Raw genomic sequence first — 115,343 nt, 5'->3', positions numbered from 1 at the left:
GGCTGCCTTGACGGCCCGGCGTGCATCCATCAGCGCATGGACCAACTCGTCTCTGCGTTGCTCGTCCAGGTCAGGATTGGTGGCTCGCCATAGTCGCCCTCGGACGATGAGGTAGCGGCCGTCCGGGGTCATCAAGGTTTCCATGCGGGGGCGCCTGTGGGGTTGCTGAGCCTGCGGGTTCGAGGTTGCCACATCCGAAGCCGACGTGGTCGCCCGGTGTTGGTACCCAGCGCTGGAGCGGACAGAGGGTGCCTGCCGGGCAAGCCATGTACGTGTTCCGGTTGCCGGCCTTCACAGCCACCACGGCACCCGCAATGCAACTATGCATATCGCGACCTGCCTCATGGGTAATCTATGCCCCACTTTCGCCGTCTTCTAGGTCGTTGGCTCCGTCTGCGTCGTCTGGTCCGTTGGCGCTGGCGTGAGCACCAAGCCTCGGTCCCGGCCATCGAAGCCGCCGAGGTCCCACTGCGTGCCGCGCTGTACAGCGTTGAACAGATGGAGGTCTACGGACGCGCGCTTGCGCGCCAGCATCGGGTGCGGACGCGACCCGGTGCAGAGCGCCTGCTAGGCCGCCTGCAGGCCAATGAACGTGTCCTGGAAGACGCCAACACGCTGCTCAGCAACGTGGTGCGCGAACAGCGGCCGGTGACCCCGGCCGGGGAATGGCTGCTCGACAACTACTACCTGATCGAAGAACAGATCCAGACCGCGCGACGACACCTGCCGCGCGGTTACAGCCGGCAGTTGCCTTCGCTTGTCGCTGGCCCCTCGGCCGGATTGCCGCGCGTGTATGAACTGTCGATGCAGGCCATCGCGCACGGCGATGGCCGCATCGACGCCGACACCCTGGGCCGCTTCATCACCTCCTACCAGTCGCTCGCTCCGCTGAGCCTGGGCGAACTGTGGGCCGTTCCCATCATGCTGCGGCTGGCACTGCTGGAGAATCTCCGGCGCATGGCGGCGCGGGTGATGCGCGACGGGACCGACCGTGGCCTGGCTGCGCAGTGGGCGGACAACCTCAATCGCGCCGCCTCCGACACCCCTACCGATGTGGTCCTGGTGGTGGCCGATATGGCGAGGTCCCAGCCACCTCTGACCGGCGCCTTCATCGCCGAACTGACCCGCTCGCTGCAGGGGCGCGGTGGCGCGTGGGCCATGCCCGTCGCCTGGCTGGAACAATGGGCAGCCGCAGCGGGCCAGCGCATCGAGGAACTGGTCGCCGCCGAGGGACAGCAGCAGGCGGCCGACCAGGTCTCCATCGGCAACAGCATCGGCAGCCTGCGCTTTCTCTCCACGATGGATTGGCGCACCTTTGTCGAAGATATGAGCGTGGTCGAGCAGCGGCTGCGCGACGACCCCATGGGCGTCTATGCGCAGATGGATTTCGGCACCCGCGACGCCTATCGCCATGTCGTGGAAAAGATCGCCCGCGGTAGTCGCGTCGCGGAGGAACGCGTGGCGACCATCGCACTGGACCTGGCGCGGGCTGCGCCGCTCGACGGGCCGCGCGCGCACGTGGGCTACTGGCTGGTCGGCGATGGCGTGAACGCTACCATCGACGCGGTGGGAGAGGTTGCACCACGCCACCGCAAGGCACCGCGACTGGCGCATCGCGTACCGCTGTCGCTGTACCTGCTGCCAATCACTCTGCTCGCGGTGCTGGCCACCGGTGGTCTGCTGGCCAGCGGCAGTGGTGTGGCGCCGGTCTGGCTGGCTGCGCTGCTCGGGCTGCTGGTGTTCAGCGAGCTGGGCATCGTGCTGGTGAACTGGACCGCGACGGTGCTGGTCACGCCCAGGCCGCTCCCCAAGCTCGATTTCAGCGAAGGCATCCCTGCGGCCTGCTCCACCGTGGTCGCGGTCCCCTCGATGCTGTCCAGCATCGACGGCATCGATGTCCTCACCGAAGCGCTGGAAGTCCGCTTCCTGGCCAACCGCGATCCCCAGCTGCGCTTCGTGCTGCTGACGGATTTTCTCGACGCTGCGGCCGCCGAGACGCCGACCGACGACACCCTGCTTGCACACGCCGTGGAGCGGATCGACGAATTGAACCGACGCTACGCGGCCGAGCGCGGCGATCGCTTCTACCTGCTGCACCGCCCCAGGCAATGGAACCCCGGCGAAGGGGTATGGATGGGACACGAGCGCAAGCGCGGCAAGCTGGCAGCGCTCAATGCCCTGCTTCGCCAGGGCGATGCGACCGCCTTCATGCAGACCGTCGGTGACGTGGCGGCCCTGATCGGCGTGCGCTACGTCATCACCCTGGATTCGGACACGCAACTTCCGCGCGATGCTGCACGCGCCTTCGTCGCTACCCTGGCGCACCCGCTCAACCGCCCGCGCTTCGATCCGGCGCTGCAACGCGTGGTGGAGGGCTACGGCATCCTGCAGCCCAGTGTCGGTACCAGCCTGGGCACGCGCCGCACCTCGCGGTTTGCCAGGATGTTCGGCAGCGAGCCCGGCATCGATCCGTACTCGCGCATGGTCTCGGATGTGTACCAGGACCTGTTCGACGAAGGCTCATTCGTGGGCAAAGGCATCTATGACGTCGAAGCCTTCGAGCATGCGCTCGAGGGTCGCCTGCCCGAGAACCGCATCCTCAGCCATGATCTGCTGGAAGGCTGCTATGCACGCGCCGGCCTGGTCAGCGATGTGCGCCTGTACGAGGACTACCCAGAACGCTACGCCGCCGACGCCAAGCGCCGTGCGCGCTGGATCCGCGGCGACTGGCAGCTGTTGCCCTGGTTGATGCCGTGGACACCGCGCCCGGGGTCGGGATGGGAACGCAACCGGCTCAGCCTGCTCTCGCGCGGCAAGTTGCTGGACAACCTGCGCCGGAGCCTGGTGCCGATCGCTGCCTTGGTCTTGCTGGTGGCCGGTTGGCTGTATGCCCAAAGCCCGGCTGCGTGGACGGCATGGGTGCTGGCACTGTGGTTCGCGCCGCCGCTGATCGGCATGCTGCGCGATGCGCTGAGCGTTCCGGACGACACCCCGCTGGAAGCGCACTACATCATGGTCGGGCGCGGCACGCTGCAGTCGTTGCTGCGCGCAGCCACCCAGGTCGCGTGTCTGCCCTACGAAGCGTTGCTGGCCGGTGGCGCGGTGCTGCGCACGCTCTGGCGCATGACCGTCACCCGCCGCCACCTGCTGCAATGGAACCCCTCCAGCGAAGTCGAGCGCCGCCTCGGCAGTGACCGCAGCGCGGAATGGCGGGTGATGGCGCCGGCATCGTTGCTGGCGGTTGCGCTGGCGGCGGTCGTGGCGACTGTGGCTTCGCAGGCGCTTCCTGTCGCCCTGCCCCTGCTGTTGGCGTGGACCTTCGCCCCCGCGTTGATGGCGTGGCTCGGCCGGCCGCCGGCTGCAAGCGTGGCCGAACTTTCCGTGACACAGCGGGCCTTCCTGGGCCGGCTGGCGCGGCGCACCTGGTCGTTCTTCCAGGCATGGGTGCGCGAGCAGGATCACTGGCTGCCACCGGACAACATCCAGGAGCATCCGACCCTGGTGGTGGCGCGGCGCACCTCGCCGACCAACATCGGCCTGTCCCTGCTGGCCAATCTCTCCGCGTGGGATTTCGGCTGGCTGCAGCTGGGCGCGGTCGCCGAACGTACCGCGCTCACCTTCGATACGCTGGACCAGCTTCCGCGCCACCGCGGCCACTTCCTGAACTGGTACGACACCGAAACCCTGGCGCCGCTGCAGCCGCGCTACGTCTCCACCGTGGACAGCGGCAACCTGGCCGGCCACCTGCTTACCCTGCGGCAGGGTCTGCTCGCGCTGGTGGACGCGCCGATACTGGCGCCACACACGTTCGACGGCCTGGCCGATACGCTCGGCGTGCTGGAAGAGGAACGGCAGCGCCATCGCCCCGCTGACGCACTACTGGGCGAGGCGCTCAACCACCTTCGCCAGCGTCTGGCGGCAACGCGTACGGACCACCCGAGTGGGGCGGCACAGCTGCTCGCCCGGTTGCAGGAGCTCGCCGGTCTGGCCGATGCCGTGCTGGCGCAATGGCCGGCACCGGCGTCGCCGGAGGAAGGTGAGCTGCACTGGCCGGCCCTGTTCGCTGCCGAATGCCATGCCGCCCAGGCGACGCTCGCCGACCTCCCTGCCGATGCCGCAATGGACGGCGAGGCAGCGGTGCCCAGCCTGCGCCAGTTGGCCGCCCTGCCCGGCTCCGCCGGTGCGGACGCGCGCGCGCGCATCGAGCAGCTGCAGGCGCTGGCGCACCGTGCCGGGCAGTTCTCGCTGATGGAATACGGCTTCCTGTTTTACCGTACCCGCAACCTGCTCTCGATCGGTTACAACGTCGACGACCACCGCCTCGACAACAGCTTCTACGACCTGCTGGCCTCCGAAGCGCGGCTGTGCGCCTTCGTCGCCATTGCCCAGGGGCAGTTGTCGCAGGAGAGCTGGTTCGCGCTTGGTCGGATGCTCACCGAGGTCAACGGCACGCCGACGCTGTTGTCATGGAGTGGCTCGATGTTCGAGTACCTCATGCCGCAGCTGGTGATGCCCAGCTATCCCGACACGCTGCTTGACCAGACCGCGCGCCATGCGGTCGAAGCGCACATCGTCTACGGCCGTGGCTTGAACCTGCCGTGGGGCGTGTCCGAGTCCGGCTATAACGCGGTGGATGCCCGCCTCAACTACCAGTACCGCGCGTTTGGTGTGCCCGGGTTGGGACTCAAGCGCGGCCTGGGGCAGGATCGGGTGATCGCGCCCTATGCCAGCATGATGGCGCTGATGGTGGCACCGGAGGCGGCGTGCCAGAACCTCCAGGTACTCGAAGGCCTTGGGTTCACCGGGCGCTTTGGCATGTACGAAGCGATCGACTACACCCCCGCCCGGGTGCCGCCGGGGCAGGATCACGTGCTGCTGCGTTCGTTCATGGCCCACCACCAGGGCATGGGCCTGCTGTCGCTGGATTACCTGCTGCGCGACCAGCCGATGCAGCGCCGTTTCGTTGCCGATACCGAGTTCCAGGCCACGTTGCTACTGCTGCAGGAACGCATCCCGCGCATCGGCCTGTTCCATCCGCATGAAGTCGAAGCCCTGGGCGAGCACTCCGCCATGGCCGAGCACGAGACCTCCCTGCGCGTCCTGCGCGACCCGGGCGGCCCGCGCCCGGAAGTGCAGCTGCTCTCCAACGGGCGCTACCACGGCATGCTGACCCATGCCGGCAGCGGCTACAGCCGCCACGGCGACCTGTCGCTCACCCGCTGGCGCGAAGACGGCACCACCGATGCCTGGGGGTCGTTCTGCTACCTGCGCGACGTGGACAGCGGCGAGTTCTGGTCTGCCGCCTACCAGCCCACCTGCGTGCCGGTGGACAACTACGAAGCGATCTTCTCCGACGCCAAGGCAGAGTTCCGCGGTGCGCGCCGCGGCTGCGAAAGCCATCTGCAGGTCGCCATCTCCGCCGAGGACGACATCGAGCTCAGGCGCCTGCGCCTGACCAACCGCGGCCGTCGCCAGCGCACGGTGGAGATCACCACCTATGCCGAGGTGGTATTGGCCCCCGCCGCATCCGACGACGCGCACCCGGCCTTCAGCAACCTCTTCGTGCAGAGCGAGATCCTGGCCGCCAAGCAGGCCGTGCTGTGCACGCGCCGGCCCCGTTCACACGATGAAGTGCCGCCGTGGATGTTCCATCTGGTCGCCGTGCATGACGCTGCGGTGGTGGCGATCTCCTACGAAACCGACCGTGCGCGCTTCCTCGGGCGTGGCAACACGCCGCGGACGCCGCAGGCGCTGACCACCGATGCCGAGCTCTCCGGAACGGACGGTTCGGTCCTCGACCCGATCGTGGCGATCCGCGTCCGCGTGGTGCTTCAGCCCGAGCAGACCGTGCAGCTGGACATGGTGTTCGGCATCGGCGTAGACCGCGCCGGCTGCGAGGCCTTGGTAGACAAATACCGTGACCGCCGGCTGGCCGACCGCGTCTTCGACCTGGCCTGGACGCACAGCCAGGTGGTGCGCCGCCAGATCAACGCCAGCCAGGCCGAAGCCTCGCTGTACGAGCGTCTGGCCAGCCACGTGCTGTATGCCAATCCGCTGCTGCGCGCGGGCGCCGCCGTCCTCCAGCAGAACCAGCGAGGACAATCCGGACTGTGGGGCCATGCCATCTCCGGCGACCTGCCCATCGTCCTGCTCAAGGTCACCGATGCGGAGAACGTGGAACTGGTCCGGCAACTGGTGCAGGCGCATGCGTATTGGCGCCAGAAGGGCCTCAACACCGACCTGGTGATCTGGAACGACAGCAAGGCCGGCTATCGGCAGGAACTGCAGGACCAGATCCTGGGGATGGTGGCCGCCAGTTCGGAGACGGGCCTGCTGGATCGCCCCGGCGGCATTTTCGTGCGGCCGGTGCAGAACATGAGTCATGAGGACCGCATTCTGCTGCAGGCGGTGGCACGGGTGGTGATCAGCGACGAGGACGGCACGCTGGCCGCGCAGGTGGGACGCCAGCCGCTGCCTGTCCGGCGCATTCCGGCCCTGGTGCCGCAGGCGGAGCAGCAGGAGCTTGCACTGGCGATGGACGCGACGCCCGGGCTGCCCGTCGTCGCCGATCCGGGCCCCGAACCCGGGCTGCCCCCGGGCGTCGAGCACGACGAAGAGGTGGACGATCCGTGGCCGTTCCTTCCGTACCGCGGCGTCGGCCGGTTCGACAACGGCACCGGTAGTTTCAGCGAGGACGGCCGCGAGTACGTCGTGGTGCTGCGCGAAGGCGCCCCGACCCCGGCGCCTTGGGCGAACGTGATCGCGAATGCCCGCCTGGGCACGGTCGTCAGCGAGAGCGCGCCGGGCTACACGTGGTTCGAAAATGCACACGAGTTCCGCTTGACGCCCTGGCTCAACGACCCGGTGTCCGACACCGGCGGCGAAGCCTTCTATGTGCGCGACGAGGACAGCGGCCGTGTCTGGTCGCCGATGCCGCTGCCGTGCCGGGGCACCGGTGCGTACCGTACCCGCCACGGCTTCGGCTACACGGTGTACGAGCATATCGAAGACGGCATCGCCAGCGAATTGTGGGTCTTCGTCGATGTCACCGCGCCACTGAAGTTCTCGGTCCTGCGGTTGCACAACCTCTCGGGCCGGCCACGGCGGCTGTCGGCCATCGGCTACGTTGAGTGGGTCATGGGTGACCTGCGCCCGAAGTCGCGCATGCACGTGGTTACCGAACGCGACCCGCAGACCGGGGCGCTGCTGGCGCGCAACAGTTACAGCACCGAGTTCGGCGGCCGGATGGCTTTCTTCGACACCGATGCCGAGGGCTGTGGCTGGACCTGTGACCGCCTGGAGTTCATCGGCCGCAACGGCGGATTGCACGCACCTGCGGCGTTGCGTCGCGAGCGCCTGGATGCACGGTCCGGTGCCGGCCTGGATCCCTGCGCGGCGATCCAGGTGCCGCTAGAGCTGGCGCCGGGTGAGCGCAGTGAAACCACGTTCCGGCTTGGCGCGGGGCGCGACCGCGAGGAAACGCTGGCGTTGGCACGCAGCCGCCAGGGCAATCAGGAAGCCATCGATGCGCTGGACGCCGTGCGCATCCACTGGCGCAACGTTCTGGCCACGGTGCAGGTACGCACCCCGGACCCGGCGTTGGACGCACTGGCCAATGGCTGGCTGGTCTACCAGACCCTGGGCTGCCGCTACCTGGCACGCAGTGGCTACTACCAGTCAGGCGGGGCGTTCGGCTTCCGTGACCAGCTGCAGGACGCGCTCGCTTTGGTACACGCGCGCCCGGACCTGACCCGCGAACATCTGCTGCTCTGCGCCGCACACCAGTTCACCGAAGGCGATGTGATGCACTGGTGGCACCCTCCGCAGGGTCGCGGCGTGCGTACGCGCTGCTCGGACGATTACCTGTGGCTGCCCCAGGGCGCATGCCGCTACCTGGAGGTCACCGGCGACACCAGCGTGCTGGATGAAGTGGTCGGCTTCATCGAGGGGCGCGCGGTGACAGCCGAAGAGGAAGGCTACTACGACATGCCCACCCTTTCGGCACAGCGCGGCACACTGTATGCGCACTGCGTCGTTGCGCTGGAGCGCGGGTGCCGGTTGCTCGGCGAACGTGGGCTTCCGTTGATGGGCAGCGGCGACTGGAACGATGGCATGAACCGCGTCGGCGACCAGCAGCGCGGTGAAAGTGTGTGGCTCGGCTTCTTCCTGCATGACACGCTTCGCCGCTTCATCGGGCTGGCCAACGCCCGTGGCGATGCCTCCCGCGCGCAGTGGTGCGAAGAACAGGCCGAACGCCTGCGCCAGAACCTGGAACAGCATGCCTGGGACGGCGCCTGGTATCGCCGCGCCTGGTTCGACAACGGCGCCACGTTGGGCTCGTCACAGAACCAGGAATGCCGCATCGATTCGATTTCCCAGAGCTGGTCGGTGCTGTCAGGCGTTGCCGCGCCTGAGCGTGCCAGCCAGGCCCTGGATTCGCTGTACACGCATCTGGTGCGAAAAGACGCCAAGCTGATCCAGCTGCTCGACCCGCCCTTCGACCAGACCACCGAGGACCCCGGCTACATTCGGGGTTACGTACCGGGCGTGCGCGAGAATGGCGGCCAGTACACCCACGCGGCGGTGTGGGCGGCGATGGCATTCGCACAGCAGGGCGATGCGGTGCGTGCCTGGGAGCTGGCCGGCATGATCAACCCCCTGAACCACGCGCTGGACGCCGCGGCGGTCCAGACCTACCGCGTTGAACCCTATGTGCTGGCGGCCGATGTGTACGCCGTGTCGCCGCATGTCGGACGAGGCGGTTGGACGTGGTACACCGGGTCGGCCGGGTGGATGTATCGCCTGCTGATAGAGTCCCTGCTCGGCATCCGTCGCGATGGCGATCGTCTTTCGCTTGAACCTTGCCTGCCCGATCACTGGCCGTCGTTCGAACTGAGCTACCGCTTCGGGCGCAGCCTGTATGAGTTCGTGGTGACCCGTACTGCGCAGGGTGCGCCTACGCTGCATGTGGATGGCGTTCTGCAGCCGGGCCTCACCGTCCAGCTCCGCGACGACGGACATTGCTACCACGTCGCGCTCGACCTCGGTTCGACCTCGGGATGAGCCTGCGGCCGGAAGTGCAGGTGCAGCTTGATGCGCTGGCGGAAATGCTGCACCACTGGGTGGCGCGGGTGCGCCATCCGGCGCAGTTCTGGCCCCAGTTTGAGGTGCTGGCGGAAGAGATTCTGGACCAGTGCGGGAGCACGGAGAAGGAGCAGGTGCGGACGTTGATTCAGACCATGCTCAGGGGGCATGGGATGGAGCTGCCGCCTTGGTTCAAGGGTGATGACGTCGTATGAAGACGTCCCTTTCGGGGCTTCATGAACTTTGGAATTCCTGAGTGGGATTGTTGGGTGCATCCATGCACCCAACCCTTCCGCGCTGCGCGCTCCCGGGCCAGCCATTCGCCTGTCTGGACCGGCCAGACTTGCAATTCACGTGCCTCATCCGCATCGATATCGCCCATATCTTCCTTGCTATGCTGGTTGAATCAAGTAGCGCCAGCGTGCCATCGACCAGTGACAACCAGATCAGCGGCGACGGTCTAGCTTGAACCATGACAGCTCACCGGTGAGCTCAGACAGTGCCTCTTCCTCATCGACGCCTGCACCAAAACGATCAACCTCTCTAGTCGGAAGTTCTTCAGCGTCGAACCATAGGAGTGAGGTCGTGGTGTCCGAGCCCGCGAAATGGCGACTGATCTCCGTCAACTGCAGCCCTATCTCCCAGTTGTCGAACCAGATGTCCTGAGCGACATCGTCCGACTCTGCCCCGCTCTTCCCCGCTGCTCGAAGCCGATGGGCTACCGAACCTGACGGGATGGTCGATCTGGGCGAAACCCACGCTCCAACCTGCCTCAACAACGTCGATCGTGCGGCGTATCTGATTCCTCCGCGCTCCATCGTCACAAATGCGCAGGGTCGCTCACTGAGGCTCGCGTAGCGAGACGCTGCGGCTGGGAATGACGTGCCAAAGTGCTCAGTCATCTCTTGAACAACTTCAATCGATGGCTCTCCTTCGGGGACGCGCGGAAGCCAGAGCTGATATGGCATCAAGAGTTCGGATGGCCGGAAGAGTCTACGAGTAGAGCTCGTTACGGCGCTTGGCCCGGGCTTGGTCCTCCAATCCATCGAGTGAACCACCCCATAAAGCCTCGTCATGCTCGACGCGCAATGCCCGGCAGTTGAAGCTCAAGAAGTAATCGGCAACCGTGGACTATTCGCCAGTCGATGAAAGCCAATGCGATTCAACGGACGTGATAAAGACGATCTGCGCGCACGATCTTCAAAGTGCGCCTCTGGCCTTCCGCCTGGCTCTCCATATTGAAGCTCAAATAAGCGGCATTGATGCACGACCTGCTTCAAAGTGCGGCATCCTTGCCTCACCGGCAACTGTTCGGAATCTCGCGCCGGTAGAAAGCGCTCAGCGCTGGCGATGGATGGCTGACCCTAACCGCCATTTCCTAAAACTCAAGATCCGCATTGCCCCCGTCGATCGCCTTCAACGTGTTGCTTCAGGACGTGCACTCAATGCTGACCGCGCAGCGCGACAGTGTAGTGTGGGCCTGTGCCAGAGGCCGCCAGACGCTCCTATAGCGCGGCACGGCTTCGGCAACGGCGTTTCCGCAACTGGTCCGCAGGATGGCCCGCCAGCATACAGGCGTAGCAGCCCTCATCGTCATCCTGTTGGCGATGCGGCCTCGCGACCGCCTGCGCATGCTCAAGCCGCACGAGCTGTTCCGCGCGCAGGGCTTCCCGCAGGGCTACATCATCGATCGAACCGCTAACGGGACCCCCCTGAAAACCACTGCCGCCGTGCGCATGGTCGGCAACAGCGTCAGCCCGCCGCCGCTGCGCGCACTCGCCGAGGCCAACCTGGACCCGGCCGAAGCCGAACTGAGGATCGCCGCATGAACCAGCAGAACACCATGGTGGCCACGGCCGCCGCCAACCTGGTGCAAGGCATCGCCACCAAGCTCTATGGTGAGGCCGGCGCAGGCACCACCGACCTGATCGCACTGGACAACCTGGTCAAGCGCCAGTCGTCAGAGCTGGCGCCGAGCAACCCTCTGTTGGCAGTGGCACGCCGAAACATCCGGCAGTTCCTGGCCAAGGCGTCTTTCGCGAGCGAGATGGACCGATTTTCGGCAGGCCAGTGCCTGGACGTTATGGAAGCGGCCATCGACGCCCCGCCCGCGCAGGGCATCGACTTGGAGCAGCTGCGCGCCCTGGCCGAGCAGTGGAAGCAACTGGAATACCCGTTCTCGTATGAGGGGCAGCAGTCACAGCGCGCGGCTGACGCGTGCCGAGCGGACTTGCTGGCCCTGGTCGACGGCTAGGCGGTGGGCAATGGCTAACCAACTTTGGCAGGGGCCTGATAGTGCACGTCTACCTGACCCTCTTGAATATCGACATACGGTTCATTGCATCGGTGCAGGCAAGCGCTGCGTGGCCGATCACTTCGCAAGCACTTCCCAAGCTGCGATCCCAAGTTTTGAAGTATCTCGCGCGAAGGTCCGCGTCCATCTTTCCGAAATCCTCTTCCAAGAATGGAACGAGCAAAGTCAGATCACGCGCGAAGTGGATCGCTCGCGAAACGTCTGCAGCAAGGACGGAGTTTACGTCGGGGAACTTACTGAGATCGAGTTCTGCGTCGCAGAGCGGGCGTATCTCCTCCCTGAGCCTACTTGCCGCCTCAGCAAGTTCTACCTCCATGGCCGAACTAAAGTAGCTGTTAGATCCACCATCTTGAGTGCTACGGGAAACAACCTTCTTTTTAAACTCGGCCAAACCATTTTTTGCCTTATGCAGAGGGTTGATGTAGACAGCGGCGAATATCGAGCTTACCCGCTTACTCACGAAATAACGTCTAATTGCGGGGCCCAACAAGGCTGTCAGCAAACCCAACATAGTTCCTATACTCGACCACGCGTCCCAGTCAATCGCGCATGTCTGGCTGAGGCGCCAGCACTGACTTACCCCGTCCCACATACTCATTCCGTGTCACCCCTTTTGACTGGCCAACATTCTGCCATGGGTACGCAGTAATGGCGGGCATGGTTCACAACGCGATCGTCGCCGCCTCAGTGAAGTGGCTCCGCCGCAATGGCTGCGCTGCGATCTTGGCGGATCCATTCCGCGCGAGCTGCCGCGAGCAGCCCGATGCCATCGGCTGGCGCGATGGCGTCTCCCTCGCTGTGGAGGTGAAGGCCAGCCGTTCCGACTTTCTGGCCGATGCGAAGAAGCCGCATCGCATCGAGCTGTCCAGGCGGTCGGCGACTGGCGATTCTATGCCGCCCCGACCGGCGTTATCCGGCCCGAAGACTTGCCTGAGGGCTGGGGGCTTCTGGAATGGGATGGCAAATCCTTGAAGCCTGCTCATGGCGTGCCGAAGGGCAACTGCAACTGGCACAGCCACCCCTTCGCGGGCACAACGAACAAACGCGCCGAAACACAGCTACTGGTCTCGGCGATACGCCAGCCCAACTTCATTCCACGGCGGGGAACAACCCTGCGCCCCGGCATTCACTTCGAAGCGTGGGCGAAGCATTTGAGCATCGATGGGGAGATGGCCAATGGCTGAACTGCTGAAGGAAGAAGCACCCGCCCACCGGGACGTGGGCCACGAGCTGGCCCGTCGCTCCGGAGTGGATCTGACGCGCGCACGGAAGGGCATCGTGCGGCTGTGGGAAGCGCGCGGCTTGGCGCTGATCGCCCTAGTGCGCGGTGACAAAGAAGAGGTGGCCAGGATCATGGCGCATGCAAGAGGCCGCACTGGCAAAACGAAACCGCCCGCGATGGACGCGGCAAAGGAGCACTTATGAGCGGCAAGAAGACCGCGGCCGATCTGGCCGCCGACCTCCAGGACATCGAGGTCGTGATGATCCGCACCTCATTGAGTCGAGCGTCGATCTACCGGCGAATGGCACAGGGCAGCTTCCCCAAGCAGCGGAAGCTGGGCGCACGCACGGTGTGGGCGAAATCGGATATCGACCGCTTCTGCGCCGAGGTGATCGGTGACGGAAGTATGGGAGACTGTATGGGACAGGATTTGGCAGCGTAGTATTCCACTGCCTTTTCAGTCACTTACAAAAGGTATTGGCGGAGAGAGTGGGATTCGAACCCACGGAAGGTTTGACCCTTCGCCGGTTTTCAAGACCGGTGCCTTAAACCGCTCGGCCATCTCTCCGATGTGCTGCAGTCCCGGAGGCTGTCCGGGGAGGCGTATTCTCGCATGCGTCGGGGGCGTTTGCCCATGGTCCGGCGCGTGCCAGTCGGCTGGGCGGTGATGGCTTTACGCCGAGCGTGGCTCGGCGCTACCACGGGTCACCCTGACGGGTCAGCCGGCGTCTACGGCCAGCGCGCCCAGGGCTGTCGCCTTGATCTTCTCCTTGGCCCGCTCGCAGGCGCCACCGCAATCCAGGCGCGAGGCCTCCAGTTGCGGCGGCAGGTGCTCGGCCAGGAAGTCGATGAACACGCGCACCGCCGGCAGCAGGCCGCGGCGCGAGGCAAACACGGCATGGCAGATGCCCTGTGGCAGCGACCAGTCCGGCAGCACCACTTCCAGTTCGCCCTTGCGTACGGCATCGGCGCAGACGGTTTCCGGCAGCATGGTGATGCCGAAACCGTCCTTGACCATGCTCTGCAGCAGCGGGAAATCAAAGCCGGCCACGCGCGGCTGCAGGTCCACGCGGCGTACCGCGCCTTCCGGGCCGTGCAGTTCCCAGCGCTGGCGGGCTTCGTCTTCGCTGATGCTCAGGGTGACATGGTTGGTCAGTTCGTCCGGGTCCTTGGGGCGGCCGGCGCGGTCCAGGTATTTCGGGCTGGCCACCAGCAGTTCCTGCACCTGGCCGAAGCTGCGCATCACCAGGCTGCCATCGTCATCCAGCCGCGAACGCACGCGCAGGGCGACGTCGTAGCCTTCGTTGATGATGTCCACGCGGCGGTTGCTGATGTTCAACTGCAGCCGCACCTTGGGGTACTGCTCCAGGAACTTGGGCAGCAGTTTGGGCAGCTGCATCTGCGCCAGCGATACCGGCACGCTGGCACGCACCAGGCCGCGCGGCTCGGCGCTCAGGCGGTCTACCACTTCGCGCGCGGCTTGGGCTTCGGCCAGCATGGTCTGCGCGTGTCGGTGTACGCTGGTTCCCACGTCGGTAACTGCGAAACGGCGCGTGGAGCGCTGCAGCAGGCGGACGCCCAGATCGGTCTCCAGCTGGCTGATGCGGCGGCTCAGGCGGGACTTGGGGATGCCCAGCGCGCGTTCGGCTGCGGCAAAACCGCCGTGGTCCACGACCATGGCGAAGTAGTAGAGATCGTTGAGGTCTTGCATGCTGCAGTTCCATATCTAGAACAATACGTGGCATTCAACCATCTTTATCCCAGATTGGCAACAACCTATCGTTTGCTCCGTCGGCAGCACGGCTGCCCACCCCACAAACCTCAGGTGACTACCATGAAGCTTCTTCACATCGACGCCAGCGCGCTCGGCGACAACTCGGTCTCCCGCCAGCTGTCGGCGGCCGTGGTCGCCCGTTTCAAGGATTCGGTCGAATCCCTCGACGTGTCTTATCGTGATCTGGATGCCAATCCGATCCCCCACCTGCGCGGCAGTTCGCTGGCCGGCGCGGACGCGGCCGAGGTCGCGGACGCTGAAAACGTCATGGCGCAGTTCCTGGCGGCGGATGTCGTGGTCATCGGTGCGCCGATGTACAACTTCAGCATTCCGTCCACGCTGAAGGCCTGGATCGATCGCGTGGCCGTGGCTGGCAAGACCTTCAAGTACACCGAAGCGGGCCCGGTGGGCCTGGCCGGTGGCAAGCGGGTGATCATCGCCAGCAGCCGCGGCGGCATCTATGTCGATTCGCCGGCGGACTTCCAGGAGCCCTACCTGCGCCAGATGTTCGCTTTCATGGGCATCACCGAGGTGGAATTCGTGCGTGCCGAGGGCATCGCGTATTCGCCGAAGCACCGCGAAGAAGCGATTGCGGCCGCGCTGGCGAGCCTGCCGGAAGCGGAGTTCGCTGAGGCCTGAGTAAAGCGTTCAAGACGGTTGCTGGCGGGCTCGTCGTCGGCCGGTAGCCGTGGGCTGGAAGATCCCCTCCCCCGTTCCAGCCCGACCCGGCGGCCCTGCTTTTGCGGGGCCGTTTTTTTGGTGCGCGCGATGGGATGGGTATTGCCGAGCCATGCTCGGCGAGCGACGCGGCAGGCGCGCAAGCGTGACGACTGACAGTCGTCACCCACCAAGGCGGGAGCTGACCGCCAGCGGCGGTCACTACCGGAGCGGGAGCTGACCGCCAGCGGCCGTCACTACCAACGCGGGAGCTGACCGCCAGCGGCCGTCACTACCAGAGCGGGAGCTGACGGCCGGCGGCGGTCACTACCGCTCTCAGCCGATGGTTTCCATGCCGCCCATGTACGGGCGCAGGACGTCCGGGACGGTGATGCTGCCGTCTTCGTTCTGGTAGTTCTCCATCACCGCGATCATCGCGCGGCCCACCGCTACGCCGGAGCCGTTGAGGGTGTGCAGCAGCTCGGGCTTGCCGGTGGTGGGGTTGCGCCAGCGGGCCTGCATGCGGCGGGCCTGGAAGTCACCGGTGTTGGAACAAGAGCTGATCTCGCGGTAGGTTTCCTGCGAGGGCAGCCACACTTCCAGGTCGTAGGTCTTCACTGCGGAGAACCCCATGTCGCCCGTGCACAGCAGCACCTTGCGGTACGGCAGGCCCAGCTTTTCCAGCACCACTTCGGCGCAGCGGGTCATGCGCTGGTGTTCGGCATCGCTGTCTTCCGGGCGGCAGGCGGTGACCAGCTCCACTTTTTCGAACTGGTGCTGGCGGATCATGCCGCGCACGTCGCGGCCGCCGCTGCCGGCTTCGGAACGGAAGCACAGCGAGTGGGCGGTCATGCGCAGCGGCAGGCGCTCGGCGTCGACGATTTCATCGCGCACGATGTTGGTCAGCGAGATTTCCGAGGTCGAAATCAGGTAACGCTTCTGCTCACCCAGGTGGGTGATGAACATGTCCTCTTCGAACTTCGGCAGCTGCCCGGTGCCATACAGGCTGTCGGCGTTGACGATCACCGGCACGTTGGTTTCCTGGTACTCGTGCTCGCCGCTGTGCAGGTCGAGCATGAACTGGGCCAGGGCGCGGTGCAGGCGCGCGATCGGGCCGCGCAGCACGGTGAAGCGCGAACCGGACAGCTTGGCCGCGGTTTCGCCGTCCAACCACTTGTTGCGGGCGCCCAGCTCAACGTGGTCCAGCACCTTGAAATCGAACTGGCGCGGGGTGCCCCAGCGCGATTGTTCCACGTTTTCACTTTCGTCAGCGCCGGCCGGCACGTCGTCGGCGGGCAGGTTCGGGATCATCATCGCGACCGCGTCGATCTTCTCGCGCAGTTCGTCCAGGGTGACTTCCGATGCCTTCAGTTCGTCGGCGAACGCAGCCACTTCGGCCATGATCGCAGCCACGTCCTCGCCCTTGGCCTTGGCCTGGCCGATGGCCTTGGAGCGGCTGTTGCGCAGGCTCTGCAGTTCCTGGGTGCGCACCTGGATGCGCTTGCGGTCTGCTTCCAGCGACTCCAGCGCGGACACGTCCAGCTCGAAACCGCGACTGGTGCGCAGGCGTTCGGCAAGGTCGGCGGGCTGGTTGCGGAGCAGGGCTGGATCGAGCATGGCGGCGGTCGGTGGTTGTGGTTCAGGAACCGGATTATCGCCTGTTATGCGGATTTCTGCCGGACGGTTCATCGCGGCTGTGCCAGAATCGCCCGGTCCCGTATTGGTTTGCGTCATGCCTGCTACCCGCACCTCATCCGGCAAGTCCATCACCCTGCAGATTCCCCGCAACGCCTTGAAGATCGCCGGCATCGCGTTCGCGGTGGGGCTGCTGCTCTTCGTGGTGGTGTGGTTGAGCAGCCGCGACAAGGGCTTCTTCCAGGCCGAACCGGCCGCCAAGACGCCGCAGGAAGTGGCCGAGGTCGAGCCGCTGCCCGAGCCACTGGCCGCCGCGGCCGGCTCCAGCGACATGCCCGACGCGCGCCCTGCCCCGGCGCCGGAAGAAACCCCGACCTTGGTGGAAACCACGCCGGCACCCGCGCCGATGGCCGAAGGCATGCCGGCCCCGGGTACCGCACCGACCACCGCCGGTCCGGTGGCCAACGACCGCCCGATGCCGATCGCCGGTCAGTCGCCGCCGCCGAGCTACCCGCCTGCCGCACTGCGCCGTGGCGAGTCCGGTTCGGTGGTGCTGCGCGTGGAAGTGGATGCCACCGGCCGCCCGTATGGGGTGGCGCTGGTGCAGCGGAGCGGGTCGCGAGACCTGGACCGTGCGGCCACCGAGGCCGTGCGCCGCTGGAAGTTCACCCCGGCGATGAGCAATGGCCAGGCCGTGCCGGGCACCATCGAGGTGCCGTTCGATTTCACCCCTGGTCGTTGATCACGCACGCGCTGCATCGCTGAACGGTCCCCGCACCCGAACCTGAACTCCGTGCACTGCATTGACGTGACGCTTACACCCGCGCCTGCGTTAGCGGCAAGACTCTGGGCGTCGTCGGAAACGACAAGTGCAGGAGATCAAACATGAGTGCGACCCATGCTCCGGAAATGCCGGCCTCGCCGCGTCACCAGACCGATGCCGACCTTGCCCACGAACGCCGCCGCCCGTCCCCGTTATTGTGGATGGCGCTGATCGTGGCGATGTTCGCCGCCGCGCTGGTGTGGCTGCGTACGTCCAACACTGAAGTCGCCCCGGCGCCGATTGGCGAGCGGATGCTGCCGGCCACCGGCACACCAGTGGCCAATGCGCCGGCCACCACGCCGCGCGCTGCACCGGCCCCGACCCAGCAGCGTGCAGCCCCGGCCGTGCGTAACCGCGAGGCGCGTCCGCTGACCAGCAATGCCAAGCCGTCGTATCCGCCGAGCGCGCTGCGCAATGGCGTGCAGGGCAGCGTGGTGGCCAGCCTGAAAGTGGCCCCGAGTGGCAGCGTGACGGAGGCGAGCATCGTTTCGCGTACCGGTCAGCGCGACCGCGAGCTGGATCGTGCGGTGCTGACGACCGTGCGTGATTGGAAGTTCGAGCCGGCGATGCAGAATGGCCGTGCGATTGCCAGCGTGGTCAACGTACCGGTGGATTTCCGTACCGGGCGTTGAGTGCTGTGAAGATGTGAGATGAAAATGCCGGCCCGTCTGGGCCGGCATTTTTTGTGCGCGTAAGCAGAACCGGCACCTGGTAGCGCCGAGCCATGCTCGGCGAGCGCAGCGGCAGCAGAGCAACAGCGTGACGACCAACGGTCGTCACCCACCAGGGCGGAAACAGGACGAGCAGCGGCCGTCACCCACCAGGGCGGAAACAGGACGAGCAGCGGCCGTCACCCACCAGGGCGGAAACAGGACCACCACCGGTCGTCACCCACCAGGGCAAGGGCAGGACGGCCAGCGGCCGTCACTACCTGGTCTATGCGGCGGTCAGGCCGAAGCCTGCGCCACCGGCGAGGCTGTCAAAGCCGGGGAACGAGGTCGCTACGTTCGCCACGTCGTTGATCCGCACTTCGCCATCGGTCAGCTGGCCGGCAATGGCAAAGGCCATCGCGATGCGGTGGTCGCCGTGGCTTTCAATCGTGCCGCTGCCCAGTACCGCGCCGCCGTGGATGGTGGCGCCGTCTTCGGTTTCGTCCACCTGCACGCCCAGCGTGCGCAGCCCGGTAGCCATCGCGGCCAGGCGATCGGATTCCTTTACCCGCAGTTCGGCCGCACCGGTCACTACGGTCTGGCCTTCGGCCGCAGCGGCCGCCACGAACAACGCCGGGAACTCATCGATCATGTCCGGCACCAGCGCTTCGGGAATCCGTGCGCCCTTCAACGGGGCATGACGCACCACCAGGTCGGCCACCGGCTCACCGCCCTGCTCGGCCGGATTCTCTTCGGTGATGTCCGCGCCCATCAGGCGCAGTGCGTGCAGCAGGCCGGTGCGTCGCGGGTTCAGGCCGACCTGCTGCAGGCGCAGTTCGGAACCAGGAATGATGCTGGCCGCCACCAGGAAGAACGCGGCCGAGGAGAAGTCCGCCGGCACCACGATATCGGTGGCACGCAGGCGCTGGCCGCCGCGCAGGCGGGCCTTGCCGGGCGAGTATTCGATTTCCACGCCGAAGGCAGCGAGCATGCGTTCGGTGTAGTCACGGGTGGGATGTGGTTCGACCACGGAGGTCTCGCCATCGGCGTACAACCCGGCCAGCAGCACCGCGGATTTGACCTGCGCGCTGGCCACCGGCGAGGCGAACGCGATGCCCTTCAGTGGCTGGCCACCGTGCACGTGCAGCGGCGGGGTGCCGTCGGCCTGGGTATCGATGCGTGCGCCCATCTGGGCCAACGGGCCAGTGACCCGGCGCATCGGGCGGCGTGACAGCGATTCATCGCCGATCAGCACGCTGTCGAACGCCTGCCCGGCCAGCACACCGGCAATCAGGCGCATGCCGGTACCGGCGTTGCCGCAGTCCAGTTCACCCTGCGGGGCCTGCAGGCCATCGATGCCCACGCCGTGCACCACGCGCCGCGACGGCGACGGGGTTTCCATGCGCGCGCCCATCTGGCTGAAGATGCGCGCGGTGGCACGGGTGTCTTCGCCTTCCAGGAAGCCATCGATGGTGGAGGTGCCATCGGCCAGCGCGGCGAACATCACCGCGCGATGGGAAACCGATTTGTCGCCCGGGATGACCAGGCTGCCCTGCAGGGGCCGGCCCTTGCGGGCGATCCAGTGTTGCGCGTTGCTCATCGTCTGTTGCTTCCGTCAGCGCCGCAGTGCGGCGAGGGATCTGGGCGCGGGGACGCGTTGGCACCCCCGCGGAACTCACTCAGGGCACACCTACCGGATAGGAGCCGAGCACCTTGATCTGTGCCGCATGCCCTTCCAGTTCGGCCAGCGCGGCCTGCATCGGCGCGTCGTCGATGTGGCCGGACAGGTCGATGAAGAAGCCGTACTCCCACTTGCCGTGGTGCGAGGGCCGCGATTCGATGCGGTTCATGCTGATGCCGTGGCGGGCGAACGGGCTGAGCACATCGAACAGCGCGCCGGGCTTGTCATGGATCAGCACCAGCACCGAAGTGCGGTCGTGTCCGGAACTGGGGAACAGGCTGCGGCCGATCACCAGGAAGCGCGTGGTGTTGTCGGCATCGTTCTGGATCGGCTTGGTGACCACCTTTTTCAGGTTGTACACGTGGCCGGCGTTCTCACCGCCGATCGCCGCCGCGTCGTCGGCATTGCGGGCACGCCGCGCGCCTTCGGCATTGCTGGACACCGGGATCTTTTCGGCATTGGGCAGGTTGGCGCGCAGCCAGGCGGAGGTCTGCATGAACGACTGCGGATGCGCGTAGATGCGCTCGATGTCTTCCAGGTGGCCGCTGCGCGACATGATGTACTGCTGCACGCGCAGTTCGGCTTCGCCGCAGATCTTCAGGTTGGAGGTCAGGAACATGTCCAGGGTGATCTGGATGGTGCCTTGCCCCGAGTTCTCCACCGGCACCACGCCGAAATCGGCGTTGCCCGCTTCAACTTCCTGGAACACTTCTTCGATGCTGGCCATCGGCAGGCCCAGTGCCGAACGACCGAAATGCTTGAGCACGGCCTGCTGGCTGAAGGTGCCTTCCGGGCCGAGGTAACCGATCTTCAGCGGCTCCTGCTGGGCCAGGCAGGCGGACATGATTTCGCGGTAGACATGTACCAGCAGTTCATCGCTGAGCGGGCCTTCGTTACGGTCCACCACCATGCGCAGCACCTGCGCTTCGCGTTCGGGACGGTAGTAGTCCACGGCCGCAGCCAGCTTGCCCTTGGCCTTGCCGACCTGGTGGGCGAAGCGCGCGCGCTCGGCGATCAGCGACTGGATGTCACGGTCGATCTGGTCGATCTTGCCGCGCACATCGGCCAATACCGGCGGTGCGCTGGTGGCGGTTTCCAGCTTGGCCGGCTTGCTGGCCTTGGCCTTCGGCTTGGCGGTCTTCGGCGTTGCAGCCAGGGCCTTGGGGCTGGCCGGCTTGGCAGGTTTGCGTGCCATCGGTGTTCCTAGGTGCAGGGCGCGCGGTCAACGCGCGCCGGGGGTAGACACAGTGAAGCGACTCAACCGTGACGCTGCTGGAAATCAGCCATGAAGGCAACGAGCGCCTCGGCACCCGCTACCGGAATGGCGTTGTACAGCGAGGCACGGATGCCGCCGACCGCCTTGTGGCCCTTCAGCGCCAGCAGCCCGGCGGCCTTGGCATCGGCGACGAATCGCGCGTCCAGCTCGGTGCTGGGCAGGAAGAACGGGATGTTCATCCGCGAGCGCGCCGAGACGGCCACTTCGTTGCGGTAGAAGCCGCCGGAGGCGTCGATGGCGGCATACACCAGCGCAGCCTTGGCGGCGTTGCGGCGGGCGAATTCCACCACCCCGCCTTCGGCCAGCATCCACTTGAACACCAGCCCGGCCAGGTACCAGTTCCAGGTGGGCGGGGTGTTGAGCATGGAGTCGCGGGCAGCGTGCGAGGCGTAGTTGAAGATGTCCGCACGCGGCTGGCCGGTGCGTTCGAGCAGGTCGCGGCGGATGATCACCACAGCGATGCCGACCGGGCCGAGGTTCTTCTGCGCACCGGCGTAGATGACGCCGAAACGGCTGATATCCAGCGGCTCGCTGGCGATGGACGAGCTGAAATCGGCCACCAGCGGGACATCCCCGGTATCGGGAATGTCACGGAACTCCACGCCATGGATGGTTTCATTGGCGGTGATGTGCACATAGGCGGCATCCGGCGACAGCTGCCAGTCGGCGCGCGCGGGGATGTCACGGAAGGCGTTGGCCTCGCTGCTGGCGGCGATGTGCGCGCTGACGTACGGCGAGGCCTGCTTGACCGCGGTCTTTCCCCAGTGGCCGGTGAGCACGTAATCGGTGCGCTGGCCGGGGCTGGCGAAGTTCATCGGAATCAGCGCCTGCTGGGTGGTGGCACCACCAGGCAGGAACAGCACCGCGTAGTCGTCGGGCACACTGAGCAACTGGCGCAGGTCGGCCTCGGCTGCAGCCGCGACGGCCATGAATTCCGGGCCGCGATGGCTCATTTCCACGATGGAGGCCCCGGCGCCATGCCAGTCCAGCATCTCTTCCTGCGCCTGGCGCAGGACCACTTCCGGCAACGCTGCAGGGCCGGCACTGAAGTTGTACGCGCGGGTCATGTCACACCTGTGGGGCAAGACCCCTAGTATGCCGCAGCGCATCAGGCTTTAGACCGCGCCGTTCAAGGGAAATTTGGTTGCATTGGTATCCATCGGAGCCCGATCTGGTAGCGTCGAGCCGTGCTCGGCGAGCGCAGTGGTGAGGGAGCAACAGCGTGACGACCAACGGTCGTCACCCACCAAGGCAGGATCTGACGGCCAGCGGCCGTCACTACCGAGGCAGGATCTGACGGCCAGCGGCCGTCACTATCGGCAGGTCAGCGGGCGCCGAACCACAGCAGCAGGCTCAACACGCCGGCGAGCAGCAATGCGCTGACCAGCAGCCAGGGCCAGCGGCGCACGCGGCGCGGGGCCTGCGGTTCGGCCGCTTCGTCGAGGTCGTTGAAGACGAATTCTTCGGTCGGCAGCGGGCGCTGGCGCGGGTCGTCAGGCAGTTCCAGCACGAAGCGGTGCTGGCCGTCGAACACCACCTGATCGCCGCCCTGCAGCCAGCAGTGGCGCACTGCCACGCCGTTGACCCGGCTGCCTTCGCCGGTGCCCAGGTCGCGCAGCAGGATCCGCTCGCCATGGCTTTCGATGCGCGCGTGCTGTTCAGCGAAGGCCGGCTCGTCGATTTCGATGTCCGCTTCGCTGCTGCGACCTACCAGCAAGGGTCCGTGCAGCGGATAGCCGCGGCCGTGGTGTGGCCCGCCCACGCCGCGCAGCAGGCGCGGTTCGTCGGACTGCACCGCCGCCTGTGGCGAGGGCGGCAGCATCGGCGTATCCACTTCGCCCTGGATCAGCAGTTCCACGCCTTCCACGTACACCGCATCACCGGCGCGCAGCAGCGCCATGCGCTTCACCGGGCGTCCGTTGACATGCACGCCGCGCACGCCGGCGGCCACCTGCAGCCACAGGCCGCGCTGGTCCAGGCTGAGCTGGGCCAGCAGCAGGCTGCCCTGGCTGGCTTCGACCAGGCGGATGCTGCCGTTGGCCTGGCGCACGATCTTCTGCACGCCCGGCACCAGCGGCTGGTCGGGTTGCGAGGGTTGGCTGTAGTGCACGAGCAGTTTAGGCATGCGGCGCAGACTAGCAGTTGGCTGGCAATCGCAGAAGAACCCTCGCTTGGCGTTTGCGCGCCTGATGCGCACAATGCTCGCCCTGTCATCGCTCCACCCCGCAAAGGAACCCGCATGTCCAGCATCGATATCGTCCACGCCCATGCCCTGGCCGCACCGGCCGCGCGCCAGGCGATCGAGGAAGTGGCCGCCAAACTGGCCGATCGTTTCGGCCTGCAGTCCACCTGGCGCGGCGACGTGCTGGATTTCTCCGGCAGCGGCGTGGACGGTGCCATCGAACTGCAGCCCACTGCGGTGCGCGTGACCGCCAAGCTCGGCTTCCTGCTGTCGGCGATGAAGGGCATGGTGGAAAGCGAGATCCAGCGCGTGCTGAAGGAAAAGCTCGGCTGATCCAACCGTCGGCTGAACTGCCGGCCGGCGCTGTTGCCGGCCATCACGCCGCCCCCGCATTTGCAGCGCTAGTCTGGCCCCTGCATCCGCCCATGCAGGAGACCCCATGAACCAGTATGACGAGCACGACCCCCGCAACGACGGCCAGGACAAGGCGTCCTTCCAGGACCAGGCCGAGCGCGTTTCGCGCAAGCTCAGCGACTCGGCGCAGCAGGTGTGGCTGGCCGGCCTGGGTGCGCTGGGCCGCGCGCAGGCCGAAGGCAGCCGCTTCTTCGATGGCCTGGTGAAGGAAGGCGAAGCCTTCGAGAACCGCCGCCGTGAGAAGAGCACCGAAGACGGCCCGGGCTGGCGCGACAATGTGGAAGAACAGCTGGGCCAGGCGCGTGAAAAGGCCTCCGGCACCTGGGACAAGGTCGAAAAAGCCTTTGAAGAACGCGTGCACGGGGTCTTGAAGCGCCTGCACGTGCCCAATGCCGAGGATGTGTCCACGCTCAATGCCCGCATTGATGCGCTGACCACGCGGTTGAATCGGCTGGAAAGCCGGCAGGCCAGCGCGGCAAGCGGGGAACCGACCCCGGGCAGCCACCAGTCGCCCACCGGCAGCTGATCCTGCCGGAACACTGTGTTACCCGTCGCTTTGTTGCAATGCAGCAGGCGGTGGGTGACACTGGATCCAACCCGTCATTACCCCGTTTGTCCCTCCCCTCACGGATTCGGTAATGGCGGGTTTTTCGTGCCTGCGATTTGAGATGCAGCGCCCAGTTGTAGGGGGCGCCCTGACGCGATCAGCGCTACGCCCCAGTACACTGTCCGCCCCTTCCTGCGTTGTGCGTTGCTGCCTGCATGTTCTCCTGGATACTGGCCCTGCTGTTGGCCGTCACCTGTTTCGTCCTCGCCACCGGCTACTTGTGGCTGGTCAAACGGCGTCGCAAGGAAATGCAGCTGGGCCTGCAGGCCCTGGCCGGCATGCATTGGCGCAACTTCTCCGAACTGGTCAAGCGCGCCCTGCACGAACGGCGCGGGCTGACCGAGATGAGCCGGCACGAGGATGACACCCGTGAGCCGCGCAGCGACTTCCTGATGGCCGATGCCAGCGGCCACTTCCTGGTGACCTGCAAGCATGGGCTGGCGTACCGCATCGGCACCGCGGCGATCAACGAACTGGGCGCGGCGGCGCGGCTGGCGGGTGCCCGCGGCGGCATCCTGATCACCGAAGGCCTGGTGGACGGCGATGGCCAGGCCATTGCGGAGAAGCAGGCCGTGGAAGTCCTGGATGGCCGCCGGCTGTGGCCGCTGCTGTCACCCTACCTGCCCGGTGACATCGAATCGGGCGTCAAGAATGCCGCCCGCCATGAGGCGATCCGGCGCATCGTGATTGCGGCATTTGCCTCCAGCACACTGGGCCTGCTGGTGGGCATGGGCTACCAGACCGTACACGTAGCCACGCCAGACCCGGCGCCCGCCCCGGCCGTCACCAGGGCCGCGCCTGCAGCGCCTGCCATTGCCGCTACCGTGCCTGCCGTTGCCGCCGCCGATCCGGCGCTGCGCGCAACGCAGGCGACCGTGGCCGGTCCGGACCTCAACCCGGATACCGAAACACTGGATCGCTACCAGCAGGAAATCTCCCGCGCGCTGAGCAAGCTGCCTGGCGTGCACAGCGGCATCTGGCAGACCCGGCAGACACTGGCGGTGAACCGCACCGGCGAACTGGACCAGGTATGGCCGATGATCTGCGACCAGGTGACCCGCTACCCCGCGCTGAGCAACGTGCGCATCCAGCTCAACGCCCGCCCCGGCGTGGACGAACCCGTCCGCTGGCGCCAGTGCAGCACCCTCTAACCCGGTAGTGACGGATGGCGTGGGTGACGACCGTGGGCCGTCACGCTTCTACTCCAGGCAACAGCGTGACGACCAACGGTCGTCACCCACCGAAGCCAAGCCAACCCATCAGCGATTATTCCCAGGCGCGAACCGCGCCACCAGATCCCACGCATCGCCCAGGAATATCTGCCGTACCCGGGTGATTGCCTGGTCCCCACGCCACGTATGCCGCTCGATCACCAGGCACGCCGTGCCGGCTTTGACATCCAGCAGCCTGGCACTGGCCGCATCCGCCCCCCACGCACTGATGCGGTGCTGGGCACGCGTCCACGACACGTTCTGCAGCAGCCAGCTGCCGGGCGCGGTGACTTCGAAATCCACCTCCAGCACCTCCGGCACGCCGGCCGGGCTGATCAGCCGGTGTTCCAGCGCCAGCGGACGGTCATCGGCCAGGTGCAGGCAATCCATCGCCAGCAGCCTCGCCTCACCGGCCAGCTCCCGTTCGCCGGCATCGCCATCGCGCGCGGTGCGCAACTGACGGCGCAGCAGCCGGTACGCGTACTGGTGGCCCATCGCGGTGACCTGCATGGCGATGTCCGGTATCGCCAGCGCCACCTGCTCCAGGTGCGGTGACTGCCGCGCCACGAACGAACCGGCACGCCGCCGGCGTTCGATCATCCCGCTTTCAGCCAGTGCGGTCAGCACCTTGTTCACGGTCATCCGCGAGCAGCCGTACTGCTCCATCAGCTCGTGTTCGTACGGGATGCGGAATCCCGGCGCCCATTCGCCACTGAGGATGCGGCCTTCCAGTTCGCTGCGGATGCGCTGGTTGAGCGTGGCGGACTTGCTGGCCTTCACTGTGGTCTCGATCTGGAAAGAGGATCAGCCCAGCACGCTGCGCAGGGCCTGGGCGAAACGGGCGGTGATGACGTCGCGCTGCAGGTGGCGGCCGTCTGCGACGCACTGGCGGCCGCGGCGCCAAACCGAACGCAGCGCGCCATTACGTGCGGCGAACACCCAGCTGTCAAGCAAGGCATCACCATCGCGGGCGATCATCGCCGGGTGGTCGGCGTCCAGTTCCAGCAGGTCGGCACTGGCGCCGGGCTGCAATCCGGCGGCGACGCCCAACGCCTGCGCGCCGCCTTGCTGCGCACCATCGAACAGGTAACGGCCGCTGCTGCGCTGCGCATCCGGGGCGATGACATTGCGCCCGCGCAGGCTCAGGCGCTGGCCGTATTCCAGCAGGCGCAGCTCTTCGGCCGCATCGATAAGGACGTTGGAATCCGAACCGACGCCGAAGCGGCCACCCTCGCGGGCGAAGGCCTGCATCGGGAACAGGCCATCGCCCAGATTCGCTTCGGTGACCGGGCACAGGCCGGCCACGGCCCGGCTGGCGACGATGCGCGCACGCTCGTCATCGTCGATATGGGTGGCGTGCACCAGGCACCAGCGCGCGTCCACCGCCACGTTTTCATACAGCCAGCGCACCGGGCGCAGGCCGCTCCAGGCAACGCAGGCATCCACCTCGCGCAGCTGTTCGGCGATGTGGATGTGCACCGGTCCATCGTTCAGTGGCAGCAGCGCGGACAGCTCCTCGCCGGTCACCGCGCGCAGGCTGTGCGGGGCGATGCCGAGCACCGCATCGGGCAGCGGCCGCAGGGCCGTGCGTGCACCGTCCAGCAGCTGCGCGAAACCGTCCACGTCGTGGATCAGCCGGCGCTGGGCCGGGTTGGGCGCCGCGCCGCCGAAATCGGCATGCGCGTAGAACACCGGCAACAGAGTCAGGCCGATACCGGTCTGCGCGGCGGCGGCGACGATGCGCGCGGACATTTCGGCGCGATCGGCATACGGCTGGCCGTCGGCATCGTGGTGCAGGTAGTGGAACTCACCGACGCGGGTGAAGCCGGATTCGAGCATTTCCATGTAGGCCTGGGCGGCGATCGCTTCGACCGCATCGGGCACCAGCTTGGCCAGGAAGCGGTACATCAGCTCGCGCCAGCTCCAGAAACTATCGCCGTCCCCCCCGCCGATTTCGGTCAGCCCGGCCATGCCGCGCTGGAAGGCGTGACTGTGCAGGTTGGGCACGCCCGGCACCAGGATCCGCACGCGCTGGTCGCCTGCCTGGGCCGCAACACCGGTGCGCACCTCCCCGATGCAGCCATCCACCACGGTCAGCCGGACATCGCGCTCCCAGCCCTGCGGCAGCAATGCGCGGTCAGCGTGGAAGGCAGGGGGAGACAACGAATCCGTCATGGCTGGACAACCGGAAAGGGACGCCTATATTGTATAGACATATAAGCTCATCCGTGTAGCGCCGCCCATGCATTGCGACACCCTCTGGACCAACGTACACCTGATGACCCTGCAGGGCGACGGCCTGGGCGTGATCGCCGATGCCGAACTTGCCTGCCTGGATGGCCGCATCGTGCATGTCGGCGCGGCCGGCAGTGGCGCGCACCTGCAGCCGGCCACGCGCATCGACGGCGAAGGCCGCTGGATCTCGCCCGGCCTGATCGACTGCCACACCCACCTGGTTTACGCCGGCAACCGGGCCAACGAATTCGAGCAGCGCCTGCAGGGTGTCAGCTATGCCGACATCGCCCGCGCCGGCGGTGGCATCGTCTCCACCGTGCGCGCTACCCGCGCGGCCAGCCACGAAGAACTGGCACGCCAGAGCCGCCCTCGCCTGCTGGCGATGCGCGCCGAAGGCATCACCACGCTGGAGATCAAATCCGGTTACGGGCTGACCCTGGACGATGAGCGCAAGCAGCTGCGGGTCGCACGCCAGCTGGGCGTGGACTGCAGCGTGCACGTGGTGCCGACCTTCCTGGGGGCGCATGCGGTGCCACCGGGGCGGGACGCCCAGGAGTACATCGATGAAGTCTGCAACCTGATGATTCCCGCCATCGCCGCCGAAGGGCTGGCCGAGGCGGTCGATATCTTCTGCGAGAACATCGCGTTTTCCACCGCGCAGGCGGCGCAGGTCTTCGACGCTGCACGCGCGCACGGGCTGGCGGTGAAGATCCACGCCGAACAGCTGAGCAACCAGCACGGCGCTGAACTGGCCGCGCGCCACGGGGCGCTGTCGGCCGACCATATCGAGCACCTGGACGCGGCGGGCATCGCGGCGATGGCGGCCGCCAGCACGGTCGCCGTACTGCTGCCGGGCGCGTTCTACTTCACCCGTGACACCACGCTGCCGCCGATCGCGGCGCTGCGTGCGGCCGGCGTGCCGCTGGCGCTGGCCACCGACAGCAACCCTGGCACCTCGCCGCTGACCAGTCCGCTGCTGGCGATGAACATGGGCGCCACGCTGTTCCGGCTGACCGTGGACGAATGCATTGCCGGCTTCACCCGCAACGCCGCGCGCGCGCTCGGTCGCGCCGGCCGCATCGGCCAGCTGGCGGTGGGCATGGACGCCGACCTGGCGATCTGGGATATCGACGCCCCGGCCGACCTGGTCTACCGCATCGGCTTCAACCCGCTGCACGCGCGCGTGGTGCGCGGGCAGCTCGATCCCCTCTGACGGAGCACGCTTCAATGCAGCATGAACCACCCGACACCCTGGTGCTTCGCCCCGCCCACGTGCCGCTGGCGCAGTGGCGGCAGGTCTATCGCGGGGCGCGCATCGCGCTGGATGCCGCCGCCCTGCCGGCCGTACGTGCCAGTGCTGCCACCGTGGACGCGATCGTGGCCCGGGGCGCGCCGGTGTATGGCATCAATACCGGCTTCGGCAAGCTGGCCAGCGTGCGCATCGAACCGGAAGACCTGGCCACGTTGCAGCGGAACATCGTGCTGTCACATGCCGCCGGCGTGGGCGAGCCGATGCCGCTGCCGGTAGTGCGGCTGATGATGGCGCTGAAGCTGGTCAGCCTGGCGCAAGGGGCATCGGGTGTGCGCGTGGAGACGCTGCAGCTGCTGGAAGCGCTGCTGCAGCACGACGTGGTGCCGGTAATCCCGGCGCAGGGCTCGGTCGGCGCCTCCGGCGACCTGGCGCCGCTGTCCCACCTGGCCAGCGTGATGATTGGCGTCGGCGAAGCCTTCGTTGGCGGTGAACGCCTGAGTGCGGCCGATGCACTGGCGCGTGCCGGCCTGCAGCCGCTGCAGTTGGGTGCGAAGGAAGGCCTGGCGCTGCTCAACGGCACCCAGTTCTCCACCGCCTATGCGCTGGCCGGCCTGTTCGAGATCGAGGTCGTGTTCCAGGCCGCCCTGGTCACCGGTGCGCTGTCGGTGGAAGCGGCCAAAGGCTCGGACACGCCGTTCGACCCGCGCATCCACAGCATCCGCGGCCAGCGCGGGCAGATCCTCACTGCCGCCGCGCTGCGCGCGCTGATGCAGGGCTCGGCCATCCGCGAATCGCACCGCGACAACGACGTGCGCGTGCAGGATCCGTACTGCCTGCGCTGCCAGCCGCAGGTGATGGGCGCGGCGCTGGACATCATCCGCCAGGCCGCCACCACGCTGGAAATCGAGGCCAACGGCGTGTCCGACAATCCGCTGGTGTTCACCGATACCGGCGAAGCGCTGAGCGGCGGCAACTTCCACGCCGAGCCGGTGGCCTTCGCCGCGGACATGCTGGCGATGGCGATCTGTGAGATCGGCTCGATCAGCGAGCGCCGCACTGCGATGCTGGTGGACCCGGCGCTGTCCGGCCTGCCAGCCTTCCTGACCCCGCGCCCGGGGTTGAACTCCGGCTTCATGATTCCGCAGGTCACCGCCGCCGCGCTGGTGTCCGAGAACAAGCAGCGCGCCTACCCGGCCAGCGTGGATTCAATCCCCACTTCGGCCAACCAGGAAGACCATGTATCCATGGCCGCGCACGGCGCGCGCCGCCTCCTGCAGATGGCCGAGAACGCCGCCAACGTGGTCGGCATCGAGCTGCTGGCCGCCGCGCAGGGCTGCGATTTCCACGCCCCGCTGCAGTCCAGTGGCCCGCTGGAAGCGGTCCGCGTGCTGCTGCGCGCGCAGGTGCCGACGCTGGAAGAAGACCGCTACTTCCACCCGGACATGGTGGCCGCCACCGACCTGGTACGCAGTGGCGCGCTGGCCGCCGGGCTGGCCGACGTGCTGCCCAACGTGGAGCCGGTGGCATGAGCACGCAGCCGCCGTGGCTGGAGGTACATGAAGGCGATGCGCCACTGCTGATCAGTTTCCCGCATACCGGCACCGAGCTGCCAGACGACCTGGCCGGGCGTTTCGTGTCGCCCTGGCTGGCCCGGCGCGATGCCGACTGGTGGGTGCATGAGCTGTACGCGTTCGCGCGCGGGCTCGGCGCGACCACGGTGCGCTCGTCCATTTCGCGGTCGGTGATCGACCTCAACCGCGACCCCAGCGGGGTATCGCTGTACCCCGGCCAGAACACCACCGGCCTGTGCCCGCTGACCACCTTCGACAACCAGCCGCTGTACCAGCCCGGGCAGGAACCGGACGAAGCGGAGATCCTGCGCCGCCGTGAGAGGTACTTCGCGCCCTACCACGACGCGCTGGCATCACAGATCGCCCGCCTGCGCGCGCGCCACGGCACCGTGGTGGTGTATGACGCGCACTCGATCCGCTCGCGCATCCCGCACCTGTTTGATGGCGAGCTGCCGCAGTTCAACCTGGGCACCGCCGGCCCGACCGGCGAGGTCGATACGTCCTGCGACAACGCGCTGTCCGACGTGGTGGACAACCTGTGCCGGCTCAGCGGGATGCCACACGTGCGCAACGGCCGCTTCAAGGGCGGCTGGATAACCCGCCATTACAGCGACATCCCCGGCGGCGTGCACAGCCTGCAGATGGAACTGGCCTGCCGCGGCTACATGGCCGAACCGGCCGCCGAAACGCTGGATGCGCACAGCTGGCCCACGCCGCTGGATGACGACCACGCCACGCCGCTGCGCCACACGCTGGCGCAGGTACTCACCGCCTGCCTTGAATTCGCATCGAACCGGAGCGCCGCATGACCCGTAACGACCCGTCCCGCACCATCATCGCGCCGACCGGCAGCACGCTGACCGCCAAGAGCTGGCTGACCGAAGCACCGCTGCGGATGCTGATGAACAACCTGCACCCGGACGTGGCCGAACGACCACAGGAACTGGTGGTTTACGGCGGCATCGGCCGCGCCGCGCGGGACTGGGAAAGCTTCGACGGCATCGTCGATGCACTGACCCGGCTGGAGGACGACCAGACCCTGCTGGTGCAGTCGGGCAAGCCGGTGGGCGTGTTCCGCACCCATGCTGATGCGCCGCGCGTGCTGATCGCCAATTCCAACCTGGTGCCGCGCTGGGCCAACTGGGACCACTTCAACGAGCTGGATAAAAAGGGCCTGGCGATGTACGGCCAGATGACCGCCGGCAGCTGGATCTACATCGGCGCGCAGGGCATCGTGCAGGGCACCTTTGAAACCTTCGTGGAGATGGGCCGCCAGCACTACGACGGCAGCCTGGCCGGCAAGTGGCTGTTCACCGGCGGCCTGGGCGGCATGGGCGGCGCACAGCCGCTGGCCGCGGTGATGGCCGGCGCCTCGTGCCTGGCGGTGGAATGCCGCCGGACCAGCATCGAAATGCGCCTGCGCACCGGTTACCTGGACACCTGGACCGACGACCTGGATGAAGCGCTGCGCCTGATCGAAGAGTCCTGCACGGCGAAGAAGCCGCTGTCGGTCGGCCTGCTCGGCAATGTCGCCGATGTGCTGGACGAACTGCTGGTGCGCGGGATCAAGCCGGACCTGCTGACCGACCAGACCTCTGCGCACGACCCGGTCAACGGCTACCTGCCGCAGGGCTGGACGGTGGAAGAATGGGACGCAAAGCGCGTGTCCGCACCGAAGACAGTGGAGAAAGCCGCGCGCGAATCGATGGCCAACCACATCCGCGCGATGCTGGCCTTCCATGCGCTGGGCGTGCCGACCGTGGACTACGGCAACAACCTGCGCCAGATGGCGCTGGAAGAAGGCGTTGAAGATGCGTTCGACTTCCCCGGTTTCGTGCCGGCCTACATCCGCCCGTTGTTCTGCCGCGGCATCGGGCCGTTCCGCTGGGCCGCGCTGAGTGGTGATCCGGAGGACATCGCCAAGACCGATGCCAAGGTGAAGGAACTGATCCCGGACAACCCGCACCTGCATCGCTGGCTGGACATGGCAGCGGAGAAGATCAAGTTCCAGGGCCTGCCGGCGCGTATCTGCTGGGTGGGGCTGGGCGATCGTGACCGGCTCGGCCTGGCATTCAACGAGATGGTGGCCAACGGTGAACTGAAGGCACCGGTGGTGATCGGTCGTGATCATCTGGATTCGGGCAGCGTGGCTTCGCCGAACCGGGAGACCGAAGCGATGGCTGACGGCTCCGATGCGGTATCGGACTGGCCGCTGCTCAACGCGTTGCTGAACACCGCCAGCGGCGCGACGTGGGTGTCGCTGCATCACGGCGGCGGCGTGGGCATGGGCTTCTCCCAGCATGCCGGCATGGTGATCGTCTGCGACGGCACTGAAGCGGCGGCCAAGCGCATCGCCCGCGTGCTGTGGAACGACCCGGCCACCGGCGTGATGCGGCATGCCGATGCCGGCTATGAGATCGCCCTCGACTGCGCGAAGGAAAAGGGCCTGGACCTGCCCGGCATCCTGCGCTGACCCAGTGTGCAGGTGACGACCTTGGTCGTCACGCTGCTGCCCTTGCCGCTGCGCTCGCCGAGCACGGCTCGGCGCTACCTGCTCCCCGATAGTGACGGCCGTTGGCCGTCCGCTCTTCGCCCTGGTGGGTGACGACCTTGGTCGTCACGCTGCTGCCCTTGCCGCTGCGCTCGCCGAGCACGGCTCGGCGCTACCTGCTCCCCGGTAGTGACGACCGTTAGCCGTCCGCTCTTCGCCCTGGTGGGTGACGACCGTTGGTCGTCACGCTTCTGCCCTTGCCGCGGCGCTCCCAGCGCCAACCGTCCTCATGCCTCGATGAGGCTCGACAACTCCAGAGCACCCTGTTAACTTTCGCCGCCTCTACGCGGTTTACAGGGTACGCCCCGGCCGCGGCCCCACTCCGCTGCTGGCTCTACTGCTCATGACTCCTGCTTGCCCACGTACCTGCGTGCTCACCGTTGCCGTGCTGAGCGCCCTCGTCGCCCTGCCCGCCCATGCGGAAACGGCTGTCCAACCCACCACCCTGGACCGCGTCGAGGTCACCGCCGCCGGCAACACCGACGACGCCCGCAAGGCGCTGGCGCGTGTGCCCGGCGCCAGCAACGTGATCGACCTGGCCAAGGTCGCGCAGGGCCGCGTCGGCAGTACCGCCGATGTGCTGGCCTACCAGCCGGGCATCAGTGCGCAGTCCCCGGGCAACGAAGGCACCAAGGTGTCCATCCGCGGATCGGGCATCAACCGCGGCCCCGGCGCGCATGCCTCCGGCATCGCGGTGTCGCTGGATGGCCTGCCACTGATGGCCGCCGGCGGCACGCCGTACGAGCTGCTGGAGCCGCTATGGCTGTCGCGGGTGGAGGTGCTTCGCGGTGCCAACGGCTTCGAGCGCGGCGCGCTGGCACTGGGCGGTGCGATCAACTACGTCAGCCGCAGCGGCCGCGATGCGCCGGGCCTTGAACTGCACTATGAAGCCGGCAGCCGCGGTTACCAGAAGCGCAGCCTGGGCTACGGCGGCGTGCAGGACACGCTGGACTATTACTTCTCCTACACCGACACCGAGTTCGACGGCTACCAGACGCATGCCAGCGGCGATGGCAAGGGCGCGATGGCCAACATCGGCTGGCAGATCAACCCGGACCTGCAGACCCGCTTCTACCTGCGTTACCGCGAAACCAACCACGAAACACCGGGAAGACTGACCCGCGCGCAGATCCGCAACGACCCCCGCGCAGCCAACCCGGCCAACGTGGCCATCGACGCGAAGCGGCCGCAACCGGGCAGCACCTGGATCGGCAACATGACCACGCTGCAGTTGGATGAAGACTCCTCGCTGCAGGCCGGGCTGGTGTACCACAAGTACCCGATGGACTTGAACGAGAGCCTGTACCGCCAGCAGCTGGACTACAGCAACCTCAATGCCACCCTGGACTACCGCCGCCGGCACACCCTGTTCGGCCATGACAGCGTGACCACGCTCGGCCTGCGCGTCACCCATGACCTGGATGCCGACGTGCGCGAGACGCTGCGCCTGGCCAGCAACGGTTATGCGGCGGGCACCCACACGCGTGACTTCTCCCACCACGGCACCGACAGCACGCTGCACCTGGGCAACGAACTACAGCTGAGCGATGCACTGCGCGTGCAGACCGGGCTGGCGCTGGTGCAGACCCGCCGCACGGTGGAAGTGACCTGGCCGCGTACCGATCAGCGCTTGAACGAGCGCGACTGGGACTACGCGCCGCGGCTCGGCTTCACCTGGCAGGTCTCGCCGGCCACGCAGTGGTTCGGCAATCTAAGCCGCTCGGTGGAGCCGGCCCATCCCTGGTCGATGATCTGGGGCTCCAACCAGTACTTCGCCGCCGGCAACGGCGCGTCCACCGGCCGCCAGCGCGCGCCGGTGAAACTGGACAACCAGACCGCGACCACGCTGGAACTCGGCGCACGCGGCGAGGGCCGCATCGGTCGCTGGGAGCTCACCGGCTACTACGCGCACGTCAACCACGAACTGTTGAGCGTTGAAGTCGTGCCGGTGCCGAACCTGTTCATCGCCGAGAACAACGCCAGCCCCACCGTGCATCGTGGCATCGAGGCCGGGCTGGACAGCACGCTGTGGCAAGGGCGAACCGGGCGTCTCTCGCTGCGCCAGGCGTACACCTTCAGCGACTTCCGCTACCGCCGTGACGACCGCTTCGGTGACAACCGCCTGCCCGGCCTGCCGATGCATTTCTACCAGGCCGAGCTGCGCTACGACCACGCATCGGGGCTGTATGCCGCAGTGAACACCGAGTACGCCTCCAAGGTGTTCGTCGACTATGCCAACAGCTATCGTGCCGACAACCACCTCATCTTCGGCAGCCGCGTGGGCTTCGATGCGCCCACGGGTCGCTGGCAGGGCTGGTTGGAGCTGCGCAACCTGGGTGACCGCCACTACGCTGCCACGGTGACACCGGGCTATGACGATGGGGGGCGCGATGTAGCGCGCTCCACGCCGGGCGAAGGTTTCGGCGTGTACGCGGGCGTGCGCCTTCGCTTTAACTGAATCTGACTGGAGCGTTGCCATCTTCACGGCATGTTGGCGGCAAGCTTGGCAAAAAAGGCGATCCCTGAACGCCCGCGCCTGCCATGCAACCTGTCCTGACCGACGCGTTCGCCACCGACGCCATCCTCGACGACACCCGCGTAGGCGTGTGGCAGTTCGACATCCCAACGCGCCAGCTGAGCGGCTCGGACATGGCCAGCGCACAGCTGGCCGGCATCGGCGCGCACACATCGCGAAGTGCGTGGCGGCGGATCCTGCGGCAGGAACCGGACCAGCCGGTCTTTGAGATAGAGCTGCCCTGGACCGATGGCATCAGCCGCCGCTGGCTGATGCTGCGCGGCCGCCATGATCGCGCGCTGGGGCAAGTGCGCGGCATGTGCGTGGACATGACCCGCCGGGTGCGTGCCGAACAGCTGGTCCGCGAGCAGGCAATGCTGCTGGATACCCTCGCCCGGGGTACGCCGCCGCGCGAGTGCCTGCGCGTGCTCACCGAGGCCATCGAACGGCTGAAGCCCGGCCTGCGCAGCGCTTTCTTCGTCACACCCGGCGGCCAGCAGCGGCCCGGTTACGGCAGCAGTTGCAACGTGCACCCGACGATCATCGCGCTGCTGGAACATCCCGGCGCGGCGCCGAAGTCGGCGGATCTGGAACTACCGGGTGGCGTTGATTTCGCGACCGATACGCAGTGGCGCACGAACTGGCAGGCTGCGTGCGGCCAGCACGACCTTCCCGCCTGCAGGCCCATCGCGGTTCCTCGGCAAGCCCATCCCGAACGGGCATGGCTGCTGCTGTTCCTGTCCACGCCGCGCGCGCTTACCGGATGGGAACAGGAAGTAGCCAGCTTCGCCACCCGCATCGCCGCGCTGGTGCTGGACCGCGAAGACCAGCAGATCGCCCTGCAGCAGGCCGCCGATGCGGTTGGCAATGCGCTGCATGATACCGAGCGCGAGCGGCGCAGGCTGAAAGCCTTCCTCGACAGCTCGCCCGACCTGGCCTACGTGTTCAACCTGGAACACCGTTTCACCTATGCCAACCGCGCACTGCTGCGCATGTGGGGCAAGACCGAAGAGGAGGCGCTGGGCCGCAACTGCCTGGAACTGGGCTATCCGGACTGGCACGCGGCCATGCACAGCCGCGAGATCGAACAGGTGATCGCCACGCGTCGTCCGATCCGCGGCGACGTGCCCTTCGAAGGTCCGCTGGGCCGGCGCATGTACGACTACATCTTCGTGCCGCAGTTGGGGCTGGATGGCGAGGTCGAGGCGATCATCGGCACCACGCGCGATGTCACCGAACGCAGCGAACACGAAGAGGAACGTGCCCGCAACGAATCGCTGCTGCGCATGCTGGTGGACGAACTGCAGCACCGCACGCGCAACATCATGTCGGTGGTGCGTGCGATGGCCAGCCGTACGCTGGCCACCAGCCGCGACATGGCTGACTTCTCGAGCCGTTTCGACGCCCGACTGGACGCGCTGGCACGGGCACAGAGCCTGCTGTCGCGGCTGGGTGAACTGGATCGGGTGCAGTTCGACGCACTGCTGCGTGCCGAACTTTCCGCCCACGTGGACCCGGCCCTGCACGGCACCCAGATCGTGCTGGAAGGACCGCCCGAAGTGGCGCTGCGTTCGGGCACGGTGCAGCCGCTGGCGATGGCCCTGCATGAGCTGGCCACCAACGCGGTGAAGTACGGGGCCCTGCGCCAGCAGGGCGGCCGCCTGCACGTGCGCTGGAACCTGGTGGACGCGGAGGCATCCGATGCCGCCAGCCCGCGGCTGCGCGTGGACTGGCAGGAGCATGGCGTGCGCGACCTGCCCGCCGACCCCTCGAGCATCCGCGGCGGCGGCGCCGGCCGCGAGCTGATCGAACGCGCCCTGCCGTACCAGATCGGTGCGAAAGTGGATTACGGCTTTGCCGACGACGGCCTGCGCTGTTCGATCCTGCTGGCGGTATCGGAGCAGGCCGTCGCGCTGGCGTCGTGAGGTTCGCCGGGCCCGCAGCGCAGGCGGCATACCGCCCGCGACGCACCGCCTTGCCCAAGCGGGCTTCCCGGCACCGTGGCTATGCGTCCACAGGACGCTCAGGGTCAGCGCGGGAAGAAGCGGCCGGCGACCGCTGGGCCCGCCGCCAACCGAGCAGGTGCCATACGCACAGGTAAGACGCGAACAGTACCCCGGGGGCGACGAACAGCGCGAAAATCCAGCCGTGCGGCAGCATCCAGCAGGTGGCCAACAGCGTGCCGATCAGCGGCCATCGCCAGTGCAGCGGACGATTCTCCAGCCAGCGCAGGTTCAACACACCCAGCATCGGCCAGGCAGCCAGGCTGGCCAGGACGGCACACAGCAACCCGATGCTTTGCCACGACGGCGGCCACGCCAGCTCGGCCATTTGCATGCCCAACAGCGCCGTCCCCAACGTGCTGTGCACGAACATGCCTGGGACGCAACTCAGCCAGACCAGCAGCGAAACCACGCCGCGCCCGGTCATGGCATGTCTCCCCACGCGATGGGCGTGGTCGGGCCGGCATCGGCGGGCCGTTCCTTGCGCAGGGTGATTGTCATGCGCTCACGGTAGCGGGCCCTTCCGTGCGCCTCAAGGCACTCAGCGCAGGAACCCGACGATGGCAAAGCCCAGCCCCACCAGGCCGGCGGCCAGCAGCGGATACGTGGCCCAGACCGGCGTGCCCTGGCCATGGCTGAAGGCGACGAGTGCCGCCCGCACACTGCGCCCGCTGAGCCAGGGCACCATCAGCAGCGCCAGCAACGGCAGCAGCGAGGCCAAGCCGAAGGCCAGCAACAACGGCCGCGGATCATCCTGCGCAAAGCCGCCCAGCGGATACAGCGCCACCCCGAACAGCAATCCGGCGAAGAACAGCGTATTGGCGATGCGTATTTCCGTGCGATGGCGACGCGACAACGCGCCGCGCGACCAGCCTTTGTAATGGCGGGGCAACCGCCGCGTCCACCAGGCCACCAGCACGCTGGCCAGCGCACCGCCCACCACCCCGCTTTCCACCGCGCCCCACGCCTGCATCCCCACCATGCCAGCCCCCTGTAATGGAATCGCTCAGTGCGCCAATGCCGCCGCCACTGCGGCTTCGGCCAAGGGGGCCATCTTTGCATAGCCCGCCGGCGTGGGATGCACGCCATCCTCGGCCAGCGCTTTGTCCAGTCCGCCGTCCGCATTGCCCAGCGCGGCGTGGTAGTCCAGATACACAAGCCGCTGCTGCTCCGCATAGCCCTTCAGTGCGGCATTCAGCGCGCGCACGCTGGCCGCCGGCTGTAGGCCGGGACGCCACGGGTAGGCACTGACCGGCAGCACCGAAGACAGCACCACCTTGATGCCGTGCGCCTGCGCCAGTTCAACCATCGAATGCAGGTTGTCTTCGATCATCGCCTGGCTGGCCGGGGCGGTGTTGCCGGCGATGTCATTGGTGCCGGCCAGGATCACCACCACCGCAGGATCCAGCGCGATGACGTCCTGGCGGAAACGCAGCAGCATCTGCGCGGTGGTCTGCCCGGAGATGCCGCGGTTGAGGTAGCCCTTGCCCGGGAAAAAGCTTTCACTACCGGTCCGGCCCCAGCCCTCGGTGATGGAGTCACCGTAGAACACCACGCGCGCTTCGCCCTTGCGCGGCGCCGGCAATCTGGCGTTCTGTTCGCGGTAGTACGCCAGCTGCGGCCAGTCCGACAGGCGCTGCTGCAGCGAGCGCACCTGCTGCGGCTGCAGCGATTCCGGCGCGGCGGTGAACAGCGGATCGGTCGCGGTGGGCTGCGCGTGGGCTGTACCCAGCAGCGACGTAGCGGCAAGAAGGATCGACAGACGGTAAGACAGCGTGGTCATCGGGCATCACGGAAAACACGGTGCAGCGAAGGTACCACCCGCGCCTTTACCCATTACACGGTTGACACGCCGCCGCGCCACGCCGGAGCGTCGATCACGGGCCGGTGCGGGCGTATTACCGCCGTCGCTGAGCCCTGCACCCGCCACGCCTTCACGCCATGGCGCGCCGCCACTGCCGATAGTGGCGGCATTCTTTCCAACTGCGCCCCGCCATGTCCCTGATTCCCGAGCGCCTGCAGCGATTGCGGCGCTGGCCGCGCCCGGTGCGCATCCTGTTGGCCATACTGCTGGCGCTTTACCTGCTGTACCTGATCGCTGGCAATGTGTTTCTCAACACGCCGTTGTTCGACATGCTGACCAACCGCAAGCCGGAGAAATTCCAGCTGCGCAACGGGCCGGCGCTGACCCTGATACCGGGCCATGCGGTGCTGTGGAACGTGCACGTGCGCGGCCAGGCCAACCGCACCGTCTACGTCTTCAGCGCCGAACGGGCCAGTGCATTCATCTCGCTGCCGGCGCTGGTACGCCGTGAGATCCACATCCCGCGCGTGGATGCGGTCGGCGTCCGCGCGGTGGTTGAACGCGTGGAAAAAGCGATCCCGCCGCCGCCGCGCGGCAATCGTGGCTGGACGGTGCGGATGGATGCGATCCACAGCGACAGCATCCGCAGCGGCCAGTTCGGCAAGCTGTTGATCTCCGGCAAGGCCAGCGCCACGGTGGGCTTCCTGAAGCAGATGAAGGGCGGCCCGTCCGAACTGTTCGATTCGAACGCCACCTTCGACGATGCGCGGATCAGCTGGGATGGCACCACCCTGCTGGACCAGGCGCACATCGAAGCGCGGGCCAGCTTCCCGCGCCACTACCGCGACGACGCGCCGGGGCTGCGCAAGCTCGGCATCCTGACCGCTGAGCTGGCCATCGACGGGCGCAGCCAGGCCGTACGCATCGACACCGCCGGTGCCCGTGCCACGGTAGGCACGGTGCCCTCCACGGCCCGCCTGCAGGGCCAGCTGGCGATGGACCATGGCACGTTGCGGCCCGGCGGCCATGTAGTGTGGCGCCTGCCGGTGCACGCCGGCGAACATGCCAAGGACCGTGGACTGCTGGCGCTGCAGCTGGACGTGGCCGATGACATCAGGCTGCAGGCGCGGCTGCCCCGCGATGAGGCCAGCGGCAGTGAACTGGATGCCGACCTGCACATCGCCGGGCGCGAAATCCCCTTCCACGCAATGTCCGGGCTGCTGCCGCGCACGTCCGGGCAGTTGAAGGCGGCGTGGACGTTTGATTCGCTGAACTGGATCTCTGATTTGATCGTGCGCAAGCCATGGTTCCGGCTGGACGGCGGCGGCCTGTTGCGGGCCGACGTGACGCTGGTCGATGGCCAGCTGGCAGCCGGCAGCACCGCGGAGATTCCCAACGTGGCCGCCATCGCGGAGGTGGCCGGCGTACGGATGCAGGGCGATGCGCGGGCGCAGGGCCGGATTGTCGAGGGCCGCACGCCGCAGGTGCACATGCAGGTGGACATTGACCAGTTCCGCGCCGCCCCATCCGATGCGCCGTCGCAGGTGCTGTTCGACGGGCGCGCGTTGGTATTGGAACTAAGCGGCGATGCCCGCCTGCAGCAACTGAAGGAAGGCGTGCGTGCGCGGCTGCGTTTCAACAACGCGCAGGTGCCGGACCTGACCCGCTACAACCGCTACCTGGGCAACGAACAGGTGAAGCTGCTGGGCGGCACCGGGCTGATCAGCGGGGACGTGGAACTGGACGCCACCGGCCGCATCGGTACCGGCCGGGCCGACCTGAGCGGCCAGAATGCGCGCATGCAGGTAGCGGGAGTGGCGATGCGCGGCAATGCGCTGCTCAAAGCCCGCGTTCGGCGCGCCGATTTCAGCCAGAAACAGTTCGACCTGGGCGGCACCACGGTGCGCCTGCAGGACGTGCGCGTGGCCGACTCGAAAGACGCCGGCTGGTGGGGCGAGGTGGCGGTGCGCAGCGGGCACCTGGCAGCTGCGGCCCCGCTGGGCGCCGATGCGGTGGCCGATATCACCCTGCGTGATGCCGGCCCGCTGCTGGATGCCTTCGGCGAGCGCAGCAGCTACCCGCGCTGGGTGCTGGGGCTGGTCGATTCCGGGCAGGTGCAGGCCAGCGGCCAACTGCGGCTTCGCCATGGCCAGTGGGTGGTGGACGACCTGCAGGCAGAAAACGCGCGGCTTTCGCTACGCGGCCGGCTGGACCTGGGCAAGGCCGGCAAACGCGGCGACCTCTACCTGCGCTGGGGCGTGCTGGGTGCCGCTGTGGAGCTGGATGGCAAACAGCGGCAGTGGCACCTGGCCGGTGCCCGCGAATGGTACGAACAGCGCCCACGCTACCTGCCCGCCAGATAAGCCACGTCACCGCCCGGCTCAGCGGTGGCGTGATTCCAGCAGCGTGCGCACGTCCTGCAGGCCCAGGCCGCGCGCGCGCAGCAGCACCAGCAGGTGGAACACCAGGTCCGAGGCTTCGCCCAGCAGTTCGTCGTCGCCCTGCACCACCGCCGCCAGCGCGGTCTCCACGCCTTCCTCGCCGACCTTCTGCGCGATACGGCGGATGCCACCGTCGAACAGCGAGGTTGTGTAGCTGCCGGCCGGGCGCTGCGCCTCGCGCGTGGCCACCAGCTGGTCGAGCTGGCCGATGAAATCCTTCGGCGCCTGAGGGAAACAGCTCTCTGCGCCGGTGTGGCAGATCGGCCCGGCCGGGCGTGCCCGCACCAGCAGCGTATCGGCATCGCAATCCACCGCGATCGACTGCACCGCCAGCACGTTGCCGGACTGCTCGCCCTTGGTCCACAGGCGCTGCCTGCTGCGGCTGAAGAAGGTCATGTGGCCGGTCTGCAACGTCACCTGCAGGGACTCCGCACTTACATAGCCCAGCATCAGCACCTGCAGGCTGTCGGCATCCTGCACTACCGCCGGCAACAGGCCATCGCCCTTGCTCCAGTCAAGGCTTTCCAGCGCCGGCAGACCCGGCAAGACTTCAATAGACATCACGTACCTCGATCTGGTGCTCGCGCAGATAGCGCTTCAGTTCTGGAATGGCGATGGCGCCGCTGTGGAACACGCTGGCAGCCAGGGCACCATCGACATCGGCCTGGTCGAAGACCTGGGCGAAATGATCGGGCGTGCCCGCCCCGCCGGAGGCGATCAGCGGCACGTGGCAGGCCGCACGCGCATGGCGCAGCTGCTCCACATCGTAGCCGCGGCGTACGCCGTCACTGTCCATGCAGTTCAGTACGATCTCCCCGGCGCCGCGCTGCTGCACTTCGCGCACCCAGTCCAGCGTACGCACGGCCACGGCCTGGGTCTTGGACGGGTCGCCGGTGAAACGGCGCACGCGCCACTGGCCATCGGCTTCGCGCACCGAGTCGATGCCCACCACCACGCACTGCACGCCGAACGCCTCGGCCAGTTCGGTGATCAGCTCCGGGCGGCCCAGCGCGGGCGAGTTGATCGAGATCTTGTCGGCGCCGGCATGCAGCACGCGGCGCGCGGTTTCCACGTCACTGATGCCACCGGCCACGCAGAACGGGATGTCGATCAGCCGTGCGATGCGTTCGATCCATGCCACGTCCACGCTGCGGCCATCCGGGCTGGCGCCGATGTCATAGAACACCAGCTCATCGGCCCCCTGGTCGCGGTAGCGCAGCGCCAGTTCGGCGATATCGCCCATGTCCACGTGGTCGCGGAAGCGCACGCCCTTGACCACGCGGCCATCGCGTACGTCCAGGCAGGGAATGATGCGCCGGCTCAACATGCCAGTGCCTCGGCCAGGTCCATCCGCTGTTCCAGCAGGGCTTTGCCAAGTACGGCGCCACTGCAGCCGGCAGCGCGCGAAGCAGCCACGTCGGCCACGTCGCGGATGCCGCCGGAGGCCTGGATCGCCACGCCCGGCAGCAGCCCGGCCAGGTGGCGGTACAGGTCCAGATTGGGGCCGGCCAGCATGCCGTCGCGGGCGATGTCGGTGCACAGCAGGTGGCGCATGCCCGCCGCGGCATAGCGCTGGGCTAGCACGTCCAGGGTGATGCCGGCGTTTTCCGTCCAGCCGTGGATCGGCAACTGCCACTGGCCGTCGTCGTCCTGGCGGGCATCCAGCGCGATGGTGATGCGCTCGGGCCCGAACTCGGCCAGCCAGCCGATCACCGCATCCGGCTCGCGCACGGCCAGCGACCCGATTACCACCCGGCTGGCACCGGCCTGCAGGATGCGCTCGAGGTCCGCGCGACCGCGCACGCCGCCACCGGTCTGCACGTGCAGGCCGGCCTGCTGGCGGATCTGCGCCAGCAGTGGCGCGAGCGTATAGCCGCCGGCGCGGGCGGCATCCAGGTCGACCAGGTGCATCCACTGTGCACCCTGCCCGGCGAAGGCCTGCGCGCGCGGCAGCGGATCGTCGCCGTAGCGGGTTTCCTGGGCGTAGTCGCCTTGGCGCAGGCGCACCACGCGGCCTTCGCGGATATCAAGGGCGGGATAGACGATGAAGCTCATTCGGCGGTGTCCTGCAGGAAGTTGCGCAACAGCAAGGCGCCGGTGTCACCGGAGCGTTCGGGGTGGTACTGCGCACCGAAGTAGCGGCCATGTTCGACCACCGCACTGAACAGCCCGCCATGGTCGCAGGCGGCCACGGTGTGCGCGTTCAACGGGGCGGCATAGCTGTGCACGAAATAGGCGCTGGCGCGTTCGGGGATATCGCGCAGCAGCGGCGACCCGCGCAGCGGCAACAGGCGGTTCCAGCCCATGTGCGGCACGCGGATGCCGGTGGCCGGTACGAGCTTGCGCACGGTGCCGGGAATCAGCCCCAGCGTCTGCACGCCACCGCCTTCTTCGGAACGCTCGAACAGCAGCTGCATGCCCAGGCAGATGCCCAGCAGCGGCACCTCCAGCTGGCGCAGCGGCTCGAACAGGCCCTGCGCGTGCAGGCGCTGCATGGCCGGCACCGCCGCACCGACGCCGGGCAGGATCACCCGCCGCGCCTCGCGCAGTCCGTCGGCATCGCGCACCAGGCGGACCTGCGCGCCCAGCCGCTCCAGCGCGTAGCGCACCGAGCCGAGGTTGGCACCGCCGGCATCGATCAAGGCGACTTCGGTCACAGCGCCCCCTTGGTGCTGGGCAGCTCGGTGCCCTGCCGCGCCACGGCGGTGCGCAGCGCGCGCGCCAGCGCCTTGAAGCAGGCTTCCACCTTGTGGTGGTCGTTGTCACCGCGCACCTGCAGGTTGAGGTTCAACCCGGCCGCATCGCACAGCGAGCGGAAGAAATGCGGCACCAGTTCGGTGGGCAGGTCGCCGACGCGCTCGCGCTTGAACTCGCCATCGAACACGAAGTACGGACGGCCGCTGAAATCCAGCGCGGCGCTGGCCAGGGTCTCGTCCATCGGCAGGGTGAAACCGTAGCGGCCGATGCCGCGTTTGTCTCCCAGCGCTTCACGCAGCGCCTGGCCCAGCGCCAGCCCGGTGTCTTCGATGGTGTGGTGTTCGTCGATGTGCAGGTCACCCTCGGCCTGGATGCGCACGGAGATGCCGCCATGCTTGCCGATCTGTTCCAGCATGTGATCGAAGAACGGCAGGCCGGTGTGGATCCGCGGCTCGGCCTGGGCATCAAGGTCGAGTTCGACGCGGATGCGTGTTTCCTTGGTGTTGCGCTGTACCACTGCGGTGCGCGGCGCATCGGCCAACGCGTGGGCGATGGCCGGCCAGTCCCACTCGCCGCCGAATTCTTCGGTACGCAGCTGGAAGCCGCGGATGTTGAGGTTCTGCGCGAACTGGATGTCGGTCGGGCGGTCGCCCACCATCGCCGAACGCGCCCAGTCGATGCTGCGGTCCTGCAGGTAGGCGGTCATCAGCCCGATACCCGGCTTGCGCGTGGGCAGGTTCTCATGCGGCCAACTGGCGTCGATCAGCACGTCACGGAACTCGATGCCCTGGCTTTCGAACACGTGCATCATCAGCGCATGCGGCGCATCGAAGATCGCCTGCGGGTAGCTCTCGCTGCCCAGGCCGTCCTGGTTGCTGACGATGACGAATTGCCAGCCCGCGTCACGCAGCTTGATCAGCGCGGGAATGACGTCGCGCACGAAGCGCAGTTTTTCATACGCGTCGATCTGGTGGTCGGCGGGCTCTTCGATCAAGGTGCCGTCGCGGTCGATGAACAGGATGGGGGTCATGCAGCGGCCCTCCAGGCCGAGAGCGCGGCAAGCACGCGTTGGTTTTCGTCGGTGCTGCCGATGCTGATGCGCAGCGCATCGCCGAGTCGTGGTGCAGCGCGCTGGTCACGCACCACCACGCCGGCGGCCAGCAGCGCGTCGAACGCACCCTGCGCGTCGTCGAAGCGGACCAGCAGATAGTTGCCGGCCGAGGGATACACCTGGCGTACGCCGGACACGGCCGCCAGTGCGCTGGACAGCCGCGCCCGCTCCTGCACGACTTCGTCGATACGGGCGCGGGTGGCCGCCAGCGCGGCTGGCTGCAGTGCCGCCAGTGCCAGTTCGGCACACGGTTGCGGCACCGGATACGGCGCCTGGCAGCGGCGCAGCGCGGCGATGATTTCCGGCGCGGCGATCAGGCTGCCCACGCGCGCGGCGGCCAGCGCATGCGCCTTGGACAGCGTGCGCAGCACGGCAAGATTGGGGTGTGCGGCAAGCAGCGTCGTGGCCGAGGGCTGGCTGCTGTATTCGATGTAGGCCTCGTCCACCACCACGATGGCCTGGCCCAGCAGCGCCTGCGCGGTGCGGATGATGTCCGCGCTGCTGATCTCGCTGCCCGCCGGGTTGGAGGGCGAACACAGGAACACCAGCCGCGCGCCCTGGCCGCGTGCGGCGGCGATCACCGCGTCGATGTCGACCTGCAGGCCGTCGCGGCCCTCCACCAGCGGGACCTCCAGCAGCGGTGCGCCCTGCAGCCGCGCGCACACTGCGTACATGCCGAACACCGGCGGCGTGGCCAGCACCGCATCCACGCCGGGGCGGCAGAACGCGCGCACCAGCAGATCGATGGCTTCATCGCTGCCGCGCCCGACCAGCAGCTGCTGCGGGCCGACGTCGTACAGCCCCGCCAGCGCCTGCAGCAAGGCGGGCGGCTGCGGATCCGGGTAGCGCCGGCTGCTGCCACTGGCATCGGCCGGATTGGCCCATGCCGATTCGTTCGCGTTCAGCCACACATCGCCCTGCAGCGCCGTGCTGCGCGCCGAGCTGTAGCCGGCGAAGGACTGCAGGTCCGGTCGCAGCAGCGCCAGCACGTCCTGCACGCTCGCGCTCATGCCACCGCCTCCATGCGCAGCGCGACCGCACGTTCGTGCGCGTCCAGGCCTTCGGCGCTGGCCAGGATGCGCGCGCAACCGCCGATGGCGGCAATGCCCTCCGCGCTGGCGCTCTGCACGCTGATGGTGTTCTGGAAGCTGGCCACGCTGACCCCGCTCCAGGCCCGCGCCGCACCGGCGGTGGGCAGCACGTGGTTGGTGCCGCTGCAGTAGTCACCGAGCGCTTCGGGGGTGTAATCGCCGAGGAACACCGAGCCGGCCGCCTGCACCTGGCCCAGCCAGGCGCGCGGGTCGCGCAGCGCCAGGATCAGGTGTTCCGGCGCATAGCGGTTGCTGATATCGAACGCGTCCTGCAGGCGATCGACCTGGATCAGGCGCGACGCGCCCAGTGCCTGGCGTGCGATGGCTTGGCGCGGCAGCAGCGCCACCTGGCGCTCCACTTCGGCTTCCACCGCCTGCAACAGCGCGGCATCGTCGGTCAACAGCAGCACCTGCGAATCCGGGCCGTGTTCGGCCTGGGACAGCAGATCGGCGGCGATGAAGGCGGGGTTGGCGCCGGCATCGGCGATCACCAGCACCTCGGACGGACCGGCCGGCATGTCGATGGCCACGCTGCCGTCCTGCGCTACTTGTTGTTTGGCTTCGGTCACGAAGGCGTTGCCCGGGCCGAACAGCTTGTCGCAGGCCGGCACGCTGGCCGTGCCATAGGCCATCGCGGCGATCGCCTGCGCGCCACCCAGCTTGAAAACGCGCTGCACGCCGGTCAGGCGCGCGGCCACCAGGACAGCGGGGTCGGCACTGCCATCGGCGCGCGGCGGCGTGCACAGCACCACCTGCGGGCAGCCTGCCAACGCCGCTGGCACGCCCAGCATCAGTGCGGTGGAGGGCAGCGGCGCGCTGCCCGCCGGCACGTAGAGACCGACCCGGCCAATCGGCCGGATCATCCGCTCGCAGTGCACGCCCGGCGCGGTTTCCACCGCATAGCCCTGGCTCATGCCGGCTTCGTGGAAACGCCGGATGCGCGCAGCGGCGTCTTCCATCGCCGCGCGCAGGTCGGCGGCCACGGCCTGCTCGGCCGCCTCGAACTCGGCGGCGGTCACTTCGATGTCATCCAGCTGCACCCGATCAAAGCGTGCGGTGATCCCGCGCAGGGCCTCATCGCCGTCGGCACGTACCTGCGCGATCAGCGCGGCCACCGCTTCGCGGGTCTGCGCGGCGACGGCCTGCACGGGGCGCTGCAAGGCCTCGGCGCGGGCCAGTTCATTGAGTTCCGACCAGTTCAGACGATTCATGCCAGCGACCGCTCCACGCTCAATACCATCAGGCCCTGGGCGCCTGCGCGCTCCAGGTCTTCCAGCCGCTGCCAGGTCAAAGCGCCGTGGCACATGGTCTGCAGACGCAGGTGGCCGCCGTCGTCGGGCAGCTGCACCAGCGGGTCGGCATCGGGCAGCAGGCGGGTCAGTTCGGACACGCGGTCCAGGGCGGCGCGGAACATCAGCAGCTTGCTGTCGCGCACCTTGACCACGCCATCCAGCCGCCGCAGCAGCATCGCCATCAGGCCGGCGCGGGCGTCGTCGGGGGTTTTTACCGGGCCGGCCAGCACCGCTTCGCTTTCCAGCAGGGTTTCCACCGGCTTGAGCTGGTTGGCGGCCAGGGTGGCGCCGCTGGATACCAGATCGCAGATCAGCTCGGCGGTGCCCAGACGCGGCGCGATTTCCACCGACCCGGACAGCTCCACTACCTGCGCATCCACGCCGCGCGCGGCCAGCCAGTCGGCCAGGATCGCCGGGTAGCTGGTAGCGATGCGCTTGCCGGCCAGCTGATCAACGCCGGTCCATTGCCACTCTTCGGGCACCGCCAGCATCAACCGGCACTGCCCGAAATTCAGGCCACGCAGCGCCTGGTAGGCGTCCGGCAGGCCGATCCGGCGGCGGGCAGCGCCCTGCTCGTCCAGCTCGTTGCGGCCGACGATGCCGAAGTCGCAGACGCCATCGGCGATAAGCCCCGGGATGTCGTCGTCGCGGACCAGCAGCAGGTCAACCGGCAGTGATTCGCCGTAGCAGAACAGCTTGTCGCGGCTCTGCCGCCAGCTCAGCCCGCAGGCAGTGAGCAGGCTGCGCGCCGGCTCGGCCAGCCGCCCGTTCTTCTGGATGGCGATGCGCAGCCGGTCACGGGCCGGGGCGTTCTGGGTTGCACTCATGGGGGAGGCTCTCTTACTCGGATTCGGGGGGCGTAGGCGTGGCGGTGACAGCAATGGCGGCTGCGTAGCCGCCATGGCCATGCTCCAGCGAACGCGCCACGCGCCCGGTGGTGGTAACGCTGACGCCGGTCAGTTCATGGATTTCGCGATACGGCACGCCCTGCTGCAGCAGCGGCACCACCTTCCAGCGGTCCGACAGCGCCTCCAGCTCGGCCGGCGTGCACAGGTCGCGCAGGAAGGCGGTGACCTGTTCGGCGCTGGACAGCGCGGCGAAGGCCGCAGCCAGGCAGGCCAGATCGGCCTGGGCGTCTTTTTCTCGGGGTGCGGGACGGAGTTTCATCGTATCAATGTAATAGCGTGCTATTACATTAGCGCAAACAGGGGCGCGGGGTCAAACCGGCTTGCTGCCCGGACCGGGTTGGTTCAGGGGCGCGAACGAAAAACGCCCGCTGAGCGGGCGTTTGTCTGGGGTATCGGGTGATGAAGGGCGTAGCGAGCAACGGCGGTCGTAACCTACCGGCACCTTACCTCGGCGCGCAGGGCGCCGCTGCGCAGGCACTCGCCGAACAGGCTGCCCTGGCGGCTCGGGACGGACTGGATGGCCTCCAGCTCCCCTGCCCCGCCCGGGCACTTCTGCGCGGCCAACCCGCGCAGGTCACGCTGCAGCTGCTCCCGGTCGAGCACATGGCAGCGGTCGGCCGTCAGCCGGTACTGGCCCGGACCGATCCGCTGGCCATGCAGCGCAGGATCGGTGCGGCATGCGGTCAGCAGGAGCAGCAGCGTTGCCGCCGCTCCCAACCGCCTCACGGCATGACCTTGGCCTGCTCCAGTTCCACCTGCAGGGTGCTGGCCAGATCCTCGCGGGAGACCTCGAACTGCTGCTCGCGCAGCAGGTCCTTGACCGCCACCACGCCACGGGCCAGCTCATCCTCGCCCGCCAGCACCACGAAGCGGATCCCGGCCTTGGCCGCGTACTGGAACTGCTTGCCGATCTTCTTCGGCTCCATCTGAACTTCGGCGTTGATACCACCGACGCGCAGGCGGCGCGCGATGTCCAGCGACTGCGCCAGGCTGGCGTCGTCCATCAGCGCCACCAGCGCGTGCACGCTGCTGTCTTCGATCCCGGCGATCAGGCCGGCTTCGCGCAGCTGCCAGAACAGGCGGGTCAGACCGATGGAAATGCCCACGCCCGGCAGCTTGGACTTGCTGTAGTGGCTGGCCAGATCTTCGTAGCGGCCGCCGGAGCAGATCGAGCCGATCTGCGGGTGGTCGGTCAGCGTGGTTTCGTACACGGTGCCGGTGTAGTAATCCAGGCCGCGCGCGATGGAGAAATTCAGGCAGTACGCGGTTTCCGGCACGCCCAGCGCCTTGACCAGCTCCAGCACTTCGCGCAGTTCGGCCACGCCCACCTTGAGCGTCTCGCTGGCGGCCGGATCAGCCAACAGCGCGTCCAGCTGCGCCAACGCGTCGGCATGGCTGCTGGAGCGGACCGCGACGAAGGCAAGGATCCGCTCGACCTGCTCGGCCGGGATCTCAAAACCTTCGCCCACCAGCGTTTCGCGTACGTAGTCAGGGCCGCGCTTGTCCAGCTTGTCCACTTCGCGCAGTACCGCCAGCTGGCGCTCGCCTTCGGCCACGCCGAGGGTTTCGAAGAAACCACGCAGCAGCTTGCGGTTGTTCAGCTGCACCGCGAAATCGCCGATGCGCAGTTCCGAGCACACCGCATGGATCACCGCCAGTACTTCGGCGTCGTAACGGATGCTCAGTGCATCCTTGCCGATCACATCGATATCGCACTGGTAGAACTCGCGGAATCGGCCGCGCTGGGCGCGCTCGCCACGGTACACGCGCTGCATCTGGTAACGACGGAACGGGAAGGTAAGGTCGTGCTCGTGTTCGGCCACGTAGCGGGCCAGCGGCACGGTCAGGTCGAAGCGCAGCGCCAGTTCCGGCAGGGAGCTATCACCGGCCTGCGCAGCATTGGCCAGCGCACCGGTGGACTGCACGAAATACACCTGGCGCTCGGTCTCGCCGCCGGACTTGGTCAGCAGCACGTCGGACAGCTCGAACACCGGGGTTTCCACCGGCAGGAACCCGAACCGCTCGTAGTTGCGGCGGATGACGTCCAGCATGCGCTGGAACGCAATCTGCTCGCGCGGCAGCAGTTCCATGATGCCGGGCGGGGTACGGGGCTTGATCACGTGGGGCTCCTGCGAAAAACGGGGGAAGGACAAGGGCGGATAGTGTAGCGGTTGAGCCGCCTGCCGCGCCCACGCCAGGCCAACCGGGCCACATGGCGTATCATGAGCGCTTCCCTGCTGCGCGCCTCGTCCCCACGCCATGTCGCGTCCTGATCCCGCCCCCGCCGGCTGTACCACGCTGGACTGCACCCACTGTTCGGTGCGCCACCTGGCCGTGTGTTCGGCGCTGTCGCCCGAAGAAGGGCAGGCACTGGAAGCGGTGACCGTGTCCCAACAGGTCGCCATGGGCGCGACCCTGGCCCGTAGTGGTGAGCCGCGCCAGCATGTCTATACCTTGACCCACGGCGCATTGCGACTGGTGCGCACGCTGTCCGACGGCCGCCGCCAGATCACCGGCTTCGTGCTGCCCGGCGATTACCTGGGCCTGAGCAGCAGCGACCTCCATCGCCACGACGTGGAAGCCATCGCCGACAGCCGGGTCTGCCGGGTATCGGTGGCGCACATGCGCGAGCTGCGCAGCCGCTATCCGCATCTGGAACGGAAGCTGCTGCAGCGCGCCTGCCAGGCGCTGGATGATGCGCAGGATGCCGCACTGTCATTGGCCCGCCTGCAACCCACCGAAAAGGTGGCCGACTTCCTGCTGCGGCTGGCCGAGCGCGAGGCACGGCTGGGCGGTGATCCGCTGCGGGTCACCCTGCCGATGGGCCGCGGCGACATCGCCGACCATCTCGGGTTGACCATGGAAACGGTCAGCCGCACCTTCACCCGCTTGCGCCAGCAGGCGTTGATCGCCCTGCCCCATCTCAACGTGGTGGAGCTGCTGGACGAACCGGCGCTGCGGACGCTGGCGAGCGGGTAAGGCGCTCCACGCGGGCAGCCGGACAGCTGGCGTGCAGCCGGACACAGGCCGCGCTGCGCGCTCGCCGACCATGGGTCGGCGCTACCGCACCACGCTCGACACAGGCCGCGCTGCGCGCTCGCCGACCATGGGTCGGCGCTACCGCACCACGCTCGACGTGCCTGCGCCACGCCCTGGTAGCGCCGAGCCATGCTCGGCGGCCTCTCGTCAGGGCATCGGGACGCCGGCCTGCAGCACCGCACGGAATGCCGCGTAGTCGGCCGCCAGCGGCTCGGCATGTGCCGGCCTGCGCAGCAGCGCATCCAGCGCCGGCGGCACTGCCAGCGCCTGGCCGATCAACGGTTCCACCACTGATTCGAACTTGGCCGGGTGCGCGGTCGCCACCACCGCCCAGTCCCCCTTGGCTCCCCTGGCGCGCAGCGTGTTGAGCACGGTGACCGCAGTGGCGGTGTGCGGGCAGAACACTTCGCCACTCCCGGCATGCGCGCTGGCGATGGTCGCGCGGATCGCCACGTCATCCACTGCCTCTGCGGTGAAGGCCTGGCGCAGCGCCGCGTCATCGCCATTGAACAGCCAGTGCAGCCGTTCGAAGTTGCTCGGCGCGCCGACATCCATGGCGTTGGCAGTGGTGGCCACGCTGTGTGCGGGCTGGTAGTCAGCGCCGGCGAAGTAGCGCGGCAGCACATCGTTGGCATTGGTTGCCAGCGCGATGCGCCCGATCGGCAGGCCGATCGCCCGGGCCAGGATCGCGGCCATCGCATTGCCCAGGTTGCCGGTCGGGATCACCAGGTTCAGCGCTGCCCTGCCCGCCTGCTGATGCTGGAGCGCGGCGTGGGCGTAGTAACTCATCTGCGGCAGCAACCGGCCCAGGCTGATGCTGTTGGCCGAGCTGAGCGGCACGATGGCCTGCAGTTCGCCATCGCCGAGCGCCCGCTTGACCAGCGCCTGGCAGTCATCGAACGAACCGGCAACGCGGAAGGCCTGGATGTTGTCGCCGAAACAGCCCAGCTGGTGCGCCTGCCGCGGCGACACCCGGCCATCGGGATACAGCACCACCACACGCAGACCCGGCTGGCCGTGGAAGGCCGCCGCCACCGCCGCACCGGTATCACCGGAGGTGGCTACCACGATCGTCAGCGGCTTCGACTCGCCATTGCGCAGGCGTGCCAGGGTGGCGGCGAGGAAGCGCGCACCGACATCCTTGAAGGCCGCCGTGGGCCCATGGAACAGCTCCAGCACATGGTCGCCCCGGCGCGGCAGCGGGCGCAGCGGTACCGGGAAATCAAAGGCTTCGGTGCAGATCGCCGGCAGCGCGTCGGCCAGCGGATCGCCTTCGAAGAACGGTGCCAGCACCTGCGCGGCGGTCTGCGCCAGGCTCGGCGTGGCCACCCATTCGCGCGGCGCGGGCAGCCGTTCGGGCACGTACAGGCCGCCATCCGGAGCCAGCCCGGCGGCGATCGCCGCACTCAGCGAAACGGCAGGGGACTGGCCGCGGGTAGAGACAAAGCGCATCGAACGATCCTGTAAGGAAGAAGAGTTCACAGCAGCACCGCCGCCGGCGCTGCCAGCGAAGACACCCATGCCTGGCTGTCGAAGCCGGCCGCAGAGAAGGCCGCCTGCACCGGCGCGGCAGCGGCTTCGGCACTGGCCTGGTCTTCGAACCAGGCGAACACACTGGGGCCGGCGCCGGAAATGCTGGCACCCATCGCACCGGCCGCCAGCGCGGCATCACGCGCGGCATCAAAGCCGATGATCAACGGCGCGCGGCGCGGCTCGACCAGCACGTCACGCAGGCCGGCACGTACCAGCGCGGCATCGCCCTGGTGGCAGCCGGCCAGCACCAGCGCCAGGTTGGCGCTCTGCGCCACGAAATCGCCCAACGCATAGCTGCCCTGCAACGCGGCGCGTGCGCGGCGCGTTTCCAGCACCGCATCCGGGTGCACCAGCAGGCTGTGCCAGCGCGCCGGCACCGGGATCGGCACCAGCCGGTCGGCGGTGCTGAGCACCAGCCCACCCAGCAGCATCGGGCCGAGGTTGTCACCATGGCGGCCGCCGCTGGCTACCAGTTCGCCTTCCAGCGCGAAGCGATACAGCGCGTGGCGGTCCAGCGGGTTGTCCAGCAGTGCGTTGGCGGCCACCAGCGCGGCCACGCACGAGGCCGCCGAGCCGCCCATGCCCGATCCCAGCGGAATGCCCTTGTCGATCTCCACGGCGAAGCCGAACGGCAGCTCCAGCGCTTGTTGCAGCGCCAGCAGCGATGCACCGGCAGTGTTCAACGCAGCCTCCCGTGGCAACGGCACGTCGGCCCCGTGGATGGCCTCGATGCGCACCTCGCGCTCGGCGATGCGGCGCACCGTCACCGTGTCACCGACACCGGCGATGGCATGGCCAAGGATGTCGAAGCCTACCCCGACATTGCCCACCGAGGCCGGTGCGAATGCACGTGCGATCACAGGCGCGCTCCCTCGCCCGCGGCCACCCGCAGCAGATCGGCGAACACGCCGGCCGCGGTGACTTCAGGACCCGCGCCCGGCCCTTGCACGACCAGCGGGTTGTCGCAGTAACGCCGGGTGCGGAACTGCACCACGTTGTCGGTCAGTTTCAGGTTGGCGAAGGCATGGTCCACCGGCACTTCCACCAGCCCGACCGATGCGCCCTGCGCTGACAGCGCGGCGACGTAACGCAGCACGGCGCCGCGTGCGCGCGCCTGCTGCAGGCGTTGCAGCAGCGCCTCATCGTTATCGCCCAGGCGCTGCATGAAATCGTCCACGCTGCCGGTACGCAGCGCCTCGGGGACCAGGCTTTCCACCTGCACCTGCTCCAGGCTCAGCTCGCGTCCGGCTTCGCGCGCCAGGATCACCAGCTTGCGGGCCACGTCGATGCCGGACAGGTCATCGCGCGGGTCCGGTTCGGTATAGCCCATGCCCCGTGCCTGCTCTACCAATGCGGAGAACGGCTGGCTGCCGTCGAAGCGGTTGAACAGCCACGCCAGGGTGCCGGAGAAGATGCCTTCGATGGACAGCACTTCATCGCCGGTATCGACCAGGTCGCGCAGCGTGGTGATCACCGGCAGGCCGGCGCCGACGGTGGCCTCGTAACGGAAGCACGCCCCGCTGGCCGCCGCCGCAGCGCGGATCGATTGGTAACGCGCCAGCGGCCCGGAGCCGGCCTGTTTGTTCGGCGTCACCACATGGATGCCCGCCGCCAGCCAGCCTTCGTAGCGCCCGGCGACCTCGGCACTGCCGCTGCAGTCGATGACCACCGCATGTGGCAGGTGCGCTGACAACAGGTGCGCGGTGAACGCGTCCAGGTCGCTGGCGCCGGGTGCGTCTGCCAGCGCGGCACGCCACGGCCCCTGCAACGCACGCGGGGCCAGGTGCATGCCGCGTCGGGACGCCACCGCGCGCAGCCGCAGGTCGATGTTGGCCTTGCCCAGCAGCTGCGGCTGCGCGGCCTGCAGCTGGTCCAGCAATGCCGCGCCGACATTGCCCGGCCCGATCACCCCGACCGCGAAGGTCTGCGGCGACAGCCAGAATCCGGCATGTGCCGCGCGCAGCGCACGGGTGGCATCGCCGCTGTCCACCGCCACTGAAATATTGCGCTCGGACGAACCCTGCGCGATGGCCAGGATGTTGACCTGCGCCCTGCCCAGCGATTCGAACAGGCGCGCCGCCACGCCGGGCTGGCCGGCCATGCCGTCGCCTACCGCCGCCAGCACGCTGACCCCGCCACGCAGCTGCACGCGCTGCACCTGGCCGACCGCCAGCTCATGCGCGAAGGCCTGCAGCAACGCGTCACGACCGCGTTCGGATTCGTTGCCGCGGACCACGCAGCAGATGGAGTGTTCGGACGAGCCCTGCGAGATCATCACCACCGACACATGCGCCTGGCGCAGTGCGGAGAACACCCGCTCGGCCGTGCCCGGCACGCCGATCAGGCCGGTGCCTTCCAGGTTCAGCACGGCCAGTTCCGCGCTCAGGGTCAGGCCCTTGATCGGTCCACGCACCGAGCGCTCCGCGCTGATGCGGGTACCGGGATGCTCGGGTTGGAAGGTATTGCGGATCAGGATCGGCAGGCCGCGCTGGATGGCCGGGGACATGGTCTGCGGATGCACCACCTTGGCGCCGAAATAGGCCAGTTCGCAGGCCTCGTCGTAGCTCAGCGCCTCGAGCTGCACCGCTTCGGGCACCAGCCGCGGATCAGCCGACAGCACACCATCGACGTCGGTCCAGATCTGCAGCTCATCGGCATTGAACAGCGCCGCGAAGATCGCCCCGGAGTAATCACTGCCGTTGCGGCCGAGGGTGGTGATGCGGTCCTGGCGGTCGCGTGCGATGAAGCCGGTGGCCACGACGCGCTGCTGCACGTTCGCCTGTCGCCACGCGTGGAGGCGCTGTGCGCTGGTTTCCCAATCGACGTTGACGCCCAGCTCGCCGTGCTCGACCACCAGCACCTCGCGCGCATCCAGCACCGCGCACGGCTCGCCGCTGGCCAGGAAATGCTGGCCCAGAAGGTGCGCCGAACAGACTTCACCCAAGCCCTGCACGCGATCGAGCACTTCCTCGGGCAGGCCACCGATCACCGCCAGCGCGGCCAGCAGTTCGGCGAGCTCATCGAAACGGGCATCGAGCCATTCCACGCTGGCGCCGGCGTGTTCGCCAAGCAGCGACGCCGCCGCGCCGCGATGGCGGGCGCGCAGGTCATGCCAGTGTTCGCGCCATTGCGCGTCACCGGCCGCGGCCAACCGCGCCAGCGCGATCAGCGCATCGGTCACGCCTTTCATGGCCGACACCACGGTGACCTGCAGCGCTTCCGGACGCGCCTGCAGCAGTCGCGCGACGTGGCGGTAGCAGTCGGCATCGGCGACGGAGGTGCCGCCGAACTTGTGCACCACCACGCGCGGTTGCGCGGCGGAACGTAGCGGAGCGGAATCGGCGGACGGTGCAGCAGCGGCAATGGACATGGTGACCTCGGTGGGAGGCCCCGCATCGCGCCAGTGGAAGGTTTCCCCGCCACCTGGTTCGGTGCGGGGCCGTGGTTTTCGTGAGTTACGCGAAGACGACGGACCGCACCCTGCGGGTGGTGGTGGTAATGGTGGTAATGGTGGTGGTGCCGGCCGTCGAACGCGCACGGCTGCCTGCCGCAGAAGCGGCAAGGAGCGGAGCGAAGGGGGCGGCGGCAAGGACCATGACGCTAGAAAACACCGCAGGGCAAGCCGCTGTCAAGTGTTGCAGTGCAAAAACCGCACCCCCTGATCAGCGGCCAACGTCGTCGAAAAAGGTTGCATCGGAGACCATGCAGGCTCCGCCGGCCTTCATCCGGCATGTTCGGCGATAGCCGGCGGTGCGCGGTGTGCGTGCGCGCACCACAACACGCCTGCCACCAGGCAACCGATCGCCATTGTTTCCAGCAGGGTCGGCCAGCGGCGTTGCCAGGCAAAGCCGTACAGCAGCGCGAACAGGGTCTCGAACACGATCATCTGTCCGGTCAGGGTCAGCGGCAGCAGGCGGCTGGCGCGGTTCCAGCAGGCATTGCCGAGCAGCGAGGCGATCACCGCCACGCCGGCGCTGACTGCCCAGAACAACCCCCATTGGCTGGGCGCGTGCACCGCACTGTTGAACACGAACGCCGAGGGCACCAGCAGCAGCGCCAGCGCACCGGTGACCACGCCGGTGAGCAGCGACCAATCGTGCGCGGAAAGATCCGGGCGCCGGGCCAGCCAGCGGCTGTTGCCCACCGAATAGGCCGCCCAGGAGAGCAGCGCCCCGAACGCACACAGCAACCCGAGCACGCGCTGCCGCCAAGGCGTCTGCACATGTTCGGACACCACCGCTTCGTAGCCCACCAGCGCCACGCCCAGCAGGCACAGCAGCAGCGCCGGCGCCAGCTGGCGCAGCTGCACCGCGCCCTCTTCGCGCACCGCGACCAGGGTCACCACCACCGGAATCAGGCCGACGATCAGCGAAGCGGCGGCACCGCCGGCCCACTGCACCGCCGTGGCCAGCAGCAGGAAATACACCAGGTTACCCGCCAGGCTGAGCCACACCAGTCCGCGCCATTCGGCCATGCCGAGCTGCGGTGCCAGCCGCTTCCAGCGCGGCGCCAGCAGCAACAGCGCCACCAGCCCGTAGATGAGGTAGCGGCCGGCCGAAAGCTGCAGGGCATCAAACGCCAGCAGCACCGCAGGCGCCAGGAACACCACACCCCACAGCGCACCGGCCATCACGCCGTTGCCGATCCCCACGCCCATCGAACGATTCATCGCACACACCTGCAGCAGACAGGCGCGAAGTCTAGTGCGCCCCGGCCACGCGCGTCTTGACCCGGCCTACGGTGACTGCCGCCGCCACATCGACGGGGTGCGTCCGGTTTCGCGGCGCAACGCACGGGTCAGCGCGCTCTGTTCGGAGTAACCCGCCCGCTGCGCGACCGTGCTGATCGGCAGCGGGGTGCTGCGCAGCAGATGACGGGCCCAGCGCAGCCGCAATGCACTCAACCAGGCCTGCGGCGGCAGCCCCAGCTCGCGGACGAAGCGGGCATGCAGGTGGCTGCTGCTGAGGCCTGCCAGCCGGGCCATGCGCTCCACCGGCCAGGCGTCGCCGGGGGCGGCCTGCATGCGCGCGCACAGGGCCTGCAGGCGTGCACCGCTGCCATCGGGCGCGAACGCCTGCAGCAGCAGCGGCAGCAACTGCTCGCCGCCGCTTGTGGCTGGCAACGCCTGCAGGGAGGCGCGCAACACCCGTGGCAGCGACAGCCAGCGCTGTCCGCGCAGGTGCTCGAGGGTGTGATCGTCGAACCAGGCGGCATCGCAGTCGATGATCAGGTGCTGGTTGCGGCCCTGTCCGACCTGGTCATGGTGCTCGCCGGGTGCCACGAACACGCCCTGCAGCGCATCCAGCCGCGCAGCGTGGCCGTCGAGCTCGAACTCCAGCTCACCCTGCAGCGGCAGTACCCACTGCGCATAAGCGTGGCGATCGCCGCCCTGGGTGTCACCGTAACTGCGGACATGGAAGCGCGGCGCGTGCATGGCAGGAGTCTGCCGCCGCGGCGACGGACGCGCAATGCCGGCCGGGTCAGGCCCGGCGCGGCAGCCGGGCTTCGAATACCACGTCCTGCGCTTCGTTGCGGGCCTGCAGCTGGCCGCCGTGCGCACGCACGAACTGGTCGGCGATGAACAGGCCCAGGCCGAGTCCCTTGCTGGCGTGGAAGCTGGCCTTGAACGGTTCAAACAGGCGCGGCAGCAGGCTTTCACCGATCTGCCCGCGGTTACGCACGCGCAGCACCACCTGGGCCGGGTCCTCGCCATCCACATGCACCTGGATGGGGGCCTGCCCGCCATGCAGCAGCGCATTGCCGATCAGGTTGGAGGCCACCTGGGCCAGCCGGTCCGGGTCGCCCTGCATGCGCGCATCGCCCACCGCGACGACTTCGATTGCCGCCGTCGCGTTGCCCTGCTCCACTTCCTGCACCACCGCATCGATCACGGTGGCCGCATTGCACGGGGTGCGCTCCAGGCGCAGCCCGCCGGAGCGGATGCGCGAGAAGTCGAGCAGCTGGTCGACCATGCGCGCCATGCGCAGCGTGCTGGTCTCCAGGTGTCGCAGGGTCTGCTGCGCGCTGGCATCGGCCGGGATGTCCAGTGACAGTTTGTCCGCGCACAGCAGGATCGCCGAAAGCGGCGTGCGCAGGTCGTGGGTGAGCACGGCCATCATGGTTTCGTTGAGCGTCAGCGCGCGCTCCAGCGCTTCGTTGCGCGACTTCAACAGGCGCTTCTGCTGGTAGAGCTCGATGAACACGCCGAGCTTGCCGAGGATGATCTGTGGCTCGATCGGCTTGTGCAGGAAATCCACCGCACCGCTTTCATAACCCTTGAAGGCACGCACCGGATCCTGCGGCGAGGCGGTCAGGAAGATGATCGGCACGTCGCGGCTGCGTGCCGAACCGCGCATCAGTTCGGCCAGGGCGAAGCCATCCATCTCCGGCATCTGCACGTCCAGCAGGGCCAGCGCGACTTCGTGTTCCAGCAGCAGTTCCAGCGCCTCGTTGCCGGAGGCAGCGCAGAGGATGCGCAGGCCATCACGACGCAGCAGCGCTTCCATCGCCACCAGGTTCTGCGGCACGTCATCAACGATCAGTATGTTGACCGGCGCCGCGTCTTCCACCGGCGCGGGAGCAAGCAGGTTCATTTCAATTCCTTCAGGCATTCGCATAGTTCATCCAGCGTGAGCACCGCATCGGCGCCGGCACGCTGCAGGGCCGAGGCAGGCATCATCGACGCCTCGGCATCTTCAGGGCATTGCAGCCAGGCCTTGCCACCGGCCTGGCGCACGGCAGCCACGCCTTCGCTGCCATCGCTGCTGGCCCCGGTCAGCAGGATCGCCAGGACATCGGCACCAAACACCGCCGCGGCCGATTCGAACAACGGGTCGATGGCCGGGCGCGAGAACAACACAGCCTCATCCAGCGACAGCGCGATGGAGGCTTCGTCTTCCACCAGCATGTGGTAATCCGGCGGGGCGAAGGTCACCGTGCCCACCTCCAGCGGCTGCTTGTCCTCGGCCTCGCGCACCCGCAGCGCCGAACCCGGATCGAGCAGTTCGGCGATCCGGCTGGGGCGGTCACGCGGTATGTGCAGCACCACCAGCGCCGGGCACGGCAACGCCGCCGGCAACGCGCCCAGCACGCGCTGCAGCGCCGAAACGCCGCCTGCCGAAGCACCGATCACCAACACGCGCGGGACCGGACCGTCCATCAGGCCGCCTTCCGGTACAGGCGCTGTTCGCGCGCAGCGGCTTCAAAGGCATTGCCGTGCTCGCCGAACTGCAGCGATTCCTTGCTGCCCAGGCCAAGGAAGCCGCGATGGACCAGGGCTTCGCGGAACAGGCCGACGGCGCGGTCCTGCAGCGGCCGGTTGAAGTAGATCAGCACGTTGCGGCAGGACACCAGGTGCACTTCGGAGAACACCGTATCGGTGGCCAGGCTGTGGTCGGCGAACACCACGTTGCGACGCAGGCGACGATCGAACACCGCACCGTCGTAGCCGGTGGTGTAGTAGTCCGACAGCGACCCCTGGCCGCCGGCCTGTAGGTAGTTGCGGCTGAACTGGGCGATGCGGTCGATGCCATAGGTGCCCGATTCAGCTGCGGCCAGCGCGGCCGGATTGATGTCGGTGGCGTAGATGATGCTGCGGTCCAGCAGCCCCTCTTCCTGCAGCAGGATCGCCAGCGACCAGACTTCCTCGCCGGTGCTGCAGCCGGCCACCCACAGCTTGATCGACGGATAGGTCTTCAGCACCGGCACGGCATGCTCGCGCAGCGCCAGGAAGTAGGCCGGGTCACGGAACATCTCCGACACCTGCACGGTGAAGAACTGCATCGCCTGGGTGAACAGCTCCGGCTCATGCAGCAGCCGGTGCTGCAGATCCGACAGGCGCGCACATTCGTAACGCTGCATCGCCTGGTGCATCCGACGCCGCAGCGAGGACACCGCATAGTTGCGGAAATCGTAGTGGTAGCGCTGGTAGATCGCCTCCACCAGCACCTTCAGTTCCAGGTCGAACAGCTCCTGCTCGTTCATTGCCGCGAGCACCACACCCGGCACAGCGACACCAGCTTGTCGACGTCGATGGGCTTGGCGATGTAGTCGTTGGCACCGGCCTGCAGGCAGCGCTCGCGGTCGTCGGGCATGGCCTTGGCGGTCAGCGCGATGATCGGCAGGTCCTTGTGCTGGCGCTGGCTGCGGATCTCGCGCATCGCGGTCAGGCCATCCATCTCCGGCATCATGATGTCCATCAGCACCAGGTCCACTTCCATGCTGGCCAGGCGATCAACGGCTTCGCGACCGTTGCGGGCGATCTCCAGCTTCACCCCCAGCGGCTCGAGCACGCTGGACAGGGCGAAGATGTTGCGCACATCGTCTTCGGCCAGCAGCACGGTGCGCCCATCCAGCACCGAATCGCGGCGACGCGCTTCGCGCAGCAGGCGCTGCTGGTCGCTGGGCAGGTTGGCTTCCACGCTGTGCAGGAACAGGGTGACTTCATCGAGCAGGCGCTCTGGCGAGCGTGCGCCCTTGATGATGATGCTCTTGGAATACCGGCGCAGGCGCTGTTCTTCTTCGCGGCCCAGCGCGCGGCCGGTGTAGACGATCACCGGCGGGAAGCTGACATCCTCGCTGCCGGCCATGAATTCCAGCAGGTCGTAACCGCTGCCATCGGGCAACGCCAGGTCGGTCACCATGCAGTCGAAGGTCGCGCTGCTGAGCTGCTGCACGGCTTCGGCGAGGGTGCCGACGGCGGTGATTTCCAGCTGTTCCCGGCCCAGCAGCAGTTCCAGGTTGCCGCGCAGTTCGGTGTCATCTTCGACGATCAGCAGGCGGCGCACGTCGCGCTGGCTGGTCTTTTCCAGGTGCTGGATCGCCTCGACCAGTCGCTCCCGCGTGGCCGGCTTGATCACGTAACCGATGGCACCCAGTTCCATCGCCAGCTGGCTGCGCTCCATGCCCGATACCACGTGCACGGGGATGTGGCGGGTCAGCGGGTCACGCTTCAGGCGTTCGAGCACGCTCAGGCCGGACACGTCGGGCAGCCCGATGTCCAGCAGCACGCCACTGGGGCGCAGCTCGCGCGCCAGCGACAAGGCTTCCTCGGCGGTGGTGGCCACCACGCAGTCGAAATCGAGTTCGCGTGCCAGCGTGACCAGCGCTTCGGCGAAGGCGGCGTCATCTTCCACTGCCAGGATCAGGCGCTCACTACGCTGGGCGCTGGCGCCGTGGGCCACGGCCGTCTTCCAGGCGCCCAACGACGGCGAAACCGCTTCGCTGCGCACCGCCGGCGAGCCGGCACTGGACCCTGCGCGCGCCGGTGAAGGTGGCGGTGCCGAGGCGACCATCGGCTGAGGCGCATGCGCGCTGCCCAGCGTGGCCGGCGCGTCGGGCTGTTCCGGCGCCCCGCTCAAGGGCAGTTCCACGATGAAGGTGCTGCCGCGGCCCGGCTCGCTTTCCACGCGGATGTCACCGCCCATCCGGGTGGCCAGGTCACGCGAAATCGACAGCCCCAGGCCGGTGCCACCGTAGCGGCGGCGGGTGCTGCCATCTGCCTGGCGGAAGGCCTCGAAGATGGCGTCCAGCTGTTCGGCGGCAATGCCGATGCCGCTGTCGCGCACCACGAAACGCACGCGGTCGCGGCCGGCGGCCTGCACCTGCAGGCTGACCGTGCCGTGTTCGGTGAACTTCACGGCGTTGGCCAGCAGGTTCTTCAGGATCTGCTGCAGGCGCTGACTGTCGGCGGTGAACTGGCTGGGCGCGCCGGTGTCGGCGACGATCTCCAGCGCCAGGCCCTTCTCCCGCGCCAGCGGCTCGAAGGTCTCGCGCAGGCGCTGCAGGGCGCCTTCGACGACGACGATCTCATCGGCCAGTTCCACATGACCGGCCTCGATGCGGGCCAGATCCAGGATGTCATTGATCAGCGCCAGCAGGTCGTTGTTGGACGACAGGATGGCCTGCGCGTACTTGACCTGCTCGTCGCTGAGCGTGCCATCGCGATTGTCCGACAGCAGCTTGGCCAGGATCAGCGAGCTGTTGAGCGGGGTGCGCAGCTCGTGCGACATGTTGGCCAGGAATTCGGACTTGTAGCGCGAAGCGGCCGACAGCTCATTGGAATTGCGCACCAGCTGCGCCTGCGCCACCAGCAGCGCCTGCTTCTGGCCTTCCAGCTCATGCGTGCGCTCTTCCAGCTGCACGTTGGTCTGCTCCATCTCGGCCTGCTGCTGCTCCAGGTTGGTCTGCGAATGCAGCAGGCTGCGGCTCTGTTCTTCCAGTTCTTCGTTGGCCACCCGCAGCTCTTCCTGCTGGGCCTGCAGCTCTTCGCTCTGGCGCTGGGATTCTTCCAGCAGTTCGGCCAGCCGCGCGCGCAACACGGCCGCGCGCAGCGCGATGCCGATGGTGTCGGCGCAGCGCTGCAGCAGCTCACGGTCCAGCTGCGGCGCACGGCCCGCGCGGATGCGGCCCAGTTCCACCACGCCCACGATCTGGTCATCACTGAAGATCGGCGCCAGCACGCGTTCGCGCAACGAGGTGCTGCCCAGGCTGCTGCTGATCTGCAGCACGCTGCCTTCGCCTTCCTGCAGATGACGCACCTTGCCTTCCCGGATCACCTCGCCCAGCTGCCCTTCGTTCAGGCCCAGCGACTGCGGGACGGTGGCCGGCAACGCAACGCCGCCGGTCAGCAACAGCTGATGGTTCTCGATGCGGTACATCACCGCGGTCTGCGCTTTCAGCTGCTCGGCCAGGGTGGTCATCGCCGCCTCGGCGATCTTTTCCGGCCCCAGGTCGCCGCGCAGGCTCATCGCCACGACGTTTTCACTCTCCTGCAGCCACAGCGCCTCGGCCGCCTCACGGCGCGCCTGGATTGCGCGGTTGACGATCAATCCGATCATCAGGAAGGCGAATCCGCCAATGCTGCGGTTGACGTATGAAAAAGCTGAATTGGTACTCGCAGGCGCAATGTTGTAGCCCACCGCCAGGAACACACAGGCGGCCACGGCGACCACCAGCGGCAGCCCGGCATGGCGCTGGAACACCGTCACGCCAATCGCCAGGAAGTACGCCAGCCAGACCGCATACCCAAGCGGGACAACCAGTTCAAGCGCAGCGGTTGCCGCCAGCAGGGCGGCCGACAGGCCCCATATCCAGGGGTCGCGCGTACTTGAAGCTGACGTCATGGGTGGAGATCTCGGCACAAAGAAGTGCGATGTTAACTGAATGCCCGTCGTTTCCGGCACGACTTTCGGCACGTGACCGCGTACACAATTCCTTCACACTGTCGCTTCTAGCGTCACCGGCCTCAGGGGTTTCAGCGCAGTCCCGTGGTAAACGCCGTCTCCAAGCTCACCGCTCAGACAGATACGTCCAGACAGTTGACGCTCCTCATCGAGAGCGTCACTGACCATGCCCTGTACCTGATGGATCCGGACGGCGTGGTGTGCACCTGGAATCCTGGCGCGCAGCGGATCAAGGGCTACAGCGCCGAGGAAGTGATCGGCACCCATTTCAGCCGTTTCCACTGCCCCGACGACCGCGATGCCGGCGAGCCCGAGCGCTCGCTTGCCATCGCCGCCAGCGAAGGCCGCTATGCCGGTGAGGGCTGGCGCGTGCGCAGTGACGGCAGCCGTTTCCGCGCCAGCGTGGTCATCGAACCGGTGTATGAAGCCGAGCACCTCGTCGGCTTCGTCAAGGTGACCCGCGATATCACCGAAAGCTACCAGGCGCAGGTGCTGCTGCGTGATGCGCAGCGGGCGCTCGCCAGCACCCAGCAGTTCGAAAAAGTGAGCCAGCTCAGCCGCGGGCTGGCGCACGAGTTCAACAACCTGCTGACCACCATACACAATGCGCTGGACCTGATCGCCCTGCGTTGCGCTTCAGATGAAACCACCGAACGCCTGATCGGCAATGCGCAGGCCGCGGCCGACCGTGGCGCGCTGCTGACCCGGCAGCTGCTTGCCTTCGGTGCTGGCCAGACACTGGTACGCGAACGCGTCACCACCGCGAACTGGCTGCAACCGGCGATGGCCGCGCTCCAGCAGCGCTGCCTGGCCCATCATTCGCTCAGCCTGCAGCTGCGCAGCGACCTGCCGGACGTGCTGCTGGATCCCGGGCAACTGGAGGCGGCGCTGTCCAACCTGGTCGGCAATGCCTGCGATGCCATGCCCAATGGCGGCCGGATCTGTATCATTGGCGACATCGAGCGTCGCCTGGACCCCCAGGCCGACACGCCCACGTACCGGAATTTCGTCGCCATCCGCGTGCAGGATGAAGGCCACGGCATGGCGCCAGACGTCGCCGCCCGGGCCAGCGAGCCATTTTTCACGACCAAGGACATCGGCAAGGGCAGCGGTCTGGGCCTGAGCCAGGTGTTCGGTTTCATCACCCAATGCGGCGGTTTCGTCGATGTGTCCAGCACCGAAGGTGGTGGCACGACGGTCAGCCTGCTGCTGCCTGCCCTGGAGGTTCCCGCCAATGACTGATTCCATCCGCGTACTCATGGTCGAAGACCAGGAAGACCTGCGCGACATGATCGGCCTGGCCCTGCAGGACCTGGGCATCAACGTCGATACCACCGCCGATGGCCACGAAGCGCTGGCGATGATGGCTGGCGAGCATCAATACGATGTGGTGTTCAGCGATGTCAGCATGCCCAACGGGATGTCCGGGATCGAGCTCAGTGAACACGTTGCCCGTACCCAGCCAGGCGCACGGATGATCCTGTCTTCCGGCTATGCGCGTTCGCAGCTGCCGCCGTTGCCGGGGCACGTGGAATTCCTGCCCAAGCCGTATCGGCTGCGGCAGCTGGTGGAGCTGCTGACCGCACGTTGAGCGGCCGCTCCCTTTCAATGGGCTGCGCTCAGGTCCAGCCAGCCCGACCACACCAGCTGGATGCCGATGCACAACAGCACGAAGGCAACCAGTTGCTGCATCACCACCGCGCCTGAGGGCCCCAGGCGGGTGACCACCACGATCGAATTGCGCAAGATCAGGTAGATCACCACTGCCACCATCAGTGCGCCGCCGACCGCGACGATCGCGCCGGAAAGAAAGTGCAGCGGATTCATCGATTCCCCGTGCGCGCCCAAGGTGATGCAGGCGGAAATCACACCCGGGCCAGTGGTCAGCGGGAACGTCAGCGGATAGAAACTGCGCTGCATCAACTGATTGTCGGCAATACCCGCCGCCTCGGTCTCCTGCACCGTCGGTGAGGTATCCGGGCGCGGCGCCAGCATGCGCCAGGCACTGGCCGCCACCAGCAGACCGCCACCGAAACGCACCACCGCCAGCGAAATGCCGAAGATGGTCAGCACGTAGGTGCCGACCAGCATCGAGGCAATGATCACCCACGCCACGTTCATCCCGATCTGGCGCGCCAGCACGCGCGCCAGGGTGTGCTTGTTGCCAACGGTGGAGACGAATATCGAGGCGATGCTCAGCGGATTGATGATCGGCAGAAGGGTTACCGGGACAAGCGCCATTTCTTTCAACAGCGCGATCATGTATTCCATGGCGAAACTCCATGCCAACGGGGTGTCAGATGTCGCGGCGCCAGCGTGCAGCCTTCGACGCACCCAGCCCATCAGACGCGACTGAGTTTCCAGGCGGCGGAACGTGCCTTTACTACCCACTCCGGCATGGCGCTGATCGTTGATAGCGTCGACACCCGAGCGCCAAGCAAGCCGAACCCAATCGTATGAACGGTTAAGGATGCGGCGCAACGCCAGATAACGGGATACGAATGGCAATGTCACAATCGACCCATCGCGGCTGACATTCGGCCCAGTGTTCCTGAAACGACATGCCCCGCCCTATGCATGACAGATCCACCAAGGAAGGTCGCCTGCCCTCGTTCCATTCCTGCCTCGAACTTGCCTGTGCGGTAAGCGGCATGCGTGTGGCGCTGATCGGCGAGGTCGGTGAGCAGCAATGGCGCGCCGTGCACGCACTGGACCGCGCTGGGCTCGGCATCTCCGCCGGCCTTCGGCTGGATCTGATCAACACCTTCTGCCGCGACGTGACCGCGACCGGGGAAGCGATCTGGTTCGGCGATTGCCGCCAGGACCAGAAGCGCTGCGACAGTCCAATCCCGGCCCTGCATGGCTTCCGCAGCTACATCTCGGTGCCGGTGGTACTGGCCGATGGGCGGGTGTTCGGCACGCTGTGCACGCTGGATCCCGAGCCGCGCGTGATAACCGATGAAATCGTGCACGCCATGCGTGCGCTGGGTGCGGTGGTGGCCGAGCAGATCGGCGCGGCGGAAGCGCACGACACCGATGATCACCACGACGGCGACAAGCGGGATCCGAACGCGTCCCCCGAAAGCCGCCTGCAGGCCTCCGAAGTGCTCAACAGCGCGCTGCGCCAGGAAGGCAAGGAGCGCGAGGAGTTCATCGCCGTGCTGGCCCATGACCTGCGCAACCCGCTGCAGGCGATCCGGGTCACCTCCGACCTGCTGTCCTTGTCGGCCACCAGCGAGGCGCAGCAGAGCCTGCTGCGGCACCTGGACGACAGCGCGGACCGGATGGCGGAATTGATCGATGTGACGCTGGATTTCGCACGCGGTCGGCTGGGCTCGGGCATCGCCCTGCGCGTGCGGCCCTGGCGTGACCTGTCTGCGCTGCTGGCCAACACCGCCGAGCAGGCACTGGCCCCCTATCCCGGTTGCCCGTTGGTCGTTGAACTGGCACTGCCCGAGGTGGTGACCTGTGATGCGGACCGCCTTTCGCAACTGGTCAGCAACCTGCTGATCAACGCGGCCATCCACGGCCGCAAGGGCCATCCGATCACACTGCGCGGGCACGCCGACGACACCGTGCTGGTGCTGGAAGTGCGCAACGAAGGAGTGATTGCCGAGGCGTCGATGAAGACCCTGTTCGAGCCCTTCCACCGCACCGACGACCAGCGGCTGGATTCCGGCCTGGGCCTGGGCCTGTACATCGCTTCGCAGATCGCCGTTTCGCATGGCGGCGCACTGACCGTGCAGTCCGGCGAGGCTATCGGGACCACCTTCACCCTGCGCATGCCGCTGCGCTGAGCGCTACGCGCGTCAGCGTCAGAAGGTCATTCCGGCGGCGGCTCGATCTCATAGCCGCGTGCGCGCAACGCACCGAGGTAATCCTCCGGGCCCAGCAGCAGGCTGACCGGTACCGTGGAGAACGTGGTCGCATGCTGGGTCAGCGCCTTTTCGGCCAGGCCCACCCACTGCGTGCGCGCCTGCTGCGGCAAGTCGTTCCAACCGCGGCTGCGCGCGAATGCCGAATCCTGCACCACGTCCCGGCAGGTGCGCGCCATGGACATCACGGCCAGCCGGCGCAGGGCCCCGATATCCCCCGATGCCCACGCGTTGGCACGCTCGCGCAGGACCGGGGCCTGGAATTCCACCGTATCCAGGGTGCGCTCAAAGCAGGCCCGGTCGTCCACCTCGGTACCCTGCAATTCCTTCAGGGCGCCCCGCGCATCGGCAATGGGAAGCTTCACCCGCGCCTCTTCCGGCTCCAGCTTGTTGGCCTTGTAGGCACGCTCAAGGGCTTCGTTGACCTGCCCGCTGTCGCGCAGGCCCTGGCGCTTGAGGAAGGCCATGTACAGCTCGCCCGAAGCAATCATCGGGCGCTTCTTCTCCACCCCGCCATCGCGGCCAAGATAGGTGGCCTTCAAGCCCAGCCAGCGCGCGTAGGTTTCAGGCGCCACGATCTGCTGCAGGGTGCGCCCCTGTGGATCCCTGGCGGTCTTCATCGCAAGCGGCAGCAGGGTAAGGCCGCGCAGCAGGCCGAGCTTGACGTCCGGCGTCCAGCCAGGCGGACCGAGCACGTGGTCGGAGGTGGCGATGACCTGCTGCACCTGGTCCGAACGCCAGGTCACGCCGGCCGGCAACGGCGCCACCGTACCCAGTAGCCACAGCACGTGGCCCTGCGTGTTGCTCACCTTCCATAGCCCCGGACCGGGCTGCTCGCCGGTGACCTGCACCGCCGCCATGTCGACCACCGGTCCTTCTGCCGTCATGGCCTGCGCGGCGACGGCGAGCGGTGCCAGCAGCAGCGCCGCAAGGGTGATGCCGCAGCTGATCCATCGCCGGTTACGTCGGTGCTGCATGGCCAATCCCCTGAGTGATCGCGCACTGTATCCAGTGCTTCTTCCTGCTGTGTAAAACGTTCGTTGGCGCCGGATGGCGCTGGAACCACGGGCGGCCGGGCGCTACGCTGCGCCCCGTCAGTCGGTCACCTGCAGTCGGCTACTTCCTGCGGTCAAAGCGCGAAAGGGCCTTGAAGCCTTGTCCAGTCTGCTCAGTCGTCCTTGCAGGCGAAGCGGCATCATCGGCCGCGCTTCCGGGGCAATGCGGCGTACACCCTTCCACTCCCCTGCAATCTGGGCAAACGTTGTCCATGTAGGGTTCTTCGCCCACCCCTCGGAACAGGGCGGCAACAGCCAGCATCGCTGCTCTCACCCTTCCAATGATGAGGGCCGTGAAAGTCATCAAGACGGCGAACAACAAACTGAAGACAGCCAGCGCGATGCCGAAGGACAGGATGCCGCCGAAGATGCTCATGCCCTGACCGTATCACTGCGATACGCCCGCATCTGGCCTGGCGCCGTTCCCGACATTCCGCCAACCCGGACAGTTCCCACACCCGATGCTGGCTGCCGGGAGGTGGGAATGGCGGCAACGTCGGTCATCGCGTCCCCTACGTAAGCGGGGATGCCGCATTCTGGCTGCTCATGAAAGCCAGGCAACTACGGCCGAGGTTGATCAGATCAACGAAATCCGCCCCTTCGGTATCGGAATCGATATCGGAAAGGGTAAGTGCAGAGGCGGAGATGCGCAGCAAAAGCATGCGAGTTGCGACAACATCAGAATGCGTGCCGTCGGCGACCATGAGCCTCTGTGCCAACTGTGCCAGAGGCGATCCAAAACGTAGCGAAACATTGCATTTACGACCACACCACTCGGCGTAATGCTCTGATTCTGGTGACCCCGGCCCGATTCGAACGGGCGACCTTCCCCTTAGGAGGGGGACGCTCTATCCAGCTGAGCTACGGGGCCAGATCGAGGGTGTGAAGGATACAGCCTGAGCGCACGCAGGACTACCACGTAAGGGCTATGGTCAGCTGGGCGGTGCAACTGCGCCGTATTCTGTGCCACCCCACCCGGTGCCTCCCCTGCATGCCGTCCACGTGGCACCTCCTTTCAATCCTGGGCGACAGCCGTTTACTCGTACCGGCAGCGCTGGTCCTGATTGTCATGGGCTGGCATCGGGCCAGCCGCTGGCACCTGCGATGGGCGGTCACGCTCTGCGTCATCGGCGCCATGGTATTGGCCTCCAAACTGGCCTTCCTCGGCTGGGGCATCGGTTCGGCGCGCCTTGATTTCACCGGCATCAGCGGCCACGCAGCCGTTTCCGCTTCTATATGGCCGGTGCTGCTCGCGGTTTGCATGCCAAGGCGTAGCGCGCCCTGGGTCGCAGTGGCCGGCTTGCTGCTCGCAGCGGTCATTGCTTACTCGCGCTTGCCGCTGAACGCGCATTCCTGGTCGGAAGTAGCGAGCGGATGGCTGCTCGGCGCGTTGGGCTCGGCATGGACATTGCGACGGCTTGACGCGACCGCCCCCGCATCGCCCAGATGGCTTGCCGCCGCGCTCATCGCAGGCGCGTTCATGCCGGTTGCCTTTCCCCAGGCGACTACGCACGAGGCCGTGGTGCGTCTGGCCACCGCGCTGTCAGGAGCGAAGAAGGCCTACGTGCGAAGCGCGCTGCATGAGAAGTCCGTCACATTGCAACGTAAAATGCTGACGCCATAGGCCTTTCATGTCGTGATTGCCTTGACAGCCATCCCGCATGCCCTGACCATAGGGGTGTTCAAATCCCCCCAGACGGAGTAGGAGACCCCGTTTTATGAAGAAGATCTTTGCAGTACTGGCCCTCGTCGGCCTGTCTTCCCCCGTCCTGGCTCAGGATGCACAGGTTGAGCAGTCCTCGACCACCACCAGCGCCGAAGTTGCAGGCGCAGAAGCCGGCGGCTACTCGACGGTCGCCATCGCCAGCACCGTTGTGGCAGCGATCGCAACCGGTGCGGTCCTCTACAGCATCGGCGGCGACAGCTCCAGCGGTGAGAATGATGCTGGCGGCGGCGGTGGCGGTGGTGGCGGCGACGGCGGTGGTGGCACCGGCGGTACGGGTGGCACCGGCGGCACTGGCGGTACCGGTGGCACTGGCGGCTGATCCGCAGCCCGCTTGAATCCCAGCCCTCGCCGGGCAATGCTTGGCGAGGGTTTTTTTTGCCTGCTGGAACCAGATAGATCCATGAAAACCAAGCTCTCCTGCCTTGCTGTCGCCCTCCTTGCGTCCGCCACTCTCTCCGGCTGCCTGCTGGCCCCCGGGCAGCACCTGCGGCAGAGCGATGTATCGCGCTCGCAGCGCAGCGACGACGGCCGCCTGGAAATGGTCACGATCACGCCGAAGCTGATCGCCATGGACCGCGCAACGCAGGCCGAGCAGGTACTGCCGGCCGATCTGTTCGACTACCAGCCGCAGGATTATCGCGTTGGGGTTGGTGACGTTCTGTATGTCACCGTCTGGGATCACCCGGAACTGACGGTGCCGGCAGGCTCGCAGCAGCAGGGCAATCTTGCCGGGCGCCTGGTGCAGAGTGATGGGTCGTTCTTCTATCCCTACATCGGCAAGGTGGTTGCCCGCGACAGGACGCCCGTGCAATTGCGCGAGGAAATCACCCAGCGCCTGGCCAAATACATCGAGTCACCGCAGGTTGACGTGTCGGTGCTCAACTACGGCAGCCAGCGCATCTGGGTTACCGGCGCCGCTGAACGCTCCACGCCGATCTCACTGGGCACCTCACCGCTGACACTTGCCGATGCGATCAGCCAGGGCGGCCTCAACCCCACCCAGGCCGACCTGTCCGGTGTGCGTCTTAGCCGCGCAGGGGTCACCTATACGATCAACCTGGAAACACTGGCCAATCAATACGGCGGCCGCCAGCTGTACCTGAAGGACGGCGATTCGATCTTCGTGCCTTACCTGGACCGCAAGGAAATCTTCGTTGTTGGCGAAGTGAACCTTCCGGGTGCGTACAGCTTCCGCACCGGCGACGTCTCGCTCAACCAGGCCCTGGGCCGGGCACGCGGCTTGACCCAGGCCACTGCCAACGGCAACGCCGTGTACGTGATCCGCGGTTCGCACGACCTGATCGCCGAACCGTCGATGGTCTACCAGCTGGAGGCACGTTCGCCGACCGCCTTTGCCGTGGGCAGCCAGTTCATGCTGCAGCCGGGCGATGTCGTGTTCATCGGTGCAGCCGGGGTTACCCGTTGGAACCGCTTCGTCAACCAGCTCCTGCCGTTCACCAGCATCCTGTACACCGCCGCGCGGACGGAAAACGAAGTCGGAAGCAACTGACATGATGGCCCGTAAGGCCTCGCAGCGCGCTGCCTTGCGCAGCTGGCGCGCCATCGGACCGCTTGTCGCCGGATCTGCGCTGGTGTTCGCGCTGGCCGCCTGTACATCGGCCAGTCGCTCCACCAGCGATTCGTTCCGGCTGCTTTTCAACCGTGACGTTGAAGCCACACCTGCGCAGGTCGCCGCCAACCGCTATCCGCAGATCCAGCTGCGCGCCCCGGACATGAGCGCGGTCATGGTGCTCGGCTATGTCGATGATGGGCAGCAGGTCTGGTACGCAGGAAGGGAAGCGGTGTTCCACCTGGACCGCGATGGCCTGGTGACCTCGACGTCCGGCAACGGTCGACAGATCGCCAGCCGCATCGTCGGCGATTCGCCGTTCCACGACCTCGCGAAGGTCACCACGCCGGTGAAGGTGCAGCGCCAGTACGACGCAACCCCCGCCTATGCGGTGTCGGTGCCGGTCACGGGGACACTCACCCGCCACGGCACGGACAAGGTGGAAATCCTCGGCAGGCAGATGCAGCTGGTGCGTTTCGAAGAACAGCTGCAAGGCGGGGGCATCGGTGCCACCAACCTGTACTGGGCGGATGCGACGACCGGTTTCATCTGGAAGAGTCGCCAGCACCTGGCGCCCGGCTATGCCGTGGAACTCACCCAGCTCAAACCCTACCGCACGGCGCAGGACTGAATGATGATGTTTCGCAGTGCGGCAACGCTTGTACTCCTGGCCTGCTCTTCCTGCCTGTGGGCCGCATCACCGATCCCGGGTGTGTCCGAAGTCAGCGTGCAGGGCGCGGTCGAGGCAGCCGGTACCGTCCAGGTGCAGGCGGGTGGACGCATCTCCGACGTGCTCAACGCAGCGCGCCCCAGCGCTGCGGCCTACCTGCTCGGCAGCAGCCTGCAGCGCGAACAAGAAAGGCAGGACCAGCTGCGCCAGCGCGCCGGCCTGCTGCATACGCTGAGTCAGTTGCCGCAGCATGAAAACCTCGATGTGCGGGCAGCAGGCGAACTACTGCACGAGTGGCTGGAAGTACATCCGGCAACCGGCCGCGTGCGGCTGGTGCTGGATCGCCGCCTGATGCAGGTGCAGCCGCCCAACAATCCCGTCGCCAGGCAGGGGGACAGCATCATCATCCCCCTGCGTCCGCAGACCGTGCACGTCGTCGGCGCCGTGATCCAGCCCTGCACGCTGCCTCACCAGCCGCTGCAGGATGCAAAGGCCTATCTGGCGCGCTGCCCTGTTTCCAATGCCGCAGATCCGGACACGCTGAACGTGGTGCAGCCGGACGGGCTGGTGCAGGCCTTGGGCATCGCGGCGTGGAACCGTGCCGATCCGCAGCCCGTGGCCGCCGGCGGCACGATCTACGTGCCAGTACGCGAGTCGGCGATGAAGCACATCGACACCTCCTTCAACGAAGACTTTGCTTCGTTCATCGCCACGCAACCTGTCGATCCTTGATGACCGTTTCCGCAAAACCCCTGCCCGCCCGTGGGCCCGCCACCCTCGCCGTGAGCCTGCTGGCGATGTGCCTGTCCACCGCGCTTCACGCGCAGCAGGCACCACCGGTCACCGCGAGCGAATGGGGTGGCAGCGGGCTGCTGCAGACCCCCACTGCGCGCATGAACACCGCGGGCGACATCGCCTTCACCGCGTCGCACAACTCTCCCTACAGCCGCTACAACGTCACGTTGCAGCCGTTCAGCTGGCTCGAAGGAACATTCCGCTACATCAACGTGTCCAATATCCGTTATGGCCCGAACATTGCCGGCGACCAGAACTACAAGGACAAGTCGATCGATTTCAAGCTGCGTCTGTGGCAGGAATCGCGCTGGATGCCGGACGTAGCGTTCGGCGTGCGCGACATCGGCGGCACCGGCTTCTTCTCCAGTGAATACCTGGTGGCCAGCAAGAACTTCGGCCCCGTCGACGCCTCGCTGGGCCTGGCGACCGGCTACCTGGGCAACCGTGGCGACTTCTCCAACCCGCTGGGCATCATCGATGACCGGTTCAAGGACCGTCGTCCGATCGCCACCAGCGCCATTGCCCAGGCCGGCAAGTTCGGCGTCAGCAACATGTTCCGCGGCCCGGTCGGCATCTTTGGTGGTCTTACCTACCAGACACCGTGGGATGCCTTGCTGGTGAAAGTGGAATACGACGGCAACGACTACAAGCGGGAACCGCGCAACAACAACCTGACCCAGCGCACGCCGATCAATGTCGGCCTCGTCTACGTTCCCAACCGCAATGTCGAGTTGACGGCGGCGTGGGAGCGCGGCGACGCGGCGATGTTCTCGCTTACGCTGCGCGGCAATCCCGGCGGCGCATCCGCGGCGCCCAAGCCGTTTGATCCCCCGCCGATCAACCCGGCCGCAGCCGCCGCGCAGGGCGCCAAGGCCGCCCAGGCCCCTGCCCTGGCGTTGGCCGCCGACGGGCCTGAAACCGGCGCTTCCGGTGGGGTGGAGCCCGACTGGGCAACCGTTTCATCGCAGCTGCGCGACAACGCCGGCTTCCGCGTGGACCAGATTTCCCGCCGTGGCAGCGAACTGTTCGTCGACGGCTACCAGGTGCGTTACTTCAGTCCGGCCAAGGGCCTCGGTCGGGCAGGCCGTATCCTGTCCAGTACGACGGGCGAGGACTACGATTGGTACACCTTGCGCACCACCCGACTGGGCATGCCGATCGTGGACATGTCCGTCAAGCGTGATGCGCTGTTGGGCAACCTGGACGGCACGGTCGAGGACGATGTCCTACGGCGCAGCACTGATCTGCAGGCACCTGCCGAAGTGGACCGCGAGGTGCTCTACCGCGCCCCGCACAGCCCGTACGGCGGCGGCTTCAGCCTGGGTTACCGGCAGAATCTCGGTGGCCCGGACGGCTTCATCCTGTACCAGGTCGCGGCGAACTATTCGGGCAGCTTCTTCTTCCGCCCGGACATGTGGCTGACCGGGACGGTGAGCGCGGACCTGTTGAACAACTACGACAAGTTCAAGTACAACGCGCCCAGCCGGCTGCCCCGCGTGCGTACCGACCTGCGTCGCTACATGGTCGACAATGACGTGACCCTGCCCAACCTGCAGCTCAACCTCGCCCACCGCTTCGGTCGCGATGTCTACGGCATGGCGTACGCCGGCTACCTGGAATGGATGTATGCCGGCGTCGGCGGTGAGCTGCTGTACCGCCCGATGGACCAGCCCTGGGCTGTCGGGGTGAACATCAACCGCGTGCAGCAGCGCGACTTCGACCAGCACTGGGGCCTGCGCGATTACCGCATGACCACCGGCCATGCCACGCTGTACTACGCCTTTGATGCACGCGAACGCATCGTCGGCTCGATGTCGGTCGGCCGCTACCTGGCCGGTGACTATGGCGCCACGGTGAACATCGCGCGCGTGTTCGACAACGGCGTGACCATGGGCGCGTACGCGACCAAGACCGATGTGTCGGCCGCGGACTTCGGCGAAGGCAGCTTCGACAAGGGGCTCTACTTCAGCATCCCGTTCGACCACGTCCTGCCCCGCTCCACCCGCGCGCGTGCGGCGATCAACTGGAACCCGCTGATCCGCGACGGTGGCGCGATGCTGTCACGCAAGTACTCGCTGTACAACGTGACCGGCGAGCGCGACGAGCGCTTCTTCTATGACAACCTGAAGTCGATCACCGACTGACCGGGTGACGTGCCGGCCAGGGTCGGCACTGCCGCGGCACACCCACGCGCGCTACAGGTACTTGACCCAGCTCTGCACGCCTTCGGCCATCAGCTTGTACACATGCTCGAAGGCGGCGCGCTGCTGACGATACGGATCGGGAATCTCACGGTCCTGCTGCCACTTGCCCAGCAGGAAGGTCTTTCCCGAGGCTTCCGGTGCGATCTCGGTGATGCGGCGGACGTGCTTGCGTTCCATCGTCAATACCAGATCAGCCTGGCCGAGGATGCTGCCACTGATCTGCCGGCCACGGTGGCTGCTGCCATCGAGCCCGTGCTCGAGCAGCAATGCCTGTGCCGTGGGATCGACGCCATGGTCGACCAGCGCCCCCAGCCCCGCAGAAGACACCGCGATGCCCTTGCCGGCCACCAGGTCGCGCAGCATGACCTCCGCCGAAGGGCTGCGGCAGATGTTTCCCACGCACACGAAAAGAATATTCTTGAACACAACTGGTACCTGTCGCCATCAACGCACAGGGTAGCGCAGCGGCCGGCCAGGATGCATCAGCAAGCCGGCCTAGTAAGCCGACTTCTGCCCCAACACCTTGAACGCCGTCAACGCGATGATGCGCACGTCCAGCGTCGGACTCCATCGACGAATGTAGTCGATGTCGTACTGCACGCGCTTCTTCATCGAGCGCAGCTCCGGCGTTTCGCCACGCAACCCATGCACCTGGGCCCACCCGGTAATGCCCGGCTTGACATAATGACGGTGCATGTAACGCCCGATCAGCTTTTCATAGTGGTTGTTGTGCTGGATCGCGTGCGGGCGCGGCCCAACCACCGACATGCTGCCGCCGAGCACATTGAAGAACTGCGGTAGCTCATCCAGGCTGCTGCGGCGCAGGAAGGAACCAAAACGGGTGATGCGCGGATCGTGGCGGGTTGCCTGCGTGATGGTATCCGGGGTCTCGGCATGCACGCGCATGGAGCGGAATTTCAACATCCAGAATTCCTTTCCGCCGAGCCCATGCCGGCGCTGGCGGAACAGGACCGGGCCCGGCGAACTCAGCTTCACGCCGACCGCCAGCACCGCGAACACAGGCGCCAGCAACACCACCGCGATGCCGGCCACCAGCAGGTCCTCGATCCGCTTCACCAGCCTGAAATGCTGGTCCGGCAAGCCCTGCCGCACACCGATCATCGGCACGTTGCCGACCAGATGGACACCCGGGTTGAGCGTGCCGTAACCACTGATGTCCGGGATGATGCGGACCGGCACCGGAAAGCGCTCGATCTTCTTCAGCATGTCCTTGATCTGCGGGCCGCTGCCCATCTGCAGGGACACCCATACCTGGTCAAATTCGCCGCGATGCAGGTCCATGTACTGCGGCAGGTCTTCAATCCCCCCGAGGAAGCGCGGAACGTCGGCGCGGCGGCGGGTTGGAATATCGCCGGGGCTGGAGAAGTAACCGATGACCTCCTTGCCCATTTCCGGTTTGCCCCGCAGCAGTCGGTGCAGCTTCAGCGATGGCGCGCGGAGGCCTACGAGTAGTACGCGCTCGCGATCCAGCCCGCGTGCCCGCAGACGATGCAATTGCACCCGCAACCCGACGCGGGTGGTGGTCATCGCCGCCAGCCCCATCGCGTACCAGCCGACCAACCATGTGGTGGGCACCGAGTCGGTCATGTCCACCAGCACGGCATACATGGAGAAAAGGCCGAAGACCGCTGTCCAGGCCAGCAGCAGTAACCAAAGGTCGGCCAGCAGGCCGCGGGCACGCCACTGGCGATACATCGGCGCCACGGAGAAACACACCATCGTGCTCAGCAGGACCGCGCCGAAGACCACGCGCTGTGAAGTGGAAGGTGCCGCGAAGCCGAAGCGGACAAGGTGGGAGACGACGGCTGCGCCCGGAATGGCCAGCAGATCAGCGAGCCGGAGAACCAGCTCCAGTGCAGCGCGCGCCTCGACCCGGCGCGGCTGCGGATGCGCTGGCGCCAAACCCTCTACGGATCCATGTAGCACGTCGGTCTTTCCTTCTTCGGCGTCTGCCCGCACAACATACTCCAGCGCACCGGCCTCCCCTGCCAGCACAGTTACGTTTGATGATCGCTTTGGGCGTCAATAAGTGACGTAAATGTACCAGACTTGGCGTGTACCAGATCGCAGCAGATTGGTGAACTGGGTCACATCTACCATCGAAACGACCATCGTTGCGCCAGATAATTGACACGCATCACTCTAAAGTGACGCGGCACGTCACGTGCCGCCTGCCGAATCGGATCGTTCGCGATCCGCCCCTGCTAGCATGGGCGGCTCGCACGCGGAGGCCCAGGCGTGGCCCGCAACTTCGATAGGCAACCCATGAAAAACGTCCTCATCTGCGGCGGCGCCGGCTACATCGGCAGCCATATGGCCCACTGGCTCAGCGACCACGGCCACAATTTGACCGTGCTCGACAATCTCTCCACCGGCCACCGCGGCGCAGTGCACTGGGGCGAGTTCATCCACGCAGATCTGCTCGACCCCGGCGCACTGGATCAGGCATTGAAGGGACGCCGCTTCGATGCGGTCATTCATTTCTGCGCACGTTCGCTGGTCGGGGAGTCAGTCCGACAGCCCAACGCCTACTATCGCAACAATGTCACCGGCACCATCAACCTGCTTGAGGCGATGCAGCGGCATGACGTCCAACGCATCGTGTTTTCCTCCACCGCAGCCATTTTCGGCAACCCCGTCGCAGACCTCATCGACGAAGAGCATCCCAAGGCCCCCATCAACCCCTACGGCGCCAGCAAGCTGATGGCCGAGCGGATTCTTGCCGACGCGGCCACCGCCTACGGCCTGCGCTCGGTGTCGCTGCGCTACTTCAACGCCGCCGGCGCCCTGCCCGACCAGGGCATCGGCGAAGCGCACCTGTGCGAGACCCACCTGATCCCGAATGTGCTGAAGGCCGCCTTGGGCGATGGTCCGGCGCTGAAGGTGTTCGGCGACGATTACCCGACCCCGGATGGCACCTGTGTGCGGGATTACGTGCACGTGCAGGACCTTGCCCAGGCGCATGCGCTGGCCCTGGGCTTCATGGAAGCCAATGACGGGGCGCATGCGTTCAACCTGGGTAACGGCCGGGGCTTCTCTGTGCGCGAAGTCATCGCGACGGCGGCCGAGGTGTCCGGCAAGCCGGTGCCGTTCGAGGTGGCGCCGCGCCGCGACGGCGACCCGGCCAGCCTGGTGGCCTCCAGTGAGAAGGCGCGGGCGCAACTGGGCTGGGTACCGCGCTGGACCGAGCTGGCGCCGATCATTGAAAGCGCGTGGCGCTGGCACCGCGATCAGCCGGACTGGTCCAGCCAAGACCACACCACGTAGCGCCGAGCCACGCTCGGCGAGCGCAGCGGCGGGAGGACCGCCGACGGCAACAGCGTGACGACCAACGGTCGTCACCCACCGGGCCCGGGCCCCACCAGCCGCGCGCTCCACCAGCCATCGCCCAACGGCGCCCGCCGAGCATGGCTCGGCCCCACCGGGGACGCCCCGCCCCACCGCAGCGCACCATGCCCTCGCCGGCCCCTCTGCTACCATCTCCGGCTCAGTGCGCCGCTGCCCGCAGGGCCCGCGGCCGCCCCAATACAACGCGAAAAGAGGGAGTCTGCATGTCTGCCAAGCTGCTCAAGGCCTTGGGCCTGGATGCGATCAACGCCGGTACCTATCTGGGCAACGGCGAGTGGTCCACCGCCACCGGCGGCGAGCTGATCACCCCGGTCAACCCGACCACCGGTGAAGCCATCGCCCAGGTCCGCGCCACCACCGCCGACGAATACGAAACCGTGATCGCGCGGGCGCAGGAAGCCTTCAAGACCTGGCGCACCACCCCGGCCCCGCGCCGTGGCGAAGCGGTGCGACTGTGCGGCGAAGCCCTGCGCGCCAACAAGGATGCGCTGGGTTCGCTGGTCGCCCTGGAAATGGGCAAGAGCAAGCCGGAAGGCGACGGCGAAGTGCAGGAAATGATCGACATCGCCGACTTCGCCGTGGGCCAGAGCCGCATGCTGTATGGCTACACCATGCACTCGGAGCGTCCGGGCCACCGGATGTACGAGCAGTACCAGCCGCTGGGCCTGGTCGGCATCATCAGCGCGTTCAACTTCCCGGTCGCGGTGTGGGCGTGGAATGCGTTCCTGGCCACCGTCTGCGGCGACATCTGCCTGTGGAAGCCGTCCAACAAGACCCCGCTGACCGCGATCGCCTCCATGCGCATCTGCAATGAAGCGCTGCGCGAAGCCGGCTTCCCGGACCTGTTCTTCCTGATCAACGATGCCGGCACCGCGCTGTCGGAAAAGATGGTGGCCGACAAGCGCGTGCCGCTGATCAGCTTCACCGGTTCGACCCAGGTCGGCCGCACCGTCGCCGAGAAGGTCGCCCACCGCCTGGGCCGCTGCCTGCTGGAACTGGGCGGCAACAACGCGATCATCCTGGAGGAGACCGCCGACCTGAAGCTGGCGATCCCGGGCATCGTGTTCGGTGCGGTCGGCACCGCCGGCCAGCGCTGCACCACCACCCGCCGGCTGATCGTGCACGAATCCATCCATGACGACGTGCTGGCCACGCTGGTCAAGGCGTACAAGCAGGTGGAAGGCAAGATCGGCGATCCGACCGACCCGGCCAACCTGATGGGCCCGCTCAACAGCGACGGCGCCGTGCAGCAGTTCCTGGCCTCCATCGAAAAGGCCAAGGCCAGCGGCGGCACCGTGCAGACCGGCGGTACCCGCATCGACCGCGCCGGCAATTTCGTGCTGCCGGCCATCGTCACCGGCCTGAAGAACAGCGATGAAGTCGTGCAGCACGAAACCTTTGCCCCGATCCTGTACGTGATGAAGTACAGCACCCTGGACGAAGCGATCGAGATGCAGAACGGCGTGCCGCAGGGCCTGTCCTCATCGATCTTCACCACCAACCTGAAGGTGGCCGAGCGCTTCCTGTCCGCGGCCGGCAGTGACTGCGGCATCGCCAACGTCAACATCGGCACCTCGGGCGCGGAAATCGGTGGCGCTTTCGGTGGCGAGAAGGACACCGGCGGTGGTCGCGAATCCGGTTCGGATGCCTGGAAGGTCTACATGCGCCGGCAGACCAACACCATCAACTATTCGGATTCGCTGCCGCTGGCCCAGGGCATCAAGTTCGACCTGTGATGGCAGAGACCGCGTCCCTGAGCGGCGGCCGGCCGGCGATCGATTTCACCGGCCGCCGGGTGTTGATCGCCGGGGGCAGCAAGGGCATCGGACGCTGCATCGCGCTGGCCTTCGCCGCCGCAGGTGCATCGGTGTCGGTCTGCGCGCGTGGCCAGCAGGGCCTGGATGACCTGGCACGCGATGCCCTGGACCAGGGCACGCCGTTGCACACCCACGCCGCCGATCTGTCCAATCTGGAGCAGATCGGTGGGTGGCTGCAGCACGCCGCCGAAGCCCTCGGCGGCATCGACGTATTGGTCAACAACGCGACCGGCTATGGCATGGCCGACGACGAAGACGGCTGGGCCGCCAGCCTGCAGGTGGACCTGATGGCAGCGGTGCGGGCCTCGCGGCTGGCCCTGCCCTGGCTGCGCGCATCCACTGATGCCTGCATCCTCAACCTGTCGTCCATCGCCGCCCAGCAACCGCGTCCCGGCGCTGCGCCGTACGCAGCGGCCAAGGCCGCGCTGTCGCATTACACGACCAGCCAGGCGCTGGCGCTGGCGCCGCACCGGATCCGGGTCAACGCCATCGCGCCGGGCTCGATCGAATTCGAAGATGGCCTGTGGGATCGACGGCGCGTGGACGATCCGGACCTGTACCACGGCACCCTGGCGAAGATTCCGTTCGGCCGCTTCGGCCGGCCCGAAGAGATCGCCCATGCCGCGCTGTTCCTGTGCTCGCCGCTGGCGGGTTGGATCACCGGTCACGTGCTCAATGTCGATGGTGGGCAGGTATTGATGGGCTAATGGAGGCACAACCTCTATCATGACCGGGTCTTTAGGGAGGACCCGCATGAGCGTGCCTAACCGTCATACCAGTGGACTGGCCGTCGCCAGCCTGGTCCTGGGGATCTGCAGCTGGACCGTGCTGCCCTTCATCGCCAGCCTCGGGGCGATCATCACCGGGCACATGGCCCGCGCCGAGATCCGCCGCCGCCCGCACGAACTCGATGGCGACGGACTGGCCATCGGCGGCCTGATCCTGGGCTGGCTGATGGTGCTGGGCGCGGTGCTGGCCATCGGCGCCTTCCTCGCCTTCTTCGGCGGCCTGGCCTGGCTGGCCCACGTTTCGTCATGAGGTGGGCATGAGCACTCCGGAATCCGCCTCGCGCTTCTCCAACCGCGTCGAAGACTACGTGCGCTTCCGCCCCGGTTACCCGCCCGCCCTGCTGCGGTGGCTGCACGACGAACAGGGCGTGCCGCGCGAGGCGCTGGTGGCCGACATCGGTGCCGGCACCGGCATTTCCAGCCAAATCCTGCTGGCCGCTGGCCATCCGCTGATCGCGGTGGAACCCAACGCGGCCATGCGTGCGGCGGCCGAACAGTGGCTGGGCACGGAGTACCCCCGCTTCCGCGCCGCCGACGGCACCGCCGAGGCGACCGGCCTGGCCGATGCCAGCATCGGGTTGGTCAGCGCCGCGCAGGCCTTCCACTGGTTCGATACGGACGCCGTGCGCGGCGAGTGGAAACGCATCCTGGCACCGGGCGGGCGCGTGCTGGTGTTCTGGAATTCGCGCCTGCTGGACGCCTCCCCGTTCCTGCGTGGCTACGAGCAGCTGCTGCTGGAATTCGGCACCGACTACAGCGCCGTGGCCGAGCGTTACCAGACCGATGAGCAGATGCGCGAGTGGTTCGCCGGCGGCCTGCAGGCCATCGGCTATTTCTCCAACGTGCAGATGCTGGACTTCGATGCCCTGAAGGGCCGCCTGCTGTCCTCTTCATACGCCCCCACCGCCGGCCAACCGAAGCATGACGCCATGCTGGCGGCGCTGCGCACGCTGTTCGACCAGCATGCCGTCGACGGCAACGTTGCTTTTGAATACCAAACCCGTGCCTTCCTCGGCACGCTGGACTGATCTGCCCATGTACTCGCTTGCACGCCCCTTCCTGTTCTCCCTCGATGCCGAACGCGCCCACGGCCTGGGCCTGGCCGCACTGGATACGGCCTACCGCTTCGGCACTACGCCGCTGGTGGCGCCGCGTATCGCGCCGCTGCCCACGCCCGCGTTCGGCTTGACCTTCCCCAACCCGGTCGGCCTGGCGGCGGGACTGGACAAGAACGGCGCGCATATAGATGCCCTGTTCGCACTCGGCTTCGGCTCGGTGGAGATCGGCACCATCACCCCGCGCCCGCAGGCGGGCAACCCCAAGCCGCGGCTGTTCCGGCTGCCGGACCATGGCGCCATCATCAACCGCATGGGCTTCAACAACGCCGGTGTGGATGCACTGGTGCGCAACGTCGAAGCAGCGCGTGACCGCCGTGGCCTGCTCGGCATCAACATCGGCAAGAACAAGGACACCCCCAACGAGCAGGCGCTGGACGATTACCTCGCCTGCTTGGACAAGGTGTACCCGCTGGCAGACTACATCACGGTCAACATCTCTTCGCCCAATACCGCCGGCCTGCGCGAACTGCAGGAAGAAAACGCGCTGCGCCAGCTGGTTGCCGGCCTGCGCGAGCGCCAGGAACAACTGGCCAGCATGCACGGCAAGCGCGTGCCGATGCTGGTCAAGGTGGCGCCGGATCTCAACGAGCGCGATATCGATGCCGCCGCGCGCGTGCTCGCCGAGCTGCAGGTGGACGGGGTGATCGCCACCAACACCACCATTGATCGCAGCCACATCGCGGGCGACGCGCTGGCCAACGAAGCCGGCGGTCTGTCCGGCGCACCCCTGCTGGACCAGTCCACGCTGGTGCTGCGCCGCCTGCGCGCGCGGCTGCCGGAAAGCATGCCGCTGGTTGGCGTGGGCGGCATCAGCTCCGGTGCCGACGCGGTGGCCAAGATGGCTGCCGGTGCCGCGCTGGTGCAGCTTTACAGCGGTCTGGTGTTCCGTGGCCCATCGCTGGTGTCCGAGTGCGTGGAGGCGATCCGCCGCCGCCGCGAAGCGCCCAGCCGCGGTGCGGTGGGAGGCCTGTGATGGCGAACACCGGCTGGACCCTCACCGAAAACGCCTCGTTACTTGCGCTCAACACCTTCCACGTGCAGGCGCAGGCCGCGCAGCTGCTGGAAATCCAGGACTCCGCCACCCTGCCCGATGCCTTGGCCTTGCCGGCCGTTGCCGAAAGCCCGTTGCTGGTGCTGGGCAGCGGCAGCAACGTGCTGCTGGCCGGCGACGTGGAGGGCACCGTGCTGGTGTTCGCCAACCAGGGGATCGACATCCTGGAACACCGTGCCGATTACACCGTGGTGCACGCCGCAGCCGGGGTGAACTGGCACAAGCTGGTGCTGTGGTCACTGCAGCACGGCCTGTCCGGACTGGAAAACCTGGCGCTTATTCCCGGCACCGTGGGGGCATCGCCGATCCAGAACATCGGCGCCTACGGCGTCCAGGTCGGTGAGTTCATCCAGGCCGTCGAAGCCTGGGATCGCCAGATCGGCCAATGGGTGCGGCTGGACAATGAACAGTGCGCCTTCGGCTACCGCGACAGCGTGTTCAAGCAGCAGCCGGACCGTTACCTGATCACGGCCGTGGAGCTGCGCCTGCCGTTGCTGCACGAACTGCGCATGGACTACGCCGGCATCGCCGAGGAACTGCAGGCGCAGGGCGTGGAAACGCCGAGCGCGGTGGACGTGGCCAACGCGGTGATCGCCATCCGCAGCCGCAAGCTGCCTGATCCGGAGGTGCTGGGCAATGCAGGCAGCTTCTTCAAGAATCCGATCCTCGGGGTGGACCAGGTCGAGGTCCTGTTGCAGTCCTTCCCGGAGCTTCCGGTGTATCCGGCAGAGCGCGAGGACCAGCGCAAGGTATCGGCCGCCTGGATGATCGAACACTGCGGCTGGAAGGGCTTCCGCGAGGGCGATGCCGGTGTCGCACCCAGCCACGCGCTGGTGCTGGTGAACCATGGCAGTGCCAGCGGCGCAGAGCTTCTGGCACTGGCCAGGCGCATCTCCGCCTCCGTGCTGGAAACCTTCGCGGTAGCGATTGAACCGGAACCGCGGCTGATCGGCGCGCAGTGGTGACCCCCGCGCTGTCCAGTACCGGCGCGCCGCCGATGCGCGCGGCCTGGCTGATGCTCGGCAGCACGTTGTCATTCGGCTTCATGGCCCTTGCCATCCGCTACGCCACCTCCTACGTGCCGACCCAGGAAGTCGCCTTCTTCCGCAATGCGTTCGGCCTGGTGGCGCTGCTGCCGATGCTGCTGCGCCCGGGCCGTGCCCCGCTGAAGACCCAGCAGTTGCCGCGCTACTTCCTGCGCAGCGCGATCGGCCTGGCCTCGATGCTGTGCGCGTTCTGGGCGCTGGGCCATCTGCCGATGGCGCAGGCGGTCTCCCTGTCCTACTCAACACCGCTGTTCGTCACCATCGCCGCGGTGCTGTGGCTGGGTGAAACGGTGCGCGTGCGGCGCTGGGCCGCAGTGATCATCGGCTTCATCGGCGTTCTGGTGATCGTGCGGCCGGGCACCGGCAGCTTCAGCGCCGGCAGCCTGATGGCGGTGGCCGCGGCCGTGCTCAGCTCGGTGGTCGCCATCCAGATCAAGCAGCTTACGCGCGTGGACAGCGCCGACACGGTGGTGTTCTACACCTACGTGTTCTGGGTACCGCTGTCGCTGGTACCGGCGCTGTTCGTCTGGCAATGGCCCACCGGCATCGCGTGGGTGTGGCTGGCGCTGACCGGCGTGATGGGCACGCTGGGGCAATTGCTGTGGACGCGCGCGTTGCGGCTTGGAGAAGTCTCCGCCCTGACCCCGATCAGCTTCATGCAGTTGCCGCTGGTCAGCGTGATGGCCTGGCTGCTGTTCGGCGAAGCGCTGGATCGTTGGACAGTCATCGGTGCGCTGATCATTCTCGGTTCCAACGCCTACATCGCGCACCGGGAAGCCGTACTGGCGCGACGCGCAAAAAGCGAGGCCGTCAGCGCAGCGGCCAAACCGGGCGAATAGTCCCCCGCCGCGCGCGATGGATCAGCCGGCCCCGGCCTGCCATAACGTATCTTCCTGCAGCAGCCGGGCCCGCTCGGATTCCAACAGGCCACTCAGGCGCCGCAGCGCCTGCCGGCGTACCGCAACCGGGTGCACCGCCGCCTGCGGCCCCAGCAGCAGCTGCTGGGTTTCCACGAGGTGCCTCAGCACGCGCTGGTGGCGATAGGCCTCGTTGCATACCCGCGATGCGGCACCGCCCGCAGGGGTCGGGCCCACTACCGACGCATGCCGGGCAAGCGCATCGTGCAGCGCTTCGGCACGCGCGTGCATGGTGGCGATCTGCTGGCGGTTGCTCAGCCACGTGTCGACGAACGCCTGTCCCGGGATATCCGTTGCCGTCGGCAGGCCGGCCGGCTGCGCGAGCCAGCTGCCTACCCGCTCCAGCGCGCGTCCGTCGGCGCACTCCCAGGCGTGCGGTCTGCAGGAGGGGGCCGGCTCAACCCGATCCGGTTGCGGCGGCGTTGCGCCGCCCTGCCCGTCCTGCGCGGCAGGCACTTCCCTCAGCATCCAATGCCGACCCCAGCGGGTCGCGCCCGGGGGCCATGCGTCGTGGCCAGCCTGACGGCGCGCGGGCGCTGCCTCAAGCCGCCACTGTCGTCCCGCGACATCGACGACGTCGAACCTCGCCGTCACGTCTTCACTCTCGCTGGACTGTCGCCGTACGCTCGCTGCGACGACGCCGAACGCACGGGCCAACATCTCCGTTGCGTGGACGATCGGCACCTGGTTCATGAGGAATCCGCCATAGGACTGGTCTGAATCCGCACTATCCCAGAAGCGGAAAAACGGGATGTAGAAACAGCCCTCGGGCGACATCGTGGGTCGCTCCCGGCCCGATGGACCGGCTCACCGACAAGCCATTTACGACACACACGGCTCAGGATCGTCGAGAGGTGCGGGCTATGGCCTGACTTCAACCGCACGCTGGACGACCGAGCCCGCGCAGGATGCGGTGTCGGCGGCACCCCGGCTACCAGAAATCGCTCGCACGCACGCATGGACATACGGCGCAATCTGGCGCGTTCAGCCAGCGGTCCGCGCAATCCCCTGCGAGCCTTCTCTCGACACCCGCTCACGCGGACCGCCTGCCACCCCCGGCCCCTTTCCTGATCCGCTTTGGGCCGGGACCGCAGCCTACCGCAGCGCGTCGTGAAAGCGCTTCCACTGCCTGTTAGCGTCTGCTCACCCCGTGGGGTTTCCAATGCGCCGAGGAGTGGAAAAATGATGCTGCATGCCGGCAACAGGAAGACGATCCGAGCTGTGACGGCGGGCGTGGCACGCCTGCTGTTGCTGCCCACCCTTGCATGGGCCGGGATCTGCAGCGCGCAGGAACTGGCGCCGCGCAGCCAATGGCAGGCCAGCAGTTCCTCGCAGCAGGTGGCGACGATGGCCATCGGCCACCTGATCGACAACGATCCAAAGACCGTCACTGGCGGCGCCTTCAGCCCTGGACACTGGTTCCAGATCGATGTAGGCCGGCCGGCACTGCTCGGCGGCGTCCGCATCACCTGGGATGTCTCCAATCCGGAGGGCTATACCCTGCAGACTTCGCTCGACGGCAAGCAGTGGGACGTGGCTTACACAATGGGCGATTCGCTGGGCGGCATCGAGACCCTGTTCTTCGGCCCGCGCCGGGCCCGCTACCTGCGCGTGGCGAGCCCCGAACGCACCTCGGACTGGGGCGTATCGATTCTTGAAATGGAACCGCTGGATACCCGCGACAGCGCGCGCGTGGCGGGGCTTGCGGCCGCGCCGTCCGCCGCACTCTGGCAGGGCGGCAGCGCGGTGACGATTCCCAGCGACGCCCAAGGCCGGCATGTGCTGGCCATCGGCCTGCCCCGCGCACTGGCCACCGCTGGCCTGGTGGTGGACTGGGCAGACAGCGTGCACGGCGCTGCCCAGCTGGAGGTGCAGGACGCAGACGGCAAGTGGACCCTGTTGGCCCGCGACCCGCAGGCGGGCAGCCGACAGCAGAGCTGGCTGGCTGGCAACGCCGCGGTGGATGCGCACAGCCTGCGACTGCGGGTGGAGGGCGACGCACCGTCGGTCCAGCGCATCCGCCTGCTCGGACCGGCTGCGGTGATGACCCCGATGAAGCGTTACCAGGTCGCCGCCAGCGGCGCCCAGCGTGCGCTGGCCCCGGCCTCGCTGCTGCTGCAGCAGACCTACTGGACGGCAGTAGGTGTGCACGCAGGCGTGCAGAAATCGATCTTCGATGAGTACGGCAACATCGAAGCGTTCAAGGGGGCTCCGTTGGTGCAACCGATCTGGCGCGCTGACGGCGGCGCCGCCACGGGCGCCACGGGGCAACCGGTACGCCACGCACTGCGCGATGGCTGGAAGCCGATGCCCTCGGCGTCCTGGCTGCCGCAGCCAGGCCTGGAACTGCGCAGCGAAGCGTTCGCCATTGAACTCGGCGGGCAGCCGGTGACGCTGGTGCGTCATCGCCTGCACAACACCGGCACGAGCGCGATCAACGGCACGCTGACACTCGCCGTGCGCCCGATGCAGATGAACCCACCGTGGCAGAACGGCGGCCTGTCGCCCATCCGCGAGATCGCCGTGGAGGGACGGACAGTCAGCGTGAATGGCCGCCGCCTGCTGCAATCCCTCACCGCGGTGGACGAAGCCGGCGCGGCACCGTTCGGCGCGGATGGCAGCAGCGAAATCAGTGCGGCCATTGCCGGCGGCCGGCTGCCCCACGCGCAGAGCGCGCAGGATGCCGACGGCCTCGCCGCAGCCGCCCTCGCCTACCGCGTGGTGTTGAAGCCCGGCGCATCCAGTTCCGTCGTGGTCGCCTTCCCATTGGGCACCGCGCCAGCGGCCGCCGATGGCAGCCTGCCGCAGGCGCCACCGCTGCAGTTCGCCGACACCGCCAAGGAGCCCGACGCCCGCTTCGATGCACTTGCCGCACGCGCATCCGCTGACTGGCAGGCGCGGCTCGGCCAGGTCGGCCTGCGGCTGCCGGACAATTCGCTGGTGGACATGCTGCGCGCGCAGGCCGCGTACATGCTGATCAACCAGACCGGCCCGGCGATGCAGCCCGGCCCGCGCAACTACAACCGCTCGTTCATCCGCGATGGCATGGCCACGTCGGCGGTGCTGCTGCGCATGGGCGAAGCTTCGGTGGCACGCGATTACCTGGCCTGGTACAGCGCGCATGGCGTGCATGCCAACGGCCTGGTCTCGCCGATCCTCAACAACGACGGCAGCGTCAACACCGGCTTCGGCTCGGATATCGAATACGACAGCCAGGGCCAGTACATCAGCCTGGTCGCCGACGTGGCGCGACTGGATGGCGGCCCCGAATCGGTGCGTACCTACCTGCCCAAGGTAAAGGCGGCGATGCGTTTCCTGCAGGAGCTGCGCGAGCGCACGCTGGTGCCGGGCTACATGGCCGGCCACCCTGCGCCGGAGCGCTTCGCCGGCATCCTGGCCCCCTCGATCAGCCACGAAGGCTATCCCGCGCCCACCCACAGTTACTGGGATGACTACTGGGGCATCAAGGGCTGGCACGACGGTGCATGGCTGGCCGAGTCACTGGGTGACCCGGAAACCGCCGCCTGGGCGCGCGAACAGGGCCGCCTGCTGCATGACGCGGTGGCCGCCTCGATCCGCGCCACGATGGCGTGGAAAGGCATCGACTTCATTCCGTCTTCGGCCGACCTGGGTGATGGCGATCCGACCGGTGTTTCGATCGCACTGGACCCCACCGGCGCGCAGGACGTGCTGCCCGGTGCCGCGCTGCGCACCTCCTTCGCGCGTTACCTGGACGATGTGCGCAAACGCGCGCAGCCCGGCGCGCTGTATGCCTATACGCCCTACGAAATCCGCAACGTGCTCAGTTATGTGCACCTCGGCCAGCCCGAGGCGGCCAACGAACTGCTGATCGGCCTGCTGCACGACCGACGTCCGCTGGAATGGCAGGTACTGGCCGAAGTGGTGCACTCGCGGTTGCGCTTTCCGCGCTACCTGGGCGACATGCCGCACACGTGGATCGGCGCGGAATATGGCCGCACCCTGTTCGGGATGCTGATGCGCGAGGACGACGATGCGCTGTCGCTGCTGCCCGGCACCCCGGCCTCGTGGCTTGCGGGTGATGGCCTGTCGGTGGAACGCCTGCCGACCGCCTCTGGCACGTTGAAGCTGGACGCGCGGCAGCGCGACGGCGTGCTGACGGTGACGCTGGGCGAAGGGCTGCATGCAGGAACCGCCGTGCGGATGTGGTGGCCCAGCCGCGTGCGGCCGCGCGAGGTGCGCGTGGACGGACGCCGCGTTGACGCATTCGATGCCGATGGCGTGTTGCTGCCACGCGCGTTCAAGCACCTGGAAGCGCGCTGGTAGACCACTGGCCGTGGAGGGACAGACGTTAACGAGCCTGCGGATTGTCGCCGCCGGACAGCGAGTGCAGCGGCGCGCCGACCCCATGCGCGGCCGTGCATGGTCCGACGTAAATCCCGGCTTGATGCCACCGGTGCCGTAACCTTGAATCGACCTTGCGGGGGGTATTACGGCCCTTCCAAGGAGAGAACGTGCTTAACCGAAGATCGATGATGGTGGGAACCGCTTCCGCGCTGGCCCTGGCAAGCGGACTGGCAGGCTCGAAAGGTGCCTCGGCACAACAGAACCTCAGGGTGCGCCGCAATATCGCGAACATGTCCCTGGACGACCCTGACCTCGTCGCATACAGGTCATTTGTTGAACAAATGCGTGGCCGCAACCAGTCCAATGCGACCAGTTGGATCAAGTTCGCCGACATCCATGGCGGTTCCTTCAGCTTCAATCACTGCCAGCACGGCAACTGGTACTTCCTGCCCTGGCACCGGGCGTATCTGGACATGTACGAGAAAGCCGTCATCGCGATGACCGGATACACCCGGTTCGCCATGCCCTACTGGGACTGGTCGACCCAGCGGACGTACCCGCCTGCATTTACCGCCCCGCTCTACAAAGGCAAGCCCAACCCCCTCTTCTCTCCCTTTGCTGGCGACGATATGCGCCAGGTAAGGAAGCCGGCTCCCAACCTGCCGACCGCCGAAACAGGACTGGACAAAGTACGCGGAGTGCTCAACGCCACCATCCTGGAGAACTTCGGCGGGGGCCGCCCGTTCGATGAAAGCGTCACGCCACCGCAGGCCCAGAACAACCTATCGCCTGCATGGCTGGGCCGGCGCGGCGCCATTTCACAGCTGGAATCGGGTCCGCACAATTACGTCCACGATGAGGTGAACGGCTACATGGGTTTCCCCGCCGCCGCGCGTGACCCGCTGTTCTTCCTGCACCATGCCAACGTAGACCGGATCTGGGAGAACTGGATCCTGCAGGGGCATGTCAACACCACCGACCCGCTCTGGCTGGACATGGTGTTTCCCAATCATTTCCTGCGCCTGGATGGCCAGCGCTATAGCGTCCGGGTTGACAAGTTGCGGCGCCCTGCGGACCTGGGCTACAAGTACGATGACAGCCGGGTTACTGCGCGCGCCACGCGGAGCCAGACGCAGGCCAATGCGGATGAAACCCGCTTCAAGGCCCTGTTCAATCCCGCCGCGACCACCGTCATCCCCCGGGCACGTACCGGGAACATCGGCGCTGCGAAACCGTCCGCGCCGTTGAGCACTGTGCTCAGCGTCCCGTCGGCGTCAGCTTCCAGCGGCAACCGCGTCTTCGCCGTCCTGCGAGGCACCCGGGTCGGCATCAACCTGCACTCCGTGCGCGTCTTCATCAACCTGCCAACTGCCGGACCGCGCACGCCGACCACCGACCCGCACTACGTCACCTCGATCAACTTCTTCGGCAACAAGGCCCACCAGAGCATGGGCAGTCACGGGCATTGCTATTCCGTGGAGTTGACCAGCGCATTGAAGAAACTCGGTCAGAATGGTCTGCCAAGGCCTGGATCACTGACGCTGCAACTGGTGCCGATGCAGAGGGCCGGCAGCCCCGCCACCGACCTCGCCTTCGTGCCCGAGATGATCGACATAGGCGCGGTATAGCCACTGCATCGTGAAGCGTGACGCCCTGCCTGGTAGTGACGACCGCTGGTCGCCAAGGGAGCCCCTGCCATGGTGGGTGACGCCTCACTCTGGTGGGTGGCGACCCACTCTGGTGGGTGGCGACCCACTCTGGTGGGTGGCGACCCACTCTGGTGGGTGACGACCCACTCTGGTGGGTGACGACCGTTGGTCGTCACGCTCCCCCGCCCCCCCCCAAAAAAACGTGACGACCAACGGTCGTCACCCACCGAGCGCTTCTCCGCCCATGCGAAGGACGACCGATGGATACCGACTATCCCCTCAGCGCCAAGCGTCTGTACGCCCTCATCGGCGAAAAGATCAGCGAGTTCCCGCCCTACTTCATCGAACGGCTGGAACGGAAGCTCGAAGCGTCCGAGCAGTCCCGGACACGCAGCGCGGAGGTGGTGTACCTGCACCTGGTACCGCCTGTCAGGAAAGACGCGCCACTGCGCTCACCTGACGACGGTGTCGAACCGAACCCGCTGCGGGATGCGACCGCGCACGTCCGCACACTGCAGGCCGTGGCGGTGGTGCTGGAGATCCTCGACGCGGTGCACGCGACCCGCCCCGAAGACCATCCTGAGGCCCGCATCACCGACGATGCGGTGGAGGGCCTGATCATCTGTGGCCGCGAAATGATCAAATCAGTGACGGCTGGAATGGAGTCCACCCAGTGATCGGCGCAGAGTTTGGAGGACCGATGGTGAACGGCCCACAGGCGCGCGCTGCGCGGCTTGCAGCGTTTCTCGATGACCGTTTTGGGATGGAGGCGTGCGATGAAGCCAGGATTTGCCGCGCGCTGCTGCATGTCGCGGAAAAGGATGGAATGGATGAGGTGGCGAAGGCGTGCGGCGTGGGCCCGGCGACACTGCGGCGGCAGTTGAACGGTGCCTTTCCGCTTTACGTGGTCACCCTGTTCCAAGTGACACGGGCGCTTGGGCTGCAGTTGCGGGTCGAAGTGAAACACGAAACCCGGCGGTAGTGTCGGCCGCTGGCCGGCAAACCTGGGCCACCCCGTCCCATTTGACATGCAGGCATTTACCTGCCTATTGTGTCCGCACGGACGGCGCCCGCCGCCCATCGCGGAGGCGTTGCCATGGTGGATATCGCACACAGGGTCGGCATCAGGGCCCCCTCGGCCCAGGTCTACCAGGCCCTTGCCACGCCGGAAGGCATTGCAGCGTGGTGGGCCGAAGGCACCGCCGGCGATCGCCACGTGGGCGGCACGGTCACCGCCCGCTTCACCACCGATGACACGGAAATCGGCGCCATGCAGATGACGCTGCTGCAACTGCAGCCCAACGACCTGGTGCTGTGGGAGTTCATCGACGGCCCAGCGGAATGGATCGGCACCACCGCGCGCTTCGCCCTGCACCAGCACGGCGACTATTGCATCGTGCTGTTCAGCCACGAAGGCTGGAAAGAACGCGTGGAGTTCATGCACCACTGCAGTACCAAGTGGGCCATCTTCCTGATGAGCCTGAAGGCCCTGCTGGAAACCGGACATGGCCAGCCGAGCCCGCACGACGTCAAGATCGACAACTGGAACTGAAGATCGCCGATGGATGTAGACAGAGTATTCAAGGCCCTGGCCGACCCCACACGCAGGACGCTGCTGGACCTGCTGTGCGAGCGCAACGGGCAAACGCTGGGGCAGCTCTGCGAGCACCTGCAGATGGCCCGGCAATCGGTGACCCAGCACTTGGGCCTGCTGGAAGAAGCCAACCTGATCAGCACGGTCAGGCGCGGCCGCGAGAAACTGCACTTCATCAATCCGGTGCCGCTGCACGATGTCTATACGCGCTGGGTAAGCAAGTTCGAGCAGCAGCACCTGAGCCTGCTGCATGACCTCAAACAGGAACTGGAAGGAGAATGACGATGACCGCAGAATCCACCCGTTTCATCCACGTGATCTACATCGCGACCACGCCGCAGAAAGTGTTCGAGGCCATCACCCGGCCGGAGATCGCACGCGCTTACTGGGGGCACGAAAACGTATCGGACTGGGCGCCCGGTTCGCGCTGGCAGCATGTGCGCGCCAACGACGAACGCAAGGTGGAACTGGTCGGCGAGGTGGTGGAAAGTACCCCGCCCTCGCGGCTGGTGATCACCTGGGCGGCCGCCTCGCAGGCAGATGACCCCAAGGCCTACAGCCGGGTGACGTTCGAGATCGTGCCGTATGAGGACATGGTCAAGCTGACGGTGACGCACGAGGATCTGGAAGTGGGCAGCGGGATGGATACCGGTATCCGCCAAGGCTGGCCGATCGTGTTGTCGAGCCTGAAATCGTTGTTGGAAACCGGCAAGGGGCTGGATGTGTTCGCCAAGCCCAGCTAAGCAGGCGCTGTGCAGCGGCGGGCACGGCCGGCCCGCTAGCGGGCTGTCCAGCCGCCATCCACCGGAAGCGACGTGCCGGTCATCTGCGCTGCGGCATCCGAGGCCAGGAAGACCACCATCGCGCCGATCTGCCCGGGCGTCACGAACTGCAGCGAGGGCTGCTTCTCGGCCAGCAACGCGCGAGCGGCGGACTCCTGGTCGGTTCCCTGCCGCTGCGCCAACGCGGTGATCTGTTGTTCGACCAACGGCGTTCGCACCCAACCCGGACAGAGGGCATTGGCGGTGATGCCGGTGCCCGCGGTTTCCAACGCCGTCGCTTTGGTAAAGCCCACTACGCCATGCTTCGCGGCTACGTAAGCGGACTTGTTCACCGACGCAACCAATCCATGCACCGACGCAATGTTGATGATGCGACCAGATCCCTGCTGCCTCATGTGGGGCAACGCCGCCGCTGTTGCGTGGAACACTGCGGATAAATTCAGGGCGAGGATCGCATCCCACTTTTCGACGGGAAATTCCTCAATGGACGCGGTGTGCTGGATGCCTGCGTTGTTCACCAGGATGTCGATGCGCCCCATTCTGGAAACGGCATGGGCGATCATTTCCCTCACCGCCTCGCCACGCGACAGGTCGGCGCCATCATGTGCTACGCGCACACCGAATTCGGCTTCCAGGCTGGAACGGATTCTTTCGATTTCCTGCGCATCGCCGAATCCATTCAGGACGATGTCGGCGCCTTGCCGCGCAAGCGCGGTGGCGATACCAAGACCGATACCGCTGGTAGAGCCGGTGACCACCGCGACCTTTCCGGTGAACATGGGGGAGCTTCCGTCTGGCGTAGGTGGTGAGTGTAGCTTCAGTCGATCCCACCCCATGCGTGGATGTGCTCCCTAGACGGTTTTTCACCCATTGAGCTGCTTGGCCTTGATAGGCAATGGCGCAGCATCGGGCCGACGCGCTGAGGCCGCAGCGTGGTCATGGCCTGCATCAGCGCATCGGTCCCAGACGCCGCTGATTGCCAAGCAAGGCCCCTCGCATCAAAAAGCCGCGCTGACTATCGGCACCATCATGTTCTCCGGCAGCCGCTTCGGCACATCGGACCGCGAGCCGATCCATGCTTTGCACGAAATCCGGCGGTCTTGCCCGAACCTGATCGTCCTGAAAGTAACCAGCTTTACTCAGCACGGGCCAACCATAAACAACAAAGGCGCCTTTCGGCGCCTTTGTCATTCAACTCACTCCCACTCAATAGTCGCCGGCGGCTTCCCCGAGATGTCATAGACAACCCGCGATACCCCCCGCAGCTCATTGATGATCCGGTTACTCACCGTACCCAAAAACTCATACGGCAGGTGCGACCAGTGCGCCGTCATGAAATCAATCGTCTCCACCGCACGCAGCGCGATCACCCACTCATAAGCCCGCGCGTCACCCACCACGCCGACCGACTTCACCGGCAGGAACACCGCAAACGCCTGGCTGGTCTTGTCGTACAGATCCGCCTTGCGCAGTTCTTCAATGAAGATCGCATCGGCCTTGGCCAGCAGTTCGGCGTATTCGCGCTTCACTTCGCCCAGGATGCGCACGCCCAAGCCCGGGCCCGGGAACGGATGGCGGTAGACCATGCTGCGCGGCAGGCCGAGTTCAACACCCAGGCGACGCACTTCGTCCTTGAACAGCTCACGCAGCGGCTCCACCAGGCCCAGCTTCATGTGCTCCGGCAGGCCGCCCACGTTGTGGTGGCTCTTGATCACGTGCGCCTTGCCGGTCTTGCTGCCGGCCGACTCGATCACGTCCGGGTAGATGGTGCCCTGTGCCAGCCACTTGGCATTCTTCAGCTTGTTGGACTCTTCGTCGAAGATATCCACGAACAGGTTGCCGATGATCTTGCGCTTGGCTTCCGGATCGCTCACGCCTTCCAGCTTGGCGAAGTAACGGTCGGCCGCGTTCACGCGGATCACCTTGACGCCCATGTGCTCGGCGAACATCGCCATCACCTGGTCGCCTTCCTGCCAGCGCAGCAGGCCGGTATCGACGAACACGCAGGTCAGCTTGTCACCGATCGCCTTGTGCAGCAGCGCGGCCACCACCGACGAATCGACGCCGCCGGACAGGCCCAGGATCACTTCGTCATCGCCGACCTGTTCGCGCACGCGGGCGATCTGGTCTTCGATGATGTTGGCGGCGGTCCACAGGGTTTCGCAGCCGCACACGTCCACCACGAAGCGGCGCAGCAGCGCTTGGCCCTGCAGGGTGTGGGTCACTTCCGGGTGGAACTGCACGCCGTACCAGCGCTTTTCTTCGTTGGCCATCGCGGCCACTGGAATGCGATCGGTGGTGGCGGTGATGGTGAAGCCCGGCGGTGCCTTGGAGACGTGGTCGCCGTGGCTCATCCACACGTTCAAGCGTGCCTCGCCCGGGTGGTCGCTCAGCCCGGCGAACAGCGAATCCGGGGCGACGATGTTGACTTCGGCGTGGCCGAATTCGCGCTGGTCGGCCGCTTCGGTTTCACCGCCCAGCTGCGCGGCCAGGGTCTGCATGCCGTAGCAGATGCCGAACACCGGCAGGCCGCTGTCGAACACTTCCTGCGGCGCGGCGGGCGCGCCCGGCAGGGTGGTCGATTCCGGGCCACCGGACAGGATGATGCCCTTGGCCCCGAAGCTGGCAATGTCGGCCGGGTTGTGGTCCCACGCCCAGATTTCGCAGTAGACACCGAGCTCGCGGATGCGGCGGGCGATCAGCTGGGTGTACTGCGCGCCGAAATCGAGGATGAGGATCTTGTCGGTATGGATGTTGGTCATGATGCCCGGGCGATGCAGGAGGAATAACGGAGTACGAAGGCGCAACCAGCGGCGGATGTAGAAAGAGGAACGGGAATCTGCTTCCTCGTTCCTCTTGCTGCGTCCGGCCTCAGGCGCGGTAGTTCGGCGGTTCCTTGGTGATCTGCACGTCGTGGACGTGGCTCTCACGTTGGCCGGCGCCGCTGATCTTGACGAACTTCGGCTTGCTGCGCATGTCTTCAACCGTGCCGCAGCCCACGTAGCCCATGGTGGCGCGCAGGCCGCCCATCAGCTGGTGGATGATGCCACCGACCGGGCCGCGATACGGCACGCGGCCTTCGATGCCTTCGGGCACCAGCTTGTCGGCACTGGAAGCGTCCTGGAAGTAGCGGTCCTTGGACCCCTTTTCCATCGCCGCCAGCGAGCCCATGCCGCGGTAGCTCTTGTAGGAACGGCCCTGGAACAGCTCGGTTTCGCCGGGCGATTCCTCGGTGCCGGCCAGCAGGCCGCCGATCATGATGGTGGAGGCACCGGCGGCCAGCGCCTTGCCGATGTCACCGGAGTAGCGGATGCCACCGTCGGCGATCAGCGGGATGCGATCCTGCAGCGCCTCGGCGACCAGATCGATGGCAGTAATCTGCGGTACGCCGACACCGGCAACCACGCGCGTGGTGCAGATCGAGCCCGGACCAATGCCGACCTTCACCGCGTCCGCGCCGCAATCCAGCAGCGCCAGTGCGGCTTCGCCGGTGCAGATGTTGCCACCGACCACCTGCACCTGCGGGAAGTGCTTCTTGACCCAGCGCACGCGGTCCAGCACGCCCTGCGAATGGCCGTGCGCGGTGTCCACCACCAGCACGTCCACGCCGGCGGCAACCAGCGCTTCCACGCGGCGATCAGTATCGCCGCCCACGCCGACCGCGGCACCCACCAGCAGGCGCGTGGCGGAGTCCTTGGCAGCGTTCGGGTAATCGGTGTTCTTCTGGATGTCCTTGACGGTGATCAGGCCACGCAGGGCGAAATCATCGTTGACCACCAGGATCTTTTCGATGCGGTTGCGATGCAGCAACAGCTGCACTTCTTCGGATGCGGCGCCTTCCTTGACCGTGATCAGGCGATCCTTCTTGGTCATGATGTGGCGGACCGGATCGTCCAGCTCGGTTTCAAAGCGCATGTCGCGGTGGGTCACGATGCCCACCAGCTGGCCGCCGTCCACCACCGGCACGCCGGAGATGTTGCGCGCCTGGGTCAGCGCCAGCACGTCGCGGATGGTGGTTTCCGGCCCGACGGTGATCGGATCGCGGATGACGCCGGCTTCGAACTTCTTGACCTTGGCCACTTCGGCGGCCTGCTGTTCCACGCTCAGATTCTTGTGGATGATGCCCATGCCGCCGAGCTGGGCCATGGCGATGGCCAGGCGTGCTTCGGTGACGGTATCCATCGCAGCGGACAGGATCGGGAGCTTCAGCCGCAGGTCGCGCGTCAGCCGGGTTTCCAGGCTGACATCCTTGGGCAGGATGATCGAGTGGGCGGGGACGAGCGAGACGTCGTCGTAGGTGAGAGCTTCAGCCTGGATGCGCAGCATCGGCATACCCGAGATGTGGGGAAGCGCGTCATTTTACCCTGTTTGTCGGCCGAGCGGCAGGGGGTAGATGCGACGCAGTGTCGCGCCGGTGGGTGTAGGGCGAAAGGCGCCGCTGCGCTCGCCGACCATGGGTCGGCGCTACCCTTCCGTCACCCACCGGGCGGCCTCAGACGAACGCTTCGGCCGCTTCCAGGGTGTTCTGCATCAGCGTGGCCACGGTCATCGGGCCGACGCCGCCGGGGACCGGGGTGATCCAGCTGGCGCGCTCTGCGGCCGCTTCGAAGCCGACGTCGCCGACCAGCCGGCCGTCGTCCAGCCGATTGATGCCCACATCGATCACCACCGCACCGGGCTTGACCCATTCACCCGGGACGATGCCCGGGCGGCCGACCGCCACCACCAGGATGTCGGCGTTGCGCACGGCCTGTTCCAGCACGTCCTTGGGGGTGAACTTGTGGCAGCTGGTCACCGTGCAGCCGGCGATCAGCAGCTCCAGTCCCATCGGCCGGCCGACATGGTTGCTGACCCCGACGATGGTGGCATTGCGGCCGCGCACGGGCTGGTCGGTGTGGCCCAGCAGCGTGGTGATGCCACGCGGGGTGCACGGGCGCAGGCCGAACTCGCGCAGCGCCAGGTGGCCGACGTTCTCCGGGTGGAAACCGTCCACGTCCTTGCGCGGATCGATGCGCTGGATCAGCCGGCGCGCGTCGGGAATGCCGGGCAGCGGCAGCTGGATCAGGATGCCGTGGATCTTCGGGTCCGCATTCAACTTATCGATCAGCGCCAGCAGCTCGGCTTCGCTGGTGCCTGCGGGGAGATCGAAATCATGCGCCTCGATGCCGACCTTCTCCGCCGCACGGCGCTTGTTGCGCACGTACACGGTGGACGCCGGGTCGCCGCCCACCAGCACCACGGCCAGCCCGGGACGGCTGCCACCGGCGGCGACACGGGCGTCTACGCGCACCTTCAGGCTGTCCAGCAGCGCTTCGGAGATGCGGCGGCCGTCGAGGATGCGGGCGGAATGGGAGGCGTCGGTTGGCAGGGTCATCGAAGCAGGCGTGGAGCGGCGGGGATGGCTATTGTCCCTGATTCAGGCCCGGTAGTGACGGCCGCTCAGGCGTCCGGCGGCACCTGATCGGCATTCAGCGTGCGCGACTGGCGCTTGGGCACGGTGAACGGGGTCGGCGTGGGCACGCCCGGCAGCGAGCTGCCGAAGGCCATGTGGGCACCGGCGCGGAGGTCGCCACCGGCCATTTCCAGCTGCAGGCGCTCGGCGTCGCGCTCGCGGATCTGCTCGGCGATATCGCGCGCGTCGTCCTCGACGGCGCCGAGCTCCATCAGCGCCGCCTGGCCGAACATCACTGCCGATTCGAAGGTTTCGCGGATCTGGAAATCGACGCCGGCGTGGATCAGCCGCAGCGAATGTTCGCGGTCGAACGAGCGCACCAGCAGCTTGGCCTGCGGGAACTCATGCGAGACCAGTTCGACGATGCGGTCGGCTTCGGCGGCATCGTTGACGCACACCGCGATCGCCCGGGCGCTGGCCGCACCGGAGGCATGCAGCACGTCCAGCCGGGTGCCATCGCCGTAATAGATCTTGAAGCCGAAGCGCTCGGCGCTGTGGATCATCTCCACGTCGTTGTCGATGATGGTCACGTCCACGTCGCGCGCCAGCAGTGACTGGCTGGCGACCTGGCCGAAGCGACCGAAGCCGATCAGCAGCACGCTGCCGGACAGGCCTTCGGCCGTCTCGACACCTTCCATGCTGACTACCGCAGGCGCGGCAAAGCGCTTGTGCGCCAGCACCACCAGGGGTGTCAGCGCCATCGAAAGCACCACCACGGCGGTGAAGTTGGCATTGATGTCCACGTCGATGACACCGGCGCTGGCGGCCGCGGCGAACAGCACGAAGGCGAACTCGCCGCCCTGCGCCATCACCACGCCACGGTCCAGTGCCTGCGCATGGCTGCTGCCCATCACCCGCGCCACTGCATAGATGCACAGGGCCTTGGCGACCATCAGCGCCAGCACCAGGCCTACGATCAGCGGCCAGTTGCGCGCCACCACGCCCAGGTCCAGCGCCATGCCCACGCTGAGGAAGAACAGCCCCAGCAGGATGCCGCGGAACGGTTCGATGTCCGCTTCGATCTGGTGCCGGAACGTGGATTCGCTGAGCAGCACGCCGGCCAGGAAGGCGCCCATGGCCATCGACAACCCGGACAGCTGCATCAGCAATGCCGCACCGAGCACCACCAGCAGCGCAGCGGCGGTCATCACTTCGCGCGCCTTGGCGGCGGCGAGGATGCGGAACAACGGATTGAGCAGGAAGCGCCCGACCAGCACCAGGCCGACCACCGCGCCGGCACCGATGGCCACCGAGAGCCAGCGCGACCCTTCGCCACCGGCACTGCCGGCCGAGGGGCCCATGAAGGCCACCAGCGCCAGCAGCGGCACGATCAGCAGGTCTTCGAACAGCAGGATGGAGACGATCTTCTGGCCGGGCGGCAGGGCGATGTCACCGCGCTCGGCCAGCAGCTGCATCACCACCGCGGTGGAGGTCAGCACGAAGCCGGTGGCGCCGATGAAGGCCACCTGCCAGGGCAGCCCGAACAGCTTGGCCACCAGGGTCAGCACGATCGCGCAGGTAAGGATCTGTGCGGTGCCCAGGCCGAAGATTTCCTTGCGCAGGCTCCACAGGTGCGAGGGCCGCATCTCCAGGCCGATCACGAAAAGAAACATCACCACGCCGAGTTCGGCGGTGTGCAGGATTGCCTGCGGATCGGAGAACCAGCCCAGCCCGAACGGCCCGATCGCCAGGCCGGCAGTGAAGTACCCCAGCACCGACCCGAGGCCGAAACGCCGGAACAACGGCACCATCACCACTGCCGCGCCCAACAGGGCGACGACCTTGACCAGTTCACTGCTTGCAGCTGCTTCCACCGCCATGCGGCCATTCCTGTGATGCGTTGAAGTGCGTCAACGATAGGGCATGCAGGAGGCAATCAATAGCACGTGGGTTGCGGTTCATTGTTCCGCGGATGAAACGGGCGATAAATTCATCGCCATGTCGTTCCATCTGGCACTGCGAACGTACGGCTGCCGCTGCGCTCGCCGACCATGGGTCGGCGCTACCGGTGGCACGGCACTGCGTGCCAGATTGGTGCCTCTGTAGCGCCGAGCCACGCTCGGCGAGCGCAGCGGGCGGATCAGCGACCGGCGCAGAACGCGGCGTAATCGATGTAGCCGGGGAAATCCCGACCGGGGGCGCAGACCGCGCAGTGTGGATCCGGCGACAGCCGGGTTTCGCGGAAGCGCATTTCCAGTGCATCGAAGCGCAGCAGTCGTCCGGTCAGCGGCTCGCCGATGCCCAGAAGCAGCTTCAGCACCTCGGTGGCCTGCAGCACGCCGGCCAGGCCCGGTAGAACGCCCAGTACGCCGGCTTCGGCGCAGTTGGGGGCGAACTCCGGCGGCGGGGGCTGGGGAAACAGGCAGCGGTAGCACGGCGCCACACCGCGCTGGCGGCCGGCATCGAACACGCTCACCTGGCCGTCGAAGCGCTCGATGGCCGCGTATACCAAGGGCGCGGCGTGCTTGATGCACGCATCATTGAGCAGGTAGCGCAGCGGGAAGTTGTCCGAACCATCCAGCACCACGTCCACGCCTTCCATCAGCGCGTCGATGTTGGCCGAGGTGGCACGCTCGGTGATGGCTTCGACGGTGATGGAGGGATTCAGCGCCAGCAGGCGCTCGCGCGCCGAGTCGACCTTGAACTGGCCGACGCCGGCTTCGGTATGCACGATCTGCCGGTGCAGGTTGCTGCGCTCCACGCGGTCGTCGTCGACGAAGCGCAGCTGCCCTACTCCGGCGGCGGCCAGATAGAAGCCGGCCGGCGAGCCCAGCCCGCCCGCGCCGAGCACCAGCACGCGTGAACGCTGCAGTTTGCGCTGGCCGGCCTCACCCACTTGCGGCAGCAGCAGCTGGCGGGAATAGCGGTCGAAGAAATCACGGTCTTCGGCAGAGCTTGGCGGCTGCACCAGCGGCAGTTGCTGCGCACGCCAGGCCACGGTGCCGCCGGTTACCGAGGCGACGTTCGCATAACCCGCCGCGTGCAGGAACAGCGCAGCATCGGCTGAGCGTTTGCCGGTCTGGCAGATCAGCAGGATGTCTTGATCCTGCTGGGGCAGGTGCGCGGCCGGGTCGGCCTGCAGGTCAGCCAGGGTGATGCCGCGTGCGCCTTCGGCCATGCCGCCGGCGCGCTCGAGCGGCTGGCGTACGTCGATCAGCACGGCGCCTTCGGAAAGGCGCTGCAGGGCGAGTTCGGGGGAGATTTCGAGGATGCGCATGGCCGCATTATCGGCCATGCGCATCAGGTCGGCACACTGCCGCTGCGCTCGCCGACCGTGGCTCGGCGCTACCGGGGGTTGGCTTGGTAGCGCCGAGCCATGCTCGGCGGAATCTCTCCGCACACTGCCGCTGCGCTCGCCGACCATGGGTCGGCGCTACCGGGTCAGCGGCCCTTGACGTGCTTCATCAGGCGGCGCTTGGCCTTGACCTGGCGTTCGGTCAGCGGGTTCTTCTTGCCTTCGTACGGGTTGGTACCCTCGCGGAAGATGAACTGCACCGGCGTGCCGACCAGCTTGAAACGCTTGCGGAAGAAGTTTTCCAGGTAGCGCTTGTAGGTCTCCGAGAGTTCCTTCAGGCGCGTGCCGTGCACGATGAAGGTCGGCGGGTTGGCTCCGCCCGGATGCACGTAACGCAGCTTGGACACATGCCCACGGATGGTCGGCGGCGGATTGGCGGTGTAGGCCATTTCCAGCGCTTGGTTCACTTCGCTGGTGCTGAACTGGTGGTTCGCCGAATCGTGAGCGCGGTGGATCGCGTTGAACAGCTCACGCAGCCCGGAGCCGTGCATCGCCGAGATGCGCACCGATTCGGCCCACGGCACGAAGCCCAGCCGCAGCGACAACTGGGTCTCTGCCTGCTCACGCTGGTAGTCGGTCAGTCCGTCCCACTTGTTGATCGCGATGACCAATGCACGCCCGGCATCGAGTACCGCGCCGAGCACGGTGGCGTCCTGGTCGGTCACGCCTTCATGCGCGTCCAGCATCAGCACCGCGACCTGGCACTGTTCGATGGCCTGCATGGTCTTGACGACCGAGAATTTCTCCACGGCTTCGTCCACGCGGCCACGACGGCGCAGGCCGGCGGTGTCGATCAGACGGTAGTCGCGGCCCTCGCGTTCCAGGTCCACCGAGATCGAATCGCGAGTGGTGCCCGGCACTTCCGAGGCGATCATCCGTTCCTCGCCGAGGATGCGGTTGACCAGCGTCGACTTGCCCACGTTGGGGCGGCCGACGAAGGCGATGCGCACGCGGTTCGGATCGTTGTCCATCTCTTCGGCGCTGCCCTCTTCCGGCAGGCGCTCGACGATTTCCTCCAGCAGATCGTCCAGACCCTGGCGATGCGCCGCCGAGACGGTCAGCATCTCGCTGAAGCCGTAGCGCGAAAACTCCGCACGCACGGTGTGCTCGTCGGTACCGTCGATCTTGTTGATCAGCAGCACCTTCGGCTGCTGCTGCTTGCGCAGCCAGGCCAGGATGTCGTCGTCCAGCGAAGAGGTGCCATCGCGCGCATCGACTACGAAGACGATCAGATCGGCCTCTTCGGCGGCGGCACGGGCCTGGCGCGCGGTGGCGCCGGCCAGGCCTTCTTCTTGTTCGGCGATGCCGCCGGTATCCACGATCAGGAAGTGATTGTCCTCATCCAGGCGACAGACACCGTAGTTGCGGTCACGGGTCACGCCGGGCTGGTCATGGACCAGCGCGTCGCGGGTGCGCGTGAGCGCATTGAAGATTGTGGACTTGCCGACATTCGGCCGTCCGACCAGGGCGACCAGGGGCAGCATCGCGTTTACTCCGTGATTAATTGGCCAACCGGAAAGCGGTCAGCTTGCCTTCGATGTTCTGCACCAGCAGGACCCCGTCGGCGACTATCGGTTGGGCCTTGACGGTCCCGCCGGTCTTTGCCCGGGCGGCCATCGCGCCATCGGACTGTTGCAGCCAGTGAACGTAGCCGTCGAGATCGCCGACGACCACGTAATCGCCCTGCAGGGCCGGGCCGGTCAGCTGGCGCCGGGCCAGGCCGGTCTGCGACCAGCTGGCCGCACCGCTCTGCTTGTCCAGGCCGAACACACCGCCCTGGTTGTCGGTGACGATCACGTAGGACGAGGACAGCGTGACGCCGCCTGCTCCACCGTGGTCGCGCGTCCACAACGGACGCCCGGTCGGACCTTCGATGGCGATGGTCTGGTTCTTGAAGCTGCTGGCGTACAGCGTGTTGCCTTCCAGCACCGGCGCACCGTCCACGTCGGACATGCGATCCAGCTCGGTGCGCCCTTCCGGGTTGCCGACCACCTGGTCCCACAGGGTGCGGCCATCAGCCGCGCCCAGCGCAGCCAGGGTGCCGTCATCGTTGCCGACGAACACCACGCCCGGGCCCTGCACCACCGGCGCGTTGCCGCGCACGGTCAGCATCGGCAGTTCGCGCGGGTTGAACCAGCGCTGGGTGCCGTTGGTGGCGTCGAAGGAGGTGATGCGGCCATCATTGCTGCGCACGAACACCATGCCCTGGCCGACGGCCGGGGCCGAGATCACTTCGCCCGGCACCCTTGCGCGCCACTTTTCGGTGCCATCAGCGGCATCCAGCGCGATCACCTGGCCGTCCAGCGTGCCGATGACCACCAGGCCCTCGCCCACGCCCGGACCACCGGAAAGGCGCAGCTTGGGCTTCTTCTTTTCCTTGGCCGGCTCATAGGTCCAGACCTTCTTGCCGGTCTGCAGGTCGATGGCATGCACGCCGCCGGTGATGGCAGCGGCATACACGCGGCCGTCGGCGACTGCCGGACCCTGGCGCACGCCGATGCGATCCTCGCCCTTGCCCAGGTTGACCGTCCACAGCTTGTCGACCTTGACGGTGGCGTCGAACTTCACCAGTTCCACCGGCTCCTGCAGTTTCTTGGCTTCGGCGTCCTTGCCGGCGAACCAGCCCTTGACCGTGCTGCAACCGGACAGCGCCATGCCGAGCATGGCAACCGTGGCAACCCGCTTGAGGATGACCATCTGACTCATTACACCGACTCCTCAGTCGCCGCGACGGTGCCGCCGGCGTCCATCAACTTGGTTTCCAGCAGGCGCCGCTGCGGCGCTGCCACGTCCAGCGTCTTCAGCGCTTTCTCATACTGCCCACGCGCTTCATCGCGCTTGCCGGTGGCCATCAGGGCATCGCCGTGGATTTCCAGCGAACCGGGATCGGCGGCGTTGCCCAGCAGGGTGATCGCTTCGCTGCCCTTGCCGGTGGCCACCAGCAGGCGCGCGATGCGCTGGTCCACGACCTGCTTGAGGTCGCCTTCCACCTTCACCGCGCGCAGGGTCGCCAGCGCGTCTTCATCCTTGCCCGCTTCCACCTGCGCCTTGGCCAGCTGCAGGGCAGCCAGTTCGGAATAGATGTTGGACGGACCGGCGTCGAGCGCCTTGACCGCCTTGCCGGCGTCGTCGAGCTTGTTTTCCTGGATACCCTTGAGCACCTTCTGGTATTCGACGTTGGCCGAAGCCAGCTTGTTGCCGTGCTCCTGCTGCCAGTAGCCCCAGCCCCAGATGGCACCCACGGCGATCACTACGCCGCCGATGATGCTCAGGCCATTCTTCCGCAGCCAGGTGCGGACGCGTTCACTTTGTTCGTGCTCGTCGAGCAGGTCGTCGATCGCCATGCGTACTCTCGCCCTACCCGAGCCGGAGACAAGCTCGCCGGGGAGGACTGTTCAATGGGTTGTGGATTCCGGTCCGGGCCTCAGTTTGAAACCGGGACCACGGAGCCCTCAGAGGATACCGTAAAGCGTGCGACGTTGGCTCGCCGATACGGGCCAAGGTCGATGATGGCGCCGTTCTGCTGAACCTGCACCTGCGCGGCATTGCCCAGCACCACCCGGCCGACCTGGCCCGGAGTGAAGCTGCGCGACTGGCCGGCCTGGATCAACGCCTTTTCCACCGTGCTGCCATCCGGCGCGGTGATCTCCACCCAACTGTCACCGCTGAACTGAAGGCCGAGTGCGCCCTTGGTCGTGGCCGGTTCGCTGGGCGCCGCAGGCCGCGGCACCGGCGTCAGCGAGGCCACGTACGGCTGCGTGACAGGACGCGCCGGCGCGACGGCCGGGGCAGCAACGCCGGTGGTGGCCGGATCGTCGTTGCGCGGCGGAGCCACGGCGACGGTGGCCGGAATCACATCCAGCGAGGCCGTGCTCGGCCCCTGGCCATCTGCATCCAGATGGCTGCGGGTGGCGAACCAGACCGGCACCGCCAGCGCGGCGGTGATGCCCACGTACAGCAGACGCCGGCCAACGCTTTCGGCAATGCGGCGCGCACGCGGGGTATGGGTATGGCTGACCAGGGTGGGCGGAACGATCGGGCCGACCTGCGCCTGTTCCAGCACCTCGCCTACGTCCACGCCCAGCAGGCGCGCATAGCTGCGCAGCTGGCCGCGGACGAATACCGGCGCACCGAGCCGCTGCCATTGTTCTTCTTCCAGTGAACGCACCACCTGCGCCGGCATGTGCAGGCGCTGGGCCACATCATCAAGCGTCAGTCCTGCCGCTTCACGGGCCTGGCGCAGGCGTTGGCCACAGCCGGCGGCCGTCTCGAAAGCGTTCACGGTCTGGTTGTCAGTCACAGTGCTTCAACCCTTGGAATTGAGGTCCGCTTCCTGCGGAAATTCCTGTCGAATCCGCTGCTGGTAGCGCTCAGCGGCTCGCTGATCACCCAGTCGCGTCTCTATTTGCGACGCCAGTTGTAACACGGAACGCGTTGGCGGTGCAGCCGCGAGCCGGCGCTCGGAGAACGCGCGCGCTTCCATGTAACGGCCATTGTCGAAGGAAAGCTGGGCCATGGCATCCAATGCCTGGGCATCGCGCGGGTCCTGTGCGAGCGCCGCGCGCAGGTAGCGCTCGGCAGGCACCGGCTGCTTGGCACGGAGCGCGCACGCACCGGCATTGGACAAGGCGACGCCGGGACTGGAATAACCGGGCGCTGCGATGGCGCGCTCGAACATGCCGAGCGACGCTTCGGCGTTGCCGTGATCACACATCCAGGCCGCGTAGTTGTTCAATACGTCGCCGCGCTCGGGGGCCTGTGCTACGGCGCGCTGCAGCAGCTCACCGGCACGCGGACCCTCGCCCCGACGGTCGGCGATGGCGGCCAGCAGCAGCAGCGCGTCGGGCCGATCGGGCATGAGCTTGAGCGCGGCACGCGCGCGCTTCTCCGCAGAGTCCAGCTTGCCGGTGCCGAAGTCCGAGCCGGCCAGGGTCAGCTGGCTCTGGTACTGGTGCAGCTTGCGGATACGACCGTCATCCTGGGCCACGTAGGTGGGCGCCACCGCCAGTTGCGCCTTGGGCAGTTTGACGCCCTTGGAGCCGCTGTTGCAGGCGGCCAGCGCCAACGCACACAGCGCAGCGAGGGCCAGCGTCGATGCGCGGTCAGGCCGCTGCATCACGCCCGGCGCCTTCCTTGATGGCCTTGTCGAGCGTCTTGTTGAACTCGGCCTGGCGGCGGGTGCGATCCATCACCTGCCCTTTCAACTGGCCACACGCCGCATCGATGTCATCACCGCGCGTGCGACGCACCATGGTCAGCACGTTGCTGTCCAGCAGGATGGTCTGGAACGCGCGGATCTGCACATCGTCCGAGCGCTCGTAGCGGGTGCCCGGGAACGGATTGAACGGAATCAGGTTGATCTTGCCCGAGCCCTTGGCCTGCACCGCGTTGTCGAACTGGCGCATTAGACGGGCCAGTGCACGGGCGTGCTCGGGCTGGTCGTTGATCCCCTTCATCAGGGTGTATTCGAAGGTCACCGATTCGCGGCGCTTGTTGGCGCGCAGGTAGCGCGCGCAGGAGGCCATCAGATCGGCGATCGGGTACTTCTTGTTGAGCGGCACCAGCGTCTCGCGCAGCTCGTCGGTCGGCGCATGCAGCGAAACGGCCAGCGACACGTCGCTTTCGGTGGAAAGGCGGTCGATCTGCGGCACCAGGCCGGAGGTGGACAGCGTCACCCGCTTGTTGGCCAGGCCGTAGCCCAGGTCATCGCGCATCACGCTCATGGCACGCACGACGTTGTCGAAATTCATCAGCGGCTCGCCCATGCCCATCATCACCACGTTGGTGAGGCGACGCTGCTTGTGCGGGATGTTGCCCAGGTGGCGCGCGGCCACCCACACCTGGCCGATGATCTCGGCGGTGGAAAGGTTGCGGTTGAAGCCCTGCGTGGCGGTCGAACAGAAGGTGCAGTTCAGCGCGCAGCCGACCTGCGAGGACACGCACAGCGTGCCGCGGTTCTTGTCCGGGATGTAGACCGCCTCGATGGCGTTCTTGCCATCGGTGCCCATCGCCAGCAGCCACTTGTGGGTGCCGTCGGCGGACGGTTTTTCGAACACGATGTTCGGGACCAGGACCTCGGCATGTTCCTGCAGCTTGGCGCGCAGGTTCTTGCCGAGGTCGGTCATCTCATCGAAGTCGGTGACGTAGTGATGGTGGATCCACTTCATCACCTGGTGGGCCCGGAACTTCTGTTCGCCCAGTTTCTCGACGAAAAAGCGCTCCAGGCCCGCGCGATCGAGGTCGAGCAGGTTCTGCTTGCCAGCCGTGGGTGCCGACTTCGGCAGCGGCTGGATGGCGGGTGTCTGTACGACCTCGTTCACGTCGACCTCTTAGCGGGAAACCACTTCGGTAGCGGCAAAGAAATAAGCGATTTCGTTGGTGGCGTTCTCGACCGAGTCCGAGCCGTGGGCGGCGTTGGCATCGATGGATTCAGCGAAATCGGCGCGGATGGTGCCCGGCGCAGCTTCCTTCGGGTTGGTGGCACCGAGCAGGTCACGGTGGGCCAGCACGGCGTTCTCGCCTTCCAGGGCCTGGATCATCACCGGGCCGGAGATCATGAACTCGACCAGTGCGTTGAAGAACGGACGCTCGCGGTGCACGGCGTAAAAGCCTTCGGCTTCGCGGCGCGACAGCTGCTTGTACTTGGCGGCGACGACCTTCAGGCCAGCCTTCTCGAAGCGGGCGTAGATTTCACCGATGACGTTCTTGGCAACGGCGTCCGGCTTGATGATCGAAAGGGTGCGCTCCAGCGCCATGGTGGTATCTCCGAAAGTCCGGGCCACTCAAGGCCCGAGGGTAACATGAAAAAAACCCGCGTCAAAACGCGGGCTTAGCCTGATAAACGTGCGCGGATTGTAACGCCTCGCTCCCCGCCACGGTAGCCCTGGCCATTCATGTAATACACAGGGATGAACGCAGGCATCAATATGCTGCGGCGCACAATGCACTGGACCGTGGGCGGGTCTAATATCAAACAATCGTTTGATTGAACCTGTCCCACCCCATGGCCAAACCCGCCCACTTCTCCACCAAGGACCGCATTCTCGGCGCTGCCGAAGAGCTGTTCGCGCTGCATGGCTTTGCCGGGACCTCGCTGCGCCAGGTGACCACCCAGGCGGACGTGAACATCGCGGCGGTCAACTACCACTTCGGCTCCAAGGAAAACCTGGTCAACGAGGTGTTCCGCCGGCGCATGGACGAAATGACCGCCGCGCGCATGGGCCAGCTGGAAAGGGCCCGCAGTGACCACCCGGGCGAGCTGCGGCCGGTGCTGGCCGCCTTCGTCGAACCGGCGCTGGCGATGGCCCAGGACCGCCAGAGCGGTGGCGCCTTCGTGCGGGTGATCGCGCGCGCCTACGCCGAAAAGAACGACAACCTGCGCCGCTTCCTTTCCGACCACTACGGGCATGTGCTGCGCGATTTCGGCCGCGCCATCGCCGGTTGCGTGCCGGGCCTGAGCAAGGAGGAGCTGTACTGGCGGCTGGACTTCCTGGCCGGCTCGTTGACCTACGCCATGGCCGATTTCGGCCTGATCAAGCGTCCCGCCGGTGTCACCGAAGAAGCCCATCGTGCACAGGCCGCCCAGGAACTCATCCACTTCGCCGAGGCCGGTTTCCGCGCCGCGGCACGCAGCGAAGGCAGCCCCACGCCTTCGACCCCTGCCCCCTCCCTTTCCACCCAGTAACTGCTGACCAACCAAGGCTTATCGACATGTCCAATTCCCTGCCAGTCCGCCGCGCCGCCGTGCTGGGTGCCGGCGTCATGGGTGCCCAGATCGCCGCCCACCTCACCAACGCCGGTGTCGACACCGTGCTGTTCGACCTGCCCGCCAAGGAAGGTCCCGCCGATGGCGTGGTGATCAAGGCAATCGCCAACCTGACCAAGCTGAGCCCGGCCCCGCTGGCCAGCAAGTCCTACGCCGAAGCGATCACCCCGGCCAACTACGAAACGGGGCTTGAGCAGCTGCGCGACTGCGACCTGATCATCGAGGCCATCGCCGAACGCATGGACTGGAAGCAGGACCTGTACAAGAAGATCGCCCCGTTCGTGGCCGACCACGCCGTGCTGGCCTCCAACACCTCCGGGCTGGGCATCAACAAGCTGGCCGACGTGCTGCCCGAGCAGCTGCGCCACCGTTTCTGCGGCGTGCATTTCTTCAACCCGCCGCGCTACATGCACCTGGCCGAACTGATCCCCGCCACCTCCACGGATGCGGCGGTGCTGGAAGCGCTGGAAGCGTTCCTGGTCACCACCTTGGGCAAGGGCGTGGTGTACGCCAAGGACACCCCGAACTTCATCGGCAACCGCATCGGCGTGTTTTCGATCCTGTCCACGATCCACCACACGCAGGAATTCGGCCTGGGCTTCGACGAAGTCGACGGCCTGACCGGCCCGCTGGTCGGCCGCCCGAAGTCGGCGACCTACCGCACCTCCGACGTGGTCGGCCTGGACACCATGGTGCACGTGATCAAGACCATGGGCGACACCCTGCCGAATGATCCGTGGCATGAGTTCTTCAAGTCGCCGAAGTGGCTGGACGCGCTGATTTCCAAGGGCGCATTGGGCCAGAAGACCGGCGCCGGCATCTTCCGCAAGGTCGGCAAGGACATCGTGGTGCTGGACCTGGAAAAACAGGACTACCGCCCGGCCGACCGCAGCGCCGCCCCGGAAGTGGTCGAGATCCTGAAGATCAAGAACCCGGCCGAGAAGTTCGCCAAGCTGCGCGAGAGCCAGCACCCGCAGGCGCAGTTCCTGTGGGCGACCTTCCGCGACCTGTTCCATTACAGTGCCTACCACCTGGCCGACATCGCCGAGACCGCGCGCGACGTCGACCTGGCCATCCGCTGGGGCTACGGCTGGTCGCTGGGCCCGTTCGAAACCTGGCAGGCCGCCGGCTGGAAGCAGGTCGCGCAGTGGATCGCCGATGACATCGTGGCGGGCAAGAGCATGAGCAGCGCGCCGCTGCCGGACTGGGTGTTCGACGGCCGCGATGGCGTGCACGCCGCCGAGGGCAGCTACAGCCCGTCGCGCAATGCCAAGCTGCCGCGCTCGGCGTTGCCGGTGTACCAGCGCCAGCGCTTCCCCGATCCGCTGCTGGGCGAGACGTTCGCCCCGGGCGAAACCGTGTTCGAAAACGACGGCGTGCGCATGTGGCACGACGGCGACGGCATCGCGGTGGTCAGCTTCAAGACCAAGATGAACACCGTTTCCGACCACGTGCTTGACGGCCTGCAGGAAGCGATCAAGCGCGCCGAGCAGGGCTTCCAGGGCCTGGTGATCTGGCAGCAGAAGGAACCCTTCTCCGCCGGTGCCGACCTGGCCGGCGCACTGGGCCTGCTGCAGGCCGGCAAGGTCGAGCAGTTCGAAGAGATGGTGCACAACTTCCAGCGCACCAGCCAGGCGATCAAGTACTCGCTGGTGCCGGTGGTGACCGCCGTGCGCGGCCTGGCACTGGGGGGTGGCTGCGAGTTCCAGATGCACAGCGCCAAGAGCGTGGCGTCGCTGGAAAGCTACATCGGCCTGGTCGAGGCCGGCGTGGGCCTGCTGCCCGCCGGCGGTGGCCTGAAGGAACTGGCGGTGCGTGCTTCGCAGGCAGCCGGTCCGGGCGGTGATGTGTTCGCCGAACTGAAGAAGACCTTCGAAACCGTGGCGATGGCCAAGGTGTCCAACTCGGCCGTCAACGCCAAGGAACTGGGCCTGATGCGGGCCACCGACAAAGTGGTGTTCAACAGCCACGAGGCGCTGTACATCGCCAAGGCCGAGGTGCGCGCACTGGCCGAAGGCGGCTATCGCCCGCCGATGCCGGCGCGCCGCATCCAGGTCGCCGGCGACGTCGGTATCGCCACCTTCAAGATGATGCTGGTCAACATGCTGGAAGGCCGCTTCATCAGCCCGTACGACTACGAGATCGCCGTGCGCATCGCTACCGTGCTGTGCGGTGGCGAAGTGGATCGCGGCACGCTGGTGGACGAAGAGTGGCTGCTGACCCTGGAGCGCAAGCACTTCGTCGAACTGGCCCAGCAGGAGAAGACCCAGGCCCGCATCGCGCACATGCTGAAGACCGGCAAGCCGCTGCGCAATTGATCGCCCCTCCCTGCTTTCGGTGGGTGCCGACCGTTGGTCGGCACTCCTGCTAAAAATTTCGAGAGATCACTGCAATGACCAAGCAAATCCAGGACGCCTACATCGTCGCCGCCACCCGTACTCCGGTGGGCAAGGCGCCCAAGGGCGTGTTCCGCAATACCCGCCCCGATGACATGCTGGCCCATGTACTCCGCTCCGTGGTCGCGCAGGCGCCGGGCATCGACGTCAACCGCATCGACGATGCGATCATCGGCTGCGCCATGCCCGAGGCCGAGCAGGGCATGAACGTGGCCCGCATCGGCGTGCTGCTGGCCGGCCTGCCGGACACCATCGCTGCGCAGACCGTCAACCGCTTCTGCTCCTCCGGCCTGCAGGCGGTGGCGATGGCCGCCGACCAGATCCGCCTGGGCAATTCGGACCTGATGCTGGCCGGTGGCACCGAGTCGATGTCGATGGTGCCGATGATGGGCAACAAGATCGCGATGGCACCGAGCGTGTTCGACAACGATCACGTCGCCATCGCCTATGGCATGGGCATCACCGCCGAGAAGGTCGCCGAGGAATGGAAGGTGTCGCGCGAGGAGCAGGATGCCTTTGCCCTCGCCTCGCACCAGAAGGCGATCGCGGCGATCCAGAACGGCGAGTTCAAGGACGAGATCAGTCCCTACGACGTGCGCACCCGCCAGCCGGACCTGGCTGACGGCCGCCGCATCATCACCCGCGACAAGGTGGTGGACACCGATGAAGGCCCGCGCCCGGATTCGTCCGCCGAAGGCCTGGCCAAGCTGCGCCCGGTGTTCCGCAACGGCCAGTTCGGTGGCACGGTGACGGCCGGCAACTCCTCGCAGATGAGCGATGGCGCCGGTGCGGTACTGCTGGCCTCGGAGCAGGCGATCAAGGATTACGGCCTGACCCCGTTGGCGCGTTTCGTCAGTTTCTCCGTGGCCGGTGTACGCCCGGAAGTGATGGGCATCGGCCCGATCGCCGCGATTCCCAAGGCCCTCAAGCAGGCCGGCCTGAGCCAGGACCAGCTGGACTGGATCGAGCTCAACGAAGCCTTCGCCGCGCAGTCGCTGGCGGTGATCCGCGATTGCGGCCTGGATCCGTCCAAGGTCAACCCGCTGGGCGGGGCGATTGCGCTGGGTCACCCACTGGGCGCGACCGGTGCGATCCGTACCGCGACCCTGCTGCATGGCCTGCGTCGTCGCCAGCAGAAGTACGGCATGGTGACGATGTGCATCGGCACCGGCATGGGCGCGGCGGGCATCTTCGAATCCCTGTAAGGGGTTGTGGTTGCCGGGGCTGCGCCCCGGCACCCTGCTTCTTTGAAGCAACGGCAACAGCAGAGGCTGTGGGGCTGTGTGTTTGGCTGTCCCGTATACACATCTGACGCTGCCGCGATCGT

Annotated in this window: 101 protein-coding genes and 2 tRNA genes (1 of these 103 running past the window's edge); 48 read left to right on the top strand and 55 right to left on the bottom strand. The window is 66.9% G+C overall.

The window, feature by feature from the left end:
* Window positions 1-144, bottom strand: the start of a protein-coding gene (locus CXG43_RS06015) for a hypothetical protein (protein ID WP_101099128.1). 174 nt of this gene lie to the left of the window's left edge; 144 of the gene's 318 nt are visible here — the first part of the coding sequence; the start codon lies at window positions 142-144; its stop codon lies off the left edge, out of view.
* A 210-nt stretch (window positions 145-354) separates the two neighbouring features.
* Here CXG43_RS06015 and CXG43_RS06010 point away from each other — a divergent pair, with 210 nt between their 5' ends.
* The 4 genes from CXG43_RS06010 to CXG43_RS05990 all read left to right on the top strand — a co-directional run bounded on the left by CXG43_RS06010 (window position 355) and on the right by CXG43_RS05990 (window position 11,338).
* Entirely contained in the window at window positions 355-9,063 is an 8,709-nt protein-coding gene (locus tag CXG43_RS06010) for a glycoside hydrolase family 94 protein (protein WP_101099127.1), read from the top strand.
* A complete protein-coding gene (locus tag CXG43_RS06005) occupies window positions 9,060-9,299 on the top strand; it encodes a hypothetical protein (RefSeq protein ID WP_101099126.1) in 240 nt (79 codons plus the stop codon). Before CXG43_RS06010 ends, CXG43_RS06005 begins: the two co-directional genes overlap by 4 nt.
* Before the next feature lie 1,341 nt (window positions 9,300-10,640).
* Window positions 10,641-10,913: a DNA cytosine methyltransferase gene (locus tag CXG43_RS05995; RefSeq protein ID WP_232767640.1), complete on the top strand. Its 273-nt coding sequence runs from the start codon at window positions 10,641-10,643 to the stop codon at window positions 10,911-10,913.
* Window positions 10,910-11,338 (top strand): hypothetical protein, encoded by a 429-nt coding sequence (locus tag CXG43_RS05990; RefSeq protein WP_101099124.1) that lies wholly within the window; start codon window positions 10,910-10,912, stop codon window positions 11,336-11,338. The genes CXG43_RS05995 and CXG43_RS05990 overlap by 4 nt, the downstream gene beginning before the upstream one ends.
* A gap of 49 nt (window positions 11,339-11,387) precedes the next feature.
* Here CXG43_RS05990 and CXG43_RS05985 read toward each other — a convergent pair whose 3' ends face one another.
* Window positions 11,388-11,909: a hypothetical protein gene (locus tag CXG43_RS05985; RefSeq protein ID WP_157825174.1), complete on the bottom strand. Its 522-nt coding sequence runs from the start codon at window positions 11,907-11,909 to the stop codon at window positions 11,388-11,390.
* 415 nt (window positions 11,910-12,324) lie between these two features.
* On the opposite strand from CXG43_RS05985, the gene CXG43_RS19060 reads away from it, so the two are divergent.
* From CXG43_RS19060 to CXG43_RS05970, 3 genes are read left to right on the top strand one after another with little or no spacing between them, the layout of a single operon-like run.
* Window positions 12,325-12,582, top strand: coding sequence for a hypothetical protein (locus CXG43_RS19060; RefSeq protein WP_157825175.1), 258 nt, complete (start codon window positions 12,325-12,327; stop codon window positions 12,580-12,582).
* Window positions 12,575-12,823 (top strand): hypothetical protein, encoded by a 249-nt coding sequence (locus CXG43_RS05975; RefSeq protein WP_101099121.1) that lies wholly within the window; start codon window positions 12,575-12,577, stop codon window positions 12,821-12,823. Before CXG43_RS19060 ends, CXG43_RS05975 begins: the two co-directional genes overlap by 8 nt.
* Window positions 12,820-13,062 carry an AlpA family phage regulatory protein gene (locus tag CXG43_RS05970; RefSeq protein ID WP_101099120.1) on the top strand — a complete coding sequence of 81 codons (243 nt, stop codon included), beginning with the start codon at window positions 12,820-12,822 and terminating at the stop codon, window positions 13,060-13,062. Before CXG43_RS05975 ends, CXG43_RS05970 begins: the two co-directional genes overlap by 4 nt.
* Before the next feature lie 36 nt (window positions 13,063-13,098).
* On the opposite strand, the gene CXG43_RS05965 is transcribed toward CXG43_RS05970, so the two are convergent.
* Window positions 13,099-13,188, bottom strand: a tRNA-Ser gene (locus tag CXG43_RS05965).
* Window positions 13,189-13,338: 150 nt separating this feature from the next.
* Window positions 13,339-14,346, bottom strand: coding sequence for a LysR substrate-binding domain-containing protein (locus CXG43_RS05960; RefSeq protein WP_101099119.1), 1,008 nt, complete (start codon window positions 14,344-14,346; stop codon window positions 13,339-13,341).
* A 108-nt stretch (window positions 14,347-14,454) separates the two neighbouring features.
* Here CXG43_RS05960 and CXG43_RS05955 point away from each other — a divergent pair, with 108 nt between their 5' ends.
* A complete protein-coding gene (locus CXG43_RS05955; RefSeq protein WP_042612552.1) occupies window positions 14,455-15,033 on the top strand; it encodes an NAD(P)H-dependent oxidoreductase in 579 nt (192 codons plus the stop codon).
* A gap of 354 nt (window positions 15,034-15,387) precedes the next feature.
* On the opposite strand, the gene serS is transcribed toward CXG43_RS05955, so the two are convergent.
* A complete protein-coding gene (gene serS / locus CXG43_RS05950; RefSeq protein WP_101099118.1) occupies window positions 15,388-16,668 on the bottom strand; it encodes a serine--tRNA ligase in 1,281 nt (426 codons plus the stop codon).
* Between the two features lie 115 nt (window positions 16,669-16,783).
* Here serS and CXG43_RS05945 point away from each other — a divergent pair, with 115 nt between their 5' ends.
* Together CXG43_RS05945 and CXG43_RS05940 are read left to right on the top strand one after the other, a co-directional pair.
* Window positions 16,784-17,428 carry an energy transducer TonB gene (locus CXG43_RS05945; RefSeq protein ID WP_101099117.1) on the top strand — a complete coding sequence of 215 codons (645 nt, stop codon included), beginning with the start codon at window positions 16,784-16,786 and terminating at the stop codon, window positions 17,426-17,428.
* A 143-nt stretch (window positions 17,429-17,571) separates the two neighbouring features.
* Window positions 17,572-18,141, top strand: a complete 570-nt coding sequence (locus tag CXG43_RS05940; RefSeq protein WP_101099116.1) for an energy transducer TonB — start codon at window positions 17,572-17,574, stop codon at window positions 18,139-18,141.
* Window positions 18,142-18,445: 304 nt separating this feature from the next.
* Here CXG43_RS05940 and aroA read toward each other — a convergent pair whose 3' ends face one another.
* The 4 genes from aroA to CXG43_RS05920 all read right to left on the bottom strand — a co-directional run bounded on the left by aroA (window position 18,446) and on the right by CXG43_RS05920 (window position 23,241).
* Window positions 18,446-19,759: a 3-phosphoshikimate 1-carboxyvinyltransferase gene (gene aroA / locus CXG43_RS05935; RefSeq protein WP_101099115.1), complete on the bottom strand. Its 1,314-nt coding sequence runs from the start codon at window positions 19,757-19,759 to the stop codon at window positions 18,446-18,448.
* Between the two features lie 79 nt (window positions 19,760-19,838).
* On the bottom strand, window positions 19,839-21,035 hold the full coding sequence (gene pheA / locus CXG43_RS05930) for a prephenate dehydratase (protein WP_101099114.1): 1,197 nt from the start codon (window positions 21,033-21,035) through the stop codon (window positions 19,839-19,841).
* Window positions 21,036-21,097: 62 nt separating this feature from the next.
* Entirely contained in the window at window positions 21,098-22,183 is a 1,086-nt protein-coding gene (gene serC / locus CXG43_RS05925; protein WP_101099113.1) for a 3-phosphoserine/phosphohydroxythreonine transaminase, read from the bottom strand.
* 257 nt (window positions 22,184-22,440) lie between these two features.
* Complete coding sequence (locus CXG43_RS05920; protein ID WP_101099112.1) at window positions 22,441-23,241, bottom strand: FHA domain-containing protein; 801 nt, start codon at window positions 23,239-23,241, stop codon at window positions 22,441-22,443.
* A gap of 114 nt (window positions 23,242-23,355) precedes the next feature.
* Here CXG43_RS05920 and CXG43_RS05915 point away from each other — a divergent pair, with 114 nt between their 5' ends.
* From CXG43_RS05915 to CXG43_RS05905, 3 genes are all read left to right on the top strand, one after another.
* Window positions 23,356-23,631, top strand: a complete 276-nt coding sequence (locus tag CXG43_RS05915) for a polyhydroxyalkanoic acid system family protein (protein WP_042612543.1) — start codon at window positions 23,356-23,358, stop codon at window positions 23,629-23,631.
* A gap of 106 nt (window positions 23,632-23,737) precedes the next feature.
* On the top strand, window positions 23,738-24,238 hold the full coding sequence (locus CXG43_RS05910) for a phasin family protein (protein ID WP_101099111.1): 501 nt from the start codon (window positions 23,738-23,740) through the stop codon (window positions 24,236-24,238).
* Window positions 24,239-24,474: 236 nt separating this feature from the next.
* Entirely contained in the window at window positions 24,475-25,470 is a 996-nt protein-coding gene (locus CXG43_RS05905) for a restriction endonuclease (RefSeq protein WP_101099110.1), read from the top strand.
* A gap of 108 nt (window positions 25,471-25,578) precedes the next feature.
* Here the strand turns inward: CXG43_RS05905 and hutC are convergent, their stop codons facing one another.
* Both hutC and CXG43_RS05895 read right to left on the bottom strand, forming a co-directional pair.
* The gene (hutC, locus tag CXG43_RS05900; protein WP_101099109.1) at window positions 25,579-26,310 is read right to left on the bottom strand and encodes a histidine utilization repressor; all 732 of its coding nucleotides are present in this window, start codon (window positions 26,308-26,310) and stop codon (window positions 25,579-25,581) included.
* Window positions 26,311-26,334: 24 nt separating this feature from the next.
* Window positions 26,335-27,705 (bottom strand): formimidoylglutamate deiminase, encoded by a 1,371-nt coding sequence (locus CXG43_RS05895; protein ID WP_101099108.1) that lies wholly within the window; start codon window positions 27,703-27,705, stop codon window positions 26,335-26,337.
* 67 nt (window positions 27,706-27,772) lie between these two features.
* Here CXG43_RS05895 and hutI point away from each other — a divergent pair, with 67 nt between their 5' ends.
* The 6 genes from hutI (at window position 27,773) to CXG43_RS05865 (ending at window position 37,579) form a co-directional block, all read left to right on the top strand.
* A complete protein-coding gene (gene hutI / locus CXG43_RS05890) occupies window positions 27,773-28,978 on the top strand; it encodes an imidazolonepropionase (RefSeq protein WP_101099107.1) in 1,206 nt (401 codons plus the stop codon).
* 14 nt (window positions 28,979-28,992) lie between these two features.
* Entirely contained in the window at window positions 28,993-30,546 is a 1,554-nt protein-coding gene (gene hutH / locus CXG43_RS05885; RefSeq protein ID WP_101099106.1) for a histidine ammonia-lyase, read from the top strand.
* Window positions 30,543-31,397, top strand: coding sequence for an N-formylglutamate deformylase (hutG, locus tag CXG43_RS05880; protein WP_101099105.1), 855 nt, complete (start codon window positions 30,543-30,545; stop codon window positions 31,395-31,397). Before hutH ends, hutG begins: the two co-directional genes overlap by 4 nt.
* Window positions 31,394-33,061, top strand: a complete 1,668-nt coding sequence (gene hutU / locus CXG43_RS05875; protein ID WP_101099104.1) for a urocanate hydratase — start codon at window positions 31,394-31,396, stop codon at window positions 33,059-33,061. The genes hutG and hutU overlap by 4 nt, the downstream gene beginning before the upstream one ends.
* Before the next feature lie 448 nt (window positions 33,062-33,509).
* A complete protein-coding gene (locus CXG43_RS05870) occupies window positions 33,510-35,597 on the top strand; it encodes a TonB-dependent receptor (protein WP_232767637.1) in 2,088 nt (695 codons plus the stop codon).
* Between the two features lie 83 nt (window positions 35,598-35,680).
* The gene (locus CXG43_RS05865; protein WP_101099102.1) at window positions 35,681-37,579 is read left to right on the top strand and encodes an HWE histidine kinase domain-containing protein; all 1,899 of its coding nucleotides are present in this window, start codon (window positions 35,681-35,683) and stop codon (window positions 37,577-37,579) included.
* 79 nt (window positions 37,580-37,658) lie between these two features.
* Here the strand turns inward: CXG43_RS05865 and CXG43_RS05860 are convergent, their stop codons facing one another.
* From CXG43_RS05860 to CXG43_RS05850, 3 genes are all read right to left on the bottom strand, one after another.
* Window positions 37,659-38,084, bottom strand: a complete 426-nt coding sequence (locus CXG43_RS05860) for a hypothetical protein (RefSeq protein WP_101099101.1) — start codon at window positions 38,082-38,084, stop codon at window positions 37,659-37,661.
* A gap of 114 nt (window positions 38,085-38,198) precedes the next feature.
* Complete coding sequence (locus tag CXG43_RS05855; RefSeq protein WP_101099100.1) at window positions 38,199-38,639, bottom strand: hypothetical protein; 441 nt, start codon at window positions 38,637-38,639, stop codon at window positions 38,199-38,201.
* A gap of 24 nt (window positions 38,640-38,663) precedes the next feature.
* Entirely contained in the window at window positions 38,664-39,440 is a 777-nt protein-coding gene (locus CXG43_RS05850) for an SGNH/GDSL hydrolase family protein (RefSeq protein ID WP_101099099.1), read from the bottom strand.
* A 212-nt stretch (window positions 39,441-39,652) separates the two neighbouring features.
* Here CXG43_RS05850 and CXG43_RS05845 point away from each other — a divergent pair, with 212 nt between their 5' ends.
* Window positions 39,653-41,824, top strand: a complete 2,172-nt coding sequence (locus tag CXG43_RS05845) for a hypothetical protein (RefSeq protein ID WP_101099098.1) — start codon at window positions 39,653-39,655, stop codon at window positions 41,822-41,824.
* Window positions 41,825-41,842: 18 nt separating this feature from the next.
* Here CXG43_RS05845 and hisIE read toward each other — a convergent pair whose 3' ends face one another.
* The 11 genes from hisIE to hisS all read right to left on the bottom strand — a co-directional run bounded on the left by hisIE (window position 41,843) and on the right by hisS (window position 51,121).
* Window positions 41,843-42,463: a bifunctional phosphoribosyl-AMP cyclohydrolase/phosphoribosyl-ATP diphosphatase HisIE gene (hisIE, locus tag CXG43_RS05840; RefSeq protein ID WP_101099097.1), complete on the bottom strand. Its 621-nt coding sequence runs from the start codon at window positions 42,461-42,463 to the stop codon at window positions 41,843-41,845.
* Window positions 42,453-43,229: an imidazole glycerol phosphate synthase subunit HisF gene (gene hisF, locus CXG43_RS05835; protein ID WP_101099096.1), complete on the bottom strand. Its 777-nt coding sequence runs from the start codon at window positions 43,227-43,229 to the stop codon at window positions 42,453-42,455. Before hisF ends, hisIE begins: the two co-directional genes overlap by 11 nt.
* Window positions 43,223-43,957: a 1-(5-phosphoribosyl)-5-[(5-phosphoribosylamino)methylideneamino]imidazole-4-carboxamide isomerase gene (hisA, locus tag CXG43_RS05830; protein ID WP_101099095.1), complete on the bottom strand. Its 735-nt coding sequence runs from the start codon at window positions 43,955-43,957 to the stop codon at window positions 43,223-43,225. Before hisA ends, hisF begins: the two co-directional genes overlap by 7 nt.
* A complete protein-coding gene (gene hisH, locus CXG43_RS05825; protein WP_101099094.1) occupies window positions 43,954-44,559 on the bottom strand; it encodes an imidazole glycerol phosphate synthase subunit HisH in 606 nt (201 codons plus the stop codon). Before hisH ends, hisA begins: the two co-directional genes overlap by 4 nt.
* Window positions 44,556-45,629 (bottom strand): bifunctional histidinol-phosphatase/imidazoleglycerol-phosphate dehydratase HisB, encoded by a 1,074-nt coding sequence (hisB, locus tag CXG43_RS05820; protein ID WP_101099093.1) that lies wholly within the window; start codon window positions 45,627-45,629, stop codon window positions 44,556-44,558. Before hisB ends, hisH begins: the two co-directional genes overlap by 4 nt.
* Entirely contained in the window at window positions 45,626-46,720 is a 1,095-nt protein-coding gene (gene hisC, locus CXG43_RS05815) for a histidinol-phosphate transaminase (protein WP_101099092.1), read from the bottom strand. Before hisC ends, hisB begins: the two co-directional genes overlap by 4 nt.
* Window positions 46,717-48,012, bottom strand: coding sequence for a histidinol dehydrogenase (gene hisD, locus CXG43_RS05810; RefSeq protein WP_101099091.1), 1,296 nt, complete (start codon window positions 48,010-48,012; stop codon window positions 46,717-46,719). The genes hisC and hisD overlap by 4 nt, the downstream gene beginning before the upstream one ends.
* A complete protein-coding gene (hisG, locus tag CXG43_RS05805) occupies window positions 48,009-48,920 on the bottom strand; it encodes an ATP phosphoribosyltransferase (RefSeq protein WP_101099090.1) in 912 nt (303 codons plus the stop codon). Before hisG ends, hisD begins: the two co-directional genes overlap by 4 nt.
* A gap of 13 nt (window positions 48,921-48,933) precedes the next feature.
* The gene (locus CXG43_RS05800; protein WP_101099089.1) at window positions 48,934-49,260 is read right to left on the bottom strand and encodes a YerC/YecD family TrpR-related protein; all 327 of its coding nucleotides are present in this window, start codon (window positions 49,258-49,260) and stop codon (window positions 48,934-48,936) included.
* Between the two features lie 173 nt (window positions 49,261-49,433).
* On the bottom strand, window positions 49,434-49,727 hold the full coding sequence (locus CXG43_RS05795) for a hypothetical protein (protein ID WP_232767634.1): 294 nt from the start codon (window positions 49,725-49,727) through the stop codon (window positions 49,434-49,436).
* The gene (gene hisS, locus CXG43_RS05790) at window positions 49,724-51,121 is read right to left on the bottom strand and encodes a histidine--tRNA ligase (protein WP_101099088.1); all 1,398 of its coding nucleotides are present in this window, start codon (window positions 51,119-51,121) and stop codon (window positions 49,724-49,726) included. Before hisS ends, CXG43_RS05795 begins: the two co-directional genes overlap by 4 nt.
* A 139-nt stretch (window positions 51,122-51,260) precedes the next feature.
* On the opposite strand from hisS, the gene CXG43_RS05785 reads away from it, so the two are divergent.
* The gene (locus CXG43_RS05785) at window positions 51,261-51,980 is read left to right on the top strand and encodes a helix-turn-helix domain-containing protein (RefSeq protein WP_101099087.1); all 720 of its coding nucleotides are present in this window, start codon (window positions 51,261-51,263) and stop codon (window positions 51,978-51,980) included.
* A 207-nt stretch (window positions 51,981-52,187) separates the two neighbouring features.
* On the opposite strand, the gene thrC is transcribed toward CXG43_RS05785, so the two are convergent.
* The 9 genes from thrC to CXG43_RS05740 form a co-directional block, all read right to left on the bottom strand.
* A complete protein-coding gene (thrC, locus tag CXG43_RS05780; RefSeq protein WP_101099086.1) occupies window positions 52,188-53,492 on the bottom strand; it encodes a threonine synthase in 1,305 nt (434 codons plus the stop codon).
* Between the two features lie 26 nt (window positions 53,493-53,518).
* A complete protein-coding gene (locus CXG43_RS05775; RefSeq protein WP_101099085.1) occupies window positions 53,519-54,433 on the bottom strand; it encodes a homoserine kinase in 915 nt (304 codons plus the stop codon).
* A complete protein-coding gene (gene thrA, locus CXG43_RS05770) occupies window positions 54,430-56,943 on the bottom strand; it encodes a bifunctional aspartate kinase/homoserine dehydrogenase I (protein ID WP_101099084.1) in 2,514 nt (837 codons plus the stop codon). Before thrA ends, CXG43_RS05775 begins: the two co-directional genes overlap by 4 nt.
* Before the next feature lie 351 nt (window positions 56,944-57,294).
* A complete protein-coding gene (locus CXG43_RS05765; protein WP_101099083.1) occupies window positions 57,295-58,242 on the bottom strand; it encodes a DMT family transporter in 948 nt (315 codons plus the stop codon).
* Window positions 58,243-58,308: 66 nt separating this feature from the next.
* Window positions 58,309-59,007, bottom strand: a complete 699-nt coding sequence (locus tag CXG43_RS05760) for an AraC family transcriptional regulator (protein ID WP_101099082.1) — start codon at window positions 59,005-59,007, stop codon at window positions 58,309-58,311.
* Window positions 59,008-59,053: 46 nt separating this feature from the next.
* Window positions 59,054-60,166 (bottom strand): hybrid sensor histidine kinase/response regulator, encoded by a 1,113-nt coding sequence (locus CXG43_RS05755; protein ID WP_101099081.1) that lies wholly within the window; start codon window positions 60,164-60,166, stop codon window positions 59,054-59,056.
* On the bottom strand, window positions 60,163-60,732 hold the full coding sequence (locus tag CXG43_RS05750) for a chemotaxis protein CheB (RefSeq protein ID WP_101099080.1): 570 nt from the start codon (window positions 60,730-60,732) through the stop codon (window positions 60,163-60,165). The genes CXG43_RS05755 and CXG43_RS05750 overlap by 4 nt, the downstream gene beginning before the upstream one ends.
* Window positions 60,732-61,556 (bottom strand): protein-glutamate O-methyltransferase CheR, encoded by an 825-nt coding sequence (locus CXG43_RS05745; protein ID WP_101099079.1) that lies wholly within the window; start codon window positions 61,554-61,556, stop codon window positions 60,732-60,734. The genes CXG43_RS05750 and CXG43_RS05745 overlap by 1 nt, the downstream gene beginning before the upstream one ends.
* Window positions 61,553-64,696 (bottom strand): response regulator, encoded by a 3,144-nt coding sequence (locus CXG43_RS05740; protein WP_101099078.1) that lies wholly within the window; start codon window positions 64,694-64,696, stop codon window positions 61,553-61,555. Before CXG43_RS05740 ends, CXG43_RS05745 begins: the two co-directional genes overlap by 4 nt.
* A gap of 195 nt (window positions 64,697-64,891) precedes the next feature.
* Here CXG43_RS05740 and CXG43_RS05735 point away from each other — a divergent pair, with 195 nt between their 5' ends.
* The gene (locus CXG43_RS05735) at window positions 64,892-65,998 is read left to right on the top strand and encodes an ATP-binding protein (RefSeq protein WP_232767631.1); all 1,107 of its coding nucleotides are present in this window, start codon (window positions 64,892-64,894) and stop codon (window positions 65,996-65,998) included.
* Entirely contained in the window at window positions 65,991-66,347 is a 357-nt protein-coding gene (locus CXG43_RS05730) for a response regulator (RefSeq protein WP_101099076.1), read from the top strand. The genes CXG43_RS05735 and CXG43_RS05730 overlap by 8 nt, the downstream gene beginning before the upstream one ends.
* 14 nt (window positions 66,348-66,361) lie before the next feature.
* Here CXG43_RS05730 and CXG43_RS05725 read toward each other — a convergent pair whose 3' ends face one another.
* Window positions 66,362-67,027, bottom strand: coding sequence for a MarC family protein (locus CXG43_RS05725; protein WP_157825176.1), 666 nt, complete (start codon window positions 67,025-67,027; stop codon window positions 66,362-66,364).
* A 290-nt stretch (window positions 67,028-67,317) separates the two neighbouring features.
* Here CXG43_RS05725 and CXG43_RS05720 point away from each other — a divergent pair, with 290 nt between their 5' ends.
* Complete coding sequence (locus tag CXG43_RS05720; RefSeq protein WP_101099074.1) at window positions 67,318-68,553, top strand: GAF domain-containing sensor histidine kinase; 1,236 nt, start codon at window positions 67,318-67,320, stop codon at window positions 68,551-68,553.
* Between the two features lie 26 nt (window positions 68,554-68,579).
* Here the strand turns inward: CXG43_RS05720 and CXG43_RS05715 are convergent, their stop codons facing one another.
* The 3 genes from CXG43_RS05715 to CXG43_RS05700 all read right to left on the bottom strand — a co-directional run bounded on the left by CXG43_RS05715 (window position 68,580) and on the right by CXG43_RS05700 (window position 70,557).
* Complete coding sequence (locus CXG43_RS05715) at window positions 68,580-69,608, bottom strand: TraB/GumN family protein (RefSeq protein WP_101099073.1); 1,029 nt, start codon at window positions 69,606-69,608, stop codon at window positions 68,580-68,582.
* Between the two features lie 139 nt (window positions 69,609-69,747).
* Window positions 69,748-70,062 (bottom strand): hypothetical protein, encoded by a 315-nt coding sequence (locus tag CXG43_RS05710; RefSeq protein ID WP_101099072.1) that lies wholly within the window; start codon window positions 70,060-70,062, stop codon window positions 69,748-69,750.
* A gap of 418 nt (window positions 70,063-70,480) precedes the next feature.
* Window positions 70,481-70,557 (bottom strand) — tRNA-Arg (locus CXG43_RS05700).
* Window positions 70,558-70,677: 120 nt separating this feature from the next.
* Here CXG43_RS05700 and CXG43_RS05695 point away from each other — a divergent pair.
* From CXG43_RS05695 to CXG43_RS05670, 6 genes are all read left to right on the top strand, one after another.
* On the top strand, window positions 70,678-71,310 hold the full coding sequence (locus CXG43_RS05695) for a phosphatase PAP2 family protein (RefSeq protein WP_157825177.1): 633 nt from the start codon (window positions 70,678-70,680) through the stop codon (window positions 71,308-71,310).
* 94 nt (window positions 71,311-71,404) lie between these two features.
* Window positions 71,405-71,731, top strand: coding sequence for a hypothetical protein (locus tag CXG43_RS19275; RefSeq protein ID WP_192083724.1), 327 nt, complete (start codon window positions 71,405-71,407; stop codon window positions 71,729-71,731).
* 81 nt (window positions 71,732-71,812) lie between these two features.
* Window positions 71,813-72,922, top strand: coding sequence for a polysaccharide biosynthesis/export family protein (locus tag CXG43_RS05685; protein ID WP_101099069.1), 1,110 nt, complete (start codon window positions 71,813-71,815; stop codon window positions 72,920-72,922).
* 1 nt (window position 72,923) lies between these two features.
* Window positions 72,924-73,613 (top strand): YjbF family lipoprotein, encoded by a 690-nt coding sequence (locus CXG43_RS05680; RefSeq protein ID WP_232767630.1) that lies wholly within the window; start codon window positions 72,924-72,926, stop codon window positions 73,611-73,613.
* A 3-nt stretch (window positions 73,614-73,616) separates the two neighbouring features.
* Window positions 73,617-74,384, top strand: a complete 768-nt coding sequence (locus CXG43_RS05675) for a capsule biosynthesis GfcC family protein (protein WP_157825178.1) — start codon at window positions 73,617-73,619, stop codon at window positions 74,382-74,384.
* Window positions 74,384-76,591, top strand: coding sequence for a YjbH domain-containing protein (locus tag CXG43_RS05670; RefSeq protein ID WP_101099067.1), 2,208 nt, complete (start codon window positions 74,384-74,386; stop codon window positions 76,589-76,591). The genes CXG43_RS05675 and CXG43_RS05670 overlap by 1 nt, the downstream gene beginning before the upstream one ends.
* Window positions 76,592-76,642: 51 nt before the next feature.
* On the opposite strand, the gene CXG43_RS05665 is transcribed toward CXG43_RS05670, so the two are convergent.
* Window positions 76,643-77,077 carry a low molecular weight protein-tyrosine-phosphatase gene (locus CXG43_RS05665; protein ID WP_101099066.1) on the bottom strand — a complete coding sequence of 145 codons (435 nt, stop codon included), beginning with the start codon at window positions 77,075-77,077 and terminating at the stop codon, window positions 76,643-76,645.
* Between the two features lie 69 nt (window positions 77,078-77,146).
* The gene (locus tag CXG43_RS05660; protein WP_101099192.1) at window positions 77,147-78,598 is read right to left on the bottom strand and encodes an undecaprenyl-phosphate glucose phosphotransferase; all 1,452 of its coding nucleotides are present in this window, start codon (window positions 78,596-78,598) and stop codon (window positions 77,147-77,149) included.
* Between the two features lie 339 nt (window positions 78,599-78,937).
* Between CXG43_RS05660 and galE the strand changes: the two genes are divergently transcribed.
* The 8 genes from galE (at window position 78,938) to CXG43_RS05620 (ending at window position 86,679) form a co-directional block, all read left to right on the top strand.
* The gene (gene galE, locus CXG43_RS05655) at window positions 78,938-79,939 is read left to right on the top strand and encodes a UDP-glucose 4-epimerase GalE (protein ID WP_101099065.1); all 1,002 of its coding nucleotides are present in this window, start codon (window positions 78,938-78,940) and stop codon (window positions 79,937-79,939) included.
* A gap of 284 nt (window positions 79,940-80,223) precedes the next feature.
* On the top strand, window positions 80,224-81,756 hold the full coding sequence (locus CXG43_RS05650; RefSeq protein ID WP_101099064.1) for an aldehyde dehydrogenase family protein: 1,533 nt from the start codon (window positions 80,224-80,226) through the stop codon (window positions 81,754-81,756).
* The gene (locus CXG43_RS05645; RefSeq protein ID WP_101099063.1) at window positions 81,756-82,544 is read left to right on the top strand and encodes an SDR family oxidoreductase; all 789 of its coding nucleotides are present in this window, start codon (window positions 81,756-81,758) and stop codon (window positions 82,542-82,544) included. The genes CXG43_RS05650 and CXG43_RS05645 overlap by 1 nt, the downstream gene beginning before the upstream one ends.
* Window positions 82,545-82,590: 46 nt before the next feature.
* Entirely contained in the window at window positions 82,591-82,875 is a 285-nt protein-coding gene (locus CXG43_RS05640) for a DUF4190 domain-containing protein (RefSeq protein WP_042612490.1), read from the top strand.
* Between the two features lie 7 nt (window positions 82,876-82,882).
* The gene (locus tag CXG43_RS05635; protein WP_101099062.1) at window positions 82,883-83,653 is read left to right on the top strand and encodes a class I SAM-dependent methyltransferase; all 771 of its coding nucleotides are present in this window, start codon (window positions 82,883-82,885) and stop codon (window positions 83,651-83,653) included.
* 7 nt (window positions 83,654-83,660) lie between these two features.
* Window positions 83,661-84,716, top strand: coding sequence for a quinone-dependent dihydroorotate dehydrogenase (locus tag CXG43_RS05630; protein WP_101099061.1), 1,056 nt, complete (start codon window positions 83,661-83,663; stop codon window positions 84,714-84,716).
* Window positions 84,716-85,759, top strand: coding sequence for a UDP-N-acetylmuramate dehydrogenase (gene murB / locus CXG43_RS05625; RefSeq protein WP_101099060.1), 1,044 nt, complete (start codon window positions 84,716-84,718; stop codon window positions 85,757-85,759). The genes CXG43_RS05630 and murB overlap by 1 nt, the downstream gene beginning before the upstream one ends.
* Window positions 85,760-85,791: 32 nt before the next feature.
* The gene (locus CXG43_RS05620) at window positions 85,792-86,679 is read left to right on the top strand and encodes a DMT family transporter (RefSeq protein WP_101099191.1); all 888 of its coding nucleotides are present in this window, start codon (window positions 85,792-85,794) and stop codon (window positions 86,677-86,679) included.
* Between the two features lie 21 nt (window positions 86,680-86,700).
* Here CXG43_RS05620 and CXG43_RS19055 read toward each other — a convergent pair whose 3' ends face one another.
* Window positions 86,701-87,534, bottom strand: coding sequence for a hypothetical protein (locus tag CXG43_RS19055; RefSeq protein WP_157825199.1), 834 nt, complete (start codon window positions 87,532-87,534; stop codon window positions 86,701-86,703).
* A 405-nt stretch (window positions 87,535-87,939) separates the two neighbouring features.
* Here CXG43_RS19055 and CXG43_RS05610 point away from each other — a divergent pair, with 405 nt between their 5' ends.
* The 7 genes from CXG43_RS05610 (at window position 87,940) to CXG43_RS05580 (ending at window position 95,069) form a co-directional block, all read left to right on the top strand.
* Complete coding sequence (locus CXG43_RS05610) at window positions 87,940-91,062, top strand: discoidin domain-containing protein (RefSeq protein WP_232767624.1); 3,123 nt, start codon at window positions 87,940-87,942, stop codon at window positions 91,060-91,062.
* Window positions 91,063-91,268: 206 nt separating this feature from the next.
* Window positions 91,269-92,711, top strand: coding sequence for a tyrosinase family protein (locus CXG43_RS05605; protein WP_101099058.1), 1,443 nt, complete (start codon window positions 91,269-91,271; stop codon window positions 92,709-92,711).
* A 281-nt stretch (window positions 92,712-92,992) separates the two neighbouring features.
* Complete coding sequence (locus CXG43_RS05600) at window positions 92,993-93,409, top strand: hypothetical protein (RefSeq protein ID WP_101099057.1); 417 nt, start codon at window positions 92,993-92,995, stop codon at window positions 93,407-93,409.
* Window positions 93,406-93,714, top strand: coding sequence for a hypothetical protein (locus CXG43_RS05595; RefSeq protein ID WP_101116309.1), 309 nt, complete (start codon window positions 93,406-93,408; stop codon window positions 93,712-93,714). The genes CXG43_RS05600 and CXG43_RS05595 overlap by 4 nt, the downstream gene beginning before the upstream one ends.
* A gap of 114 nt (window positions 93,715-93,828) precedes the next feature.
* Window positions 93,829-94,284, top strand: a complete 456-nt coding sequence (locus CXG43_RS05590; RefSeq protein ID WP_101099055.1) for an SRPBCC domain-containing protein — start codon at window positions 93,829-93,831, stop codon at window positions 94,282-94,284.
* 9 nt (window positions 94,285-94,293) lie between these two features.
* On the top strand, window positions 94,294-94,608 hold the full coding sequence (locus CXG43_RS05585) for a metalloregulator ArsR/SmtB family transcription factor (RefSeq protein ID WP_101099054.1): 315 nt from the start codon (window positions 94,294-94,296) through the stop codon (window positions 94,606-94,608).
* 2 nt (window positions 94,609-94,610) lie between these two features.
* Window positions 94,611-95,069 (top strand): SRPBCC family protein, encoded by a 459-nt coding sequence (locus CXG43_RS05580; RefSeq protein WP_101099053.1) that lies wholly within the window; start codon window positions 94,611-94,613, stop codon window positions 95,067-95,069.
* Window positions 95,070-95,104: 35 nt separating this feature from the next.
* Here the strand turns inward: CXG43_RS05580 and CXG43_RS05575 are convergent, their stop codons facing one another.
* The 14 genes from CXG43_RS05575 to ndk all read right to left on the bottom strand — a co-directional run bounded on the left by CXG43_RS05575 (window position 95,105) and on the right by ndk (window position 110,610).
* The gene (locus tag CXG43_RS05575) at window positions 95,105-95,887 is read right to left on the bottom strand and encodes a 3-hydroxybutyrate dehydrogenase (RefSeq protein ID WP_101099052.1); all 783 of its coding nucleotides are present in this window, start codon (window positions 95,885-95,887) and stop codon (window positions 95,105-95,107) included.
* Window positions 95,888-96,056: 169 nt separating this feature from the next.
* Window positions 96,057-96,299 (bottom strand): hypothetical protein, encoded by a 243-nt coding sequence (locus CXG43_RS19050; RefSeq protein WP_157825198.1) that lies wholly within the window; start codon window positions 96,297-96,299, stop codon window positions 96,057-96,059.
* Between the two features lie 5 nt (window positions 96,300-96,304).
* On the bottom strand, window positions 96,305-97,870 hold the full coding sequence (guaA, locus tag CXG43_RS05570; RefSeq protein WP_101099051.1) for a glutamine-hydrolyzing GMP synthase: 1,566 nt from the start codon (window positions 97,868-97,870) through the stop codon (window positions 96,305-96,307).
* Between the two features lie 109 nt (window positions 97,871-97,979).
* Window positions 97,980-99,434, bottom strand: coding sequence for an IMP dehydrogenase (gene guaB / locus CXG43_RS05565; RefSeq protein WP_101099189.1), 1,455 nt, complete (start codon window positions 99,432-99,434; stop codon window positions 97,980-97,982).
* Between the two features lie 166 nt (window positions 99,435-99,600).
* Complete coding sequence (gene folD / locus CXG43_RS05560) at window positions 99,601-100,482, bottom strand: bifunctional methylenetetrahydrofolate dehydrogenase/methenyltetrahydrofolate cyclohydrolase FolD (RefSeq protein WP_101099050.1); 882 nt, start codon at window positions 100,480-100,482, stop codon at window positions 99,601-99,603.
* A gap of 65 nt (window positions 100,483-100,547) precedes the next feature.
* On the bottom strand, window positions 100,548-102,380 hold the full coding sequence (locus tag CXG43_RS05555; protein WP_101099049.1) for a monovalent cation:proton antiporter-2 (CPA2) family protein: 1,833 nt from the start codon (window positions 102,378-102,380) through the stop codon (window positions 100,548-100,550).
* A 260-nt stretch (window positions 102,381-102,640) separates the two neighbouring features.
* Window positions 102,641-103,795, bottom strand: a complete 1,155-nt coding sequence (gene moeB, locus CXG43_RS05550) for a molybdopterin-synthase adenylyltransferase MoeB (RefSeq protein WP_101099188.1) — start codon at window positions 103,793-103,795, stop codon at window positions 102,641-102,643.
* A gap of 146 nt (window positions 103,796-103,941) precedes the next feature.
* Complete coding sequence (gene der / locus CXG43_RS05545) at window positions 103,942-105,339, bottom strand: ribosome biogenesis GTPase Der (RefSeq protein WP_101099048.1); 1,398 nt, start codon at window positions 105,337-105,339, stop codon at window positions 103,942-103,944.
* Window positions 105,340-105,355: 16 nt separating this feature from the next.
* Window positions 105,356-106,561: an outer membrane protein assembly factor BamB gene (gene bamB / locus CXG43_RS05540; protein WP_101099047.1), complete on the bottom strand. Its 1,206-nt coding sequence runs from the start codon at window positions 106,559-106,561 to the stop codon at window positions 105,356-105,358.
* Entirely contained in the window at window positions 106,561-107,199 is a 639-nt protein-coding gene (locus CXG43_RS05535) for a tetratricopeptide repeat protein (RefSeq protein WP_101099046.1), read from the bottom strand. Before CXG43_RS05535 ends, bamB begins: the two co-directional genes overlap by 1 nt.
* An 80-nt stretch (window positions 107,200-107,279) precedes the next feature.
* The gene (locus CXG43_RS05530; protein ID WP_101099045.1) at window positions 107,280-108,155 is read right to left on the bottom strand and encodes a RodZ domain-containing protein; all 876 of its coding nucleotides are present in this window, start codon (window positions 108,153-108,155) and stop codon (window positions 107,280-107,282) included.
* Between the two features lie 6 nt (window positions 108,156-108,161).
* A complete protein-coding gene (locus CXG43_RS05525) occupies window positions 108,162-108,971 on the bottom strand; it encodes a tetratricopeptide repeat protein (protein WP_101099044.1) in 810 nt (269 codons plus the stop codon).
* On the bottom strand, window positions 108,958-110,175 hold the full coding sequence (rlmN, locus tag CXG43_RS05520) for a 23S rRNA (adenine(2503)-C(2))-methyltransferase RlmN (RefSeq protein ID WP_042615375.1): 1,218 nt from the start codon (window positions 110,173-110,175) through the stop codon (window positions 108,958-108,960). The genes CXG43_RS05525 and rlmN overlap by 14 nt, the downstream gene beginning before the upstream one ends.
* Before the next feature lie 9 nt (window positions 110,176-110,184).
* Window positions 110,185-110,610: a nucleoside-diphosphate kinase gene (ndk, locus tag CXG43_RS05515; protein WP_042615376.1), complete on the bottom strand. Its 426-nt coding sequence runs from the start codon at window positions 110,608-110,610 to the stop codon at window positions 110,185-110,187.
* A gap of 248 nt (window positions 110,611-110,858) precedes the next feature.
* On the opposite strand from ndk, the gene CXG43_RS05510 reads away from it, so the two are divergent.
* The 3 genes from CXG43_RS05510 (at window position 110,859) to CXG43_RS05500 (ending at window position 115,221) form a co-directional block, all read left to right on the top strand.
* Window positions 110,859-111,539, top strand: a complete 681-nt coding sequence (locus CXG43_RS05510) for a TetR family transcriptional regulator (protein ID WP_101099043.1) — start codon at window positions 110,859-110,861, stop codon at window positions 111,537-111,539.
* A gap of 26 nt (window positions 111,540-111,565) precedes the next feature.
* A complete protein-coding gene (locus tag CXG43_RS05505; RefSeq protein WP_101099042.1) occupies window positions 111,566-113,938 on the top strand; it encodes a 3-hydroxyacyl-CoA dehydrogenase/enoyl-CoA hydratase family protein in 2,373 nt (790 codons plus the stop codon).
* Between the two features lie 74 nt (window positions 113,939-114,012).
* On the top strand, window positions 114,013-115,221 hold the full coding sequence (locus CXG43_RS05500) for an acetyl-CoA C-acyltransferase (protein ID WP_101099041.1): 1,209 nt from the start codon (window positions 114,013-114,015) through the stop codon (window positions 115,219-115,221).
* The last annotated feature ends 122 nt before the right edge of the window (window positions 115,222-115,343 follow it).

Origin of the sequence: Stenotrophomonas sp. Bg11-02 (assembly GCF_002836635.1) — a bacterium.
Classification (GTDB): Bacteria; Pseudomonadota; Gammaproteobacteria; order Xanthomonadales; family Xanthomonadaceae; genus Stenotrophomonas; species Stenotrophomonas lacuserhaii.
The sequence above is the reverse complement of the archived record's forward strand: the minus strand, read 5'-3'. Positions and strand labels throughout refer to the sequence as shown.

Coding starts and splice junctions, on each gene's coding strand:
- CXG43_RS05800 (WP_101099089.1), bottom strand. CDS start 49,260: ATGAAACTCCGTCCCGCACCCCGAGAAAAAGACGCCCAGGCCGATCTG.
- CXG43_RS05865 (WP_101099102.1), top strand. CDS start 35,681: ATGCAACCTGTCCTGACCGACGCGTTCGCCACCGACGCCATCCTCGAC.
- CXG43_RS05620 (WP_101099191.1), top strand. CDS start 85,792: ATGCGCGCGGCCTGGCTGATGCTCGGCAGCACGTTGTCATTCGGCTTC.
- CXG43_RS19275 (WP_192083724.1), top strand. CDS start 71,405: ATGAAGAAGATCTTTGCAGTACTGGCCCTCGTCGGCCTGTCTTCCCCC.
- CXG43_RS05670 (WP_101099067.1), top strand. CDS start 74,384: ATGACCGTTTCCGCAAAACCCCTGCCCGCCCGTGGGCCCGCCACCCTC.
- CXG43_RS05750 (WP_101099080.1), bottom strand. CDS start 60,732: ATGGACGGTCCGGTCCCGCGCGTGTTGGTGATCGGTGCTTCGGCAGGC.
- CXG43_RS05635 (WP_101099062.1), top strand. CDS start 82,883: ATGAGCACTCCGGAATCCGCCTCGCGCTTCTCCAACCGCGTCGAAGAC.
- CXG43_RS05970 (WP_101099120.1), top strand. CDS start 12,820: ATGAGCGGCAAGAAGACCGCGGCCGATCTGGCCGCCGACCTCCAGGAC.
- CXG43_RS05945 (WP_101099117.1), top strand. CDS start 16,784: ATGCCTGCTACCCGCACCTCATCCGGCAAGTCCATCACCCTGCAGATT.
- CXG43_RS19050 (WP_157825198.1), bottom strand. CDS start 96,299: ATGACAAAGGCGCCGAAAGGCGCCTTTGTTGTTTATGGTTGGCCCGTG.
- CXG43_RS06010 (WP_101099127.1), top strand. CDS start 355: ATGCCCCACTTTCGCCGTCTTCTAGGTCGTTGGCTCCGTCTGCGTCGT.
- CXG43_RS05710 (WP_101099072.1), bottom strand. CDS start 70,062: ATGAGCATCTTCGGCGGCATCCTGTCCTTCGGCATCGCGCTGGCTGTC.
- CXG43_RS05600 (WP_101099057.1), top strand. CDS start 92,993: ATGGATACCGACTATCCCCTCAGCGCCAAGCGTCTGTACGCCCTCATC.
- hutG (WP_101099105.1), top strand. CDS start 30,543: ATGAGCACGCAGCCGCCGTGGCTGGAGGTACATGAAGGCGATGCGCCA.
- CXG43_RS05985 (WP_157825174.1), bottom strand. CDS start 11,909: ATGTTGGGTTTGCTGACAGCCTTGTTGGGCCCCGCAATTAGACGTTAT.
- CXG43_RS05500 (WP_101099041.1), top strand. CDS start 114,013: ATGACCAAGCAAATCCAGGACGCCTACATCGTCGCCGCCACCCGTACT.
- CXG43_RS05990 (WP_101099124.1), top strand. CDS start 10,910: ATGAACCAGCAGAACACCATGGTGGCCACGGCCGCCGCCAACCTGGTG.
- pheA (WP_101099114.1), bottom strand. CDS start 21,035: ATGGCACGCAAACCTGCCAAGCCGGCCAGCCCCAAGGCCCTGGCTGCA.
- ndk (WP_042615376.1), bottom strand. CDS start 110,610: ATGGCGCTGGAGCGCACCCTTTCGATCATCAAGCCGGACGCCGTTGCC.
- CXG43_RS05585 (WP_101099054.1), top strand. CDS start 94,294: ATGGATGTAGACAGAGTATTCAAGGCCCTGGCCGACCCCACACGCAGG.
- CXG43_RS05915 (WP_042612543.1), top strand. CDS start 23,356: ATGTCCAGCATCGATATCGTCCACGCCCATGCCCTGGCCGCACCGGCC.
- CXG43_RS05765 (WP_101099083.1), bottom strand. CDS start 58,242: ATGAATCGTTCGATGGGCGTGGGGATCGGCAACGGCGTGATGGCCGGT.
- aroA (WP_101099115.1), bottom strand. CDS start 19,759: ATGAGCAACGCGCAACACTGGATCGCCCGCAAGGGCCGGCCCCTGCAG.
- CXG43_RS05940 (WP_101099116.1), top strand. CDS start 17,572: ATGAGTGCGACCCATGCTCCGGAAATGCCGGCCTCGCCGCGTCACCAG.
- hisC (WP_101099092.1), bottom strand. CDS start 46,720: ATGAGCGCGAGCGTGCAGGACGTGCTGGCGCTGCTGCGACCGGACCTG.
- serS (WP_101099118.1), bottom strand. CDS start 16,668: ATGCTCGATCCAGCCCTGCTCCGCAACCAGCCCGCCGACCTTGCCGAA.
- CXG43_RS05955 (WP_042612552.1), top strand. CDS start 14,455: ATGAAGCTTCTTCACATCGACGCCAGCGCGCTCGGCGACAACTCGGTC.
- hisG (WP_101099090.1), bottom strand. CDS start 48,920: ATGAGTGCAACCCAGAACGCCCCGGCCCGTGACCGGCTGCGCATCGCC.
- CXG43_RS05855 (WP_101099100.1), bottom strand. CDS start 38,639: ATGGTGGGGATGCAGGCGTGGGGCGCGGTGGAAAGCGGGGTGGTGGGC.
- CXG43_RS05725 (WP_157825176.1), bottom strand. CDS start 67,027: ATGGAATACATGATCGCGCTGTTGAAAGAAATGGCGCTTGTCCCGGTA.
- CXG43_RS05920 (WP_101099112.1), bottom strand. CDS start 23,241: ATGCCTAAACTGCTCGTGCACTACAGCCAACCCTCGCAACCCGACCAG.
- thrC (WP_101099086.1), bottom strand. CDS start 53,492: ATGCGCTTTGTCTCTACCCGCGGCCAGTCCCCTGCCGTTTCGCTGAGT.
- hutU (WP_101099104.1), top strand. CDS start 31,394: ATGACCCGTAACGACCCGTCCCGCACCATCATCGCGCCGACCGGCAGC.
- CXG43_RS05905 (WP_101099110.1), top strand. CDS start 24,475: ATGTTCTCCTGGATACTGGCCCTGCTGTTGGCCGTCACCTGTTTCGTC.
- folD (WP_101099050.1), bottom strand. CDS start 100,482: ATGACCCTGCCAACCGACGCCTCCCATTCCGCCCGCATCCTCGACGGC.
- CXG43_RS05860 (WP_101099101.1), bottom strand. CDS start 38,084: ATGACCGGGCGCGGCGTGGTTTCGCTGCTGGTCTGGCTGAGTTGCGTC.
- CXG43_RS05505 (WP_101099042.1), top strand. CDS start 111,566: ATGTCCAATTCCCTGCCAGTCCGCCGCGCCGCCGTGCTGGGTGCCGGC.
- CXG43_RS19055 (WP_157825199.1), bottom strand. CDS start 87,534: ATGTCGCCCGAGGGCTGTTTCTACATCCCGTTTTTCCGCTTCTGGGAT.
- moeB (WP_101099188.1), bottom strand. CDS start 103,795: ATGGCCGATAATGCGGCCATGCGCATCCTCGAAATCTCCCCCGAACTC.
- CXG43_RS05755 (WP_101099081.1), bottom strand. CDS start 60,166: ATGAACCTGCTTGCTCCCGCGCCGGTGGAAGACGCGGCGCCGGTCAAC.
- CXG43_RS05785 (WP_101099087.1), top strand. CDS start 51,261: ATGTCGCGTCCTGATCCCGCCCCCGCCGGCTGTACCACGCTGGACTGC.
- CXG43_RS05650 (WP_101099064.1), top strand. CDS start 80,224: ATGTCTGCCAAGCTGCTCAAGGCCTTGGGCCTGGATGCGATCAACGCC.
- CXG43_RS05760 (WP_101099082.1), bottom strand. CDS start 59,007: ATGCACGCGCCGCGCTTCCATGTCCGCAGTTACGGTGACACCCAGGGC.
- hisIE (WP_101099097.1), bottom strand. CDS start 42,463: ATGTCTATTGAAGTCTTGCCGGGTCTGCCGGCGCTGGAAAGCCTTGAC.
- hisA (WP_101099095.1), bottom strand. CDS start 43,957: ATGAGCTTCATCGTCTATCCCGCCCTTGATATCCGCGAAGGCCGCGTG.
- thrA (WP_101099084.1), bottom strand. CDS start 56,943: ATGTCCATTGCCGCTGCTGCACCGTCCGCCGATTCCGCTCCGCTACGT.
- CXG43_RS05555 (WP_101099049.1), bottom strand. CDS start 102,380: ATGGCGGTGGAAGCAGCTGCAAGCAGTGAACTGGTCAAGGTCGTCGCC.
- galE (WP_101099065.1), top strand. CDS start 78,938: ATGAAAAACGTCCTCATCTGCGGCGGCGCCGGCTACATCGGCAGCCAT.
- CXG43_RS05575 (WP_101099052.1), bottom strand. CDS start 95,887: ATGTTCACCGGAAAGGTCGCGGTGGTCACCGGCTCTACCAGCGGTATC.
- serC (WP_101099113.1), bottom strand. CDS start 22,183: ATGACCCGCGCGTACAACTTCAGTGCCGGCCCTGCAGCGTTGCCGGAA.
- bamB (WP_101099047.1), bottom strand. CDS start 106,561: ATGAGTCAGATGGTCATCCTCAAGCGGGTTGCCACGGTTGCCATGCTC.
- CXG43_RS05675 (WP_157825178.1), top strand. CDS start 73,617: ATGATGTTTCGCAGTGCGGCAACGCTTGTACTCCTGGCCTGCTCTTCC.
- CXG43_RS05695 (WP_157825177.1), top strand. CDS start 70,678: ATGCCGTCCACGTGGCACCTCCTTTCAATCCTGGGCGACAGCCGTTTA.
- CXG43_RS05605 (WP_101099058.1), top strand. CDS start 91,269: ATGATGGTGGGAACCGCTTCCGCGCTGGCCCTGGCAAGCGGACTGGCA.
- CXG43_RS05580 (WP_101099053.1), top strand. CDS start 94,611: ATGACCGCAGAATCCACCCGTTTCATCCACGTGATCTACATCGCGACC.
- CXG43_RS05590 (WP_101099055.1), top strand. CDS start 93,829: ATGGTGGATATCGCACACAGGGTCGGCATCAGGGCCCCCTCGGCCCAG.
- CXG43_RS05910 (WP_101099111.1), top strand. CDS start 23,738: ATGAACCAGTATGACGAGCACGACCCCCGCAACGACGGCCAGGACAAG.
- CXG43_RS05975 (WP_101099121.1), top strand. CDS start 12,575: ATGGCTGAACTGCTGAAGGAAGAAGCACCCGCCCACCGGGACGTGGGC.
- CXG43_RS05745 (WP_101099079.1), bottom strand. CDS start 61,556: ATGAACGAGCAGGAGCTGTTCGACCTGGAACTGAAGGTGCTGGTGGAG.
- hutI (WP_101099107.1), top strand. CDS start 27,773: ATGCATTGCGACACCCTCTGGACCAACGTACACCTGATGACCCTGCAG.
- CXG43_RS05640 (WP_042612490.1), top strand. CDS start 82,591: ATGAGCGTGCCTAACCGTCATACCAGTGGACTGGCCGTCGCCAGCCTG.
- CXG43_RS05720 (WP_101099074.1), top strand. CDS start 67,318: ATGCCCCGCCCTATGCATGACAGATCCACCAAGGAAGGTCGCCTGCCC.
- CXG43_RS05535 (WP_101099046.1), bottom strand. CDS start 107,199: ATGGCGATCGACGACCTGCTCGACGAGCACGAACAAAGTGAACGCGTC.
- CXG43_RS05730 (WP_101099076.1), top strand. CDS start 65,991: ATGACTGATTCCATCCGCGTACTCATGGTCGAAGACCAGGAAGACCTG.
- CXG43_RS05895 (WP_101099108.1), bottom strand. CDS start 27,705: ATGACGGATTCGTTGTCTCCCCCTGCCTTCCACGCTGACCGCGCATTG.
- CXG43_RS05510 (WP_101099043.1), top strand. CDS start 110,859: ATGGCCAAACCCGCCCACTTCTCCACCAAGGACCGCATTCTCGGCGCT.
- CXG43_RS05850 (WP_101099099.1), bottom strand. CDS start 39,440: ATGACCACGCTGTCTTACCGTCTGTCGATCCTTCTTGCCGCTACGTCG.
- CXG43_RS05630 (WP_101099061.1), top strand. CDS start 83,661: ATGTACTCGCTTGCACGCCCCTTCCTGTTCTCCCTCGATGCCGAACGC.
- hutH (WP_101099106.1), top strand. CDS start 28,993: ATGCAGCATGAACCACCCGACACCCTGGTGCTTCGCCCCGCCCACGTG.
- CXG43_RS05525 (WP_101099044.1), bottom strand. CDS start 108,971: ATGCAGCGGCCTGACCGCGCATCGACGCTGGCCCTCGCTGCGCTGTGT.
- guaB (WP_101099189.1), bottom strand. CDS start 99,434: ATGCTGCGCATCCAGGCTGAAGCTCTCACCTACGACGACGTCTCGCTC.
- der (WP_101099048.1), bottom strand. CDS start 105,339: ATGCTGCCCCTGGTCGCCCTGGTCGGACGGCCGAATGTCGGCAAGTCC.
- hisF (WP_101099096.1), bottom strand. CDS start 43,229: ATGTTGAGCCGGCGCATCATTCCCTGCCTGGACGTACGCGATGGCCGC.
- CXG43_RS05845 (WP_101099098.1), top strand. CDS start 39,653: ATGTCCCTGATTCCCGAGCGCCTGCAGCGATTGCGGCGCTGGCCGCGC.
- murB (WP_101099060.1), top strand. CDS start 84,716: ATGGCGAACACCGGCTGGACCCTCACCGAAAACGCCTCGTTACTTGCG.
- CXG43_RS05715 (WP_101099073.1), bottom strand. CDS start 69,608: ATGCAGCACCGACGTAACCGGCGATGGATCAGCTGCGGCATCACCCTT.
- hisD (WP_101099091.1), bottom strand. CDS start 48,012: ATGAATCGTCTGAACTGGTCGGAACTCAATGAACTGGCCCGCGCCGAG.
- hisB (WP_101099093.1), bottom strand. CDS start 45,629: ATGACCCCCATCCTGTTCATCGACCGCGACGGCACCTTGATCGAAGAG.
- CXG43_RS06005 (WP_101099126.1), top strand. CDS start 9,060: ATGAGCCTGCGGCCGGAAGTGCAGGTGCAGCTTGATGCGCTGGCGGAA.
- CXG43_RS05610 (WP_232767624.1), top strand. CDS start 87,940: ATGATGCTGCATGCCGGCAACAGGAAGACGATCCGAGCTGTGACGGCG.
- CXG43_RS05740 (WP_101099078.1), bottom strand. CDS start 64,696: ATGACGTCAGCTTCAAGTACGCGCGACCCCTGGATATGGGGCCTGTCG.
- CXG43_RS05685 (WP_101099069.1), top strand. CDS start 71,813: ATGAAAACCAAGCTCTCCTGCCTTGCTGTCGCCCTCCTTGCGTCCGCC.
- CXG43_RS05995 (WP_232767640.1), top strand. CDS start 10,641: ATGGCCCGCCAGCATACAGGCGTAGCAGCCCTCATCGTCATCCTGTTG.
- guaA (WP_101099051.1), bottom strand. CDS start 97,870: ATGACCAACATCCATACCGACAAGATCCTCATCCTCGATTTCGGCGCG.
- CXG43_RS05680 (WP_232767630.1), top strand. CDS start 72,924: ATGATGGCCCGTAAGGCCTCGCAGCGCGCTGCCTTGCGCAGCTGGCGC.
- CXG43_RS05645 (WP_101099063.1), top strand. CDS start 81,756: ATGGCAGAGACCGCGTCCCTGAGCGGCGGCCGGCCGGCGATCGATTTC.